The organism is Ruegeria sp. AM5, from assembly GCF_056540645.1.
On the sequence record NZ_JBQFXC010000002.1, the window covers coordinates 1 to 111,057 of the forward strand.

General features: G+C 57.5%; 117 protein-coding genes (1 of these 117 only partly in view). 49 read left to right on the plus strand and 68 right to left on the minus strand.

The window, feature by feature from the left end; genetic code table 11:
- The first annotated feature begins 143 nt into the window (after nt 1-143).
- The 4 genes from ACR0AH_RS05875 to ACR0AH_RS05890 all read left to right on the plus strand — a co-directional run bounded on the left by ACR0AH_RS05875 (nt 144) and on the right by ACR0AH_RS05890 (nt 2,390).
- Entirely contained in the window at nt 144-488 is a 345-nt protein-coding gene (locus ACR0AH_RS05875; RefSeq protein ID WP_170398693.1) for a YbaB/EbfC family nucleoid-associated protein, read from the plus strand.
- A gap of 64 nt (nt 489-552) precedes the next feature.
- Nucleotides 553-1,146 (plus strand): recombination mediator RecR, encoded by a 594-nt coding sequence (recR, locus tag ACR0AH_RS05880; protein WP_170609198.1) that lies wholly within the window; start codon nt 553-555, stop codon nt 1,144-1,146.
- 69 nt (nt 1,147-1,215) lie between these two features.
- On the plus strand, nt 1,216-1,797 hold the full coding sequence (locus tag ACR0AH_RS05885; protein ID WP_170398699.1) for a histidine phosphatase family protein: 582 nt from the start codon (nt 1,216-1,218) through the stop codon (nt 1,795-1,797).
- A 104-nt stretch (nt 1,798-1,901) separates the two neighbouring features.
- Nucleotides 1,902-2,390: a hypothetical protein gene (locus ACR0AH_RS05890; RefSeq protein ID WP_170406567.1), complete on the plus strand. Its 489-nt coding sequence runs from the start codon at nt 1,902-1,904 to the stop codon at nt 2,388-2,390.
- Here the strand turns inward: ACR0AH_RS05890 and ACR0AH_RS05895 are convergent.
- On the minus strand, nt 2,387-3,016 hold the full coding sequence (locus ACR0AH_RS05895) for a ribonuclease T2 family protein (protein ID WP_170508836.1): 630 nt from the start codon (nt 3,014-3,016) through the stop codon (nt 2,387-2,389). The genes ACR0AH_RS05890 and ACR0AH_RS05895 overlap by 4 nt on opposite strands.
- Before the next feature lie 130 nt (nt 3,017-3,146).
- Between ACR0AH_RS05895 and ACR0AH_RS05900 the strand changes: the two genes are divergently transcribed.
- Both ACR0AH_RS05900 and ACR0AH_RS05905 read left to right on the plus strand, forming a co-directional pair.
- Complete coding sequence (locus ACR0AH_RS05900) at nt 3,147-3,908, plus strand: DUF1013 domain-containing protein (protein WP_170406573.1); 762 nt, start codon at nt 3,147-3,149, stop codon at nt 3,906-3,908.
- A 53-nt stretch (nt 3,909-3,961) separates the two neighbouring features.
- Complete coding sequence (locus ACR0AH_RS05905; RefSeq protein WP_170398710.1) at nt 3,962-4,351, plus strand: hypothetical protein; 390 nt, start codon at nt 3,962-3,964, stop codon at nt 4,349-4,351.
- Nucleotides 4,352-4,394: 43 nt separating this feature from the next.
- Here ACR0AH_RS05905 and ACR0AH_RS05910 read toward each other — a convergent pair whose 3' ends face one another.
- Both ACR0AH_RS05910 and ACR0AH_RS05915 read right to left on the minus strand, forming a co-directional pair.
- A complete protein-coding gene (locus ACR0AH_RS05910) occupies nt 4,395-5,426 on the minus strand; it encodes a permease (RefSeq protein ID WP_480590873.1) in 1,032 nt (343 codons plus the stop codon).
- On the minus strand, nt 5,419-5,727 hold the full coding sequence (locus tag ACR0AH_RS05915) for an ArsR/SmtB family transcription factor (protein ID WP_170398716.1): 309 nt from the start codon (nt 5,725-5,727) through the stop codon (nt 5,419-5,421). Before ACR0AH_RS05915 ends, ACR0AH_RS05910 begins: the two co-directional genes overlap by 8 nt.
- Before the next feature lie 146 nt (nt 5,728-5,873).
- Here ACR0AH_RS05915 and pdxR point away from each other — a divergent pair, with 146 nt between their 5' ends.
- From pdxR to ACR0AH_RS05940, 5 genes are all read left to right on the plus strand, one after another.
- Nucleotides 5,874-7,334 (plus strand): MocR-like pyridoxine biosynthesis transcription factor PdxR, encoded by a 1,461-nt coding sequence (gene pdxR, locus ACR0AH_RS05920; RefSeq protein WP_170398719.1) that lies wholly within the window; start codon nt 5,874-5,876, stop codon nt 7,332-7,334.
- Nucleotides 7,335-7,458: 124 nt separating this feature from the next.
- Nucleotides 7,459-9,234 (plus strand): sulfoacetaldehyde acetyltransferase, encoded by a 1,776-nt coding sequence (gene xsc / locus ACR0AH_RS05925; RefSeq protein ID WP_170425785.1) that lies wholly within the window; start codon nt 7,459-7,461, stop codon nt 9,232-9,234.
- 170 nt (nt 9,235-9,404) lie between these two features.
- A complete protein-coding gene (locus ACR0AH_RS05930; protein WP_480590875.1) occupies nt 9,405-12,221 on the plus strand; it encodes a molybdopterin oxidoreductase family protein in 2,817 nt (938 codons plus the stop codon).
- Nucleotides 12,222-12,312: 91 nt separating this feature from the next.
- Nucleotides 12,313-13,062, plus strand: a complete 750-nt coding sequence (locus tag ACR0AH_RS05935) for a 4Fe-4S dicluster domain-containing protein (RefSeq protein ID WP_170398728.1) — start codon at nt 12,313-12,315, stop codon at nt 13,060-13,062.
- Complete coding sequence (locus ACR0AH_RS05940; RefSeq protein WP_170425791.1) at nt 13,062-13,949, plus strand: dimethyl sulfoxide reductase anchor subunit family protein; 888 nt, start codon at nt 13,062-13,064, stop codon at nt 13,947-13,949. The genes ACR0AH_RS05935 and ACR0AH_RS05940 overlap by 1 nt, the downstream gene beginning before the upstream one ends.
- 133 nt (nt 13,950-14,082) lie before the next feature.
- Here ACR0AH_RS05940 and dapA read toward each other — a convergent pair whose 3' ends face one another.
- Nucleotides 14,083-14,955 carry a 4-hydroxy-tetrahydrodipicolinate synthase gene (dapA, locus tag ACR0AH_RS05945; protein ID WP_170732502.1) on the minus strand — a complete coding sequence of 291 codons (873 nt, stop codon included), beginning with the start codon at nt 14,953-14,955 and terminating at the stop codon, nt 14,083-14,085.
- Between the two features lie 123 nt (nt 14,956-15,078).
- Here dapA and ACR0AH_RS05950 point away from each other — a divergent pair, with 123 nt between their 5' ends.
- Entirely contained in the window at nt 15,079-17,052 is a 1,974-nt protein-coding gene (locus ACR0AH_RS05950; RefSeq protein ID WP_170508849.1) for a lytic transglycosylase domain-containing protein, read from the plus strand.
- Here ACR0AH_RS05950 and ACR0AH_RS05955 read toward each other — a convergent pair.
- Together ACR0AH_RS05955 and mnmC2 are read right to left on the minus strand one after the other, a co-directional pair.
- Nucleotides 17,017-17,895, minus strand: coding sequence for a DMT family transporter (locus tag ACR0AH_RS05955; protein WP_480590877.1), 879 nt, complete (start codon nt 17,893-17,895; stop codon nt 17,017-17,019). The two genes, ACR0AH_RS05950 and ACR0AH_RS05955, sit on opposite strands and share 36 nt — an antisense overlap.
- On the minus strand, nt 17,892-18,557 hold the full coding sequence (mnmC2, locus tag ACR0AH_RS05960; RefSeq protein ID WP_170406602.1) for a tRNA (5-methylaminomethyl-2-thiouridine)(34)-methyltransferase MnmC2: 666 nt from the start codon (nt 18,555-18,557) through the stop codon (nt 17,892-17,894). Before mnmC2 ends, ACR0AH_RS05955 begins: the two co-directional genes overlap by 4 nt.
- A gap of 55 nt (nt 18,558-18,612) precedes the next feature.
- Between mnmC2 and ACR0AH_RS05965 the strand changes: the two genes are divergently transcribed.
- A complete protein-coding gene (locus ACR0AH_RS05965; RefSeq protein ID WP_480590879.1) occupies nt 18,613-19,647 on the plus strand; it encodes an NAD(P)/FAD-dependent oxidoreductase in 1,035 nt (344 codons plus the stop codon).
- Here the strand turns inward: ACR0AH_RS05965 and ACR0AH_RS05970 are convergent.
- The 4 genes from ACR0AH_RS05970 to ACR0AH_RS05985 form a co-directional block, all read right to left on the minus strand.
- The gene (locus ACR0AH_RS05970; RefSeq protein ID WP_170732506.1) at nt 19,639-20,451 is read right to left on the minus strand and encodes an HTD2 family dehydratase; all 813 of its coding nucleotides are present in this window, start codon (nt 20,449-20,451) and stop codon (nt 19,639-19,641) included. The two genes, ACR0AH_RS05965 and ACR0AH_RS05970, sit on opposite strands and share 9 nt — an antisense overlap.
- Before the next feature lie 45 nt (nt 20,452-20,496).
- Complete coding sequence (locus ACR0AH_RS05975) at nt 20,497-21,039, minus strand: NAD(P)H-dependent oxidoreductase (protein ID WP_170646722.1); 543 nt, start codon at nt 21,037-21,039, stop codon at nt 20,497-20,499.
- A 96-nt stretch (nt 21,040-21,135) separates the two neighbouring features.
- The gene (locus ACR0AH_RS05980) at nt 21,136-21,807 is read right to left on the minus strand and encodes a YiaD family glycine zipper/OmpA-like lipoprotein (RefSeq protein WP_170398755.1); all 672 of its coding nucleotides are present in this window, start codon (nt 21,805-21,807) and stop codon (nt 21,136-21,138) included.
- A 118-nt stretch (nt 21,808-21,925) separates the two neighbouring features.
- Entirely contained in the window at nt 21,926-22,618 is a 693-nt protein-coding gene (locus ACR0AH_RS05985) for a helix-turn-helix transcriptional regulator (protein WP_170732507.1), read from the minus strand.
- Nucleotides 22,619-22,722: 104 nt separating this feature from the next.
- Here ACR0AH_RS05985 and ACR0AH_RS05990 point away from each other — a divergent pair, with 104 nt between their 5' ends.
- Nucleotides 22,723-22,914, plus strand: a complete 192-nt coding sequence (locus ACR0AH_RS05990; RefSeq protein ID WP_170732509.1) for a hypothetical protein — start codon at nt 22,723-22,725, stop codon at nt 22,912-22,914.
- Nucleotides 22,915-22,916: 2 nt separating this feature from the next.
- Here ACR0AH_RS05990 and ACR0AH_RS05995 read toward each other — a convergent pair whose 3' ends face one another.
- Nucleotides 22,917-23,564, minus strand: coding sequence for an RluA family pseudouridine synthase (locus ACR0AH_RS05995; RefSeq protein ID WP_170625796.1), 648 nt, complete (start codon nt 23,562-23,564; stop codon nt 22,917-22,919).
- 97 nt (nt 23,565-23,661) lie between these two features.
- Here ACR0AH_RS05995 and ACR0AH_RS06000 point away from each other — a divergent pair, with 97 nt between their 5' ends.
- Together ACR0AH_RS06000 and ACR0AH_RS06005 are read left to right on the plus strand one after the other, a co-directional pair.
- The gene (locus tag ACR0AH_RS06000; RefSeq protein ID WP_480590882.1) at nt 23,662-24,072 is read left to right on the plus strand and encodes a nuclear transport factor 2 family protein; all 411 of its coding nucleotides are present in this window, start codon (nt 23,662-23,664) and stop codon (nt 24,070-24,072) included.
- 47 nt (nt 24,073-24,119) lie between these two features.
- Nucleotides 24,120-24,779, plus strand: coding sequence for an SGNH/GDSL hydrolase family protein (locus ACR0AH_RS06005; RefSeq protein WP_170732510.1), 660 nt, complete (start codon nt 24,120-24,122; stop codon nt 24,777-24,779).
- Here the strand turns inward: ACR0AH_RS06005 and rarD are convergent.
- The 9 genes from rarD to ACR0AH_RS06050 all read right to left on the minus strand — a co-directional run bounded on the left by rarD (nt 24,776) and on the right by ACR0AH_RS06050 (nt 35,492).
- Nucleotides 24,776-25,681 carry an EamA family transporter RarD gene (rarD, locus tag ACR0AH_RS06010; RefSeq protein ID WP_480590884.1) on the minus strand — a complete coding sequence of 302 codons (906 nt, stop codon included), beginning with the start codon at nt 25,679-25,681 and terminating at the stop codon, nt 24,776-24,778. The genes ACR0AH_RS06005 and rarD overlap by 4 nt on opposite strands.
- A gap of 258 nt (nt 25,682-25,939) precedes the next feature.
- Nucleotides 25,940-28,393, minus strand: a complete 2,454-nt coding sequence (locus ACR0AH_RS06015; RefSeq protein WP_480590886.1) for a GcvT family protein — start codon at nt 28,391-28,393, stop codon at nt 25,940-25,942.
- An 89-nt stretch (nt 28,394-28,482) separates the two neighbouring features.
- The gene (locus ACR0AH_RS06020) at nt 28,483-29,463 is read right to left on the minus strand and encodes a GlxA family transcriptional regulator (protein WP_480590888.1); all 981 of its coding nucleotides are present in this window, start codon (nt 29,461-29,463) and stop codon (nt 28,483-28,485) included.
- A 9-nt stretch (nt 29,464-29,472) separates the two neighbouring features.
- Nucleotides 29,473-30,366: a homocysteine S-methyltransferase family protein gene (locus ACR0AH_RS06025; protein ID WP_480590890.1), complete on the minus strand. Its 894-nt coding sequence runs from the start codon at nt 30,364-30,366 to the stop codon at nt 29,473-29,475.
- 11 nt (nt 30,367-30,377) lie between these two features.
- A complete protein-coding gene (locus tag ACR0AH_RS06030; protein ID WP_480590892.1) occupies nt 30,378-31,424 on the minus strand; it encodes an alcohol dehydrogenase family protein in 1,047 nt (348 codons plus the stop codon).
- Nucleotides 31,425-31,448: 24 nt separating this feature from the next.
- Nucleotides 31,449-33,899, minus strand: a complete 2,451-nt coding sequence (locus ACR0AH_RS06035; RefSeq protein WP_480590894.1) for a GcvT family protein — start codon at nt 33,897-33,899, stop codon at nt 31,449-31,451.
- Nucleotides 33,900-33,914: 15 nt separating this feature from the next.
- Nucleotides 33,915-34,295 carry a GFA family protein gene (locus tag ACR0AH_RS06040; RefSeq protein WP_170596812.1) on the minus strand — a complete coding sequence of 127 codons (381 nt, stop codon included), beginning with the start codon at nt 34,293-34,295 and terminating at the stop codon, nt 33,915-33,917.
- A gap of 4 nt (nt 34,296-34,299) precedes the next feature.
- On the minus strand, nt 34,300-34,923 hold the full coding sequence (locus tag ACR0AH_RS06045; protein WP_170646731.1) for a LysE family translocator: 624 nt from the start codon (nt 34,921-34,923) through the stop codon (nt 34,300-34,302).
- Complete coding sequence (locus tag ACR0AH_RS06050) at nt 34,923-35,492, minus strand: helix-turn-helix domain-containing protein (RefSeq protein WP_170732514.1); 570 nt, start codon at nt 35,490-35,492, stop codon at nt 34,923-34,925. Before ACR0AH_RS06050 ends, ACR0AH_RS06045 begins: the two co-directional genes overlap by 1 nt.
- A gap of 117 nt (nt 35,493-35,609) precedes the next feature.
- Between ACR0AH_RS06050 and ACR0AH_RS06055 the strand changes: the two genes are divergently transcribed.
- Nucleotides 35,610-35,894 carry a DUF1294 domain-containing protein gene (locus ACR0AH_RS06055; protein WP_170406651.1) on the plus strand — a complete coding sequence of 95 codons (285 nt, stop codon included), beginning with the start codon at nt 35,610-35,612 and terminating at the stop codon, nt 35,892-35,894.
- 11 nt (nt 35,895-35,905) lie between these two features.
- Here the strand turns inward: ACR0AH_RS06055 and ACR0AH_RS06060 are convergent, their stop codons facing one another.
- Nucleotides 35,906-36,358, minus strand: coding sequence for a GAF domain-containing protein (locus ACR0AH_RS06060; RefSeq protein ID WP_170732515.1), 453 nt, complete (start codon nt 36,356-36,358; stop codon nt 35,906-35,908).
- 74 nt (nt 36,359-36,432) lie between these two features.
- Nucleotides 36,433-37,605, minus strand: coding sequence for a thiolase family protein (locus tag ACR0AH_RS06065; RefSeq protein ID WP_480590896.1), 1,173 nt, complete (start codon nt 37,603-37,605; stop codon nt 36,433-36,435).
- Nucleotides 37,606-37,706: 101 nt separating this feature from the next.
- Here ACR0AH_RS06065 and ACR0AH_RS06070 point away from each other — a divergent pair, with 101 nt between their 5' ends.
- The 3 genes from ACR0AH_RS06070 (at nt 37,707) to ggt (ending at nt 40,307) form a co-directional block, all read left to right on the plus strand.
- Complete coding sequence (locus ACR0AH_RS06070) at nt 37,707-38,045, plus strand: STAS domain-containing protein (protein WP_480590898.1); 339 nt, start codon at nt 37,707-37,709, stop codon at nt 38,043-38,045.
- Between the two features lie 55 nt (nt 38,046-38,100).
- Entirely contained in the window at nt 38,101-38,517 is a 417-nt protein-coding gene (locus tag ACR0AH_RS06075) for an ATP-binding protein (RefSeq protein ID WP_480590900.1), read from the plus strand.
- 212 nt (nt 38,518-38,729) lie between these two features.
- Nucleotides 38,730-40,307 (plus strand): gamma-glutamyltransferase, encoded by a 1,578-nt coding sequence (gene ggt, locus ACR0AH_RS06080; protein ID WP_480590902.1) that lies wholly within the window; start codon nt 38,730-38,732, stop codon nt 40,305-40,307.
- Between the two features lie 24 nt (nt 40,308-40,331).
- Here ggt and hspQ read toward each other — a convergent pair whose 3' ends face one another.
- Entirely contained in the window at nt 40,332-40,658 is a 327-nt protein-coding gene (gene hspQ, locus ACR0AH_RS06085; RefSeq protein WP_170398818.1) for a heat shock protein HspQ, read from the minus strand.
- An 80-nt stretch (nt 40,659-40,738) separates the two neighbouring features.
- Here hspQ and ACR0AH_RS06090 point away from each other — a divergent pair, with 80 nt between their 5' ends.
- Together ACR0AH_RS06090 and ACR0AH_RS06095 are read left to right on the plus strand one after the other, a co-directional pair.
- The gene (locus ACR0AH_RS06090; RefSeq protein WP_480590904.1) at nt 40,739-41,620 is read left to right on the plus strand and encodes an AEC family transporter; all 882 of its coding nucleotides are present in this window, start codon (nt 40,739-40,741) and stop codon (nt 41,618-41,620) included.
- A 60-nt stretch (nt 41,621-41,680) separates the two neighbouring features.
- The gene (locus ACR0AH_RS06095; RefSeq protein ID WP_170425842.1) at nt 41,681-42,262 is read left to right on the plus strand and encodes a transglycosylase SLT domain-containing protein; all 582 of its coding nucleotides are present in this window, start codon (nt 41,681-41,683) and stop codon (nt 42,260-42,262) included.
- Between the two features lie 15 nt (nt 42,263-42,277).
- Here ACR0AH_RS06095 and ACR0AH_RS06100 read toward each other — a convergent pair whose 3' ends face one another.
- From ACR0AH_RS06100 to ACR0AH_RS06115, 4 genes are all read right to left on the minus strand, one after another.
- On the minus strand, nt 42,278-42,874 hold the full coding sequence (locus tag ACR0AH_RS06100; RefSeq protein WP_170398828.1) for a LolA family protein: 597 nt from the start codon (nt 42,872-42,874) through the stop codon (nt 42,278-42,280).
- A gap of 39 nt (nt 42,875-42,913) precedes the next feature.
- Nucleotides 42,914-45,832: a DNA translocase FtsK gene (locus tag ACR0AH_RS06105; RefSeq protein ID WP_170508888.1), complete on the minus strand. Its 2,919-nt coding sequence runs from the start codon at nt 45,830-45,832 to the stop codon at nt 42,914-42,916.
- 14 nt (nt 45,833-45,846) lie between these two features.
- Complete coding sequence (locus tag ACR0AH_RS06110) at nt 45,847-47,028, minus strand: aminotransferase class I/II-fold pyridoxal phosphate-dependent enzyme (protein ID WP_480590906.1); 1,182 nt, start codon at nt 47,026-47,028, stop codon at nt 45,847-45,849.
- A gap of 108 nt (nt 47,029-47,136) precedes the next feature.
- Nucleotides 47,137-48,465, minus strand: coding sequence for an amidase family protein (locus ACR0AH_RS06115; RefSeq protein WP_170732523.1), 1,329 nt, complete (start codon nt 48,463-48,465; stop codon nt 47,137-47,139).
- Between the two features lie 88 nt (nt 48,466-48,553).
- Here ACR0AH_RS06115 and ACR0AH_RS06120 point away from each other — a divergent pair, with 88 nt between their 5' ends.
- Nucleotides 48,554-49,780, plus strand: coding sequence for an FAD-dependent monooxygenase (locus tag ACR0AH_RS06120; RefSeq protein WP_480590908.1), 1,227 nt, complete (start codon nt 48,554-48,556; stop codon nt 49,778-49,780).
- Here the strand turns inward: ACR0AH_RS06120 and ACR0AH_RS06125 are convergent.
- The 5 genes from ACR0AH_RS06125 to ACR0AH_RS06145 all read right to left on the minus strand — a co-directional run bounded on the left by ACR0AH_RS06125 (nt 49,777) and on the right by ACR0AH_RS06145 (nt 53,426).
- Nucleotides 49,777-49,962, minus strand: a complete 186-nt coding sequence (locus tag ACR0AH_RS06125) for a Trm112 family protein (protein WP_170398842.1) — start codon at nt 49,960-49,962, stop codon at nt 49,777-49,779. The two genes, ACR0AH_RS06120 and ACR0AH_RS06125, sit on opposite strands and share 4 nt — an antisense overlap.
- The gene (locus tag ACR0AH_RS06130; protein WP_170398861.1) at nt 49,959-50,600 is read right to left on the minus strand and encodes an LON peptidase substrate-binding domain-containing protein; all 642 of its coding nucleotides are present in this window, start codon (nt 50,598-50,600) and stop codon (nt 49,959-49,961) included. Before ACR0AH_RS06130 ends, ACR0AH_RS06125 begins: the two co-directional genes overlap by 4 nt.
- Nucleotides 50,601-50,627: 27 nt before the next feature.
- Nucleotides 50,628-51,545 (minus strand): thioredoxin family protein, encoded by a 918-nt coding sequence (locus tag ACR0AH_RS06135; protein ID WP_170732527.1) that lies wholly within the window; start codon nt 51,543-51,545, stop codon nt 50,628-50,630.
- A gap of 87 nt (nt 51,546-51,632) precedes the next feature.
- Nucleotides 51,633-52,421: an exodeoxyribonuclease III gene (locus ACR0AH_RS06140; RefSeq protein ID WP_170596801.1), complete on the minus strand. Its 789-nt coding sequence runs from the start codon at nt 52,419-52,421 to the stop codon at nt 51,633-51,635.
- Nucleotides 52,422-52,739: 318 nt separating this feature from the next.
- Nucleotides 52,740-53,426 (minus strand): response regulator transcription factor, encoded by a 687-nt coding sequence (locus tag ACR0AH_RS06145; protein ID WP_170398869.1) that lies wholly within the window; start codon nt 53,424-53,426, stop codon nt 52,740-52,742.
- Between the two features lie 161 nt (nt 53,427-53,587).
- Between ACR0AH_RS06145 and ribA the strand changes: the two genes are divergently transcribed.
- Both ribA and ACR0AH_RS06155 read left to right on the plus strand, forming a co-directional pair.
- Nucleotides 53,588-54,682: a GTP cyclohydrolase II gene (gene ribA, locus ACR0AH_RS06150; protein ID WP_170425856.1), complete on the plus strand. Its 1,095-nt coding sequence runs from the start codon at nt 53,588-53,590 to the stop codon at nt 54,680-54,682.
- On the plus strand, nt 54,679-55,179 hold the full coding sequence (locus ACR0AH_RS06155) for a L,D-transpeptidase family protein (protein WP_480590911.1): 501 nt from the start codon (nt 54,679-54,681) through the stop codon (nt 55,177-55,179). Before ribA ends, ACR0AH_RS06155 begins: the two co-directional genes overlap by 4 nt.
- Here ACR0AH_RS06155 and ACR0AH_RS06160 read toward each other — a convergent pair.
- On the minus strand, nt 55,163-55,822 hold the full coding sequence (locus ACR0AH_RS06160; RefSeq protein WP_480590913.1) for a YggS family pyridoxal phosphate-dependent enzyme: 660 nt from the start codon (nt 55,820-55,822) through the stop codon (nt 55,163-55,165). The two genes, ACR0AH_RS06155 and ACR0AH_RS06160, sit on opposite strands and share 17 nt — an antisense overlap.
- Nucleotides 55,823-55,923: 101 nt before the next feature.
- Nucleotides 55,924-56,931 (minus strand): porin, encoded by a 1,008-nt coding sequence (locus ACR0AH_RS06165; RefSeq protein WP_170398881.1) that lies wholly within the window; start codon nt 56,929-56,931, stop codon nt 55,924-55,926.
- 278 nt (nt 56,932-57,209) lie between these two features.
- Here ACR0AH_RS06165 and ACR0AH_RS06170 point away from each other — a divergent pair, with 278 nt between their 5' ends.
- The 4 genes from ACR0AH_RS06170 to holA all read left to right on the plus strand — a co-directional run bounded on the left by ACR0AH_RS06170 (nt 57,210) and on the right by holA (nt 61,820).
- Nucleotides 57,210-57,692 carry a DUF3576 domain-containing protein gene (locus ACR0AH_RS06170; protein ID WP_170398884.1) on the plus strand — a complete coding sequence of 161 codons (483 nt, stop codon included), beginning with the start codon at nt 57,210-57,212 and terminating at the stop codon, nt 57,690-57,692.
- Between the two features lie 72 nt (nt 57,693-57,764).
- The gene (gene leuS, locus ACR0AH_RS06175; RefSeq protein ID WP_480590915.1) at nt 57,765-60,317 is read left to right on the plus strand and encodes a leucine--tRNA ligase; all 2,553 of its coding nucleotides are present in this window, start codon (nt 57,765-57,767) and stop codon (nt 60,315-60,317) included.
- The gene (gene lptE, locus ACR0AH_RS06180) at nt 60,304-60,795 is read left to right on the plus strand and encodes an LPS assembly lipoprotein LptE (protein WP_170732533.1); all 492 of its coding nucleotides are present in this window, start codon (nt 60,304-60,306) and stop codon (nt 60,793-60,795) included. Before leuS ends, lptE begins: the two co-directional genes overlap by 14 nt.
- On the plus strand, nt 60,792-61,820 hold the full coding sequence (gene holA, locus ACR0AH_RS06185) for a DNA polymerase III subunit delta (RefSeq protein WP_480590917.1): 1,029 nt from the start codon (nt 60,792-60,794) through the stop codon (nt 61,818-61,820). The genes lptE and holA overlap by 4 nt, the downstream gene beginning before the upstream one ends.
- Before the next feature lie 3 nt (nt 61,821-61,823).
- Here the strand turns inward: holA and ACR0AH_RS06190 are convergent, their stop codons facing one another.
- Nucleotides 61,824-63,002: a TIGR03862 family flavoprotein gene (locus ACR0AH_RS06190; protein ID WP_480590919.1), complete on the minus strand. Its 1,179-nt coding sequence runs from the start codon at nt 63,000-63,002 to the stop codon at nt 61,824-61,826.
- Nucleotides 63,003-63,046: 44 nt separating this feature from the next.
- Here ACR0AH_RS06190 and ACR0AH_RS06195 point away from each other — a divergent pair, with 44 nt between their 5' ends.
- Nucleotides 63,047-63,343 (plus strand): HNH endonuclease, encoded by a 297-nt coding sequence (locus ACR0AH_RS06195; protein WP_170406707.1) that lies wholly within the window; start codon nt 63,047-63,049, stop codon nt 63,341-63,343.
- On the opposite strand, the gene ACR0AH_RS06200 is transcribed toward ACR0AH_RS06195, so the two are convergent.
- The 3 genes from ACR0AH_RS06200 to ACR0AH_RS06210 are packed head-to-tail and all read right to left on the minus strand — an operon-like array spanning nt 63,344 to nt 65,432.
- Entirely contained in the window at nt 63,344-64,081 is a 738-nt protein-coding gene (locus ACR0AH_RS06200) for a VOC family protein (protein ID WP_480590921.1), read from the minus strand.
- The gene (locus tag ACR0AH_RS06205; RefSeq protein WP_480590923.1) at nt 64,078-64,686 is read right to left on the minus strand and encodes an enoyl-CoA hydratase/isomerase family protein; all 609 of its coding nucleotides are present in this window, start codon (nt 64,684-64,686) and stop codon (nt 64,078-64,080) included. The genes ACR0AH_RS06200 and ACR0AH_RS06205 overlap by 4 nt, the downstream gene beginning before the upstream one ends.
- Nucleotides 64,683-65,432, minus strand: a complete 750-nt coding sequence (locus ACR0AH_RS06210) for an SDR family oxidoreductase (RefSeq protein ID WP_170398908.1) — start codon at nt 65,430-65,432, stop codon at nt 64,683-64,685. The genes ACR0AH_RS06205 and ACR0AH_RS06210 overlap by 4 nt, the downstream gene beginning before the upstream one ends.
- A gap of 132 nt (nt 65,433-65,564) precedes the next feature.
- Here ACR0AH_RS06210 and ACR0AH_RS06215 point away from each other — a divergent pair, with 132 nt between their 5' ends.
- From ACR0AH_RS06215 to lpxK, 5 genes are all read left to right on the plus strand, one after another.
- Nucleotides 65,565-67,088, plus strand: coding sequence for a DUF2125 domain-containing protein (locus ACR0AH_RS06215; protein ID WP_480590924.1), 1,524 nt, complete (start codon nt 65,565-65,567; stop codon nt 67,086-67,088).
- A 125-nt stretch (nt 67,089-67,213) separates the two neighbouring features.
- On the plus strand, nt 67,214-68,560 hold the full coding sequence (locus ACR0AH_RS06220; protein ID WP_480590925.1) for a TldD/PmbA family protein: 1,347 nt from the start codon (nt 67,214-67,216) through the stop codon (nt 68,558-68,560).
- Nucleotides 68,547-69,347, plus strand: coding sequence for a 3'(2'),5'-bisphosphate nucleotidase CysQ (locus ACR0AH_RS06225; protein ID WP_480590927.1), 801 nt, complete (start codon nt 68,547-68,549; stop codon nt 69,345-69,347). The genes ACR0AH_RS06220 and ACR0AH_RS06225 overlap by 14 nt, the downstream gene beginning before the upstream one ends.
- Nucleotides 69,344-70,579 (plus strand): 3-deoxy-D-manno-octulosonic acid transferase, encoded by a 1,236-nt coding sequence (locus ACR0AH_RS06230; RefSeq protein WP_480590929.1) that lies wholly within the window; start codon nt 69,344-69,346, stop codon nt 70,577-70,579. Before ACR0AH_RS06225 ends, ACR0AH_RS06230 begins: the two co-directional genes overlap by 4 nt.
- Nucleotides 70,566-71,564 (plus strand): tetraacyldisaccharide 4'-kinase, encoded by a 999-nt coding sequence (gene lpxK / locus ACR0AH_RS06235; RefSeq protein ID WP_480590930.1) that lies wholly within the window; start codon nt 70,566-70,568, stop codon nt 71,562-71,564. Before ACR0AH_RS06230 ends, lpxK begins: the two co-directional genes overlap by 14 nt.
- A gap of 38 nt (nt 71,565-71,602) precedes the next feature.
- Here the strand turns inward: lpxK and ACR0AH_RS06240 are convergent, their stop codons facing one another.
- Both ACR0AH_RS06240 and ACR0AH_RS06245 read right to left on the minus strand, forming a co-directional pair.
- Nucleotides 71,603-72,268, minus strand: coding sequence for a DsbA family protein (locus ACR0AH_RS06240; protein WP_170406731.1), 666 nt, complete (start codon nt 72,266-72,268; stop codon nt 71,603-71,605).
- 14 nt (nt 72,269-72,282) lie between these two features.
- A complete protein-coding gene (locus ACR0AH_RS06245; RefSeq protein ID WP_170611331.1) occupies nt 72,283-72,789 on the minus strand; it encodes a DciA family protein in 507 nt (168 codons plus the stop codon).
- 81 nt (nt 72,790-72,870) lie between these two features.
- Between ACR0AH_RS06245 and mutY the strand changes: the two genes are divergently transcribed.
- Both mutY and ACR0AH_RS06255 read left to right on the plus strand, forming a co-directional pair.
- Nucleotides 72,871-73,926: an A/G-specific adenine glycosylase gene (mutY, locus tag ACR0AH_RS06250; protein ID WP_480567932.1), complete on the plus strand. Its 1,056-nt coding sequence runs from the start codon at nt 72,871-72,873 to the stop codon at nt 73,924-73,926.
- A 59-nt stretch (nt 73,927-73,985) separates the two neighbouring features.
- Nucleotides 73,986-75,122: an alkane 1-monooxygenase gene (locus ACR0AH_RS06255; RefSeq protein WP_480567934.1), complete on the plus strand. Its 1,137-nt coding sequence runs from the start codon at nt 73,986-73,988 to the stop codon at nt 75,120-75,122.
- 74 nt (nt 75,123-75,196) lie between these two features.
- Here the strand turns inward: ACR0AH_RS06255 and ACR0AH_RS06260 are convergent, their stop codons facing one another.
- From ACR0AH_RS06260 to ACR0AH_RS06275, 4 genes are all read right to left on the minus strand, one after another.
- Nucleotides 75,197-76,579 (minus strand): adenylate/guanylate cyclase domain-containing protein, encoded by a 1,383-nt coding sequence (locus tag ACR0AH_RS06260; RefSeq protein ID WP_170398937.1) that lies wholly within the window; start codon nt 76,577-76,579, stop codon nt 75,197-75,199.
- Between the two features lie 132 nt (nt 76,580-76,711).
- Nucleotides 76,712-77,815, minus strand: a complete 1,104-nt coding sequence (locus ACR0AH_RS06265; protein ID WP_170398940.1) for a site-specific DNA-methyltransferase — start codon at nt 77,813-77,815, stop codon at nt 76,712-76,714.
- 105 nt (nt 77,816-77,920) lie between these two features.
- The gene (locus ACR0AH_RS06270; protein WP_170508925.1) at nt 77,921-78,538 is read right to left on the minus strand and encodes a ribonuclease HII; all 618 of its coding nucleotides are present in this window, start codon (nt 78,536-78,538) and stop codon (nt 77,921-77,923) included.
- A gap of 109 nt (nt 78,539-78,647) precedes the next feature.
- Nucleotides 78,648-79,127, minus strand: a complete 480-nt coding sequence (locus ACR0AH_RS06275; RefSeq protein WP_480590933.1) for a hypothetical protein — start codon at nt 79,125-79,127, stop codon at nt 78,648-78,650.
- Between the two features lie 175 nt (nt 79,128-79,302).
- Here ACR0AH_RS06275 and ACR0AH_RS06280 point away from each other — a divergent pair, with 175 nt between their 5' ends.
- The 3 genes from ACR0AH_RS06280 (at nt 79,303) to ACR0AH_RS06290 (ending at nt 81,913) form a co-directional block, all read left to right on the plus strand.
- Entirely contained in the window at nt 79,303-79,590 is a 288-nt protein-coding gene (locus ACR0AH_RS06280; protein WP_170398948.1) for a hypothetical protein, read from the plus strand.
- Nucleotides 79,562-80,263 (plus strand): winged helix-turn-helix domain-containing protein, encoded by a 702-nt coding sequence (locus ACR0AH_RS06285; RefSeq protein ID WP_170398951.1) that lies wholly within the window; start codon nt 79,562-79,564, stop codon nt 80,261-80,263. The genes ACR0AH_RS06280 and ACR0AH_RS06285 overlap by 29 nt, the downstream gene beginning before the upstream one ends.
- A 90-nt stretch (nt 80,264-80,353) precedes the next feature.
- Complete coding sequence (locus tag ACR0AH_RS06290) at nt 80,354-81,913, plus strand: DUF427 domain-containing protein (protein ID WP_170398954.1); 1,560 nt, start codon at nt 80,354-80,356, stop codon at nt 81,911-81,913.
- 120 nt (nt 81,914-82,033) lie between these two features.
- Here the strand turns inward: ACR0AH_RS06290 and ACR0AH_RS06295 are convergent, their stop codons facing one another.
- The 6 genes from ACR0AH_RS06295 to ACR0AH_RS06320 form a co-directional block, all read right to left on the minus strand.
- A complete protein-coding gene (locus tag ACR0AH_RS06295; protein ID WP_170732546.1) occupies nt 82,034-82,831 on the minus strand; it encodes a DUF1217 domain-containing protein in 798 nt (265 codons plus the stop codon).
- Nucleotides 82,828-83,229: a flagellar biosynthesis repressor FlbT gene (gene flbT / locus ACR0AH_RS06300; RefSeq protein ID WP_170398959.1), complete on the minus strand. Its 402-nt coding sequence runs from the start codon at nt 83,227-83,229 to the stop codon at nt 82,828-82,830. The genes ACR0AH_RS06295 and flbT overlap by 4 nt, the downstream gene beginning before the upstream one ends.
- Nucleotides 83,229-83,603: a flagellar biosynthesis regulator FlaF gene (gene flaF / locus ACR0AH_RS06305; RefSeq protein WP_170732548.1), complete on the minus strand. Its 375-nt coding sequence runs from the start codon at nt 83,601-83,603 to the stop codon at nt 83,229-83,231. The genes flbT and flaF overlap by 1 nt, the downstream gene beginning before the upstream one ends.
- A 77-nt stretch (nt 83,604-83,680) precedes the next feature.
- Nucleotides 83,681-84,898, minus strand: coding sequence for a flagellin N-terminal helical domain-containing protein (locus ACR0AH_RS06310; protein WP_170406757.1), 1,218 nt, complete (start codon nt 84,896-84,898; stop codon nt 83,681-83,683).
- A gap of 210 nt (nt 84,899-85,108) precedes the next feature.
- A complete protein-coding gene (locus tag ACR0AH_RS06315) occupies nt 85,109-85,456 on the minus strand; it encodes a flagellar export chaperone FlgN (protein ID WP_170732550.1) in 348 nt (115 codons plus the stop codon).
- Complete coding sequence (locus ACR0AH_RS06320; protein ID WP_170732842.1) at nt 85,449-85,721, minus strand: rod-binding protein; 273 nt, start codon at nt 85,719-85,721, stop codon at nt 85,449-85,451. Before ACR0AH_RS06320 ends, ACR0AH_RS06315 begins: the two co-directional genes overlap by 8 nt.
- Before the next feature lie 115 nt (nt 85,722-85,836).
- Between ACR0AH_RS06320 and ACR0AH_RS06325 the strand changes: the two genes are divergently transcribed.
- The 3 genes from ACR0AH_RS06325 to ACR0AH_RS06335 all read left to right on the plus strand — a co-directional run bounded on the left by ACR0AH_RS06325 (nt 85,837) and on the right by ACR0AH_RS06335 (nt 88,654).
- Nucleotides 85,837-87,063 (plus strand): flagellar hook-length control protein FliK, encoded by a 1,227-nt coding sequence (locus ACR0AH_RS06325; protein ID WP_480590935.1) that lies wholly within the window; start codon nt 85,837-85,839, stop codon nt 87,061-87,063.
- Between the two features lie 3 nt (nt 87,064-87,066).
- Nucleotides 87,067-87,732 (plus strand): flagellar hook capping FlgD N-terminal domain-containing protein, encoded by a 666-nt coding sequence (locus ACR0AH_RS06330; protein WP_480590937.1) that lies wholly within the window; start codon nt 87,067-87,069, stop codon nt 87,730-87,732.
- A 121-nt stretch (nt 87,733-87,853) separates the two neighbouring features.
- On the plus strand, nt 87,854-88,654 hold the full coding sequence (locus tag ACR0AH_RS06335) for a phosphotransferase family protein (RefSeq protein WP_480567948.1): 801 nt from the start codon (nt 87,854-87,856) through the stop codon (nt 88,652-88,654).
- On the opposite strand, the gene ACR0AH_RS06340 is transcribed toward ACR0AH_RS06335, so the two are convergent.
- The 5 genes from ACR0AH_RS06340 to ACR0AH_RS06360 all read right to left on the minus strand — a co-directional run bounded on the left by ACR0AH_RS06340 (nt 88,649) and on the right by ACR0AH_RS06360 (nt 93,935).
- Nucleotides 88,649-89,950, minus strand: a complete 1,302-nt coding sequence (locus tag ACR0AH_RS06340) for an NAD(P)/FAD-dependent oxidoreductase (protein ID WP_170636398.1) — start codon at nt 89,948-89,950, stop codon at nt 88,649-88,651. The two genes, ACR0AH_RS06335 and ACR0AH_RS06340, sit on opposite strands and share 6 nt — an antisense overlap.
- On the minus strand, nt 89,947-90,765 hold the full coding sequence (locus ACR0AH_RS06345; protein WP_170398984.1) for an ABC transporter permease: 819 nt from the start codon (nt 90,763-90,765) through the stop codon (nt 89,947-89,949). The genes ACR0AH_RS06340 and ACR0AH_RS06345 overlap by 4 nt, the downstream gene beginning before the upstream one ends.
- Nucleotides 90,762-91,652 (minus strand): ABC transporter permease subunit, encoded by an 891-nt coding sequence (locus ACR0AH_RS06350; protein WP_170406776.1) that lies wholly within the window; start codon nt 91,650-91,652, stop codon nt 90,762-90,764. The genes ACR0AH_RS06345 and ACR0AH_RS06350 overlap by 4 nt, the downstream gene beginning before the upstream one ends.
- Nucleotides 91,652-92,779: an ABC transporter ATP-binding protein gene (locus ACR0AH_RS06355; protein ID WP_170636399.1), complete on the minus strand. Its 1,128-nt coding sequence runs from the start codon at nt 92,777-92,779 to the stop codon at nt 91,652-91,654. The genes ACR0AH_RS06350 and ACR0AH_RS06355 overlap by 1 nt, the downstream gene beginning before the upstream one ends.
- A gap of 70 nt (nt 92,780-92,849) precedes the next feature.
- On the minus strand, nt 92,850-93,935 hold the full coding sequence (locus ACR0AH_RS06360) for a polyamine ABC transporter substrate-binding protein (RefSeq protein ID WP_170508945.1): 1,086 nt from the start codon (nt 93,933-93,935) through the stop codon (nt 92,850-92,852).
- A gap of 140 nt (nt 93,936-94,075) precedes the next feature.
- Between ACR0AH_RS06360 and ACR0AH_RS06365 the strand changes: the two genes are divergently transcribed.
- Together ACR0AH_RS06365 and ACR0AH_RS06370 are read left to right on the plus strand one after the other, a co-directional pair.
- A complete protein-coding gene (locus ACR0AH_RS06365) occupies nt 94,076-94,759 on the plus strand; it encodes a GntR family transcriptional regulator (protein ID WP_170406782.1) in 684 nt (227 codons plus the stop codon).
- A 75-nt stretch (nt 94,760-94,834) separates the two neighbouring features.
- A complete protein-coding gene (locus ACR0AH_RS06370) occupies nt 94,835-96,232 on the plus strand; it encodes an aspartate aminotransferase family protein (protein WP_480590940.1) in 1,398 nt (465 codons plus the stop codon).
- Between the two features lie 40 nt (nt 96,233-96,272).
- Here ACR0AH_RS06370 and ACR0AH_RS06375 read toward each other — a convergent pair whose 3' ends face one another.
- Entirely contained in the window at nt 96,273-97,589 is a 1,317-nt protein-coding gene (locus ACR0AH_RS06375; protein WP_170732558.1) for a lytic murein transglycosylase, read from the minus strand.
- 70 nt (nt 97,590-97,659) lie between these two features.
- Nucleotides 97,660-98,367 carry a helix-turn-helix transcriptional regulator gene (locus ACR0AH_RS06380; protein ID WP_170732560.1) on the minus strand — a complete coding sequence of 236 codons (708 nt, stop codon included), beginning with the start codon at nt 98,365-98,367 and terminating at the stop codon, nt 97,660-97,662.
- Between the two features lie 82 nt (nt 98,368-98,449).
- Here ACR0AH_RS06380 and ACR0AH_RS06385 point away from each other — a divergent pair, with 82 nt between their 5' ends.
- Together ACR0AH_RS06385 and ACR0AH_RS06390 are read left to right on the plus strand one after the other, a co-directional pair.
- Nucleotides 98,450-99,148, plus strand: coding sequence for a glutathione S-transferase family protein (locus ACR0AH_RS06385; protein ID WP_480438903.1), 699 nt, complete (start codon nt 98,450-98,452; stop codon nt 99,146-99,148).
- Nucleotides 99,145-99,531, plus strand: a complete 387-nt coding sequence (locus ACR0AH_RS06390) for a DUF1801 domain-containing protein (protein WP_480590941.1) — start codon at nt 99,145-99,147, stop codon at nt 99,529-99,531. Before ACR0AH_RS06385 ends, ACR0AH_RS06390 begins: the two co-directional genes overlap by 4 nt.
- Here the strand turns inward: ACR0AH_RS06390 and rnr are convergent.
- The 3 genes from rnr to dapE are packed head-to-tail and all read right to left on the minus strand — an operon-like array spanning nt 99,522 to nt 103,556.
- A complete protein-coding gene (gene rnr / locus ACR0AH_RS06395) occupies nt 99,522-101,780 on the minus strand; it encodes a ribonuclease R (protein ID WP_480590943.1) in 2,259 nt (752 codons plus the stop codon). The two genes, ACR0AH_RS06390 and rnr, sit on opposite strands and share 10 nt — an antisense overlap.
- 57 nt (nt 101,781-101,837) lie before the next feature.
- The gene (locus ACR0AH_RS06400) at nt 101,838-102,413 is read right to left on the minus strand and encodes a TIGR04282 family arsenosugar biosynthesis glycosyltransferase (RefSeq protein ID WP_480537090.1); all 576 of its coding nucleotides are present in this window, start codon (nt 102,411-102,413) and stop codon (nt 101,838-101,840) included.
- A 3-nt stretch (nt 102,414-102,416) separates the two neighbouring features.
- Entirely contained in the window at nt 102,417-103,556 is a 1,140-nt protein-coding gene (dapE, locus tag ACR0AH_RS06405; protein ID WP_480590945.1) for a succinyl-diaminopimelate desuccinylase, read from the minus strand.
- 207 nt (nt 103,557-103,763) lie between these two features.
- On the opposite strand from dapE, the gene ACR0AH_RS06410 reads away from it, so the two are divergent.
- Nucleotides 103,764-104,822: a transporter substrate-binding domain-containing protein gene (locus tag ACR0AH_RS06410; protein WP_170425922.1), complete on the plus strand. Its 1,059-nt coding sequence runs from the start codon at nt 103,764-103,766 to the stop codon at nt 104,820-104,822.
- Here the strand turns inward: ACR0AH_RS06410 and ACR0AH_RS06415 are convergent.
- Genes ACR0AH_RS06415 through ACR0AH_RS06425 form a run of 3 tightly spaced genes read right to left on the minus strand, consistent with a single transcriptional unit; the run spans nt 104,819 to nt 106,036 of the window.
- Nucleotides 104,819-105,163: a hypothetical protein gene (locus ACR0AH_RS06415; RefSeq protein WP_170399025.1), complete on the minus strand. Its 345-nt coding sequence runs from the start codon at nt 105,161-105,163 to the stop codon at nt 104,819-104,821. The genes ACR0AH_RS06410 and ACR0AH_RS06415 overlap by 4 nt on opposite strands.
- A gap of 37 nt (nt 105,164-105,200) precedes the next feature.
- The gene (locus tag ACR0AH_RS06420) at nt 105,201-105,779 is read right to left on the minus strand and encodes a TetR/AcrR family transcriptional regulator (protein ID WP_480590947.1); all 579 of its coding nucleotides are present in this window, start codon (nt 105,777-105,779) and stop codon (nt 105,201-105,203) included.
- 14 nt (nt 105,780-105,793) lie between these two features.
- A complete protein-coding gene (locus tag ACR0AH_RS06425; RefSeq protein ID WP_480590948.1) occupies nt 105,794-106,036 on the minus strand; it encodes a hypothetical protein in 243 nt (80 codons plus the stop codon).
- A gap of 142 nt (nt 106,037-106,178) precedes the next feature.
- Here ACR0AH_RS06425 and ACR0AH_RS06430 point away from each other — a divergent pair, with 142 nt between their 5' ends.
- Nucleotides 106,179-107,360 (plus strand): aromatic ring-hydroxylating oxygenase subunit alpha, encoded by a 1,182-nt coding sequence (locus tag ACR0AH_RS06430; RefSeq protein WP_170399033.1) that lies wholly within the window; start codon nt 106,179-106,181, stop codon nt 107,358-107,360.
- Between the two features lie 52 nt (nt 107,361-107,412).
- On the opposite strand, the gene dapD is transcribed toward ACR0AH_RS06430, so the two are convergent.
- From dapD to ACR0AH_RS06455, 5 genes are all read right to left on the minus strand, one after another.
- The gene (gene dapD, locus ACR0AH_RS06435; RefSeq protein ID WP_480590950.1) at nt 107,413-108,240 is read right to left on the minus strand and encodes a 2,3,4,5-tetrahydropyridine-2,6-dicarboxylate N-succinyltransferase; all 828 of its coding nucleotides are present in this window, start codon (nt 108,238-108,240) and stop codon (nt 107,413-107,415) included.
- 92 nt (nt 108,241-108,332) lie between these two features.
- Nucleotides 108,333-109,298, minus strand: coding sequence for a biotin synthase BioB (bioB, locus tag ACR0AH_RS06440; RefSeq protein ID WP_170694183.1), 966 nt, complete (start codon nt 109,296-109,298; stop codon nt 108,333-108,335).
- Nucleotides 109,291-109,878, minus strand: a complete 588-nt coding sequence (locus tag ACR0AH_RS06445) for a biotin transporter BioY (RefSeq protein ID WP_170694021.1) — start codon at nt 109,876-109,878, stop codon at nt 109,291-109,293. Before ACR0AH_RS06445 ends, bioB begins: the two co-directional genes overlap by 8 nt.
- A gap of 122 nt (nt 109,879-110,000) precedes the next feature.
- Nucleotides 110,001-110,600 (minus strand): GntR family transcriptional regulator, encoded by a 600-nt coding sequence (locus ACR0AH_RS06450; RefSeq protein ID WP_170508976.1) that lies wholly within the window; start codon nt 110,598-110,600, stop codon nt 110,001-110,003.
- Between the two features lie 44 nt (nt 110,601-110,644).
- Nucleotides 110,645-111,057, minus strand: the 3' end of a protein-coding gene (locus ACR0AH_RS06455) for a threonine/serine dehydratase (RefSeq protein WP_170732574.1). The gene runs 499 nt beyond the window's last position; the window shows 413 of its 912 coding nt (coding positions 500-912); its start codon lies off the right edge, out of view; its stop codon occupies nt 110,645-110,647.

Below are 111,057 nucleotides of genomic sequence, written 5' to 3' on the forward strand. Positions count from 1 at the left end.
CAGCGCGCCTTGCGCGCTGCCGGGCCCAACGGGAAGAAAGGTCTTGCCAAAGACCTTGACGACGAGCGGGAGTATCCTGACCTCTTGTGCCGCACGGTTACGCTTCGTATCTAGGCCACAAATCGAGTGACAGGAGATTACCGATGCTAAAAGGTTTAGGCGGCCTGGGTGACATGGCCAAGATGATGAAATCCGCGCAGGATCTGCAGACCAAGATGACTGACATGCAGGAAGAGCTGAACACCATCATGGTTGTCGGCGAATCCGGTGCCGGGCTGGTCAAGGCCACCGCGACCGCCAAGGGCGAGTTGAAAGGTCTGGATATCGACCCGTCGATCTTTAACGGTGACGATAAGGAAGTAGTCGAAGACCTCATCCTCGCCGCGATCAAGGACGCCCAAACCAAGGCGCAGGAACGTTCACAGGCAGAAATGGCCAAGCTGACCGAAAGCATGGGCCTGCCCGCAGACATCAAGCTGCCGTTCTGATACACCCTCCTGACGGATCTATGGCCGGGGCGTGTTTCTCTGGCCCAATTGCGAGGGTCTCACGGTGAGTTCGAACAGTGACATCGACAATCTGATCGACCTGATGGCCAAGCTGCCCGGTCTCGGCCCCCGCTCGGCCCGCCGCGCAGTCCTGCACCTGATCCGCAAACGCGCCCTGCTGCTGACGCCGCTTTCAGACGCGATGCAGCAGGTGGCCGTCACCGCCCGTGAATGTCTGAACTGCGGCAATGTGGGCACCACCGATATCTGCGACATCTGCAATGATGAGGCCCGCGCAACCGGAGAACTGTGCGTAGTCGAAGACGTCGCAGATCTTTGGGCGATGGAGCGCGCCGGGGTCTTCAAGGGCCGCTATCACGTTCTGGGCGGCACGTTGTCGGCTTTGGACGGAGTCGGCCCGGATGAATTGCGCATCCCCCGGTTGAAGGACCGGGTTGTGGCCGAGGGTATCACCGAGATCATCCTCGCCCTGAACGCCACCGTCGATGGTCAGACCACCGCCCACTACATCGCGGATCAGTTGGAGGGGCAGGTGCGCCTGACCTCGCTGGCACAAGGTGTGCCGATTGGGGGCGAGTTGGACTATCTGGATGATGGGACGATTACGGCGGCTTTGCGGGCGAGGAAGGAAATCTGACAAAGTGTGTTCGGCATGCACTGTCAATCTACACCAGAAATTAGCTTGTGGGTAATTCAGGAAACCGCATTGACCAAGTACCCCGATCTTTTTGTCCTAAGACATGGCGAAACCGAGTGGAATACCTTGGGCAAGTTTCAAGGCCGCAAGAACTCTCCGCTAACGGAAACCGGTATCTATCAGGCGCGGCAGCAGCGGGAGATACTTGGCCGTATCCCCAACCACCCTAAACGCGTGTTCGTCAGCCCGCAGGAGCGGGCGCAACACACCGCAAGGCTGGCGATTGCACCCCAGTTTGATTTCGCAAACGATGACCGGTTAACGGAAATCGCATTTGGCCAATGGGAAGGCGCGACGCGGGAATTCATTCGGACTCAAATCGATTGCCCATACGAGTCCTATCATTGGTATTTTCGCAGCCCGGATGGCGAAAGCTTTGACGAGATCTATGAGAGGGTACAATCGTTCTTAGACGAGCAAGACGAATCCGCAATCGTGGTGACGCACGGGGTTACGTCACTGATATTGCGCGGGATTTGGCTGGGCCTTGGCATCAACGATCTGTTAAAACTTCCCAGGACCCAAGGATGTGTTTTTCGCCTGTCAAACGGCACCGAGACGATCTTGACCAAGACGGGTAGTTTGCAATGATCTTGGCGGATAAGTGTTTTTGGTGTCCTTTAGATTCAAATCTCAAATTAGCTTGAAAAACGAACAGAGTTAAATTCCACTGAGCGAAAGACTTGGAGCACATAATGACCCGCCTTCTCGCACTCACCTTAGCCGCCTTCGCCGCCACTGCCGCCCTGTCGCAGGAACTTATCGACAAAGGTTTTGTCGAAGGCTGGAACATCATGATGGACCCCAATCTTGGCAATGGGTGCCTGATACAAACCGTGTATCAGGACCTCTCGGTGGTGCGGCTAGGCTATGACGCGTTGGATAATCGCGGGTATTTCACAGTTTACAACAAGGCTTGGGGCGACATTAAACCGGGGGAACAATACCCAATCCGGTTTGAGCTGGACGGCAAGAGCTTTGATGCCACCGCCATCGGGTTCAAGCAGGATCGCGTGCCCGGCGCGACGGTGTTCTTTACGGACCGGAGTTTCGTCACCTCGATTGCGCAGAACAAGACCATGACCGTCTACAATCCAGAAGGTCAGACCGTCATGGCGATTGATCTGAAAGGCACCGCCAAAGCGCTGGATTATGCGCGCGACTGCCAGAACAAAAAGCTCTAACGAATCGGATCAAACACCGCGTCTTTAGCGGTGCAATCACGGATCACGTCGCGGCCACAGGGCACCGGGTCAAGATTGCGGGACAGGCATAGGCGGACTTCTTCGATATAGCCTTGCTTACAGGTGATGGTGATCATGTCAGGCTCGAGCGTGGGATTGGCCTTGAGAAAGGCCTCTTCCACCACCGAAGCGGGCAGTTTGACCGTCGCGTCCAGCTTGCGGAACACCTCGGGGCGCGCAACTCCTGCATAAGCCTGCCGTGACAGGGCGAAATAGTCGGGTGCACTGAGGCCCGAACAGGTGCCGTGCTTTTTCCATTGATGCCAGGCCAACCCGGATGAGCCCTGAATATCCTCCATTTCCCGCGTCATGCGGCGTGTGGGTGGCGCTTCGGACGTACGACAATACGAAGGCCAGCCCTGATGGAATTGCGGCCAGAGCCCATGCAATATCCACCCATGATCGTGTCGCGTGTCGCACTGATCCGAGCCGCGCGCATCGCCTTCGCGGGCGCACCAATTGGGCGACCAGCTGAGCGACAGGACGTAGTAGTCAAAATCGCCCGCCTTTTCGCCCTCGGCCATCGCAGCCATGGCACTTAGCACCCACAAAATCGCCCAGCGCATTCGCCTCTTCCCTTCTTTAGCTGTCGCGACTATATAGGCCCCAAGTTCCCCGACAACGGAAACCTGCCCCATAGCTTCGGGGCCGCCGAATTCCGGCGACGGGACAGATGTATTTATAGGAGACGGGCTGATGGCAAAACCGCTTATGGCCAAGGCAACCGCCGTATGGCTGGTGGACAACACCACGATCAGCTTCAAGCAGATCGCGGATTTCGTAGGCATGCACGAGCTGGAAGTGCAGGGTATTGCGGATGGTGATGTGGCTGCAGGTGTCAAAGGGTTTGACCCGATTGCCAACAACCAGCTGACTCAGGAAGAAATTGACACCGCGCAAAACAACCCGCTGCACAAGCTGAAGCTGAAATTCAATCCGGCGGCATCAGGCGAAGAGAAACGCCGTGGTCCGCGCTACACCCCGCTGTCCAAGCGTCAGGACCGTCCGAACTCGATCCTGTGGCTGGTCAAGTTCCACCCGGAACTCAGCGACGGCCAGATTGCCAAGCTGGTCGGCACCACCAAGCCGACCATCCAGTCGATCCGCGAGCGGACGCACTGGAACATCTCGAACATGCAGCCGATCGATCCGGTTGCCCTGGGACTGTGCAAACAATCCGAACTGGATGCCATCGTGCAAAAGGCTGCGGCCAAGAAAGCAGCTGAAGGTGGCGTGATGAGCGATGATGAGCGTCGCAAACTGGTCTCGACCGAACAGTCGCTTGAGATGGATTCAGCGCCCAAGATCCCGACCGCGATCGAAGGTCTCGAGACATTCTCGTTGTCCGAGGACACCAACGAGAAGGAAGAAGAAGAGCCCATCGTCGATGCGGATAGCTTCTTCAACCTGCCCAAGGGTGGTGGTGATGAAGAAGACGAAGACGATCTGCGCCCCTGAGATGCGCATGGTCCCGGCCTCAAGTAGCTGGGACCCGATTTTTGGGTGATTAGATGCTAAAGGTTCTATCCTTATTTTTCGACGCGCATCGTGCCGTTTCAATCTATGTGTTCCTGAAATCCTGGTGGTTGGCCATTACAGGTGCCGTAGTGATGATTGCAATAGTCGCTGGCTTGCTATTGCTGAATGACGACGGCAAGCACGAGCACGAGGCGTTTCTCACCGTCGCGGTTTTGTCGGCGACACCGATCAATGGCGATCTCAAGAACGGGGTCATTGCTTCGGTGCGCTTGCCGGATGGCTCAGCAGCATCAATCACCTCGACCGAAGGGCCGATTGCTCAGACAGTTGGAACCCAAGCCTGTATCGAGAAACGGGTTTTCGTTGAAAGTGGAGAGCCAAGGTATCGGTTCAAACTGCCACGATATTGCGAAGCGAGCTAGAAAAGCAAAACCGCCCGATGGCTCAACCGGGCGGTTTTTTTGTTCAGATCATCTGAAACAGGATGCCTGCTACGATGGCACCGCTGATGCCCAAACCCAGATAGGTGGCAAAGACGCGCGGTTTCACCAGTGACCACACGGCCGCCATCGCAGGTATCGAACTGACGGCGCCGGCCACCATGAACGACATCGCAGCACCCGCACTCATACCCTGCTCCATCAGACCCGCAAGAAGCGGTGGTGCGACGTAGGAGTTCAGATAGGCAGGCATTCCGACCAAGGCTGCGATGACGATTGGTACAACACCCTCACCACCAACAACCCGGGCGATCAGGTCTGCCGGAACATAGCTGACCAGCAGCGCCTCGAGCACGTAGGCGAACGCTAGCCATTTGAGCAAGAACAGACCGTTATGAACGAATTCGGCCCGAAAGCGCGTCCGACGGTCAGGGTCTTGCCAGAACTTCCAGACGGGTTTGTCATCTTGCTTTGGTCCGCAACCGCAGCAACCAGCGGGTTTGTATTCACGCAACGGCTGCGCAAAGGCACCTCCCCGCATCAGGGTGCGCACCGCAAACCCGCCGAACAAACCCAACGCGACAGCGGCAACCGCTTTACCAATAGCAAACGGCCAACCCAGCGCACCCGCAGTAATCAGCAACGTCGGGGGGTCGATCAACGGTGAACTGAGCCAGAATGCCATCACGGCCGACAATGGCGCACCCAGAGCCAGCAAGCCTGCGATGAATGGGATCACTTCGCAGGAACAAAATGGGGCCAGCCCGCCAAACAACGCGGCCAGAAAGATCATCCGTGTCTCGCGACCCTCAAATGCACGGGCGACCATCACTTCGGCCCCGGTTGCCTTCAGGTATGATAGCAGCAGAACAGCAAACAGGATGTACTGGCCCGTATGCGCAAGCGCTTTGGCTGCAAAACTCACAACCTCGGTCCAGTTGCCCGGATCAAGAACGGCCACCAGCGCCAGTATGACCATGATCAGAGCCCAGGGCGTTTTGATCAGGTCGATCAGGTTTCTGGCAAGTGGCTTGGGGTTTTGGGTCAGTTCAGCCATCGTTTGCGGCCTTTCCGATTTCGTCTGCGCAGCATTCACTTAGGATGAACTGCGCCAGGTTTCTCAATTCGTCAAAGCACGCGCGGTTGATCGTGCTACGCCCGATCTTCTCTTGCTCAACTACTCCGCCAGCAGCCAGAAACCGCAGATGATGCGCCAGAGTCGAGGGCGCGATTCCTGTCCTCGTTTGAATTTCTCCAACGGTCAGGCCTGCTTCCCCAGCACGAACCAAGGTCTTAAGAACCTTCAATCGGGCTTCCGAGCCCATGGCAGAGAAACCTGCGGCAGCTTCTTCCCACATCCTTTATCTCCATTAAACTAGATTTCTGGTTATTTAGTTTAATTCGTATCCTGCGTCAACCACACGTGTGCGTAAAACTCCCAACATGGTTCGCAGGGCCATAAGTCCAGATTGCCACCGCCTTAGGTCCAACCTATAACGATGCAATGGGTATTTCGGTCGACACATTCTTTTTGGAACGCAATGGGCAAGGCACCTTACAGGCGCAGCTGCAACAGCTGATTGCCGAAGGCATTCTGTCAGGACGCTTCCACGTCGGGGAAAAGCTGCCCTCGTCCCGTAAACTTGCTGCCCATTTGGGTGTCAGCCGGATTACGGTCACGCTTGCCTATACTGAACTGCTGGCCAATGATTACCTGACCGCCAAAGGCCGGTCGGGATACTATGTTTCAGAAAATGCGCCAGTGCCGCCGACCTACACGCCAGTGCGGCGCGACACCGAAGTGGTTGACTGGGATCAGGCGTTTGCCCGCCGTTTCTCGGGCGGTGATGTGCTGACAAAACCCAGCAACTGGCGTGACTACCGCTATCCCTTCATTTATGGCCAAGTCGACAGAAAGCTGTTCGATCATGCAAACTGGCGTCTCTGCGCAGTTCGGGCGTTGGGACATAAGGACTTTGATTCTCTGACCGGGGACTATGTCGATCAAGATGACCCGCTGCTGCTTGAATTCATCGCCCGGCATACTCTTCCCCGCCGTGGAATTGTAGCCCGGCCCGAAGAAATCTTGATCACCCTGGGCGCTCAGAACGCCCTTTGGCTGGCGTCTCGCATATTGCTGAACCGGAACCGTAGGGCAGCGATCGAGGACCCCTGCTATTACGCCCTGCGCGATCTTCTGATTCACTCGGAATGCAAGCTGTCTTATCTGAAGGTCGACCGGGACGGGTTGCCCCCGGAAACAATCCCTGACGATACCGACGTCATATTCACCACCCCCAGCCACCAGAGCCCGACAACCGCGACCATGCCGGTGGACCGCCGACATGCACTGCTGCGTCGTGCCCGCGAATTGGATGCCATGATCGTCGAGGATGACTATGAATTTGAAATGTCATTTCTCGGAGCCCCGTCACCGGCGCTCAGGTCAATGGATCGCGATGGGCGGGTGATCTACGTGGGCAGCTTTTCCAAGTCGCTGTTTCCGGGGCTTCGATTGGGCTACATGGTCGGGTCCGAACCCTTTATCCGTGAAGCGCGCGCCCTGCGATCTCTGGTCTTGCGTCACCCTCCTGGCCACATGCAGCGAACCGCAGCCTACTTCCTATCGCTCGGCCACTATGATGCTCAGATCCGGCGCATGTCTAAAACGCTGCAACGCCGTCGCGAAGCGATTGAGGAGGCGATTGGACAATATGGTCTGACTGTTGCTGGGCGCGGGATGCTGGGCGGATCATCGATCTGGATGCAAGCGCCGCTGCATGTAGACACCAGCAAACTGGCCCGAGACCTGCAGCGCCAAAGCGTCCATATCGAACCGGGTGAGGCATTTTTTTCAAGCCAGAACAGGCCAAAGAACTTTTATCGGCTGGGCTACTCTTCAATCTCGTCGGATCGTATCGAACCGGGAATCCAACAGATTGCTGAAGCGATCCGGCGTTCTTAAGCACTCTGGACTTAAACCGCTACCGGTTCTGGCCCTAACGCCACAGACACCCGTACGCCAAAACCGATCAGAAAACTGGGTGCAAAACCCCCGTTCCATCCTTCTATGATCGGAGATTACGCAGATGAAGATGACCACTGAAGAAGCCTTTGTAAAAACCCTGCAGATGCATGGCATCGAACATGCGTTCGGTATCATCGGCTCGGCCATGATGCCGATCTCCGACATCTTTGGCAAAGCAGGCATCACTTTCTGGGATTGTGCCCACGAAGGGTCCGGCGGCATGATGGCTGACGGCTACACCCGCGCAACCGGCAAGATGTCGATGATGATCGCCCAGAACGGCCCCGGCATCACCAATTTTGTGACCGCCGTCAAAACTGCCTATTGGAACCACACTCCGCTGCTGCTGGTCACTCCGCAGGCCGCAAACAAGACCATGGGTCAAGGTGGATTCCAGGAAATGGAGCAGATGCGCATGTTCGCAGACTGCGTTTGCTACCAGGAAGAGGTGCGTGACCCCAGCCGTATGGCCGAGGTTCTGAGCCGCGTAATCATGAACGCCAAGCGCGCTTCGGCACCTGCGCAGATCAACGTTCCGCGCGACTTCTTCACTCAGGTGATCGACATCGAGCTGCCTGCTGTTGTTGAGTTTGAACTGCCTTCGGGTGGTGCATCGGCCGTATCCGAAGCTGCCGCTCTGCTGTCGAACGCAAAGAACCCCGTTATCCTGAACGGTGCAGGCACCGTTCTGTCGAAAGGCGGCATCGAAGCGTCGAAAGCACTGGCCGAGCGTCTGGACGCTCCGGTTTGCGTTGGCTACCAGCACAATGACGCTTTCCCCGGCTCGCACCCACTGTTCGCTGGCCCGCTGGGCTATAACGGCTCAAAAGCCGGTATGCAGCTGATCAAGGAAGCAGACGTTGTTCTGTGCCTCGGTACACGCCTGAACCCGTTCTCGACCCTTCCAGGCTACGGCATGGAGTACTGGCCTGCAGATGCAAAGATCATTCAGGTCGACATCAACCCCGACCGCATCGGCCTGACCAAGAAGGTTTCGGTTGGTATCGTGGGCGATGCGGCGAGCGTTGCCACCAGCATCCTGAACCAACTGTCCGACACAGCCGGTGACGAAGGCCGCGACGCGCGCAAGGCTAAGATCGCCGAAACCAAATCGCGTTGGGCGCAAGAGTTGACCTCGATGGACCACGAGCAGGACGATCCGGGCACCACCTGGAACGAACGCGCGCGCGCGGCCAAGCCGGACTGGCTGAGCCCGCGCAAAGCATGGCGCGCGATCCAGTCCGCGCTGCCGAAAGAGGCGATCATCTCGTCCGACATCGGCAACAACTGCGCCATCGGCAACGCCTATCCTTCGTTTGAAGAAGGCCGCAAGTATCTGGCCCCCGGCCTGTTCGGCCCCTGTGGCTATGGTCTGCCTTCGGTCATTGGCGCGAAGATCGGCTGCCCGGATGTACCAGTTGTCGGCTTCTCTGGCGACGGTGCCTTTGGCATTGCAGTCACTGAACTGACCGCCATCGGCCGCGAAGAATGGCCCGCCATCACTCAGGTTGTGTTCCGCAACTACCAGTGGGGTGCGGAAAAGCGCAACTCGACCCTGTGGTTCGATGATAACTTCGTCGGCACCGAGTTGGACACCAAAGTGTCCTATGCCGGCATCGCCAACGCCTGTGGCCTGAAAGGCGTCATCGCGCGCACTCAGGATGAACTGACAGCGGCGTTGAGCCAGGCGATCGAGGACCAGAAGAACGGCATCACCACCCTGATCGAAGCAATGATCAACCAGGAACTGGGTGAACCCTTCCGTCGCGACGCGATGAAGAAGCCGGTTGAGGTTGCAGGTATCGACGCAAGCGACATGCGTCTGCAGCAGGTTTGATTGCTGTCAAAAACATAAGTCGGACCGTGTTCAACCGGTCCGCTTAAAGAAAAGCAGAGGAAGGGGGTGCCTGCACTCTCTTCCTCTATATGGTTGAGCCCGGTGTGCTTACGCTCCAGTGTGTTCAACACGTACAGGTACCAAGGCGATCCGCCACAGGGAGAGACAGCGTGAATCAACAACCGAACCTCAACCTATCCCCACCCGTGTCAGACGAGATCCGCCGGACTACATGCTACATGTGTGCCTGCCGCTGCGGTATCAACGTGCACATGAAGGATGGGAAGGTCGCCTATATCGAAGGCAATCGGGATCATCCGGTAAACAAGGGCGTTCTCTGCGCCAAAGGCAGCGCGGGGATTATGCAGGTGAACGCCCCGTCGCGCCTACGCGCACCGCTCAAACGCGTCGGCCCGCGTGGGTCTGGCGAGTTCGAAGAGATCAGTTGGGACGAGGCGCTCGAGATCGCTGTCGGTTGGCTAAAACCGATCCGCGAAGACAACCCCGAGAAACTGGCCTTTTTCACCGGCCGTGATCAGAGCCAGAGCTTCACCAGTTTCTGGGCACAGAATTTCGGCACCTGTAACTATGCAGCCCATGGCGGGTTCTGTTCGGTCAACATGGCAGCCGGTGGCATCTACACGATGGGCGGTGCATTCTGGGAATTCGGTCAGCCCGACTGGGATCACACCAAGCTGTTCATGCTGTTCGGCGTTGCAGAAGACCACGACAGCAACCCGATTAAAATGGGCATCGGCAAGATCAAGGCGCGCGGTGCCCGGGTGATTGGGGTAAATCCGATCCGCTCGGGCTATAACGCCGTGGCAGATGATTGGGTCGGCATCACCCCCGGTACCGATGGCCTGTTCATCTTGTCGATGATCCATGTGCTGATGAAGGCAGGCAAAATCGATCTGGATTACCTAAGTCGCTACACCAACGCGCCGGTCCTGATCAACGCATCCGACGGTCCGGAAAAGGGTCTGTTCCTGAAAGACGATGACGGCAAGCCATTGGTCATCGACCGCAATACCGGCAAGCTGACTGCTTTCGACACCCCCGGCGTCCGCCCTGACCTATCAGCGACCTACGAAAAGGACGGTGTCACTCACCGCCCCGTCTTCCACCAAATGGCAGAACGGTATCTGGCGGATGAATACGCCCCCGAGGCAATCGCAGATAAATGCGGCGTACCGGCGACCCGCATTCGCGCGATTGCTGGCGAGCTGGCCCGTGTGGCCTTTGATGAAGCGTTCGAACTGGACCATGAATGGACCGATTTCCGGGGCGAGAAACACTCGAAGATGATTGGTCGCCCCGTCGCGATGCACTCGATGCGTGGTGTCTCAGCCCATGCCAATGGTTTCCAGACCTGCCGCGCCCTACATGTATTACAGATCCTGCTTGGAACGGTCGAAGTCCCCGGCGGCTTCCGCTTCAAGCCGCCCTACCCCAAGCCAGTTGAGGCGCATCCGACTCCGCATTGTAAGGTGACGCCGAATACGCCGCTGGACGGGCCGCATCTGGGGTTTGTTCGCGGCCCCGAGCATCTGGCGCTGAAAGAAGACGGCAGCCCGGCGCGGATCGACAAAGCGTTTACATGGGAAAACCCGATGTCCAGCCACGGGCTGATGCACATGGTGATCTCGAATGCCCATGCAGGCGATCCCTACAAGATCGATACGTTGTTCATGTACATGGCAAACATGTCCTGGAATTCGACCATGAACACCAAGGGTGTCATGGACATGCTGACGGACAAGGATGAGAACGGCGACTACGTGATCCCGCATATCATCTATTCCGATGCTTATTCCTCGGAAATGGTGGCCTATGCCGACCTTATCCTGCCCGATACAACCTATCTGGAACGACACGACTGTATCTCGCTACTGGACCGCCCGATCTGCGAGGCCGAGGCAGCGGCAGACGCGATCCGCTGGCCGGTGATTGAACCCGACCGCGACGTACGCGGCTTCCAGTCGGTTCTGATCGATCTGGCCAACCGCATGGGCCTGCCCGGCTTTACCAACGATGATGGCAGCGCCAAGTGGACGGATTACGCCGACTATATCGTCAACCACGAACGCAAGCCGGGCATTGGACCGCTTGCCGGTTTCCGGGGCGAAAACGGCGACAAGGAAGGTCGTGGCGAGGTTAACCCCGACCAATTGAACCAATACATCGAGAATGGTGGCTTCTATGTCGCGCATATTCCCGAAGGTGCGGATTACTACAAACCTTGGAACACTGCCTATCAAGACTGGGCTGTGGGCATGGGTATCTATGACAGCCCACAGCCCTATCTATTCCAGCTCTATTCCGAACCGATGCGTAAATTCCAACTGGCCGCCGAAGGCTACGGGGAACGCCAGCCCCCAGATCACCTGCGCGCGCAGATCCAAGATACAATGGACCCCCTGCCCATTTGGTACGAAACCGATCAGACCGGCAATGAAGGCTTCACCGTCAACGCTCTGACCCAGCGGCCAATGGCGATGTATCATAGTTGGGGCACACAAAACGCCTGGTTGCGTCAGCTGCATGGGCGCAACCCGCTATACGTCCCGACCAAGCTGATGCGTGAACACGGGCTGCAAGACGGCGATTGGGCCAAAGTCAGCTCTCCACATGGCGAGATCACGGTACCCGTCATGGAGATGGCTGCGCTGAACAACAATACCGTGTGGACTTGGAATGCCATCGGAAAGCGCAAAGGGGCCTGGGCCTTGCAGAAAGACGCCCCCGAGGCCACCAAGGGTTTCCTGCTCAACCACCTGATCCACGAGCTGCTGCCCCCCAAAGGTGACGGCCTGCGCTGGGCAAACTCTGATCCGATCACCGGTCAGGCCGCCTGGTTCGATCTGAAGGTAAAAATCGAAAAGGCCGCCGCTCCAAGCGATGCTGAAAGCCAGCCAGAATTCGCTCCAATCAAATCGCCGGTCGGGCAAGGGCCAAAGGATTTGGCCTGGAAGGTGGGCAAATGACCCGATCCGTTCTTCATCTGGCTATAAATATCTCGGGGTCTGGGGCAGAGCCCCAGCCCGCCCTGACCACAATCGCAGAGGCAAGGCAGTCATGACCCAGCTCCCCCAATCAACCGAACGCAAGATGGGTCTGGTCATTGATCTGGACACCTGCGTTGGCTGCCATGCCTGCGTCATTTCATGCAAAGGCTGGAACACCGAAAACTACGGCGCGCCACTGTCGGATCAGGATGCTTATGGTGCTGACCCTTCAGGCACCTTCTTGAACCGGGTGCACTCTTACGAGGTGCAACCCGCCGAAGGGCATGCCCAATTGATCCACTTCCCAAAATCCTGCCTGCATTGTGAAGACGCACCCTGCGTGACCGTCTGCCCCACCGGTGCCAGCTACAAGCGGGTTGAGGACGGAATCGTTCTGGTCAACGAAAATGACTGCATCGGCTGCGGCCTGTGCGCGTGGTCCTGCCCCTATGGCGCACGCGAACTGGATCAGGCCGAAGGCGTTATGAAGAAATGCACGCTTTGCGTCGATCGGATTTACAACGAGAACCTACCCGAGGTGGATCGTGTGCCCTCTTGTGTGCGCACCTGCCCGGCAGGTGCCCGACACTTTGGCGATCTCGGCGACCCTGGCAGTGATGTCAGCAAGCTGGTCGTCGAACGTGGCGGCATGGACCTGATGCCTGAACAGGGCACCAAACCCGTCAACAAATACCTGCCGCCCCGACCCAAGGACAAAATTGAGGAGCAGATTGACATCCTAGCCCCTCTGCTGGCCCCGGTCGCCGAAGAGCCCAAGGGTTTCCTCGGCTGGCTCGACAAGACCCTGGAGAAGCTCTGATGCACCCGGCACCTTCCGTTATCATCTTTACCACCCTGTCCGGTCTCGGATTTGGACTCTTGTTCTTCCTGGGGCTCGGCATACCTGACGTCTCGGGCTGGGTCGCGTTTGTGTTTTTCGCAATTGCCTATGGCTTGTCCGTCGGCGGTTTGCTCGCGTCGACATTCCACCTCGGCCACCCAGAGCGCGCTTGGAAAGCCTTCACCCAATGGCGCTCAAGCTGGCTCAGCCGCGAAGGCTGGTGCGCGGTCATCGCGCTGCTCGTCATGGGGCTCTATGCAATTGGTGCGGTCTTTCTAGGCCAACGCTGGGGTGTGCTGGGCTGGATCGGGGCGGCATTCTCGCTGGCCACGGTCTTCACCACATCGATGATCTACACGCAGCTTAAGACCATCCCACGCTGGAACATGAACCTGACACCAGCCATGTTCTTGTCGTTCAGCCTTGCAGGCGGGGCGTTGTTGGCCGGAGCAGAAGCGCTTGCCCCTTGGTTGCTGGCCATTGCCGGCGCTGTACAGCTTGCCTATTGGGCCAAGGGCGACGGTGCGTTGTCCCGATCGGGAACCACGCTGGCAACCGCGACAGGGCTTGGTGAGCGAGGCGCTGTCCGCGCATTCGAACCACCTCATACAGGTACAAACTATCTGCTGCGTGAGTTTGTGCATGTGGTCGGTCGGAAGCATGCGCAGAAACTACGGATGATATCTTTTGGTCTGGCTTTTGTGCTGCCTTTACTGCTGCTTCTGATCCCCTTTGGCGGCGTTCTGATCAAGCATGTCTTTGCGCTTGTGGCGGTGTTGTCGCATGTCACCGGCGTTGCTGTTTCACGCTGGTTGTTCTTCGCGCAAGCAGAGCATGTGGTTGGGTTGTACTACGGCAAGCGTTGATGGGGGCTCTGCCCCCGTCGCGGTAAGCCGCGCCTCCCCCGAGGTATTTCTAGCCAGATGAAATTTGGATCCCGAATTAAAAAAGGGCGGCGCTCGATCTTCGAGGCCGCCCTTACGAGTCCGTATATTGATTTCAGATTAATCCAGCATGCGCCATTGCTGCTTCGATAGCGGCTTTGGTGCTGTCTTCCAGCTCGGTCAGAGGCGAGCGCACTTCGGTGCTACACAGGCCAAGTTTGCTGAGCGCGTATTTTGCGCCGACCAGACCGGGCTCGATGAAGATCGCTTCGTGCAGGGGCATCAGGCGGTCCTGATACTCCAGCGCCATTTCGTAGTCGCCATTCAGCGTTGCCTGCTGGAATTCAGCACAGAGCTTCGGAGCCACGTTTGCGGTGACCGAGATGCAGCCCACTCCGCCATGAGCGTTGAAGCCCAGTGCAGTCGCGTCTTCCCCGGATAGCTGGCAGAAATCCGCACCACAGCTTGCACGCTGCTGGCTGACGCGCGCCAGATCTCCGGTCGCGTCCTTGACCCCGATGATGCGCGGCAGTTTCGCCAACTCACCCATCGTTGCAGGAGTCATGTCGATGACCGAACGACCCGGGATGTTGTAGATGATGATCGGGATATCGGCACTGTCATGCAGAGTTTGGAAATGCGCCAGCAGCCCTTTCTGGGTCGGCTTGTTGTAATAGGGGGTTACGACCAGCGCCGCATCCGCACCGATTTTTTGCGCAAACTGAACAAACCGAATGGCCTCGACAGTATTGTTGGAGCCCGCGCCTGCGATTACAGGCACGCGACCTGCTGCAGCCTTCACCACTTCGGCGATAACCGTTTCATGTTCTTCATGGCTGAGAGTCGGGCTTTCGCCGGTCGTACCAACCGGAACCAGACCGGTCGAACCTTGCTGTAATTGCCATTCCACCAAGTGTTTGAGCGTTTCCAGGTCCAACGCGCCGTTGCTGAACGGGGTGACCAGGGCTGGCATTGAGCCTTTAAACATGGAACGCTCCTTAGGTGTTTTTTGCGCACCGGTCTGTCACGATTAAGGGTTTGTGAGTTGATCCCGGCGGTGCAAGGTTTATCCTGCATGGCTGTATCCTTGGTTTGTTGGGGAATGCAAGGGATGAGACGTATTCTGTCGCTTGGAATAGCGATGATTCTGGCGCTGATGCTGCAGCCGCATGCCACTCGTGCGGATGCGACGCAGGATTTGCGCGCGGGGCTCTATGAGATGCGCAAGGGCGATTGGAATGCCGCGCTACGCGTGGCAGGCCAGCGTGGATCGGTGGCGCGGGACATTATTGTCTGGCATTGGCTACGCGAAGGTTTTGGCAGCTCGGGCGATGTACTGGTGTTTCTTGAGCGGCGCCCGGATTGGCCCGGTTTGGCCTGGCTGCGCCGTAAAAGCGAGCCATCATTCACCGGGGCCGATCCGAATCGAGTTCTGAAATTCTACGAAGGGTTGCCTCCGCAAACAGCAGAAGGTGCTTTGAATTATGCCGTGGCCTTGAAAAGCCAAGGCCGCAATGGTGAAGCAGAAGCCGACGTCGTAACCGCGTGGCGAACTATGCCGATGGGGTCGGGCCTACAAAAGGATTATCTTGAGAACTTCGGGAAGCTTCTGAGACCACATCACGAGGCCAGGTTGGATCGGATGTTGTGGGATGGGCATCTTGTCAGCGCCGGGCGGATGCTGCCCCTGGTCAACTCTGATCAGCGCAAACTGGCCGAGGCGCGCATTGCCCTGCAAAAGCGCGAAAACGGAGTGGACGGCAAAGTCGCCGCAGTGCCGGAATCACTGGCCAAAGACCCTGGCCTGGCATTTGATCGTTTCGTGTGGCGGGATCGCAAAGAACTGGACGACAGCGCCATTGATCTGATGTTGGCACGCTCGACCGGACCAAAATCGCTGGGTGAACCCGACAAATGGGCGGAAGGGCGACGCAGACTGGCACGTCTTGAGATGCGCACGGGAGATGCCGAACGCGCCTATGCGATTGCCGCCAATCACCACATGACCCCCGAAATGGGCTATGGCTATGCTGATTTGGAGTGGCTCTCGGGATTTCTGGCGCTGCGCAAGCTGAATGATCCGGCCACGGCGGTGCGGCATTTCCAGAATTTCTCGGAGGCGGTGCAATCGCCGATTTCGAAGGGTCGCGGTGGATATTGGCTGGGCCGCGCCTATGCGGCGCAGGGGGATGCTGACAAGGCGCACGAGGCTTATGCCGAAGGCGCGAACTATCAGACCTCGTTCTACGGGTTGCTGGCGGCGGAACAAATCGGCCGTCCGTTTGACAGCGAATTGGCCAACCCACGCCGCGCGCCGCATTGGAAACAAGCCGCATTCGCTGACTCAAGCGTGTTGGAGGCTGGATTGCTGTTGCAGCGCGCAGGAGAGGGAAACCTTTCAGAACGGTTTCTGACCCATTTGGTGGAAGGTCTCGATCAAACCCAGGCCGCTCAGCTGGGTGACCTGGTGATCGAACTGAACGAACCGCATCTGGCCGTCATGATCGCCAAGCGCGCGGCAACAACCGGTGTTGTTTTGCCTGCCGCTTATTACCCAGTGCACCCGGTCGCAGATATGGGACTTCCCATGGCGAAGGAAATGACGCTGGCAATTGCCCGACGCGAAAGTGAGTTCGATCCGGTAGTCATCAGTGGCGCAGGCGCGCGCGGTTTGATGCAGGTCATGCCCGCTACCGCCAAACTTGTGGCTCAGGATTTGGGTATTCTGGGTGGCCATAAAACCGCGCGCCTAACCTCGGACTGGCAATATAACGCAAAGCTGGGGGCGAATTATCTTGCAACGCTTGCAGAGGACTTCAACGGCAATGTCGTGATGATGGCCGCTGGATATAACGCGGGGCCAAGACGGCCGATTTCGTGGATGGAACGCTATGGCGACCCGCGCCGGGGCCAGGTGGATGTGATCGACTGGATTGAGACCATTCCTTTCAAGGAGACGCGCAACTATGTCATGCGTGTCGCCGAAAGCCTGCCGGTCTATCGCGCTCGGCTTGGGCAGCCAGCTTTACCAGTGCCATTCTCAAAGGAACTAACCGGTTCGACCCTTTCGTCGTTCGCGCCATAAGGTGAACAGGCCCGCCGCGATCACCAAAGCTGCGCCCAGAACAACCTCGGGGCGCAGGGTCTCGTGGAAGATCGTGATGCCCAGAATTGCGCTCCACATCAGATGGAAATAGGCAAAGGGTTGCACGGCGCTGGCCTCGGCCATTTCGTAGCACTTAATCAATAGCCAGTGTCCCAGAGCGCCTGCGATGCAAAGCAACCCCATCCAAAACCAATCGCTGCTGGCCATGGGTTCCCAAAACCAGACACCAACAGCAGTCATTGCGACTGCACCAGCCACCCCGGTCCAGAAAAAACTGGTCGCAGTACTGTCCCGCCGAGCCGCATACCGTGTCAGCAGGCCATAAATCGCGAACATAAACGCCGAGATCAGCGGGATCACAGCCCAAGGGTTGAACACACCGGCACCGGGCTGCAGGATGATCAACACCCCGATGCAGCCGACCCCGATGGCGGCCCAGCGACGCCAGCCGACTTTCTCACCCAGAACCGGGCCGCTGAGGGCAGCGATCAGCAGCGGATAGCTGATGAAAACGGCCTGGCTTTCAATCAAGCCCAGAATGGTAAAGCTGAAAACGGCGACACAAATTTCTGCGGCCAGTAACACACTCCGGAATATCTGGAGTCCCAACTGGCTGGTTTGCGCCGCCGCCCGCAAACCTCCGCTAGATCTCGCAGCCAGAGCAATCACGAATGCGGCAAAGAACCAGTACCGGATCATCACCACCATATACGTATTGTAGGTACCGGCCAGATGGCGCGAAATCCCATCCTGCAAAGCAAACACGATCGTCGCGCTGACCATAAGCGCTATACCGGCGTTGACGTTGTTCTTCTGGCTCATTGCTTCACCGCCCGGGTCATGTGCCGTTTACGGCCAAAGCCGGGGCTGCGGGTAACATCAAAACCTGCATCGGATAGACCCCGACGCACGAAACCCGCGGCAGTATAGGTTGCCGCTGTACCGCCTTGGATCGTGTGCTCCGCCACCTGCTGCATCAGGTCAGCCTCCCACAGCTCGGGGTTTTTTGCGGGTGAGAAGCCATCCAGAAACCACGCATCTGCCTCACCTGCCCATGTGGGCAAGGTCTGGCGCGCGTCTCCGACGTTGACCTCAAGATGCAACGTGTCCAGCACGCATTTCTGCCCATTCCATGTTTTCAGAAAGCGATCGGCCCACGGTGTCATCTCGGGGAAGGCGGCTAAAGCACGCGCCATATCGTCAGGCGCCATCGGAAAGGCCTCGAAGCTGGTGAACCGTAAAGGTGTAGTCTGCCCTGCTGCTTCCCACGCCGACCACGCGGTCAACAGATTCAGGCCGGTGCCAAAGCCTAGTTCAGCGATGTGAAACCCCGGTACAAAGCGCGTTGGCAGATCGTTGCCTGCCAGAAACACATGACGCGTTTCCTCTAACCCGTTCTGCAACGAGTAATAGGGGTCATCGAACCGATTCGAGACCGGGATCTGGTCTTCCGTCCAAGTAAGTTCGGCACGCTGGTCTGCCATCGGGGAATCCTGTAGCTAAGCGGCGCGACACTGAACAACGAAAAGGGGATTGGCAATGGTCGATGTGACGGTGCGGGGCGCAGGAATATTTGGCCTCTCCATCGCCTGGACCTGCGCACGGCGCGGCGCGAAGGTTCAGATCGTTGACCCATTTGGTCCGGGCGCGGGGTCCAGTGGAGGGCTTGTTGGCGCGCTGGCCCCACATGTGCCCGAAAACTGGAACACCAAAAAGGCGTTCCAGTTTGAAAGTTTAATCATGGCTGAACCGTTCTGGAAACAGGTCGAGGCCACCGGTGGTGTGTCGCCCGGCTACGCACGTCTTGGGCGTCTGCAACCCATACCAGACGCACGCGGTTTGGAGTTGGCCCAAGCGCGTGAACAAACAGCTGCAACACTCTGGCAGGGTCAGGCTGATTGGCGCGTCCGGTTGGTGGATCAGATTGGTGCCTGGTGCCCACCCAGCCCGACGGGATATGTCGTCCACGATACGCTAAGCGCGCGCATGCACCCAAGGCGTGCCTGCGCGGCGCTGGTGGCCGCGCTTGCCGTAATGGGAGTAGAAGTTACCGCCGAAGCGCCCGACAAGGGACAAGTCGTACACGTCACTGGACTTGCGGGTCTGCAAGAGCTCAGCAAGGCGTTTGGCAAAACAATCGGTAACGGCGTGAAAGGACAGGCGGCGTTGCTGCGATTTGATGCGGGCGACGTACCACAGTTGTTTGCCGATGCTGTTCACATCGTGCCTCATGCCGATGGTACGCTGGCCATTGGCTCGACATCAGAACGCGAATACGACGATCCGACCAGCACAGATGCCGCTCTGGACGATGTACTGGACCGCGCCATGCGTGCCGTGCCGGTCCTGCACGGGGCGGAAGTGATCGAACGCTGGGCCGGTGTCCGCCCCCGCAGCAAAAGCCGCGCGCCGATGCTGGGCGCGCATCCCCTGCGCAAAGGGCAGTTTATCGCCAATGGGGGATTCAAGATCGGTTTTGGTATGGCACCGAAGGTGGCCGAGGTCATGGCCGAGTTGATGCTGGAAGGGCGCGATAGAATCCCGCAGGATTTTCTGCCCGAAGCTTCACTCTGATTGCGGTATTGCCTTGGCTGACATGCATTGTCGGCCTCCGGGTCCACGCACCCAAAACTCCTGACCGTCCCTACACAGGGTCGCCGTTTCGAAATTCATCAGCGGCGACGATGCGCGAAACGTAAACTCCGCCAGAGGCCCCATCAGATCAGTAGCGAACAACATGAGGGATTGGGCCAGCAGAGGCCCGTGGACAACCAGCCCGGCATAGCCTTCCACGTCGCGCGCATACTCAAGATCGTAATGGATCCGGTGTCCGTTGAACGTTAGCGCCGAATAGCGGAACAGCAGGGTTGTATCAAATTCAACAATGCGGTGATCCAACTCATCCGTTCGGGCCATCGGAACTTGTGGAGCCGGTGCGTTTGATGAGGGATCTTCTCGATAAACCAGATCCTGCCATTCGGTCACGCTCAGCGCGCCCTTTTGCCAAATCTCGTGACGCAGGGTGACAAATGCCAACGGTCCGCTACGTCCTGTCTTTGCCACGGCGCTTTCTCTGACCGTCCGACGCTCGGCTGCGACCCCTGCCACAAAGGGCTGATGAAACTGCAGTCGCCCACCTGCCCACATGCGCCTTGGTAGTCCCATATCGGGGATCAGACCTTGGCCTACCCGCGGATGTCCATCACGCCCAAGATCGCTCGGCACATGCGGCGACCAGAAATAGAGCTGATGAAAGAAGGGAGGGAGTACTGAGCCTGCCTCAATCGTCGGTTCCTGCCCCAATGCTACCTGCAGTGCAGCCGCTCGGGCAGGATCTACGACATCGGCCTGAGTCTCTATCTGGTCTTGATCCTTCATCCGCATAACCTAGAAGTTGCGGTACAGACCGGCAAGCAAAGAGGATTAAAACCCGGCCTCTGCCCGCAGCTTCTGCATCAGGTTATGCAGCGTATGCTCGTAGCGGTCGTTAGACAGCCGCCCGTCTGCATCAAATTCATTCGAGCTGTCCGCCAAGTGAAGCTCGGGACCTTGCAGAATGCGTGGCTGAAAGGGAACCATGAAGGACCGCAAGATCATTTGCGCCCGTTCACCCCCGGCCCGGCCCGCAGCGGCGGACATGACGGCGAGCGGTTTATCCATCCAAGGCTTGCCCTTCGTCCGGCTGACCCAGTCCAGCGCGTTTTTTAGAACACCCGAAGGCCCTTTGTTGTATTCCGGGGTTGATATGATCACCGCGTGGGCCTGGGCAATCTGATCGGCCAAAACCTGCACGGCTTCAGGTATGCCTTCGCCAACTTCGAGATCGCCGTCATAAAGCGGCAGATTGAGATCAGCCTCAATGAACGTGCCGGGTTCGAACAGGCGTGCAGCTTCGCGCAGCAATTTACGGTTGGTCGCATCCTGCCGTAGCGAGCCGGAAAGGCCAAGAAGGATCGGTTGGGACATGGGGAAACTCCGCTTTGGTGTTTCCCCTTAGTTATCCCGAGACACCATCGAACCAAAGGCCCGATGACGCGCAGTCATTGTGCGCGAGACGCGTGATCAGGTGTTGTCGCTGGGAACTACCACAATCTCGACCCGCCGGTTCTGGGCTTTCCCCTCGGGTGTCAGGTTCGATGCGATCGGGTTGTTTTCACCTTGCCCGACAGTAGTGATACGGGCGTAGCTGACACCATTGGCCTGCAGAATATCAGCCACCGCATTGGCGCGGCGTTCAGACAGTCCGAGGTTGTAGGACGCCTCTCCGTCACTGTCAGTATGACCGATAATCTGGACATTCGAATTCGGGTAGTTAACCAAATTCTGCCCCACCTTCACCAAATCGGCACGCAAGGCCGGGCGCACGGTGGAACTGTCGGTGTCGAAGGTGATGTCATTCGGAACCGTGACGATTAAGCGATCCCCCGCGTTGACGATCGTTATGCCGTCATTCGCCAGCTGTTGCCGCAACTCAGCCGCCTGCCGATCAAGCTGATTGCCGATCACGCCACCACCTGCGGCACCGATGGCCCCACCGGCCAATGCACCCAGCAGCGGGTCGGAATCATTGGCAATCGCACCCACGCCCGCGCCAATCAGACCACCCAGCAACGCGCCTTGTTTGGCATTCTGATTGGGATCGTTTTGCACGCTGAGAGTGCCCGGGTCGGTACACGCCCCCAAAAACAGGGCTGAACACAGTCCAACCGTCAGTACACATTTGGAAATCGTCATTGCATCACCTTCTGCTCACGTACCCGTTCACCGGGTTTGTTTCGTTACGCTTAGTATAACACAGTGAGAACAATGGGCCTCAAGCAACAATTGAGTGAAATAGGCGAATACCCGCCATTCAGGCCACCCCTGCGGAGTTATCCCAGGTGTTCTGCTCTTGCCAGATTGCACGCAGTAGTTCCCCTTGCCCGCAGAAATGATCCTCGGTCAGTTCGCATGCCCAGATCCGATCTGTGCGGAAATGGCGAAACCCGTTTCGCAGCTCACACCACGCGGCCAGCATAGTGCATTCTATGTGGTAGATCAGGGCGACGGGCCGCACCGTGCGTTCGGTACGTTCGCCTTCTGAATTCACGTAGGTGATGCGTATTTTGCGTTCAGCCCGGATCGCTTCGCGGTAGTTTACGACCGGCACACAGCCCTTTTCCGGATCATCCATCGGCGCGCCCCAAGGCGCAACCTGAAGCCAGTTAGCTGGCGCGCGCAGGGCTTCGATCTTACGACACACCCGGTCAGCGGCCTGTTGCAGGGTACTGTCACCAGTGCGGGCCAGCATCGACAGGCCCACCCACAGGGCCTCAACCTCTTCCGCATCGAAATTCAATGGCGGCAGGTCATAGCCGCGCCTCATCAGATAGCCAACACCCGCTTCGCCTTCGATTGGCGTACGCTGGGCCTGCAACGCGGCAATATCGCGGTAGACGGTGCGCACCGAAACCTCGAGCTTGGCGGCCAACGCATCGGCCGTCACGGGCGCTTCAGCAGCACGCAAGATCTGAATGATTTCGAACAGACGTGTCGATCGGCGCATCCGGGTCTCCTAAAGATCTGCTGACAACTTAGCACACCCCCCTGACAAGGTGGTGTCAGGAGTGTTGGGCGAAGATTGGGCAATTGCAATTCAGGAGAGTGACTATGCCCTACCTCGACAATCACGTCATGATGACCTTGAAACTGGATCGCTGGTCCCAAGGTCACGTTTTGCGCGGATTCGAAATCGAACGTGAAATTGCTGCCGCACGGGAACGCCAAGTTATACGCCCGGTCAAACGCACCCGGCGGTTTTCGCTGGGAAACCTGAAGATGCTTTGGACCAGTAACGCCTAGAATCAGAATTCGGCTGGCGCGCGAAATTTCATCGACACCCCGCCTTCGGGATTTTTGAGGCGCAGTTCTTCCGAATGAAGCATCAACCGCGGGAAGTCGCGCGCCGCGCCATCGGCATAAAACGGATCACCCAAGATAGGATGCCCCAGCGCCTGCATATGAACCCGCAACTGGTGCGATCGTCCGGTCTTGGGAGACAGGCGAACACGCGTTGTCTCGCCCTCGTATTTAACCACGCGCCAATCCGTAACAGCAGGCTTGCCGGTGTCGTGACAGACCATCTGACGGGGGCGATTGGGCCAATCGACGATCAGCGGCAGATCAACCGTTCCCGTTTTTGGTTCTACCCGCCCCCATACGCGCGCGACATAAGTTTTGCGGGTCTGGCGATTTTCGAACTGTAGCCCCAGATGCCGCTGGGCATGCGGCGTCTGTGCAAACACCATTACACCGGATGTATCCCGATCCAACCGATGCACCAGCAACGCTTGTGGAAACGCAACTTGCACGCGAGTTAGCAGACAATCAGCAAGATGCGCGCCCCGCCCCGGCACCGATAACAATCCCGCCGGCTTGTTCACCACGATCAATTGCGTGTCTTCAAACAGCACATCCAGAGGAGAGTTTGGGGGATCATAGGTTTCGCTCATGCGCGCTTGCCTATCTCAGGCGGCCCCCTCCCGCAACGTCGTCCTTGCGTGAGTGAAAAGGTTCAGCAACTCTTTGGTCAACAAGAGGGAAGACGGTATGCACCCGACGATCAAACGAATGCAAGAAGTAGTGGCCAAGGGCGATGAAGGCCTGATCCAAGAGTTGCTGGCCGAAGATGTTCGGTTTTCACCACCCACTTACTACAGCACCTGGACCGGGCGTGAACCTGTTGCAGCGGTTCTGGGTCATGTGGGTCAGGTGTTTTCCGAATTTCAGTATCGTCGGATCATGGGCGACGGCGACGATTGGGCATTGGAGTTTCAATGCAAAGTCGGTGCCTTGGACGCCGTGGGTGTAGACTTGATCACGCTGAACGCAGACGGGCTTATCCAGGAATTTGAGGTCGTCATACGTCCTTACAAGACCGTCGGAGCCTTGCGCGAAGCCATGATGGCACGAGTCATGAAAGATGCGCGCTTTCTAAAGTTCAAAGATGCGCTGAGCTAACGGTTCCTTTGCCTGTTGCCGCCGATCAGATTCTCAGAATTCCGCTTTTGCCTATTCTGGCCATTCAGGGGTTCGCGGTAAGACGCAATGCGCAATTTCTGCCAGAACCGACTGGTCCCCGCCAAGGGTGTGCAGGGCGCGGGCCCAGACTGCGCTTGTTGATCACCGGGGACAGCTCGGCCGCTGGCGTTGGGGCGGGCACACAAGGCCAGGCGCTATCCGGGCAACTGGTCGGCCAATTGGCAAAGCGTTATACCGTGGAATGGCGGCTTGAGGCGGCCACCGGGCATACCACTCAAAACACAATTGAGCAGCTGCAAGGGCTTTTCGAACAGTTTGATGTGGCCATAACGGCGCTGGGTGTGAACGACGTGACCCGAGCGGTAAGCAGACAAAGCTTTGAGGACCGACAAACCCGGCTATTGGATCTTCTGACCGGGCCGATGAAGGCCAGGCGGGTGATCGTGTCTGCGGTTCCTCAGATGGCGCGTTTTCCCGCTCTGCCTCAGCCGCTCGCCTGGTTTTTGGGGCAGCAGGCTGCAAGGCTGGATCACGGCTTGCAGAAGGTGGCTGCAGCATATCCGCAAGTTTCACATCTGGCGCTGAACCTGCCCGATGACCCGGCGCTCGCCGCGCCGGACGGATATCATCCAAGCCCCAAGGCCTATGCAATCTGGGCGGAACAGCTTGCCCAGCTCATTCGCTAGGCCTGAGACCGTATTTGCCGGATCATCGGGATCGAATACACAATCAACCCGGCCCAGATCAGGGGGAACGCGATCAATCTTGCCTGATCAATACGCTCTCCGAACAACGTGATCGCGGTGATAAAAATCATCGTGGGCGCGATGTACTGCAGGATACCCATCGTCGACAGACGCACCAGTTTGGCCCCATTGGCATAAAGCAGCAACGGAATTGCAGTCACCAGCCCCGCGCCCGCAAGCAGCGCAGTGTCTGACACGGCTGCTCCAAAATGCCCGGCACCACTTGTTCCAAGCCAGGTGACGTAGGCCACGGCGGGTATCAGTAGAATCAGGACTTCCAACAAAAACCCTTGGTTGGGCCCAATTGGGAGTGAGCGCTTGAAGAACGCATAAAACCCCCAACTGAACATCAGGCCCAAAGCCGCCCAGGGTAAGCTTCCCGCCTGAAACACCAGCACCAACACCCCCAAAGCGGCCAACCCGACCGCAACCAACTGTGTTCGGTTCAGAGGTTCGCGCAGCAATATCGCACCCAACGCAATGCTGAACAAAGGGTTGATGTAATAGCCCAAAGCCGCGTCCAGCGCATGCCCCGATGAAATCGCCCAGACATAAATCGCCCAGTTCACCGAGATCAGCGCCGCTGTAATTGCCGCCATACCCAACATTTTGGGATTGCGAAGTGCAGTTTTCAGATCGCCGGTCCGCCCGAGCGCTATCAGCAGCAGCCCGGCCACCGGCACCGACCAGATCACCCGATGCGCAACTACCTCGATCGGGCCGATATGCTCCATTGCTTTCATGTAAAGTGGCAGGAAGCCCCAAAGCACATAGGCCATCACAGCCAACGCCAGCCCTTTGGGCGTATCGGTATTGTTTGGTGGTACGCGGGTGTCTGCCACAGCGAGTCTCCGACTGATACCGTGTTTCTCTACGGCAAATCAGATGGGCTTGGGAACTATCAAAACTGTGAAGCAGGGCATCAAAGTTTCTGATAGGTCGCGCGTTCTGCAGCCAACCTATATGCGAAGCGCTGTCTCACGCTCATGGATATTGTTGGCCAGATGAGCAGGTGATCCCTTGTTCATCTGGCCACAAATACTCTCGCGCGCGTCGCCCGGTACGGACGGTGGAGCAGAGCCTACCCCTGTCGATGTTTTCTAGACTTTGACCCGCTCGGATTTCGGATCATACATCGGTTTCAACGCCGCCTCTGCCTGGACTTTCACACCACAGACATCGATCTCATAGGTCGAGGCCAGCACGTCTGCAGGCTTTTCGCCCTCGCAGGGCACATAGCCCAGACCAATGGCACCACCCAGCGTGTGACCATAATTGCCCGAGCTAAGGTAACCTACATATTCACCATCGCGCACGATTGGTTCGTTGTGGAACAACAGTGGTTCGCGATCAGTCAGTCTAAACTGGACAAGCCGGTTCTTGGGCCCGCTTTCCTTCCGGGCCATCACCGCCTCGCGACCGATGAAATCGCTGCCTTTGTCCACTTTGACGGCAAATCCCAATCCCGCGTCGACCACGTGATCCTCGCAGGTGATGTCATGACCGAAATGGCGAAAACCCTTCTCGATCCGGCAACTGTCCATCATGTGCATGCCGCAGAGTTTCAGGCCCATATCTTGTCCGGCTTCGTGCAGCGCCTCAAAAACATGACCTGCCATGTCGGACGACACATAGATCTCCCACCCTAGCTCACCCACATAGGTCACCCTGTGGGCGCGAGCGAGACCCATACCGATCTCAATCTGTTGTGCTGTGCCAAAGGGGTTAGTCCTGTTCGAGAAATCAGCGGGCGAAACCTTTTCAAGCAATGCACGCGCATTCGGCCCCATGACGGCCAAAACGCCCTCGCCAGCGGTGACATCGGTGATAACAACACTGAAGCCGCCTGCATGACGCATCATCCAGGTCTGATCCGCCAACCGGGTCGCCGCGGGGGTGACGACCAGGTAGGCGGTCTCAGTCAACCGTGTGACCGTGACATCTGCTTCGATCCCACCGCTACGGTTCAGAAATTGGGTGTAGACGATCTTGCCATTGGGCACTGAATAATCGCCGCCGCCGATATAGTTCATGAATTTCTCGGCATCCGGCCCTTCGACGCGGATTTTGCCGAAGGACGACATGTCATACATGCCTACATTTTCGCGCACGGCACGGTGTTCGGCAGCCGAATTCTCGAACCAGTTCTGCCGTTTCCAGCTGTATTGATACTCTCGTTCCTGCCCTTCGTTGGCAAACCAATTGGCGCGCTCCCACCCAGCCAATTCGCCCATCACGGCACCCTGTTCGATCAGGTGATGGTGAAACGGTGTCCGGCGCACACCGCGCGCGGTGGTCTTTTGGCGATAGGGATAGTGGTCGGCATAAAGCAGGCCGAGCGTCTCTTTCGAACGCTCAAAGAGATACTGCTTGTTGCCCTGAAACGGCTGCATGCGACTGATGTCAACATCGCCCAGATCGAACGGTTTCTCGCCCGAGTCCATCCACTCGGCCAGTGCCATACCAGCACCACCCGCCGACTGAATACCGATCGAGTTGAACCCCGCAGCGACCCAAACGTTATCCATCTCGGGGGCGAGTCCCAAGTGATAGGCATCATCCGGCGTAAAGGATTCGGGGCCGTTAAAGAAGGTGTGAATCCCCGCCTCGGCCAACATCGGCATCCGATTGCAGGCCGCTTCGAGTATTGGTTCAAAGTGATCGAAATCCTCTGGCAACTGGTCGAATTCGAAACTGTCGGGGATGCCGTTCATCGCCCAGGGTTTTGCATTTGGCTCAAACGCGCCCAGCAGGATTTTGCCGGCATCCTCTTTGTAGTAGGCACATTCATCCGGTACGCGCAGCACCGGCAGTTGGGTCAGCCCGTCGATCCCTTCGGTCACGATATAGAAATGTTCGCAGGCGTGAAGCGGCACGTTCACACCTGCCATCTTACCAACCTCGTGGCCCCACATGCCCGCACAGTTCACCACCATGTCGCATTCGATATGGCCCGAGGAACTGCCATCGTCCGCACTCCAGTCCACGCCGGTGACTTTACGACCCTGCTTGACGATGTCGGTGACTTTCACACGTTCTTTGACGACGCCACCGCGCTGACGCGCACCTTTAGCCAAAGCCAGAGCGATATTCGCTGGATCACCCTGCCCGTCCAAAGGCAAATAAACCGCCCCCTTGACCCCTTCGAGGTTGAGATGGGGATACAGCTCTTGCACACGATCATTGCCGATCTCTTCGACCTCAACCCCGAAAGCACGTGCCATGGCGGCCTGACGATAGATCTCTTCCTTGCGCTCTTCAGTCAGCGCCACCGTGATCGATCCGCAACGCTTGAACCCTGTGGCAACGCCAGTTTCTTCCTCAAGTGCGCCATATAGTTCCTGACTGTACTTAGCCAGCTTGGTCATGTTTGCGGTCGCGCGCAGCTGCGCAATCAGACCTGCAGCATGCCATGTGGTGCCGCTGGTCAGTTGCTTGCGCTCAAGCAGCACAACATCGGTCCACCCTTTCTTGGTAAGGTGATACGCGACCGAGCATCCGATGACGCCGCCGCCGATGATGACCACACGGGCCTTGGTGGGAAGATCAACCATCCTGATGTCTCCGCTGTCTCAGGTTTTTTGCAAAATGCCATGAAGGATCGACAAAAAAAGCGTCAAAAACGTCATCTCAATCGCGAAAATCACCTATATTCTGCACGTCTTTTTCGACGTCTCAGAACAAACGGAGTGACGCCAAAGACGCTTTTGTAAACGGATGAGAATCCGTTTGGAAAGCCGCACACCAAGCCGATTTCCCGCACGCTCATCGTTGTGTTCAAAAGCAGGTTGTTGGCTTTGGCCAAGCGCATTTCTCGGTAGAATCCGTTTGGAGTGGTTGCGAAAGTTGCCTTGAACTTGCGCTCAAGCGATCTGTTCGACACGTGTAACATGTCAACGATCTGATTGATCGGTAACGGTTCTTCGATATTCGCCTGCATCAGCTTGATACATTGATCCAGCTTTGCGTCACCTGTGGCTGTATTCCGAGCGCCCGAAAACGGCTGCATGGATGAGAAATCGCGGATGTTCTCGTGCAGCATGATATCCGCAACTGTCATCTTGGCGGCACCCGATATGTGCCGCCCAATCACCGCCAGTGCCACATCCGTCGTTGCCTCCATTCCTGCGCAGGTGACCACCGAACCCTGTTCGGTCGCAATTGAAAGCTTGGCCTCAAAACGCGCGCCACGTTCGCGTAAGAAAGAGGCATTTTCCCAATGGGTTGCCATATGATCAGCGCCGTTTTCGTCGATGTACCTGCTTGCTGCTTCGGCCAGCAAAAAGACCTGGGCTCCCCGGTACGTATAGTCGGGCACGACGCGACCTAAAGAAAGCTCTGGCTGATCCGGATCCGAGTTTCCGATCACAAACAGATAATCCGCATCGGGCTGCGCAGGTATGGTTTCGGTCGACACCGTCGCGCAACTGCTGCTTTCAACAGGTCCCCCCTTTCGGGACCGGTATGTGAATGTGAACGGAGGATGCGCGCATACCCGGTTGGCCAGGCGCAACACATCGACCAACGAGGCCAATTCAAGCAACACGAAACCGGGTGCAACCAGAATATCGAAATGCTGCTGATCCCGTTCTTTTCGCCGTTCAGATTTGTTGCGGATCGACATGAGGCACACTCAAACAATTGTGTGCCCGGCCGCGCGCAAACTGTCGGCAAGGGTTTCGATGTGATCTGGCCCAACTTCGCAGCAACCGCCAACGATCGTCGCGCCCTGCGCCACCCAGCCCATGGCATGCTGCGCATAGGCGTCAGGGTCTAGGTCATGACGGCATTCCAGAGAGTCAACCGTCGGGGCTTCCTTCAAAAAACCGTCTTTGATACCAGTAAAGCCATTGGCATAAGCGCCGAACGGGCGACCCAGCTTTGCGATGATCTCCAGTGCAGCCGGAATCGCTTCCGGGCGCGCGCAGTTGATCAAAACGGCCTCGGGGGCGTAACGCGCAACAAGCGGGGCGATGTCCTCCAGCGCTTCGCCTGACCGCAATCGCGTGCCGTCATCATCCATAACCGACAATGCCAGCCAGACGGGTTTGCCGCAATTCTCGGTACCGCGAAGCGCACCTTCGGCTTCCAGAACCGAGGACACGGTTTCGATCAGGAACAGATCAACCCGGTCTGCCATCAGTTGAGCCAGCTCGGCAAATTTTTCAGCCGCATCGTCTGGGTCGGGGTTCAGATCGGGCCGGTAGCTGGCCAAAAGCGGACCAAGCGCACCAGCGATACGACCGTCAGTTCCCGCGCAAGCCTGCTCGGCCCGCGAAAGAGCAGCCTCGATCAGACGTGGCATCTGGTCTTCGATCCCCTCACGCACCAGCCGCGAGCGGTGAATGGCATAGGTATTCGTGGTGGCAATCGTCGCGCCACTGCGGAAATAGGCCGCGTGAACTTCGGTCAGCAAGTCAGGTTTGTCGATCATCACCCGCGTTGACCACAAAGGCGTGGGCTGGTCACCGCTGCGTTTCACCAGTTCCTGCCCGATCGAACCATCTAAAAGCGTAATGTCAGCCATCTACCCCCCTTTCACGGTATTAATACCAGTTTCCCGGGCAAGGTCTTGGACATAAAATCCTCTTGCGCCTGAACAATGTCACGCAACGGGTAGGTTTTTGAGACCAAAGGCCTGATCCGACCTGCATTCATCAGCACAACAAGTCGGCCAAAGACTTCGGGAGGCTGATGGGTGCAGCCATGGATTGTGATGTCGCGCAGATAGATGTCTCGCAAATCGGCGCTGACGATGGGGCCAGCGATTGCACCTGACACCGCATAGTGCCCGCCGGGTTTCAGCGCCAGTATGAGATCGGGCCAAGCCGAGCCGCCCACCACATCGATGACGACATCGAACAAATCCTTCGGCAGTTGCGCATCCCGGTCAAAGGTTGCCGACGCCCCCTGCGCTTTGACCACATCCGCCTTGGCAGCACTTGTCACCCCCCAGACCGTCGCTCCTCGTAGCGCCGCGAGCTGGACCGCGGCGAGGCCCACACCGCCTGAAGCCCCTGTGATCAGCACTGTGTGGCCTGCCGACACACCAGCGCGAGTCAGCAGGTTTTCTGCGGTCCCAAACGCGCAGGGAATAGCGGCGATTTCCACGTCTGATAGGGGCGAGGCGGTCACATCATAGAGATCATTGCTATCGACCAGACAGTATTGGGCAAACGCTCCGTCGATTTCTGAACCAAGCGCGACAAAACCATGCGGTCTACCCGGCCCCGGGCGTGGCAAGTTGATAGGACAGGTCACGCGTTGGCCGGGCTTGAACGCTGCCCCCGGTCCAGCCTCTTCAACAATCCCACACAGATCACCGCCTTGGATGCGGGGAAAGTGCAGCGCACCTCCCCACCCGCCGGCCTCAACCTGCTGATCTACCGCATCCGTCGCTTCTGTAACATCCGGCGAGTACCAGCCGATCCGCGTGTTGATGTCGGTGTTGTTCACCCCGGCAGCGGCGACGCGCACCAGAACCTGCCCTGGACCGGGGGTCGGAACGGGGACGCTTTCCCGCCATTCCAACACCTCAGGACCTCCATGGCCAGTCAGATATACGCCTTCCATCTGCCGGGTCATATCAGCGCCTTTCTGTCGTAGGGGTCAGGCCCTCAACCGTTCATTTGCAGGATCCCAGAGCGGCTGATCCTCCTGAACAACAGCACGACATTTCTGACCGTAGATTTCAACCTCTAGCTCAGTTCCCGGGACAGCCTGGTCTGCGCGCACCATGCCCAGCGCGACCGAGGCACCAATGCGATACCCCCACGCACCCGATGTGGTTTCACCCACGATCTCATCACCGCTCCAGATGCAGGACATGTAAGGCGCATCGACCTCACCTGCGTCCACGATCAGAGTGACAAAGGACTTTTTAACGCCTTGCTGTTTTTCGTTCTGAATGGCTGGTTTGCCAACAAAATCCTGCGGTTTATCGAGCTTGACAAAGCGCCCCAAACCACCTTCCAGCAGAGAGTAATCCGTGCTTAGGTCGCCTTTCCACGCGCGATAGCCTTTCTCGATCCGCAGCGAATTCAATGCATACATGCCAAAGGGTTTCGCTCCAGCGGCCAGCACAGCTTCGTAGATGGCGGGCATCGCATCATTTTCAGCATGGATTTCCCAACCCAACTCACCCGCGAAAGATACACGGATCAGGAAGGCATCCTGCCCGGCCACTTTGGCGAATTGGTGGGTCAGCCACCCTTGCTGCAAATCTGCATCGGTGATGCCAGACAATACATTCCGCGTCATGGGTCCGGTCACGATCAGTGTGTCGCGCTCGGTTGTGGTTTCCCGAACGGTCACACCTTCGGGCACCGAATTGCGGATCAAATCACCATCGTGCCACTGTGCCGTGGCAGCAGTGATTAGGACGAAATTGTTCTCAGCCAGACGGATACAGGACAGCTCGGTCAGAATGCGCCCTCTTTCATCCGAGACATAGATCAGATTCATGCGCCCTGCTTTAGGGATACCTCCGGTACAGAAGCCACGCAGCCAGTCATCCGCCCCCTCGCCTTGTATCCAGAACCGCGAGAAGCCCGGCAGATCCAGCACCCCGCAGTGATCGCGCACGGCTTCGCATTCTTCTTTGACCCGTTGCTCCCAAGGGCCCGAACGTCCCCAGGTATGGGTGGCTTCCAGTGACGTGTCATCGCCGGTTTGCGCAAACCAGTTTGCGCGTTCCCAGCCGTTGTACGCGCCCATGACACCGCCCAATTCCTTGACCTTGGCGTGCACAGGCGAGACCTTCTTGTCGCGTGCGGCAGGCCATTCGTGATGTGGGAAATGCATGGCGTATTCGTTGCCGTAGACTTCCATCCCTTTCTGATTGCAGTAGTCCTGATCGGTGTAGTCGGTGTAACGACGCGGATCGACGGCCCACATATCCCATTCGGTGTGACCATCGACGATCCATTCGGCCAGAACTTTGCCTGCACCACCACCTTGGGCGATACCGAAAGTGAAGGTATGAGCCTCGAACGCGTTTGTCACACCCGGCATCGGGCCAATCAACGGCAGACCATCTGGCGCATAGGGGATCGGGCCATTGATGACGCGACCAACGCCCGAGGTTGCCATCAGCGGAACCCGTTCCATCGCATCGGTGACGATATCCTCGATCCGGTCCAGATCATCGTTCCACAGTTGGAAGCTGAAATCCTCGGGCATCGGGTCATCCTCGGTCATCCAGTGGCCCTTGCAATTGGGCTCATAAGGGCCGAGGTTGAAGCCGTTCTTCTCCTGCCGCAGGTAGTACGAGATATCGACATCGCGCAGCAGCGGCAGCTTCTTGCCACCATTTTCTTTCGACCACGCTTCGATTTCGGGAACTTCGTCAGTCAGCAGATACTGATGGCTCATGACCATGGCCGGGACGGTTCGGCCGCCAAAGGGTTTGAACCATTCCCCTACGCGCTGCGCATAGTAACCGGCGGCGTTCACCACATAATCGCAGGCAATATCACCCTTTTCGGTATGCACGGTCCATGTGCCGTCGTCCTGCTGTGTCACACCGGTTGCCGGGCAGAACCGGATAATCTTTTGCCCCATATCCCGCGCTCCCTTGGCCAGAGCCTGAGTCAGCTGCGCCGGGTCAATGTCACCATCGGTCGGGTCATACAGAACGCCTTCAAGATCATGGGTCTCCAGGAAAGGATAGCGTTCCTTGGCCTCTTCCGGAGTCCACATCTCCATCGGGATGCCTTGATATCGGCCCATGGACATGGCCCGTTCGAATTCCTGCATCCGCTCCTTGCTGTGCGCCAGACGAATTGACCCGGAAACGTGGTAGTTCATCGGATAGTCGACCTCGTCCGCGAGGCGCGAATACAGTTCGGTCGAATAGCGCTGCATGTTCATGATCGCCCACGAAGTCGAAAACGTCGGAACGTTACCCGCCGCGTGCCATGTCGAGCCTGCGGTCAGTTCGTTCTTTTCCAGCAGAACACAATCCGTCCAGCCCTTCTTGGCCAGATGATACAGCGATGAACAGCCCACAACGCCGCCGCCGATGATGACCACACGGGCCTTGGTTGGAAAATCACTCATGTGTTTGGTTCCCTATTAGTGTGCCCGCTGGGGCAGGTCGTCTTTGATGTCATAGTAATCGCCCTTGTCCGCAACGAAGATGTGCTGGGCGAGTTTCAACCCGGTCGGCTCATCCAATGAGCCCACGGAAATTGCGATCGTGTCCTCGTCATTGTGCTGCCAGAAGAGGAACGAGCCACAAGCGCGGCAAAATCCGCGCTTGGCAATGTCAGAGGCGCGATACCAGCCCAGCGTTTCGCTGGTGGTAAAGCTGAGATTGTCCTGTTGCGTAACGGTCGAGGCCCACAGGTGACCCGACTGTTTGCGACACTGCCCGCAATGGCAGGCATTTGGTGGCGTGAGGTCTCCGTCAACAATAAAAGCGACCGCGCCGCACAGGCAGGAACCGGTATGCATGTCTTTATCCCCTCGCTGTCGGCGTCGAACTGGCACCCAGCAAAACGCCATAAATGATGAAACAGGTCGCCATCACGCGGCGTACCCAGATATTGAACACCGCCCCCAACGCAGCCTTGCCCATCAGCGCCCCCAGCGAGGTGAACCCGGTATAGCTGAGCGTCGTGATGACCAGTGCCGTCGGCATGATCACCGCCATCTGCTGCCAGATGGGTACATTCGGCTGCACAAATTGCGAAAACGCCGCAAGGTATCCGGCGACGCTTTTGGGGTTGATCGTGGCAACAGCCAACGCGTGAAAGTAAACATGCCGCGCCGGACGCTCTGACGCCGGAGCGGGTTTCGCTGCGTTCATCCAACCGCGAATGCCCATCCAGATCAGAAACCCGGCCCCGATCAGCTTGGCGACAAAGAAACCTGTTGGCGACGCGGCAATCAACGCAGTGATCCCCACTGCCGAGAGGATCAGGAACGCACTTGCCTGCGTTAGAATAGCCAGTACACCCAGCATAGCTTTTGGGAATGGCAGGCTCATCCCATTTGAGATGCAATTAACCGCATTCGGCCCCGGGGTGGTCACGAACACCACCCAGAACAAAGCGAATATGGTCCAGGCCTCGAAACTCATCAGTACACCGGCGGGGCGATAACCCAGATGGCCACAGCGGGCTCATCAAAGGGGTTGGACCAAGTGTAGGGCTCGTGCTTGATCCGGAAGCTATCGCCGGGGCCGACCTGAAAGCGGCGCGAGCCGATCGTCAGTTCCAGACGGCCTGAAACCATATAGCCGACTTCCTGCGTCGGCCGGTTTGCCGGGGTCTGCATCTGCGAATGCGGCTCAAAGGTCGAATGCACCATCTCGAAATCGTCGGTCAGGTCAGGCGAAAGCAGTTCTTCGATCAACCCTTCTTCGCCAGAGCCCATCGGGCGACGGGACCCTGCCCGCACAATATACCCTTGCTCATCCACCGGCGCAGCGGAATGGGCAAACAGCATCGACATCGGCACACCCAGACATTCGGCAATCTGGCGTAGATCCGAAATCGACGGCTCGGACATGTCACGCTCGACCTGGCTGAGCCAGCCAACGGACCGATCCAATCGGTTGGCGATCTCAGTCAGAGTCAGCCCGCGCGCCTTGCGCAGTGCGCGCAGATCGGCACCGAGGGATGCGCTATGAGGGGCTTGCGAATTCAAGTTGCGCTCCGAGTCTGCGTGAAATTTTCTGTTACTTTTTCACGGTGCCTCGAATCGGTGAAATTTCCAAGCATTTTTTCACTTGGGTCTGCAAATTTAGTTGGCTATGCACGGTCCATGTGGATTGCCGTAATCTATCTTTGGGCCATTAATGCCCTGACTTTGATGGCGTTTGGCTGGGATAAGCTGCGCGCGCGCCGTAGAAGGCGACGCATCCCCGAGCGGCGCTTGTTATGGTTGGCGGCACTAGGTGGCAGCTTGGCCGCGCTACTGGGGCGCTGGATCTTCGGGCACAAGACCCGCAAGCGCGGTTTCTCGGCTTGGCTATACACGATCACAGCGTTTCAGGCTGGGCTTTGCTATCTGATTATGTCCCGAGATCTTGGCGCATTTTTGCGATAGGTCGGAACCCTCTAACGCGCAAATACATCCGTTAGAATAGCACCAAGTGCGGTCGCATCATCTTTGGTAAACGCGTCGGGCTGGTCGCTGTCGATATCAAAGACAGCGATCACGTTACCATTCGCATCCCGCACCGGTAGAACCAACTCGGACCGAGTGGATGACGCACAAGCGATATGGCCGGGGAAAGCATCTACATCCGAAACCAATTGCACTTGCCCTGAACGGGCAGCCGCACCACACACACCGCGTTCAAAAGGGATTACTAGGCAGCCATGCCCCCCCTGATAAGGCCCGATCTTTAGCACTTCGGGCTCAGTTACGCGGTAAAATCCCGTCCAGTCGAATCGGTCGTCCGAGTGATGCACTTCGCATGCCACCGTAGCCATCAGTGCAACCTCGTCGGTTTCACTGTCGGTCAAGGCGGCTATGGTTTTGGAGAGTGTGTCGTAGTCGGCTTTCATGTTGGTAGACCTTGCATCCGGGGAACTGCGGGCGCTGCCGCCAATTCCCCGAGTATTTGCAAAAAGACAAAGCGTCAAACGCGTTCTATTGCGATGGCCGTCCCTTCTCCGCCGCCAATGCAGATTGCAGCGACACCGCGCTTGAGATTTCGCTTTTCCAGCGCATTGAGCAGCGTGACCATAATCCGAGCCCCCGAGGCACCTATCGGGTGGCCAAGCGCACATGCGCCGCCATTCACATTCACGATCTCACGGGACAAGCCCATTTCGTGCATGAAGGCCATCGGTACCACGGCGAAGGCTTCGTTAACCTCCCACAAATCGACATCCTCTTTTTTCCAACCGATACGATCCAACAATTTCTGCGCTGCCGGAACCGGAGCAGTTGTGAACAGCCCCGGTGCCTGCGCGTGACTGGCGTGGCCAAGAATTCGTGCGCGCACGGTCAGGCCCTGCTGTTCTGCTGCCTTTGCCGAGGCAAGCACAAGGGCGGCTGCGCCATCCGAGATCGAAGAAGAATTGGCTGCCGTAACCGTTCCATCCTTGCGAAAGGCTGGTTTCAGTGTGGGTATCTTCTCGGGCCGCGCCGATTTGGGTTGCTCATCCGCGTCCAGCACAACCTCGCCTTTACGAGTCTGAATCTTGACCTGTGTAATTTCCTGGTCGAACGCATTATTTTCCTGCGCGGACAGCGCGTTCGAAAGCGATCGCAGGGCGTATTCGTCCTGCGCCTCGCGCGTGAACTGATAGGATTCGGCACAGTCCTCGGCAAACGTGCCCATAAGCCGACCTTTGTCATAGGCGTCTTCGAGCCCGTCCAGAAACATGTGATCGACGACCTGCCCATGTCCGATCCGGGCGCCACCGCGCATCTTGGGCAGCAGATAGGGCGCGTTGGTCATGCTCTCCATCCCGCCAGCGACCATGGTCTGAGTATGGCCCAAAGCGATCTGATCAAACGCGATCATTGCGGCCTTCATGCCTGAACCGCACATTTTGTTGAGCGTTGTGGCAGGTACATCTTCTCCCAGACCGGCGGCAAACCCAGCCTGACGCGCCGGGGCCTGTCCCTGGCCGGCAGGCAGGACGCAGCCCATCAGCACCTCATCCACGGTCCGAGTGCCAGCACCCTCCAGCGCTGCGCGGATAGCAGCACCGCCCAGATCAGCAGCGGCGACGCCGTCAAACATGCCCTGAAAACCGCCCATTGGTGTACGCGCGGCACCTGCTATCACAACCTCGTTCATCCGAAATCTCCTTGAACTTTCCAGCCTATGGATACCGAATGGTAAGAATTACCGTCTAGCGTATTTCTACCATCATTTTGCATTGCCAAAGGCGGACGAACATGGGGCTCAGCAGCGAGATCACCGGCGAGACACAGATAATATCCGTTCATTGTGATCGAATTGATGCCGCGATGGCGATTCAATTCAAGGAAGATATGCGCGCGGAAACCCAAACCCCTGCCAAACGGGTGGTGTTGGATTTGTCTTCTGTCGAATTCATCGACTCCAGCGGTCTGGGCGCCATTGTCGCCTCGATGAAACAATTGGAAAAAGGGCGCAGATTGGATCTGGCCGGCTTGCGCCCGATCGTTGAAAAAGTGTTCCGCCTGACCCGCATGGACACCGTGTTCAGACTGTTCAAATCGCTGGATGAGGCGATCGGCGCAGGTGCAGACTGACGACCGGCAGAGGTGGAACAGCGTGTGCTCGAATTGCAAACAAAACTGCCTGGAGGTGAGCTTTCCCGCGACACAAGTGCAGGCCAGCGCAGGGATCGCGGCGTTAAGCGCACGGCTGGCGGCGCAGGGATTGCCGGAAAGCAAAGCAGATGACGTAAGAATCGCGCTGACGGAAGCGATCAACAACGTGGTCGAACACGCCTATGCCGGGGTGGCCGCCGCTGACGTTCAAATCGATTGCTCATTATGTGCAAAGAAGCTGGTGATTCAGATCACCGATACCGGCGACCCGATGCCTGAATTGCGGATACCGAGCGGCACTCCACCATCTGTCGACACTGCTTTGCAGGACCTGCCCGAGGGCGGCTTTGGCTGGCACCTGATTCATCAACTTGCCAGCGACATACAATATGAACGCAAAAGCGGCGGGAACCTGCTCTGCTTGCGGTTCGACTTCGACCAGATGCCCTAGCAGGCATCAAATGGCCACAATAAGGCCTAGATCGAACCATTGTCGCGCCGCAAACAAAGGTCATAAGTAAGGGGTAGCTCAGATAGCTTCCCTCGGCGCCTAGCGTCACAGCCCCCACCCAGTGAGCGGCGCCGAGGACCTCCTTCCTCTGATAGCATTGGACAATTCCCAGCTGCGGCTTAGTGTCTGCGTGTTTGCAGAAGGAAAGACCCATGCGCGATTTTCACAAGACAGGCCGTTCTGAAGTTTTGGCAACCGAAGGGATGTGCGCAACGTCCCATCCGTTGGCCGCCAAAATCGCGCTGGATATTCTGCAGCAGGGCGGCAATGCCATGGACGCAGCCATTGCAGGCGCAGTGCTTCTGGGAATTTGCGAGCCGCAAATGACCGGCTTGGGCGGAGATTGCTTTGTTCTGTACAATCGCGCAGGCGAGCAGACTGTTCGCGCACTAAACGGTTCGGGTCGGGCCGCGGCATCAGCGGATGCACAGGCATTGCGGGATCGCGGTTTAAATTCGGTTCCCGTGACCAGCCCGGATGCCGTGACAATTCCCGGAGCGGTTGAGGCATTCTGCCGTCTAGCAAAAACCGAAGGTCGGCTGGGCCTGGAAGCAATCCTGCAACCCGCAATCCATTATGCCGAGTCAGGTGTTCCGGTGGCTCCACGCGTTGCCTTTGATTGGATGAACAGCGCGTCCACCCTGCAAGGCGCGGCTCGTGATCATTATCTGATTGACGGCAAACCCTTGCAAACCGGGCAGGTTTTTCGCGCCCCCGGTCAGGCAGAAGTCCTTCGGCGCATTGCCCAACACGGTCAAAAGGCATTTTATTCTGGTGAGATTGCCGATGACATGCTTGCGGCCCTTTCCGATCTGGGTGGAGTACAGACTGCGCAGGATTTCGCGGCCGTGCAAAGCGATGAAACTGTGCCCGTCAGCGGAGATTATGGCGGTGTCGAACTGGTCGAGCACCCACCGAATGGTCAGGGCGCGACGGCAATCCTGTTGCTGAATATCTTGAAGCACTTCGATCTGGCCGCAATGGACCCTTGGGGGGCTGAACGCGTACATATCGAAGCCGAGGCCAGCAAACTGGCCTACGACGCACGCAATCGTTTCATCGCCGATCCCGACCACAGCACGCGGATGGCTCATTTTCTTGCACCTGAGACAGCCGCCCAACTTGCCGCGCTGATCAATCCGAAACGCGCCGTGGCTGCCGCCGCTCCATTGACCGAGTCTGTTCACAAAGACACCGTCTATATCACCGTGGTTGACCGGGATCGCATGGCCGTTTCACTTATTTATTCGATCTACCACGGGTTCGGGTCGGGCATCGCTTCGGAAAAGTTCGGCATTTTGCTGCAGAATCGGGGTGCTGGTTTCAACCTCGAACCCGGTCATCCAAATGAGCTTGCCGGTGGAAAGCGACCAATGCACACAATCATACCGGGAATGTTGCGCGCCCAAGGCCGCATCGCGATGCCCTTTGGTGTCATGGGAGGTGCCTATCAACCAACCGGACACGCGCGGTTAGTGTCAAATCTCACGGATTTCGACATAGAGCTGCAGGAAGCCATCGATGCGCCTCGGGCATTTGCAGATGGGGGTGTTCTGAAAATTGAGCGAGGCTATTCCGATGCCGTTCTGCAACAATTATCCGATATGGGGCACACTGTCCAAATACCGGAAACGTCTCTGGGTGGTGCGCAAGCCATTCGAATCTGTTCAAACGGAGTTCTGGAAGGTGCTAGCGATCCCCGTAAAGATGGTTGCGCATTAGGCTACTGACACACGCCATTATGACGGACATATTCAGTTCAACTGAAAGTGCAGCGGATAAGATCCATCCTGAAACGGGCCGAACATGTTGGGGATATCGGGATGGTCTACCGGCTCACCCGATTGGTCCTCAACCAGATTTTGTTCTGAAACATAAGCGACATAGAAGGATTGATCATTCTCAGCCAGCAAATGATAGAACGGCTGATCCTTCAGCGGGCGACTGTCTTCAGGAATGGCCTGATACCATTCCTCCGAGTTCGAGAATTCCGGATCGACATCAAAAATAACCCCTCGAAAAGGGTGTCTACGGTGTCGAACCACCTGTCCCAGGCGGTACTTGGCTTGTGTCTTTAGCATTGTTTCGGCCCCCAAAGCATTTAGTACATCTTTTCGGGCAGAAAAGCCAACCAATGAGCTGAAATTCGGGGAAACAGTCTGTGAACCTACTCCTAACAGTGTTCGAAATCGTTGCCCCGGTGTTCCTTCTGGCCGGGATCGGGTTTGCGTGGGTCAAGCTCGGCTTCGAGTATCGGTTACAATTTGTCACGCGGTTTGCGGTGACGCTTGCAGTGCCCAGCCTGATCTTCGTAGCTTTGATGCAAACCGACATTCCTGGCGGTGAATTGACCGTTTTCACGCTCGCTGCGATTGCATCACATGTTGCTTTGGCGGTGGTTTTCTGGGTCATTGTACGTGCCTCAGGGCTTGAGCAGCGGACCTATCTGTCACCTCTTATCTTCGGTAACACTGGGAATCTGGGCCTGCCTTTGTGCATCTTTGCCTTTGGGCAGGCTGGGTTGGGTTTCGCGGTGATCTTTTTGGCCGTTACGGCTCTGTTTTCTTTTACCTACGGTATCTATCTGGTCGCGGGGCGCGGCGCCTTTGGCAAGGTTCTGCGCGAGCCGATGGTCTGGGCCACGCTGCTGGGGGCATTGTTTCTGTGGCGTGGATGGCAGACGCCACTGTTTCTAACCAACACGCTGGAACTGTTGGGCCAGATGGCGGTGCCTATAATGCTGATCACCCTTGGGGTCGCGATTGCACGCCTGACAACACAGAAGCTGCAACAGGCTATATGGTTGTCCCTGCTGAAACTCGCGGTGTGCTTCGGGTTGGGCTGGGCTCTTGCCATCAGTTTTGGACTGGGTCCTGTAGCCTTCGGAGTTCTGGTTTTGCAAATGTGTGCGCCGGTCGCCGTCACCTCATACCTGCTGGCAGAGCGGTTTGATGTGGATTCCGACGCGGTTGCAGGCATGGTCATGGTCTCGACAGTATTGTCGGTCGCCGCATTACCGATAATTCTCGCTATTATTCTGTAACGATTGTGATTTCCTCAGAGCTCAATCTGCGCTAGAATAAAGAAAAAAGGCACGAGGCACATGAGCAGAATTCTTTTCGTACTCTTCGGGGTGCTGCTTTTGGCATCCTGTGGTGGCGGGTCCAAACAGCCACCGAGCAGACTGAATGACGCGTGCAGCATTGCGCGCGAAAAACCCGATTATATCAAGGCTTTCAAAAGCACCGAGCGCAAATGGGGTGTCCCCGTTCACGTTCAGATGGCCACGATTTACCAAGAAAGCCGTTATCGCGCAGATGCGCGCACACCGCACAAATACGTGCTGGGCGTCATCCCGATGGGTCGCCAAAGCAGTGCTTACGGCTATGGTCAGGCACTTGATGGCACGTGGGAGCAGTATCAACGCGAAACCGGCAAACGCCGCGCCAAGCGGGATCGCATCCGTGATGCGTCGGATTTCATTGGCTGGTACATGAACAAAAGCTATGAGCGGAACGGGATTCATCCCACCGACGCGCGTAACCAATACCTGGCCTATCACGAAGGGCAAACCGGCTACGCGCGCGGCAGCTACAACAGCAAATCTTGGCTGTTGAACGTTGCGAATGATGTAGACGCCCGAGCGCAACTGTATCAGGCGCAGCTGGCGAACTGCCGTTACTAAACAAACCCTGTCAGGTCAGCGATCGTCTGACCTGATACGGGTTTTGCTTGAAAACACGCTGGAATCGAGGTTTCCGCCTTCAGTCAACGGCCCCAGCAGTACGGTCGTTTGACTTCCAGCGTTATCGTGGATCACCCATTTGCGCAGCTCAACCGGATTGGATGTAAACATTAACTCGATCCGCCCGCTTTCCGGGTTCTTGGGGTCCTGAGCCGTCACAACCGTGGCGGTCCCGTCAAAATCGTGCCCAACAACCATATTGGCTTGCCCCAGATTGACATTCCGCGCCAACACCAGTGACAGCGGTGTGCGTTTCAGCGGGTACTGTTCGGGCGGCTGATTGGATTTCGGGTCAAAGATCTGCACCGTCCCCGACCGCGCCAAAACTACCGCGCTGTTGGGCGGATCATATTCGAACCGCATTTTTCCGGGCCGCTCGAGCCACAGCTTACCGGTGCTAAGCGATCCGTCATCATTCACCTGCGTGAATGTGGTCTGAACCGTCTTCATCTGGTTCAGGTAGTTAGAGATTTGCGACAGTGGCAGCTTTTCAGCCGCCCACGCGGCGGGCGCAGCCAGTGTCAGAGCAAGGGCAAAAGCAATCTGTTTCATAGGACCCAGATAGGCGTTCTGCCCTTGTTATTAAATATCTTACTGCTCGGGGACGAGGATTTCGCGTTTTCCAACGTGATTTGCCCCGGAAACAACGCCTTCGTCCTCCATCTGCTCAACAAGCCGCGCAGCTTTGTTGTAGCCAATGGCAAGTTTTCGCTGAATGTAGGACGTCGAGCATTTGCGATCTTTGATCACAATCGCCACTGCCTGGTCGTAAAGGGCGTCTTCTCCGTTCGTGTTGCCACCCGTGTTCAGGCCCAGAACAGCGTCGATATTGTCAGCCTTTTCCTCGGCCGGGCCATCTACCACGCCACTCATGTAGGCCGGCGGACCGAACTGTTTCAGGTGGTTGACGATTTCTTCGACCTCTTCATCCGAGACAAACGGACCGTGGCAACGGGTGATCTTCGCCCCGCCCGCCATATACAGCATGTCGCCCTGCCCAAGCAGTTGCTCGGCACCCATCTCGCCCAGGATCGTGCGGCTGTCGACTTTCGAGGTCACTTGGAACGAAATCCGCGTTGGGAAGTTCGCCTTGATCGTCCCGGTGATCACGTCAACAGAAGGGCGCTGAGTGGCCATGATCAAGTGAATGCCCGAAGCCCGCGCCATCTGTGCCAGACGTTGGATGCAGGCTTCGATTTCCTTGCCCGCGACCATCATCAGGTCGGCCATTTCGTCGACGATCACAACGATATAAGGCATTGCTTCGGGCGCGAATTCTTCGGTCTCGAACATTGGCTCGCCGGTTTCATCGTCAAAGCCGGTCTGGACCGTGCGGCTGAACATCTCGCCCTTGGACAGCGCATCCTTCACGCGGCCATTGTAGCCCGCGATATTGCGCACGCCCATTTTGGACATTTTGCGATAGCGATCCTCCATCTCGCCCACGACCCATTTCAGGGCCACAACCGCCTTTTTCGGGTCGGTCACAACGGGCGAGAGCAGGTGCGGGATACCGTCATAGACCGACAGTTCCAGCATCTTGGGGTCGATCATGATCAGGCGGCACTCATCCGGCGTTAGCTTATAAAGCAGCGACAGGATCATCGTATTGATTGCCACCGACTTACCGGAACCGGTCGTACCTGCGATCAATAGGTGAGGCATTTTTGCCAAGTTCGCCACCACGGACTCACCGCCGATATCCTTGCCCAACGCCAAGGGCAGCGCATGGTTACCATCGCCGAAATCGCGACTGGCGAGGATTTCGCGCAGCACCACCATCTCACGGTTTTCATTGGGCAGTTCAATGCCAATAACCGAGCGCCCCGGTAGAGTTGAAACCCGCGCGGACAAAGCCGACATTGAGCGCGCGATATCGTCGGCCAAACCGATCACACGGCTGGCTTTTAAACCCGGTGCAGGCTCCAGTTCGTACATGGTCACAACCGGACCGGGGCGGACGCTGACGATCTCACCCTTGACGCCGTAGTCATCCAGCACGTTTTCCAGCATCCGCGCATTTTCCTCGAGCGCCTCATCGCTTAGGTGATGGCGTTGGATGCTTGCAGGGTTGGACAGAAGGCCCAGCGGTGGCAGTTCGAAATCGGAATGCCGTTCCTCGAAAGAAAGTGTCGGCTGTGCTTCGGCTTGCGCCCTGCGCGAAGGCGGAGGAGTGCGTCGGACCGGTTGAGCTACTACAGGTTTACGCGGCTCAGCAACGGGAATCTTGACAGCCTGTCGCGGTTGGAGCGCGGGTTCGGAGGCATCATCAAACACGGCCTCATCATCATAGTCCGGTTCGGAAACATAGTCCTGCTGCATCCAATTATCAGCCTCGGAGTCAGCCGCCAGCGTCTCAACATCAGATCCTGCTGTCAGCGGTGGTTCGGGTGGCAAACCTGCAGAGGTCATCGGGGGTTCGGGCGGCAACTCGTCTGCCGCGCCAGAGTTCAAAATCAACGGGTCCGGTCCCCTGCCCCGCCCTTTGGTCAATGGCAAGTTGGGATCGGGTTCGGGCGTTAGCACACCAGCGGCCACTTTACGATTGCGCACAGCGGCGGAAATCTTGGACCGGATGCGATCTTCACCCGGCATGTCGTAATACCCTTCGACCGCAACGTTTTCGACCAACTCAGGCTCGGGCATTGGGTCAGGACGACGGATCAGGGAAGGCATCCGAGCCAGAAGGCCTGTCTTGGCGACAGGTTCCTGCGCTTCAATCTCAGGGTCTTCAAAGACCGGATCAGCGTAGGCCAGGTCGTCGTCAAAATCCGCCTGAACCGGAACTGCACGTTCGGCCTTGCGCTCGGCCCATTGGGCCTTCCGGTCCCGTGCTGCCCGCGCTGTCGCCGATGCCCCGCGTCCCAGCGCGTTCATCAACAGATCATAGGCCATGACCAGTCCCAACAGAAACGCCCGGAAGCCATTGCGAACGTCCGCTTTGCCGAAACCCAACACAAATACACCCAGAGCCAGCATACCGACCGCCATCGCCAGCGACATCAGCTTGACCAGGAAATGCGATGAGATCGGCAACAACGTCAAAATCGCGCCCATCACTGTATCGCCGAATAGACCGCCCAAGCCATAGCTGTGCGTCGCCCGCCATTCGGCACCCGGTACCAGAGTCGCTGCATAGACAGCCAGAACGGCGATCCAGATCGGCGCAAAAATCAGGCGGGCAATGGCACGGTCTTCACCTAAATGACCTGCAAATCGAACGCCCCAAGTGATCAGCACCAAGGCGACACCCAAGCTGCCCCAACCCACGATCATAAATAACGGCGCGGCAATCGAGGCCCCAATGCGCCCCATCCAGTTTTGCACGGGCGCATCGGTCGAAACCATCCAGTTTGGATCATCGGGCGTATAGGACCAGATCATCGCTGCAGCGGCCAACCCCAACAGGATCAAAGCGATCCCGATCAGTTCTTTGCTACGCCGTTCAATGGCGGCTTGCGTGTTGCTGTCCAGCAGCGGGTCACGGTTTCGCGCGTTATATGATGCCATTTTGCCCTCGTACCTCACGAATAGATGCAGTCGCGGAGTGTAATCAGCCCGCGCTTCATCTCTGTTTTTGGGGCCACCATCGCGACCCGGATAAATTGCTGGCCCGGGTTTTGCCCCGGATCACCTTGAGAAAGATATGCACCCGGCAGAACCCGTACGCCGGTTTCCTGCCAAAGCTTCAATGCGGTTTCTTCGCCGTTTTCGACGGGTAGCCACAGGAAGAACCCGGCCTCGGGCGGCATGTAGCCCTGTACGCCTGCGAAAACCTCATCCGCGACGGCGTATTTCTCCTGATACAGCGCGCGGTTTTCCTGCACATGCGCTTCATCCGCCCAAACCTTGGCGGCGGCGGCCTGCAGCGGGGCGGGCAAAGGGGCACCCGCATAGCTGCGCAACAGTTTGACACGGCTGATTGTTTCAGGTCCACCTGCGATCAGCCCCGACCGCAGCCCGGCCAAGTTCGACCGCTTGGACAGAGAGTTGAACAGCGTGACACGTTCGGGGTCAGCACCCAGTTCCTGCGCAACGGTCAGCGCGCCAACCGGCGCGGCGTCGCGGTAGATTTCGGAATAGCATTCATCGGCAAAGATGCGGAAATCGTACTTTTCAGCCAATTGAATCAGCTCAACCCAGTAATCGCGCGAGGCGACCGCCCCCTGAGGGTTCGCGGGCGAGCAGATATAGGCTACAGAAGTACGGTTCAGAACCTTTTCGGGCAGGCCTGCATAGTCTGGCAAATGGCCAGTGGCAGCGGTTGCCGGCACGAAATATGGCTGCGCACCGACCGAAATCGAGGCAACCATGTAGACCTGATAGAAGGGGTTCGGGCACAGAATGATCGGTTGCTGCCCATTTTTCTGCTCAGGGCAGAGCGCCATTGCAGCGTTATAAAGACCCTCGCGCGTACCGTTCAGTGCCATCACATTGGCATCTGCATCCACCGACACACCATAGCGGCGGTTGATCCAACCCGTGATCGCTGCGCGCAATTCAGGTGAGCCTTCGTTCGGGGGATAGCCCTGAAACCCGGCGGCGTTTTCCATGATCACGTCGGTCACCCAAGATGGGAAATCATGCTTGGGCTCGCCAATGGTCATGTGAACGACTTCACCACCCGGCTGATGATGATCCAACAGGGCGCGTAGACGCGGAAACGCGTATTCCGGTAGGTTCGAAAACCGCTCGGGGAAATTCATGATACTGCCTCAATTTCGGGGTCATTTTGCGCCCCGTTTTATTGCAGATTACAGATCGACCCGGGCTTCGTCCAGACAAAGAGGTGCCGAATCAGGGGATTGTGGCATTCAGGTCAAAGCGCTTTCGGCTGCTGAGCCGAGCCGTAACAAGGCCTCTTCCGACCCCGGATAGCCTAACATCATCAGCCCGCAACCGGGTGTTCCCGTGGGCAAAGTCAGTGCCGCAAGCCCCATCAGATTGCCGATCCGGGTGTTGCGGAGAGCCAAGAGATTTTCGGTAACATAGTAGTCATGATCATTCATCAACCGGTCGAGATTGGGCGGTAGGATCGGGGCCGTCGGCGCAAGCACGGCGTCAAAGCCCGCAGTGGCCGCATCCCAAGCCTGTCGACAAGCGGTTAGTTTCGACCAAGCAGCCACGTAATCGGGGCCGGAATAGGCCTTGCCCATTCGGAACCGTTCAAGGATTTCGGGATACATCGCCTCGGGGTTCGCTTCGATCACATCACGCCACAAGCCGTAGGCTTCGGTTGTATAAAGCACGCCCGACAGGCTCATCGCTTCGTTCAGCTCAGGCACGTCAAGCGGAACGATCTCGGCCCCGGCCTCTTTCAGGCGCGCCAGCGCATCATCATAGGCGTTGGCTGGAGCTTCGCGCAGATCGTCCTTGGCGACGTTCTGTAAATCAGCAAAGCGGCGACCGATCAATGACGCCCCGCGCAGATCAGCCGGGGCGGTGCCCTCAAGCGCGGCAAGCATATGTGCGGCGTCCTCAACTGATCGCGCCAGCGGCCCAACGGTATCGAATTTCAGACACAGCGGCACGACGCCCTCAAGGCTAACGCGCCCCGCCGTGGTTTTCAGCCCCACCAGATCGTTCCAGGCCGAGGGAATCCGCACCGATCCACCCGTGTCCGAGCCAACGCCGCCTGCAGCAAGCCCCCAAGCCACCGAAGCTCCTGCACCTGAAGATGAGCCGCCCGGCACTGCGTCTTCGTCATTCACGCATGGAGGCGTAGCCGTCACAGGGTTTAGACCCAAACCCGAGAACGCCAATTCGCTCATATGCGTTTTACCCAGACAGACCGTACCCATCGCGGTCGCGTTCCGCACCACCTGCGCATCGGATTCGGGCACGCGGCCTTCCAACAGGGCCGAACCGGCCTCGGTCCCTACGCCTGCCGTGTCAAACAGGTCTTTCCAGCTGATCGGGACGCCATCCAACAAAGACCGACGCAGGCCAAGCTTTGCCCGCTCTTGCGCCGCAAGGGCCTCGGCGCGGGCGCGATCGTGGGTCACCCGGGCATAGATCCGATCGCGATGTGGATGGGCGTCAATCGCGCTCAGATAAGTTTCTGTCAGTTCAACCGGATCGATCTGCCCCATTCCGATACCACGGCCCAAATCACATGCCGTCATGGTCAGCCAGTCTTGCATCCGGTCCCCTCCCGAGTAATTCCGTGATCGGACGGTAGCGACAGGACCGCACATGGACAATCCCGAAAGGGCGCGCATATTGCAGCACATGGAACACAGATCCGATATCCTGATCGTTGGTGGTGGCCTGAACGGCCCTGCCCTTGCGCTGGCGCTGGCGCAGACCGGGCATTCAGTCACGGTTGTTGACGCTCTGGCAGAGAAAGTGCGCAAGAATGCGGCCTTCGACGGGCGCGCCTATGCGCTTGCATTGGCGTCGCAACGTCTGCTCGACGCGATTGGCGTTTGGGAAAAGGTGGAAGAGCACGCCCAGCCGATGCTGGAGATCAAGGTAACGGATGGCCATGCCGGTGCCGGACCTTCCCCATTCTTCATGCATTTTGATCATGCCGAGATCGAAGAAGGCCCGATGGGCTATATGGTTGAAGATCGCCACCTGCGGCGGGCTTTTCTGGAGGCCATGACCGAACAAGACGGGGTTACCGAAATCAGCGGAAAAACGGTCGTGTCTCAGGACATCTCGGCAAACGGGGCAACGCTGACGCTGGATGACGGGTCCACCTTGTCCGGCAGCCTTCTGGTGGGTTGCGATGGCCGCCGCAGCGGGACCGCTATGCGCGCCGGAATCAAGCGAACCGGCTGGGACTATGGCCAGACCGCTCTGGTCTGCGCCATTGAACACGAGCTACCGCATCACGGTATCGCCCATCAGTTCTTCATGCCCCCCGGCCCGTTGGCGATTCTGCCGCTGACCGGGAACCGCAGTTCCATCGTCTGGAGCGAACGCACTGAGACGTCCGCGCAGATCAATGCGCTGCCCGAGGCAGTTTACCTACAAGTTCTGCGCCCGCGCTTTGGCGATTTCCTGGGGGATATCCGCCTGCAGGGTGACCGGTTCACATACCCGTTGAACCTGACCATCGCCAATTCCTTCATCTCGGACCGGTTGGCTTTGGTCGGAGACGCCGCCCATGGCATGCACCCCATCGCCGGGCAAGGCCTGAACGCGGGTCTGCGTGATGTCGGTGCATTGGCCGAGGTTCTGACCCTTGCGGGACGACGTGGCGAGGATATCGGATCAACGCTTGTGCTGGAGCGCTATCAAGAGTGGCGCCGGTTCGACACAGCCTCGCTTGCGATGGCGACTGATGTGTTCAACAAGCTGTTTTCGAACGATAATCCCCTGCTCCGCATAGGTCGGGATATTGGAATGGGTATCGTCGGATCGCTGCCCGGGCTGCGCCGAGGTTTCGTGCGCGAGGCTGCAGGTCTGACCGGAGATCTGCCGAAACTGCTGCAGGGACACCCGATCTAGTCCAGCTCTCGGGCCTCATCCACTAGCATCACTGGAATACCGTTGCGGATTGGAAAGGCCAGAGCGGCGGCTTTTGACACCAGCTCTTGCCGTTCGGCATCATAGTGCAGCGTCGTGTGGGTCTGCGGACAAATCAACGCCTCAAGCATATGGCGGTCAAAGGCGTGTTCGGTATCGCTCATTGCAGTTTTTCCTCATTCGATCCGCCGCGCATGGCGAATTCAATCAATGTCACCAAGGTCTCGCGCCGGGTGCGTAAGCAAGGGGCCTCAAGCAAAGCCTGCTTTTCCTCGGGGTCAAATTCCAGCATCATGGACAAGGAATTGACCAAAAGCTCATCATCGGCATCTTTCATTGTGTCCCAATCGGTGGACAACTGACGGGACGAAAAAAATCGTTCCAACAGCCGCAGGAACCTGTTCCGATCAAAACCGTCATCTACCTCGGCCTTGCCCAGATCACGGTCAAACCCGTCCCAAGACACCGAAACCCGGCGATACGGGGTGAAACTGTCCAACTCTGATTTGACCCTGAACCGAGAGATTCCCGTCAGCGTAATCAGATACCTGCCATCTTCGGTCTCGGAAAACTGGGTGACCCGCCCAGCGCAGCCGATCTGGTGCAGCTTGGTTTCGTCGCCCTGACAGGTATTCGGTTGCACCATCCCGATCAGGCGTTCTTGCGTTTTGAGCGCGTCGTCCAGCATCTGTAGGTAGCGCGGCTCAAAAATATGCAGCGGCAGGCGAGACCGTGGCAGCAGCAGCGCTCCGGGCAAAGGGAAAACGGATACCGTTTCCGGCAAATCGGCAGGATGCATCATGTACCCGAGTTTAGTTCTGATCGGGGATTAGGCAAATATCATCGAGCTGAGCTTGCGCCGCCCGTTCAGAACAATCGGGTCATTGGGCTTGAGCGCATCGAAAATTGTGAAGAGCTGCGCCTTTGCTGCCCCATCATTCCACTCGCGATCGCGGCGGAACAATTCCAACAGTTGAGCCACTGCCTCTTCCACATCGCCATTGGCATGTAGAGCCTGCGCCAGATCAAACCGCGCCTGATGGTTATCAGGCTCGGCTTCAACCGCTGCGGTCAACTCACCCACCGGACCCGCATCTGCAGCCTGTTTGGCCAATTCCAGCTGCGCATGCGCAGCTTCGACCTCGGGCGAGGTGGAAATCTCGGCAGGCGCACCATTGAGGATCGCCTCAGCCTGATCCAGATCCCCCGATGCAATATGCGCGCGCACCAACCCGCCATAAGCGGCAGCGTGATTGGGGTCTTCACCCAGTATGGCGGCAAAAGTCTGTGCCGCGTCTACAGCGGCCCCCTCGGTCAACATTTCTTCGGCAGCTTGCACAGCATCATCTAGTTGACCACCCGGGCTTTCACCGCCTGCGGCTTCGATCACACGATCTATGAAGGCCTTGATCTCGGACCCTGGCAAAGCGCCCTGAAACCCGTCGATCGGTTGGCCTTTGTGAAATGCATAGACCATCGGAATCGACTGGATGCGCAGTTGACCTGCAATCATCTGCGCTTCGTCCACGTTGATCTTGACCATCTTGACCGCACCTTTGGCAGCGGTCACGGCCTCTTCCAACGCCGGGCCCAGCGTTTTGCAAGGGCCGCACCAAGGCGCCCAGAAGTCAACGATGATCGGCGTTTCTTGCGACGCTTCGACCACATCGGCCATGAAGGTGGCCTCGGTCCCGTCTTTAATCAGATCAGTGGCTTGGGGGCTGCCTGCGCCGTTCAGAAGGTCCATGGCTTATACTCTCTGGTTCGAACTTGCGCCCTATATGCAGTCCAATGCGGCAGAAACCAAGGGGAGAGTTCGGCGAATTTGCTTCGGTCAGACGTCAAACGTGGCAAATACCGGGGCATGATCACTGGGTTTTTCCCATCCGCGCGCGTCGCGCAGAATGCGGCTGGAATGACCCGCGTTCGAGATATCGGGCGTAGCCCACACATGATCCAGCCTGCGTCCCTTGTCGGCGGCATCCCAATCTCGTGCCCGATAAGACCACCAGCTGTATAGCTGGCCTTCGGGAATATCCTGCCGGGTGATATCGACCCAGCCACCTGCATCCTGAGTCTCGGCCAGCGTTTCAACCTCGATCGGCGTATGTGAAACCACCTTCAGCAACTGCTTGTGCGACCAGACATCATCTTCGCGGGGCGCAATATTCAGATCGCCCACCAGAATGGACTTTTTCGGCTTTTCCGCACGGAACCAATCTCGCATGTCAGCGAGGTAATCCAGCTTTTGGCCAAACTTCTCGTTCACTTCGCGATCCGGCACGTCGCCCCCAGCGGGGACATAGAAATTATGAATGGTCACGCCATTCTCCAACCGCCCCGCAATGTGTCGCGCATGACCCAGACCCGCGAAATCCTTATCCCCTACTTCCTCAAGCGGAAGGCGCGACAGTATGGCGACGCCGTTATACCCCTTCTGGCCCCGCGCAATCATATGCGTATAGCCCAGCTCGGCGAACCCTTCGGTCGGGATTTTGTCAACCGGCGATTTGCATTCCTGTAGACACAGCACATCCGGTGCCTCTTCCTGCAGCAATTTCAGAACGATAGGCTCGCGCAGGCGGACCGAATTGATGTTCCATGTGGCAAGGGTGAAGGGCATATCCGGGGGTTCCTTTGTCGAAGTTGCCGCAGGTTAGCGCGGCGCCAAGCGAGGTGCCATCGAAAAACAAAGCAATGTTGCCTGACCCGGCGGTGACGGAAACTCGCAAAGTTTCCGGTCCGATTTCATTGAATGAAATCGGATGCCCGGTGCCGATATCGCCCTGCACGATACAGTTGCACCCTACAAAAAAAGCCGGGCCATCAGGCCCGGCAGTCCAACAGGGAGGTGCATGTCATAACCCGGACATGCGCGGGTTGGGAGTAATCTAAAGATACCTACAGAGTATCACTTTGATCCAAGTCAATCCACCATTAGTCAAGCAACAAGGCGATATCCGCCCGATTCTGTGACCAAAAGGCGTGCATTCGACGGGTCGGGTTCAATCTTCTGACGCAGACGATAGATATGGGTTTCAAGGGTGTGTGTTGTAACGCCCGCGTTGTAACCCCAGACTTCGTGCAACAGAACATCACGTGCAACGACGCCATCTGTTGACCGATAGAGGAACTTGAGAATGTTGGTCTCTTTCTCGGTCAGGCGGATCTTGCGATCATCTTCGGTCATCAGCATCTTCATGGCCGGTTTAAAGGTGTAGGGCCCCAGAACAAAGACCGCATCCTCGGATTGTTCATGCTGGCGCAGTTGGGCCCGAATCCGGGCCAGAAGAACCGGAAATTTAAAAGGCTTGCTGACATAATCATTTGCGCCAGCATCAAGACCCAGGATCGTGTCAGCATCGCTGTCGTGCCCAGTCAGCATCAGCACCGGGCTTTTGACGCCCTGCTTGCGCATCAGGCGACACAGCTCACGGCCATCGGTATCCGGCAGGCCGACATCCAGAATCACCAGATCGTATATTGCTTCGCGCGCGCGTTCCATTGCCGACGCGCCATCGGACGCCTCGAACACGTCAAAGTCTTCGGTCATGACAAGTTGCTCGCTGAGCGCTTCGCGCAGGTCTTCGTCGTCATCCACCAGCAGGATTTTCTTGAGCTGAGCCATGTACGGTCCTCCTAAGCCATTTCCATCACTTGCGTATGAAGAATGCAATCAGCAAGATTTACTGCAGTCGTCTCACGCCCTCGTGTCTGACGCCGAGGAAATGTTTCACATTTTCCAGTGATCGGGGTAGGACAGGGTCTGATCGTTTCAAGGTAAACTGCATGAGTCTCACTCCCGACATCACCGAATTGCTGGCACGGGCGCGGGCTGACCTGCGTATGGGTGTTCCCGTTGTTCTGACCGACGAACTGGGATTTGGAGTACTCGCATTCGCCACCGAGACCCTGAGCCCGCAAAGGTTGGCCGATTTACGCGGCTTGGGCGGGGATCCCGTTGTCGCCATCACGGTTCGGCGCGCTGAAACACTTAAAGCGCGTGCATATGACGGCGATCTTGCTCGCGTCATGATCCCGGCGGATGCTGGGCTGAGCTGGGTGCAGGCGGTGGCCGACCCGTCCGATGATCTGAACGCCCCGATGAAGGGCCCGCTGATGACCGAACGGCAAGGCAGCGCAAATCTGCACCGGATCGCTATTGCGTTGGCCAAGTCGGCGCACTTGCTTCCGGCCGCCGTCGTCGCCCCTATTCAAGACGGGCGCGAATTTGCGGCAGATCATGGTCTGACCTGCATTGACCATGCCCGGGCCGCGCCACATCTGACAGATCGCAGTGCTCTGCACCCTGTCGTCGCCGCACGCCTGCCGATGGAAGTGTCGGAGGCCGGGCGCCTGCATGTATTCCGCCCCGAAGATGGTGGAGAGGAACACTATGCGGTTGAAATCGGTCGCCCTGACCGCGACAAGCCCGTCCTCGCGCGGCTGCATTCGGCCTGTTTCACAGGCGATCTCATGGGCAGCCTGAAATGTGACTGTGGCCCGCAACTGCGCGGGGCCTTGGCCCAGATGGGGGACGAGGGTGCGGGTGTCCTGCTTTATCTGAATCAGGAAGGACGTGGGATCGGGCTCGCCAACAAAATGCGCGCCTATTTTCTTCAGGATCAGGGATTTGACACAGTCGAGGCTAACCACCGGCTTGGATTCGAAGACGATGAACGGGATTTCAGGCTCGGCTCGGATATCCTGAAATCGTTGGGCTTCAATTCGGTCCGTCTGCTGACCAACAACCCTGCAAAAATCGCGATGATGGAACGCACAGGTATCGCCGTCACCGAACGGGTTCCGTTGAAAGTAGGTGAAACAGATTTCAACCGCGCGTATCTGGCGACCAAAGCGGCAAAGTCAGGCCACCTGCTGTGACACCAAGCGATCTGGTTCTTACACCACGTGGCATTCGGTTTCTCGGGCAGCTGTTCCCCTGCGCTATAGGCAAAGGGGGCTTGAGCCCAACCAAGCAGGAAGGTGACGGAACAACACCAACAGGTGTGCATCAAATTGTGGGTATGCTCTATCGCGCAGACCGAATGCCACGGCCGGCGCATTGGGCACGACCGATCGGACCGCGCGATTTATGGTCAGACGACGTAGAGGACGATGCGTATAACCATTTGGTGCGGGCGCCTCATGATTTCAGTCACGAAAAACTGCGTCGCCCAGATCCGCTATATGACCTGATCTTGATAACCGATTGGAACTATCCCAATTCAGAACCCAGCCGGGGATCGGCCATCTTCCTGCATCAATGGCGACGCCCACGGTTTCCGACCGAAGGCTGCATCGCATTCAGGCGCGATCACCTACGTTGGATTGCCCAAAAAATCACGCCGGGCACACGGCTGATCATCCCTGAGGCTTAACCCGCGCCCCGAAAATGGCAAACCCAACACGGACGTGTGTGGCACCCAAGGCGATTGCCGACTCAAAATCACTGCTCATTCCCATCGACAAACCCTCCAGCCCATTCCGCTCTGCGATTTTTGCCAATAACGCGAAGTGCAACGCGGGTTCTTCTTCAACCGGTGGAATGCACATCAAACCTCGGACGGGCAGGTCCAGGCTGCGGCACTCAGCAATGAACGCATCAGCATCTTGTGGAAGACTACCGGCTTTCTGATCCTCTTCGCCTGTGTTGATCTGTATAAAAAGATCAGGGCACTTACCCATCTCTTGCGCCAATCGCGCCAATGTTTTGGCGAGCTTTGGTCGATCAACTGAATGGATGGCATTGCAAAGCTCAATCGCCTGCCGTGCCTTGTTTGTTTGCAATGGACCGATCAGATGCAGATCGATGTCCGGAAAACTCTCGCGAAATGCAGGCCATTTGCCAGCGGCTTCCTGCACACGGTTTTCTCCGAAACACCGGTGGCCCTGCTTCAACACGGCTTCGACCCGGTCATTAGGTTGCACCTTGGAAACCGCGATTAATTGCACCGAGCCTTCGGCGCGTCCTGCCGCAGATTCAGCCTTGGCTATTCGATCGGTGATTTCTTGCAGCGACATGGGTCCCTCATTCTGCGTTTGCAGCAGCAAAACACCATGTTGCGGCAAAAGAAAAGGGCAGGTCCGAAGACCTGCCCTTGAACCTTGTGGTTCAGATCAACTTAGAAGTTGAACTGAGCACCAAAGTCGGCACGCAGCTGGCTGTCGCCGTCGCCACGCTTCTGGTTGCCGATACCACCGCGCAGCGATGCACCGCCACCCAGGTCGTAGATGGCACCGATGCCGTACTGCTGCAGATCGTCGTCTGCCGAACCGTCACCGTAAGCGAAGGTCAGAGTGGTTGCCGCGCCCAGGTTGTAGGCTGCCGACAGACCGTATGCGGTGCCGTTGCGGTCATCGTTTGCAACGTCATCGTCTGCGACGAACAGAGTACCGGAGAAGTCACCGAATTCTGCACCCAGGGTCAGAACGGTCAGGCTCTGCTTGTCGGCGTCGCCCAGACCGCTGGTCTGACCGTAGGCCAGAGCGGCAGTTACGTTACCGAAGGTGTAGGTCGCGCTGATGTCCCAGCGGTCTGCATCATCAGTGTCCGCACCCGCAACAGCTTCGTCAGCAAATGTGCGCTGGTCATACGACGCGCCGAAGGCGAAGTCGCCAACTGCGTACTGGAAGAACACAGCGTTTGCGCCCGAACCGGTCGACGAATACGCCAGGAAGTCATAGTCGACGCCCGAGTACTGACCAATGAAGCTTTCCAGGCCAGGCTCGTTACCGTAGTAGTTTGCCAAGTTGTCGAACGAACCGGCTACGTTACCGGCGTCAACACGCAGACCACCGAAGATGACCGAGAAGCGTGCGCCGTTCAGGCCAGCGGAGTTTGCTTCGCCGTTGCCGGCATCTTCGTCTGCCTGCAGACGAACACGGCCTTCAAAGCGAACGCCACCGTCAGTTTCAACGATTCCGTCGATGTTCAGACGGAAGCGCGAGACCAGGATGGTTTCGTCGGTTTCTACGCCGGTCGCTTCACCACCACCAATTGCGTCAACGGTACCTGTACGGTCTTCCAGGTATCCCAGACCAAAGCGGCCGTAACCGCTGAACTTTACTTCGGCCGCTGCAACACTTGCGGTTGCAATCAGTGCGGTCGTTGCGAAGAGAACTTTTTTCATCTTGTTTCCCTCGGTTTCAAAGATTTTCTACTCGACACATGCAAAGCACGCGTCTCAGCACGGACACCGTTTCGCTTTTTTTGCCCCCGTTGCGCAAGCTTGGCATAAACGCAAAGACGTCATTCGGCCCAAATTGGTGCAAGGATGCCACAGTCGAATTCAACGGATCGTGCGGTTCGCGCGAGTCGATCATAAAAGAATAGGGTTGTTGCTGTACGGGTCCTTGTCTAGGAGTATCACTCGACAGAGCAAAACAAGTGACACGGGACCTTCCAACGATGCGCCGTATTACGATTCCAGGTTTGATCATGGTAACGGCTGCCTTATCAGCCTGCGGAGGGCCACCGCCTGGCGATGCAAGTGTGTTGACCGCTGATGGCAGCTCGACCGAGGAACGCGAACTGAATGACCCGAATCGTTCGACGATCTGGGACGTATTCGGCCCGAACACCTCAGAGCAGGTCACTCAGGTAAATCGCTATCTGTGGGCCGCATCGCTAGATGTACTGAATTTCTTACCGATCCAAGAGGTCGATCCGTTTACCGGAGTGATCGTAACGGGTTATGGCACACCGCCCGGCGGCGGGCGTTCCTATCGCGCGACAGTTCACATCAGTGATCCTGCCCTGGAAGCGCGTTCCTTGTCCGTAGCTCTTCAGACCAGTGGCGGTTCTCCGGTCAGCGCTGCAACGTCGCGCGCCGTCGAAGATGCGATCCTGTCTCGCGCGCGTCAGCTACGCATTGCGGACAACAAGTTCTAGAAACCCGACAAAAATCACACTATTACCACGCCGGGTTCCTACCCGGCGTTTTCATTCACGAAGGACCGCATGATGTCGCGCTACTCGGCCAACGAAATCGAAGCAAAATGGCAGGAGGCCTGGGACAAGGCCGGAATCTTCACCGCCAACCACAAGGCGGACAAGCCGAAATACTATGTGCTTGAGATGTTCCCCTACCCGTCTGGCCGCATCCACATGGGGCATGTTCGCAACTACACGATGGGTGATGTGATCGCCCGCCACAAGCTCGCAACCGGTCATAACGTGCTGCACCCGATGGGCTGGGACGCGTTCGGGATGCCTGCGGAAAACGCCGCAATGGCCAGCAGTGGCCACCCCAAAGATTGGACCTACGGCAATATCGCCGACATGCGCGGACAGATGAAGCCGCTGGGCCTGTCGATCGACTGGTCTCGTGAATTCGCCACCTGTGATCCGGAATACTATGGCCAGCAGCAGGCTTTGTTCCTGGATATGCTCGAGGCCGGTCTGGTTTATCGCAAGAACGCCGTTGTGAACTGGGACCCGGTCGATATGACCGTTTTGGCCAATGAACAGGTAGAAAACGGCCGTGGCTGGCGTTCAGGCGCCTTGGTTGAGCGTCGCGAGTTGACTCAGTGGTTTTTCAAGATTTCCGATTATTCCGAGGAACTGCTCGACGCGCTGGATACGCTGGATAACTGGCCCGCCAAGGTACGCCTGATGCAAGAGAACTGGATCGGCAAGTCCCGTGGCCTGCAATTCGGGTTCGAACGCACCGATGGAGGTGAGCCGATCACCGTCTACACGACACGGCCCGATACGCTGATGGGCGCGTCGTTTGTTGGCATCTCGCCCGATCATCCGATTGCCAAGCAGCTTGAGGCAGAAAACCCGAAAGTCGCTGAATTCGTTGCTGAATGCCGCAAGGGCGGCACCACCGAAGAGGCGATCGAAACCGCCGAAAAGCTGGGTTATGACACCGGCATACGTGTAAAACATCCACTCGACCCCAGCTGGGAGCTGCCGGTCTGGATCGCCAACTTTATCCTGATGGACTATGGCACAGGCGCCATTTTTGCCTGCCCAGCTCATGATCAACGTGACCTCGATTTCTGTCGCAAATACGGCCTGCCTGTGGTCGATACATTCTTTGCACTGGATGATGACACTCCAGTCGACAAAATCGCGTTTGTTCCACCGAAAACCGAAAAAGTCCGCTGGGTGAATCATTTTGCGGGTCTCACCGAGGCAACGGGTGACGAGGCCATCAATGCCACCGTTGATTTCGCCGAAAAGGCCGGTTGGGGTGAAGGTGTTACCAAATACCGCCTGCGCGATTGGGGGCTCAGCCGCCAACGCTATTGGGGCTGCCCGATTCCTGTTGTGCATTGTGATCAATGCGGCACGGTCTCCGAGAAGAAAGATAATCTGCCGATCGAGCTGCCTTATGATGATGGCAACGGCAAACCCATAGATTTTTCGATCCCCGGCAACCCGCTGGACCGCCACCCCAGCTGGCGCGACACCCCTTGCCCTTCCTGCGGCGCTCCAGCCAAGCGGGAAACTGACACGATGGACACGTTTGTCGATTCGTCGTGGTACTTCGCCCGTTTCACCGCTCCACGCGCGGAAACGCCCACCGATCTTGCCGAAGCCGAGTATTGGATGAATGTCGACCAATATATCGGTGGGATTGAGCATGCGATTCTGCACCTGCTCTATTCGCGCTTCTTCGCGCGGGCGATGAACATCACTGGTCATTTGCCGAAGAAAGCGATTGAGCCGTTCAACGCGCTGTTCACTCAAGGCATGGTGACTCATGAAATTTATCAAACACGCGACGCCAACGGTCGCCCGGTCTATCACCTGCCCGAAGACGTGACCGACGGCAAGCTGACCGACGGCACCGAGGTTGAAATCATCCCCTCAGCCAAAATGTCCAAGTCGAAAAAGAACGTCGTCGATCCGGTCAGCATCATCTCGGCCTTTGGTGCGGATACTGCGCGCTGGTTTGTTCTGTCCGACTCCCCACCTGAGCGCGACGTGGAATGGACCGCGTCGGGCGCCGAAGCCGCGTTCAAACATCTCAGCCGCGTGCACCGCATCGCCGCAGAAATCGCAGAATCGGATCTGCCGGCCACTGCAGATGACGAAACGCTGCTACGTGAGATGCACAAAGCCATTCATGACGTATCGGGCGGGGTCGAATCCTTTGGTTTTAACGCATCTATCGCAAAGCTTTATGCATTCACCAACACGCTTGCCAAATCCAAAGCGGGCTCTGCAGTCAAGCGCGAGGCAGCCAAGACACTAGCGCAGCTGATGTCGCCGATGACGCCACACTTGTCCGAAGAACTTTGGCAGATGCTGGGCGGCGAAGGCCTGGTTGCAACCGCGCCCTGGCCCATCGCGGATGAGACGATGCTGATCGATGACACCATAACCCTACCGATTCAGATCAACGGCAAGCGTCGGGCCGAGATCAGCGTAGCCAAAGATCTGGATAAAGCAGAGGTTGAAAAAATCGCCCTCAGCACCGAAGCTGTGCAAAAGGCGCTGGATGGCGCTGCACCGAAGAAAGTGATCGTTGTTCCGGGCCGGATCGTTAATGTCGTCGTTTGATCGTAGAACCCTGTTGTTGATGCCGCTGGCGCTCGCCGCTTGCGGGTTCGAGCCGGTTTATGCGCCCGGAGGATCAGGCTCGGCCTTGGATGGCAAGGTCGAGGTGTCAGCGCCGAATACCGTCGAAAGCTTTCTGCTTGTCCAGAATCTGGAACGCAAATTAGGTCGAAGCGCGACCTCGGGCAACGAATACAAGCTGGATGTGGGGGTTTCGACGGTCACCCGCAGGGCCTCGATCACCACAGCGAATGAAACCAATCGCTATACGATCGACGGGAATGCGACTTACGCGCTGAAATCCAACGCAACCGGGCAAGTCATTGCCTCGGGCAACGTTACCGAGTTTGTCGGTTATTCTGCTGCAGGCTCGACCGTGTCTACACTGGCAGATGAGCGTGATGCGACCGAGCGGCTGATGGTGATTCTAGCCGATCAGATCGTGAACCGCCTTTACGCCACGCCGGGCCTGTCCACATGAAGTTGAGCCCGCGTGAGGCTGAAGGGTATTTTTCCAAGCCGGACGCGGACAAAGCCGGATTGCTGATCTACGGCGCGGACGCGATGCGCGTTGCGTTGAAGCGCCAACAGGTGCTGGCGGCTTTGCTGGGACCTGGCGCCGAAGAGGAAATGCGCCTGACCCGCATTCCCGGAAGCGATCTACGCAGCGATCCGGCCCTGTTGCTGGACGCGGTCAAGGCTGTCGGATTTTTCCCCGGTCCCCGCGCGGTGTTTGTTGAAGACGCCACCGATGTCGCAGCGCCTGCGATTCTCACAGCCCTTGAAGACTGGGATCATGGCGATGCACAGATCATCGTGACGGCCGGGCAGCTCAAACCCAGCTCGAAAATCCGCAAAGCATTCGAAGCGAACCCTGCCGCATACGCTGTTGGCATCTACGATGACCTGCCCTCGCGCGCCGAGGTGGAGCGCATTCTGGCGCAAGCCGGATTGAAGAATATTCCGCGCGATTCGATGTCGGCGCTTAGCGAACTTGCAATGGCGCTCAGCCCTGGTGATTTCACTCAATCAGTTGAGAAACTGTCGCTTTACAAACGCGGTGACGCCGGTGAACTGACGATTGAAGACATTGAAGCCTGTGCGCCGCGGTCGACCGAGGCGGCGCTGGATGATGTATTGAACGTCGTTGCCGAGGGCCGGGCACAGGAAATCGGCCCCCTGATCCGACGCCTGCAGGCGCAGGGCACCAACGGGGTCACCTTGTGTATTGGGGCGACGCGGCATTTCCGAACGCTCTATGCCTGCGCATCCGACCCTGGAGGCGCGGCGCAGGGAATCGGCAAGCTGCGCCCTCCGGTCTATGGCAAACGACGTGACCGGATCCTGAGGCAAGCTCAGGGATGGGGGGCGCCCAAGCTGCAGACCGCTTTAACCGTCCTTACAGATACGGACCTATCCTTGCGCTCGGCAGGTCAAACCGCACCTGCAATGGCACTGGTAGAGCGTGCCATGATCCGTCTGGCGATGCTGGCCCGATCGGGTTAAGGCCTAGCGCGCCAACCACGTTGCCGCCGACTGACCGGCCCAACGTCCCGTCGCCAGACAGGCGGTCAGAAGATAACCACCGGTTGGGGCTTCCCAATCCAGCATTTCGCCCGCGCAAAAAACGCCCGGACATGCAGTCAGCATCAAACCGCTGTCCACGGCACCCGATGCTACCCCGCCAGCGGTCGAAATCGCCTCATCCATCGGACGTAGTCCAGCGTAACGGATGGGCAGGTTTTTCAGCGCACCGATCCATTGCGTTTGCTTCAATGCGCGGCCCTTAGTCATTTCGTGGAACAAAGCGATCTTTTGCGAAGACAGACGCAGACCATTCTTCAACCAATGCGAAAGCGTTGCCTTTGATTTCTTCGCGTCCAATCGCGCCTGCATCCCTTCAGCCGTCACATCCGGGACCAGATCAACAAACAGCGGCGCCCCCGTCCGCAGCGCAGGGGTCAGGGCATACATACCGCCACCTTCCAGGCCTTTTGCGGAAATAGTGGCCTCACCACGGCTATCCAGATCGCCCGCCATCCACCGCACCGATTTGAGCGCCGCGCCAAAATGTGGCTGCATATAGGGGCTCCAATCGACTGACAGAGCGGCGTTAGCCGGTGCAAACGGTGTTAGATCAACTCCGCTGTCCGCAAGCCATTGGGCCCAAGCCCCATCCGAACCCAACCGCGCCCAGCTGGCACCCCCTAATGCCAAAACCGTCGCGCCGGGCGAGCAAAACTGCATGCCATCTGGCGTCTCAAAAGCCAACGCGCCACCTTGCCATCCCTGCCAGCGCCAGCGTGTCCTGATCTGAACACCGGCCTGATCCAATCTGGCCAGCCAGGCCCGCAGCAAGGGTGAGGCCTTCATGACTTTCGGAAACACCCGCCCGGTGGAGCCCGTGAACATCTCTTGCCCAAGATCACCGGCCCAAGCCTTCACCGCCTGTGCGTCAAACGATTGTATCATCGGATGCAACCAATCCTTCGCATCCCCGTATGCGCCCATAAGCATGTCAAAAGGCTCATCCTTGGTCAGGTTCAGGCCGGACTTCCCCGCCATCAGGAATTTACGCGCGACAGACGGCTTGGCTTCGGCCACTACAACCTCGTGCCCGGCGGCGGCAAGCTGTTCGGCGGCCATTAGCCCCGCTGGCCCTGCCCCGATGACCATGGTTTGCGCCATTGTGTCCCTCTTGCCCTGTACACGCATCAGCGCGAAGTTAGGTCATGGCAAATTCCGATCCGATCTGCCCGCTCTGCAACCGTCCGATCCCCGAAGGTGGTGGAAGCCTGCACCATCTGATCCCAAAGCTTAAGGGAGGCAAGGGCGGGCCCACCGTTTTGTTGCATCAGATATGCCACAAAGAGATCCACGCGACACTGACCGAGGCCGAACTGGCGCGTGACTTTCACACCGTCGATGCACTGCGCAAACATCCGAGGCTTGAGAAGTTCCTGAATTGGGTGCGCAAACGCCCGCCGGGGTTTCGCTCAAAAGTGCCGGGCAAACGACGCGGGCGATGATCAGGCAGGAAGCCAGGGATCGCCGAATGCATCCTTTTGCGGGTTAGCCAGCCCTTCAATTTCGATCCCGAGATAGTCCGGCACCGGTGCAAACCGGGCATTTGGGATGTGTTGGTATTCCAACGTGGTATATGGGCGCTTCCACAGCCATTCGCGGTTCTCAACCGCCCAGAGGTCGGGATTGAGCGGTTTGTCAGCAGTGAACGCGTAGAAATGCAGATCGAACCCGTGAGGTTCGACATCCTGCAAAGACAGCAATGACATTCCCATGGATCGGCAGAACGCATCTTCGGCAGCCATATCACCGGTTCGCAAAGTGATCTGACCAATACAGGCCTTGGCAAATGGGGCGTCCGCGCTGGCGGCATTTTCGGGCCGGTTGCCCTCGAAATCCTGCTGCAGCAGTTCAATGGCAAACCCTTCGGGGTCATTCAGATGGCACATATAGCCGATATCCAGAAACTGCCGCGGCGCGCTGACCGGGATACCCTTCTGGCGCAGGTGTTCTGCGGCAAGATCAACATCCGGCAACGTGATCCCGATCTTCCAATACCGCTGCCCCGGATCATGGCGGTAACCCCCGCCGCCCGGCATCAGCAACAGATCGGCATCCTGACCGGAATATCCAAGACGACGATTGGCGCCTTCAACCCTGACAGACATGCCAAGCGCATCACGATAAAACGCCGCCAACGCATCCGGGTCCGCCACCCGCAATCGGAGCGCGGCCAACCTCATGGGCACAATCCGGCTATGCCCGCAGCAACCGACGGATCTGCGTACAGGCTGTCGGCTACAAGTTCTTGTGCAGTTGGTATCAAATGTTCGGGCTCAACCACCCGATCAACCAGCCCAAAGCTATAAGCTTCTTCTGCAGAAATCTTCTGTCCCGCCATCAGTATGAGTCGGGTTCTGGCCGGACCGATCAACTCTGCCATCCGCTTGGGATCCGAGGGCTGCGGCAAGAATCCCAGCTTCATGACCGGGTAAAAGAACTTGGCCGAGGGCACTGCGATACGCAGGTCACAGGCCAGCACCATACCGTTGGCTCCACCGGCCAAAGTGCCGTTGAGCGCGGCCACCGTCAGGCAGGGCAAGGCGGCAATGGCACCCGACAACCTCTCCCAAAGATCGGATGTCGCAAGGCCCGCCCGCGCTTCTTCAAGATCGGCGCCCGCACTGAAGACCCGGCCCGCCCCCGTCAGGATCAATGCACGTGCCTCGGTTGCCGCCTCTGCGATGCGTACCAATTCGCTAAGCATCGCTGAGGTCAACGCATTGGCCTTATCCGGATTGTTCAACGTGACGGTCCACAGCCCATTATCCTGTGTCAGTTCGATCACGTCAGCCCAACCCTTTTTCGGATGTCTTCGTTGCGCAGCGATATCTCGGTCCCCAAGAACTCATCCGCATCTGCCGAGCACATCCACATCAACGCCCGCGCGGGCCAGTCTGCGGGGATGTGATCGTCCCAATCCAGCTGACTTACTGGATTGATTCCGCTGGCCTTGATCACCCGCTGCATATCTGTGGCCACAGTTCCCGGGGACAGGCCCATTGCGCGAATACCGTGATGCGCCTCTTCCAGATGCAGGCATTCGGTCAGCATCTTGGCCCCGGCTTTTGATGCGCAATAGTGGCTCCAGGCTTCGACCGGGTTCGACGCGGCACCGGACGAGACTGTCAGAACGGTCCCGCCGCCTGCTGCCCGCATGATGGGCAGGACGGCACGCATTCCATAAAAGACACCCTTCAAGTTGATGTCGATTGCTTGGCTCCAGGCCCGGGTGTCGGCATTCGAAAGATGAAAGATCGGATCAATGACGCCCGCGTTCCCGATTAGCACATCCAGCTTGCCGAACCGGTCGATGCAATCGGCAACTGTCTGTTCGACCTGGGAAAAATCGCTGACGTCGCAGGCCAGCGCCATGGCATTTTCACCCAATGCCGCAGCCAGAGCGTCAATCTGATCGCGGCTGCGTGCGACCAAGGCCACATTGGCCCCAGCTGCGGCAAAAACGCGCCCGGCTTCCGCTCCAATGCCTCGGCTTGCCCCTGTGATCAGTACCGTTTTCCCTTGCATATGCATCGTTTAAATCCCTGCATTTGAAATTGTCTTAACTCGTACCCTGCAAATGGGGAATTGGTCCACCCCTTCCCCCTTGACGCTGGCCGCTACAGGCACGACCATGCCGGCAAATTGATCAAGAAGGGTTCTCTTATGACTGTTTTCCTTCGCCGTAGCTGCGGTGCAGCTTTGGCCTATGCTGTTGCAACCAACGGCGCCTTTGCAGATGTTACCGCCAATGATGTCTGGGCCGATTGGCAGGCTTATCTGGGCGGCATGGGCTATGACGTCACTGGCGATCAGAGCGTTTCCGGCAACGTCACCACCATCGCGAACATGACGATGGCCATGACCATTCCGGACACCGAAGGCACCTTCGACATGGTCATCCCCGAGATGACCTTGACCGAAAATGGCGACGGTACAGTCAATATCGGCTTCCCTGCCAGCTTCCCGATGACAATTTCGGGTGAAGCCGAGGGCGAGACATTTTCGGCTGATCTGATGTACGCTCACGACGCCTTGGAAATGGTCGTCTCGGGTACCCCCGAAAACATGACATATGACTATACGGCGAACAGCCTGACTCTGTCGATGGACTCGATGGAGTTTGATGGCGAAACCGTATCCAGCGACATGTTTGCCTTGAACGTCCAGATGAACGAAATCGCAGGCACATCGCAGATGGAAATCGGCGAGATGCGCGATATCGCGCAGCAGTTCACGGCCAGCAGCCTGTCCTATGATGTGGCCTTCAACGAGCCCGAAAGTGAAGACACGGGCCGGATCAGCGGTAAATTGGATGATCTGAAATTTGACGGCGATACGATCATCCCCCCCAGTATGGATGTCGCCAACATTGAAGACATCTATAAGGCCGGGTTCGCCGCATCAGGTACATTCACATACGCCTCGGGCAGCACCGAAATGGCAGGCACTGCCGAGGGTGAGCCATTCTCGCTCAGCAGCAGTTCCGAAGGCGGCAGCTTTACCGGCAGCATCGATGCGCAGCGCCTTGTCTACGATCTTGCTCAGAACAGCACCAAACTGGCTGTCACCACATCGGATCTGCCATTCCCGATCGAAATCGCGATGGCAAATGCAGGGCTGAAATTCGAGCTTCCGGTGCAGGCCTCGGAAGAAATCCAACCCTTCGGGTTCGGCATGAATCTGACCGACTTCACCATGTCCGACGTGTTGTGGAGCATGTTTGATCCCGCAGGCGCCCTGCCGCGCGATCCGGCGACCATCGCACTGGACGCGACCGGCACCGCCAAAGTTCTGGTCGATTTCATGGACCCCGAAGCCGTCGAAGAGCTTGAGACTTCTGATATCGTTCCAGGCGAACTGCATTCGCTGAAGATCAACAAGCTTCTTGTGTCGTTGGTCGGCGCCCAGCTGACCGGTGATGGCGACTTTGCGTTCGACAATTCGAATACGGAAGAGTTTGATGGCCTGCCTGCCCCGTCGGGTGTCGCCAACTTGAAACTTGTTGGGGCCAACGCTCTGCTGGATAAGCTGATTGGCATGGGCTTTGTATCGGAAAACGATGCGCTTGGCGCACGTATGATGATGGGCCTGATGGCTGTTCCGGGTGAAGAACCGGACACGTTGAACTCGAAAATCGAGTTTACCGAGGATGGACAGATTCTGGCCAACGGTCAGCGTATCAAGTGATAAACAAATCGGGAAAGGCCGCAGCGCTGGCCTTTCCCGCCCGAGGCACATAAAGCCAGTGGGCTGTAGGCCTTGCGGGACAGACTATCCGAGGCTAGGTCCAGAACAACAAGCCCGGAGGCCTCATGACCCGAACACCCCAAAACATCAGCGAAGAGCTTCTGAATGCAGCCCGCAAGGCAGGCGCCGAAGCAGCGGATGCCATTGTTATTGATGGCTCCTCTGTTTCTGTCGAGGTGCGTGGTGGTGCGTTGGAACACGCCGAGCGTTCGGAAGCGACCGATCTGGGGCTGCGGGTCTTTCTTGGCAAACGGCAGGCAATCGTATCAAGTTCGGACAGCCGCCCCGATACGCTCACCGCGATGGCCGAGCGTGCCGTGGCCATGGCCCGCGAAGCACCCGAAGATCCGTTCACCGGATTGGCTGCGCCCGACCAGTTGACATCGGGCTGGGACATCGACGCGCTAGAGCTGTTTGACACAACCCCCGAACCCAGCGCTGAAGCTTTGATGCAGGATGCGCTGACGGCCGAGGCAGCGGCGCTGGACGTCGCGGGCGTCACACAGGTGTCCGACGCTGCGGCCGCCTATGGCACTCATCGGGTCCACCTTGCGGCGACAAACGGCTTTTCGGGTGGCTACATGCGCAGCAGCCGTTCAACCTCCTGCGTCGCCATTTCCGGCGAAGGGACCGGGATGGAGCGTGACTATGACGGTGACAGCCGTACCTATCAGTCCGACCTGCGCAGCCCGGCTGAGATTGGCCGCACGGCTGGTGAGCGCGCAGTTCAGATCGTGGGGGCGCGCAAGCCTCAGACCGGCAGTTTTCCGGTGGTGTTCGACGAACGGATTTCATCATCCCTAATCGGCCATTTGCTGGCCGCCAGCAATGGCGCGGCGATCGCGCGCGGGGCCTCGTGGCTGAAGGAAAGCCTTGGGCAGCAGGTTCTGCCGTCCCATCTGTCGCTGATCGAGGACCCGCATCGCCCGCGTATTTCGGGCTCGCGCCCGTTTGATGCCGAGGGGCTGGCAACTCGGCGCAGGGCGATCATTGAAGATGGCGTTCTGACCGGCTGGACGCTGGATCTGTCCAGCGCTCGCAAACTGGGAATGACTTCGACCGGCAACGCAGCGCGCGGCGTATCGGGTCCGCCATCGCCCAGCAACTGGAACCTCAGTCTGACGCAAGGCGACAAGTCTCGCGCCGACCTTCTGCGCGACATGGGAACCGGGCTTTTGGTCACCTCGATGATCGGATCGACGATCAACCCAAACACGGGCGACTATTCCCGTGGAGCCTCGGGGTTTTGGGTGGAAAACGGCGAGATCACCCACCCTGTCAACGAATGTACCATTGCGGGTAATCTGCGCGACATGCTGATGCGGATCATTCCGGCAAACGATGCGCGGGTTTACCTGTCACGCGTCGTACCATCGCTTTTAATCGAAGGGATGACACTTGCCGGCAACTGACCTGCCCCTGCTGATCGACGCCGCGCTTGAGGCGGGAAAGATCGCCACGCGCTATTCGGGCCCTGATGCCCAGCGCTGGGATAAACCCGAAGGCGCAGGCCCGGTGACAGAGGCCGATCTGGCCGTCAACGCGATGCTTGAACGTGATCTGCAGGCGGCCCGACCAGATTATGGCTGGCTGAGCGAAGAGACCGAGGATTCCCCCGACCGTCTGGCCCGTGACCGGGTCTTCGTGGTCGACCCCATCGACGGCACCCGCAGTTTCGCCGAAGGGTCGCGGACATGGGCTCATTCGCTGGCCGTAACCGAGAACGGTGAGGTCACGGCAGCCGTCATCTACCTGCCCTTACGTGATCTGCTGTATGCGGCTGCAAAAGGGCAAGGTGCAAGGTTGAATGGCACTGCAATCCAAGTGTCGGGGCAAGCGCACCTGCCCGAAGCCGAGATTTTGGCGGCAAAACCCAATCTAGATCCGCGCCACTGGCAATCCGGTGCTGCACCTGACTTTCGCCGTGTATACCGCCCGTCTCTGGCCTATCGGATGGCGCTGGTTGCGCAGGGACGGTTCGACGGGATGCTGACGCTGCGACCCAGTTGGGAATGGGATATCGCCGCCGGAGATCTGATCCTGCGCGAGGCAGGCGGGCTCTGTACCGATCGTTTGGGGCAACCTCTGCGCTTCAACAATACCCACCCGCGCCTGAACGGCGTGGTGGCGGCAGGTTCAGCGGTGCATTCGGACCTTCAGGCCCGGCTTGACCCGAATGGGGCCGGAATTCCGGCATGAGCAAGCCGCGATCTCTGAGCCTTGCGGCCTATCGGGTCCTGTCCTGGGGCGTCCCGCAAAGCACGGGCCACCCCGAGATTGCGCGCCCGGAAGGTGAACTTCTGTGGGTCCATGTCAGTACACCCGATCGGTTGCGGGCCGTCGACAATATTTGCCGTCGGCTGCTGTCTGTGCGACCGGGACTTTCGCTGTTGCTGACCGCCCCACCCGATGTTGATCTGAAGGACTGGGAAGATTGCGATACCCCGATCACAATGCTGCCCGCCGAACATACCGGCGCGGCGCGCACGTTCTTGGATCACTGGCGCCCTGATATGGGGCTGTGGTTTGGCGGTGGGCTGATGCCCAATGTGATAACACGCGCACAGGAGCGGGGCATTCCGCTAATTTTGCTCGAGGCTGTGGTCGACGTGAAAACCGCAAGGGGTGGACGTTGGCTACCTGATATCACGCGATACACGCTGGATTGCTTTACAGCGATACTTGCGCCCAATGATGACAGCGCACGCCAAATCCGACGCCTGGGAGTGAACTCGGCAAAAATCTCGGTCGCGCCACCACTTCATATCAGCCCCAACCCAGAGCCCTGGCCCGAAGATGAATTGATCGAGACCACTCACACAATGGCCGGACGCCCGGTTTGGCTGGCCGCATGGGTTCAGGACAAGGAATTCATCTCGGTTCTGACGGCCCATCGTCAGGCCTTGCGGATGCTGCCACGTCTGGCTTTGGTCCTGCATGTGGCGGATATGTCCGAGTCAGCGCCCTTGTTTAAACGCCTCGAAGCGATGGACCTTCGATGCGCCAACTGGGATGAAGGCCATCCAATCGAAGACACCACACAAGTGATTCTAACAGCCGAGCCCGAGGATCTGGGCCTTTGGCATCGTGTATCCGCAGTTACCTTCATGGGAAGTTCACTGGAACGCGGGGCGCGGGGGCACGACCCTCTGACCGCAGTCGCCTTGGGATCTGCGGTAATCCATGGGCCTCATGTCAGCAAGCATCGCAGTCTCTATGACAGATTGGGGCAGGCAAAAGCCGCGTTGAAGATACGAACCGCAACAGAGTTGGGCGATGGCGTTGTCGAATTGTTGGCACCTGACCGCACAGCAGACATGGCATTGGCCGGATGGCGGATTGTCACCGAAAGGGCTCCACAGGCGGACCAACTGATCGATATGGTACAGGATACACTGGACCGGCGAGGGCGTGACGATGCGGGCACCTGACTTCTGGAACTCAGCCCCTGATCGGTTGGATCTGCGCGCCAGGCTGTTGGCGCCACTTGGTCACCTCTATGCCGCTGCAACCGCCCGTCGCGTGGCGAGCGGGCAAGGCATCTCGCCGGGCGTACCGGTTATCTGCGTTGGCAACCTGAATGCCGGTGGCACAGGGAAGACACCGACGGTGATCTGGGTTTTGGAATATTTGAGGGATACCTGGCATCAACCTCATGTCGTGACCAAAGGCCATGGTGGCTCGCTGGAAGGCCCGGTGCAGGTCGACCCGCGCAAACACACAGCGGCTCAGGTCGGGGATGAACCCCTGTTACTCGCCGCGTTTGCCGAGGTCTGGGTCGCCAAAGATCGTGCAGCGGGCGCGCAGGCAGCCGCAGCGGCAGGGGCGACCGCGATCGTGCTGGACGACGGCTTTCAGAACCCCGCAGTTGCCAAGGATTTTTCCATCATCGTGGTGGATGCGCGGCTCGGATTTGGCAATGGCCTTTGCCTTCCTGCTGGTCCACTGCGAGAGCCTGTGGCCGTTGGATTGAAACGTGCTGCTCTCGTGTTGTCGCTTGGGGACGCCGCAGCGCAGTCAACATTTTCAGAAAGATGGGAACCTGCCCTGACGGTCCCACACGCCACCGGCGAGGTGTGTCCGCTCCAAACCGGAATGGACTGGAACAATACACCGGTTCTGGCCTTTGCGGGCATAGGCTATCCGGATAAGTTCTTTGGAACTCTGCGACAGCAAGGCGCGAAACTGCTGCGGGCCGAGGCACTGGATGATCACCAACCACTGACTTCAGCGCTGATGACGCGGCTTGAGAACGAGGCCAAAGCACTGGGCGCGCAACTGGTGACAACCGAGAAAGACGCCGTGCGCCTGCCCGCCACTTTCCGCAGCAAAGTTCTGACCCTACCGGTTCGGTTGCAAATCAATCAGGATGACAAAGTCAAAGAGTTGTTGGCGAAGGCCGCGCCTTCACCTTAGGCAGATGGCCAGCCCAAAACAGGCTGACCATTCAGGATTTAGCTGCCAAGCTCGGCTTCGATCAGCGTCTTGAAGTCGTCATAAGGCTGATTTTCAACCTTCTTCCCATTCACGACGAAAGTAGGCGTCGCCTGAATTCCATCGCGTTCGGCATTTTCCTGATACCAGGCCACCAGTGTCTGCGCGCGGGTACCGTCCTGCAGGCAAGCCTCAAGCTGATCATTGTCTATGCCAGCGAGACGCCCGATCTTGCGCAGTTCATCAACGATTTCGGCAGGACCTCCGGCACGGGTCCATTCCGACTGGCCTTCATACAGCAGGTCGGTGATGCCAAAGAACTTGTCAGGTCCTGCACAGCGCGCGACCATCGAGGCCCACAGGCCATAGCGGTCGAAATACACCTCGCGGTAAGTGAACTTTACCTTGCCGGTATCGATGAAGTCCTTTTTGAGCTGCTTGTACGCGCCCTGATGGAAATTCGCGCAGTGCGGGCAGGTGTACGATGCATATTCGATGATCTCGACTGGCGCGTCTTCGGCCCCCTGCACCATCTCGACGATGGTCGAGGTGTCCAAATCCGCCTCTTGCGCCTCAGCAGCACCAACAAGCGGGTTCGAAGGGATCGTGTTACTCGACGTTGTCAGCCAATAGCCGCCAGCGGCCACGGCGACAGCCGCACATATTACGGTTGCAATCCGGCTCATTCATCAGCCCTTTCTTAGCGTTTCTGTCTGGATAAAACGTTGCGGCCCAAACGTTCAAGGGCCGCGCGCAAATCTTCATCATCAACCGCGCGCGACACATTGTCGGCCTCAGCTGCGATTTCTGGTGAAACAACCGGTTTCGTCTGTTTCGGTTTGTGATCGAAACTCGCCTGCCCCTCAGCAAATCCGGTAGGCGCGGTCTGGGTGATACGCACCCGATTGATCGCGTTGTAACCATAGACCGCATTCACTTTGTCGCGCAGCTGTTCTTTCTGCATCTCCAGCATTGGCGCCTGCGGCCCGGTGGTCAGCACCGTCAGCGTCGCGCCAAAGCCACCCTTGGCGTATCCCACATTCACCGGCTGGGCGATCGACGCGATGTCCTGGCCCACAATCTCGGCCCAATGGGTCAAAAGGCGCGAGACGGCAAATCCCCGGCTTTCCCCGGCCTGCCTGATCCGGTCGTTCAGCAAAGTGGCGGTGCGCTTGAACCCGCGGGTCGAGGAACGTCTGCGTTGCATCTGGTTTCCAACTCCTGCGTCGCTATTGTAATAGGCTGATACCCGGACGCCAGCGAAACCCGACAGAGAGTTACATAAAACTTGCGTGACTGCACCGAATCTGACCTGAGCAATACGCTGCTGGATTGGTACGACCGCCACGCACGTGAAATGCCTTGGCGTATTGGCCCGGCAGCGCGTGCCGCAGGCGTAGCACCAGACCCCTACCGCGTCTGGCTATCCGAAGTGATGCTGCAACAAACGACCGTTGCCGCTGTTCGCGACTATTTTGTTCGTTTCACCACGCGCTGGCCAACCGTCGAAGCCCTTGCCAATGCGCAAGATGATCAGGTCATGGGGGAATGGGCTGGCCTGGGCTATTACGCCCGCGCCCGCAACCTTCTGAAATGCGCGCGGGTGGTTGCGTCCGCGCATGACGGGCAGTTTCCCAACAATTACGATGCACTACTGGAACTGCCGGGCGTTGGCCCCTACACGGCGGCGGCCATCGCAGCCATCGCATTTGATCGACCAGAAACTGTCCTGGACGGCAATGTCGAACGGGTCATGGCAAGGCTCTATGATATTCACGAACCCCTGCCCGCCTCAAAACCCCTGTTAAAGAAAAAAGCCGCGGCATTGACCCCGCAGCACCGGCCCGGAGATTACGCGCAGGCTGTCATGGATTTGGGTGCAACGATCTGTACTCCAAAATCTCCGACCTGCGGCATTTGCCCCCTGCATGCGGCCTGTCTGGCGCGGAAGGCGAGGACGCAGGTGGAACTGCCGCAAAAAACGCCCAAGAAGCCCAAACCCACCCGGCTGGGCCACATCTACATCGCCCAACGCGGAGATGGTGCCCTGCTGTTGGAACGCCGCCCCGATAAGGGTCTGCTGGGCGGAATGTTGGGCTGGCCCGGCTCGGACTGGTCCGAAACACCGCTGGAAAGCCCTCCGTTCCCGGCGCGATGGCACGAAATCCCCGGTGAAGTGAGACACACCTTCACCCACTTTCACCTGATCCTGCGTATTTGGACAACCGAATTGCCAGACGGTTGCGATCCGAACGGTCTGACAGTCATGGACAAACACCAATTCAGGCCCAGCGACCTGCCCACGGTTATGCGCAAGGCTTTTGACCTCTGGCGCGGCCAATAGACCGCTGGGCAAAGCCCAGTGCGCGGTCTACGGTGCCGCCAACGTTTCGGAGCCCCAACATGATCGCATCTGACACCCTGTCCCGATGGCAATCCGCCCTTCCCTTTTGGGTCTCATACCTCCTGATCCCACTGATCTGGATGACCACTACGGCAGGCGGATGGTGGGTCCTGCTGGTACCGCTTTCGACATGGTGGGTCTTTGCGGTGCTTGACCGGCTGACCGGCCTAAACCTTGAAAACGCCGACCCGGATACGCCAGATACGGGGCTGCAATGGTATATCTGGCTGACCAAAGCCTGGGCACCGGTGCAATTCCTCACGCTCTATGGGCTGATCTGGTACACTACCCGAGCCGTAGATATGAGCTCGGTCGAAAAAATCGGCGTGTTCTTCGGCATGGGCGTCCTTTCCGGAACGATCGGGATCAACTACAGCCACGAGCTGATGCATCAGAAAGGCAAACTGGAACGCTGGCTGGGCGATTTCCTGTTGTCGATGGTCCTTTATTCCCATTTCCGGTCCGAGCACCTGCTGGTTCACCACCGCTACGTCGGAACTCCGCGCGATCCGGTAACCGCGCGCTACAACGAAGGTTTCCACCGGTTCTATCCGCGCGTTCTGCGCCAAAGCCTCATCTCAGCCTTTCGCGCCGAGCGGGAAAAACTGGCCCGCAAAGACCGCCCCTGGACCGATCCGGCAAACCCGTTCTGGCGCTATTGGAGCCTGCAAGGAGCCATGCTGCTGCTAGCATTTCTGATCGGCGGATGGGCAGGGCTAGGCCTGTTTTTGGTACAGGCCGGCACCGCGATCTGGCAGCTTGAACTTGTTAACTATGTCGAGCACTACGGGCTGACGCGCAAATATCTGGGCGATGGCAAGTACGAGCATGTGCACCCGCGCCATTCCTGGAACGCGTCACAAAAGGCTTCAAACTGGCTGTTGATCAACCTGCAACGCCACTCGGACCACCACTACAAGCCAAACCGCCGCTTTCCACTGCTGCAACACCATTCGCAGGATGCAGCGCCGCAACTGCCTCATGGATATCCGGTCATGACCCTTGCCGCGATGATTCCGCCCTTGTGGCGGCGTATCATGAATCCGAGGGTCCGCGCATGGCGGCGTCAATACTATCCCGAAATCACCAACTGGAAGCCTTACAACAAAGCGCACAACCCTGCCCCTCGCACCTGACTGCAGCGCGCTGCCCGGCCCAACGGGAAGGATCGCATCTTTGATGCGCTGCTGACAGGCGGGAGCCCTGGTTGCTACAGCACCCAGACATCCATCGGGGCTGTAACACCGCGAACAGGCTGGTCCGAGTGCTGTGCAAACCCGGTCATCATGTCTTGCGCATTTGGCGTCTCGCTTAGGGCCTGAGACCGCAATGCATCACTGACAATGATGCGCGCTTGAAAATCGCGCGTCAGGGCCTCTAGCTTCGCGGCAACATTCACCGCATCGCCGATCACTGCAAATTCCAGCCGGTTTGCACCGATATCCCCCAGTACGACCGAGCCATAATGAACCCCGACCCCGATCCGAATCTCTGGCTCACCCGCGCGCTTGCGCTCCAAATTCCAACGGTCGATCATCTCGACCATGGACCGCGCGCATGCCAGCGCATTGCTTGCATCCAGCTCTCCGGGTACGGGGGTTCCAAACGTGGCCATCAGCCCATCGCCCAAGTATTTGTCGAGTGTTCCGTGATGGCGAAACACCTCGGTCTCCATTCGGGCGTGGAAACCACGCAAAACTTCAATAACCTCATATGGATCACGGCCAGCCGAGAACTTGGTGAAGCCAACGATGTCGATAAATAGAACCGCGATATCCTCTTTGCGGACCTGCTTCAGAGGTTCGTCGTTCTGGCTCAGCTCATCCACCACATTCGGCGAAAAGTATCGAGACAGATTCGCGCGTTCACGTTCAAGCCCAGCATTGGACATCAGCAAGCGATTGAGGCGGCGCATCGACACCCCAAGCGTCACTGCGACCATGACAAAAACGATCACCTGCTGGATGCGTAGGGTTGGCATGAAACTGTTGGGATCCATGAACTCGGCCACATCCGGGTAGCCTGACAAAGCCTCGGCCACACGCTCGCTAATCCCAGGGATCGGGGTGGCGACCCACCAAGCGATCACCCATCCAGCCGTCCACATCATCGCCGTCCAAGAACCGATCGCAATGACAGTGCGCCAGGAATAGGCAAGCGTCCCTGCTGCCAGGATAATGAAGAAATACTGAAAATTGTCGAACCGATACTGCATCGCCAGTGGTCGCACATCGTCGCTGAACGGGTTGGGCACAATCATCCCCAGCGTCATGATCAGCAGATCGACGAAGATCAAAAGCAACTCGGTCCGGGATTGCCCCACACGACCCGCGCGTTGGATCAGCCAACCATTGGCGCAGATCAGAAGTAGGATGAAATGGTACCATAGGACCTCCCACTGGGGATTCAGATAGATCAGCAAAAGCCCGGTCAACGCCATCGCGATCCAACGTGCACGAACGGCCAGTTCAAGCCCCTCTCGCTTGTGTCGTTCCAGTGCTGCCTCGGTATATTTGTTGTCCAGATCGAAGTTGTCGGGTTGCGTAACAAAGAACCGGCTAAGGCGGGATTGACTGGCGGTGGTCTCGGTCATTGCCTTTATCTCCCAAAAGGGCTGTCAGGGGCTGCCCTATGCAATCATCTCACAGGCAAAAACAAAAGACCCCGCCGGTAACGGCGGGGCAAGGCGTAGTGCCTTGTGTCAGGCCACAGGCACCGGCGGTATTCAGTTATGCAATTCGGCCCTGATCTGCTGACGCAACACGTCGATGGGCACGGTTTTGCCATCGCGTTTGAAGCACCAATAGGTCCAGCCATTACAAGACGGAGCATTTTCCAGATGCGCGCCAACCTGATGGATTGAACCTTTGACGTTCTGCCCTACCAGAGTCCCGTCGGCGCGGACCTTGGCTTTATGGCGTTGGTTCATCGAATACAGTTCCTCACCCGGGCGCAGCATGCCGCGTTCGACCAATTGGCCGAAGGGCACGCGCGGCTCAGCGCGCTTGCTGGCGCTGACTTCCAACGCTTCGCGGTCAAACTTACGGACCTTTGAGATACGCTTTTCAGCCACCTTGCGATAACTTTCTTCGCGCTCAATCCCAATGAACTCACGCCCCAGCATTTTCGCTACAGCACCTGTGGTGCCCGTGCCAAAGAACGGATCCAGCACCACGTCACCGGGATTGGTCGAACCAATCAACACGCGATGCAGCAGTGATTCCGGTTTCTGCGTCGGATGCGCCTTATCGCCGTTTTCATCCTTGAGCCGTTCATGCCCGGTGCAGATCGGCAGCACCCAGTCGCTGCGCATCTGCACACCTTCGTTAAGGGCCTTCAGCGCCTCATAGTTGAAGGTGTATTTCGCGCCTTCGCGCTTGGAGGCCCAGATCATCGTCTCATGCGCGTTGGTAAACCGCTTGCCACGGAAGTTTGGCATCGGGTTGGATTTACGCCACACAACGTCGTTGAGAATCCAATAACCCGCATCCTGCAGGGCGGAACCCACGCGGAAAATGTTGTGATAAGACCCAATCACCCAGATCGCACCATTGGGCTTCAGCAGACGATGCGCAGCCTTCAACCATTCCCGCGTGAACTGGTCATAAGCCCCAAAGCTGCTGAACTGATCCCAGTGATCATCGACCGCATCGACCTGAGAATTATCGGGCCGGTGCAATTGACCTTTCAACTGCAAATTATACGGGGGGTCCGCAAAAATCAGGTCAACCGACGCCTCGGGCAGACTGTTCATCGCCTCGATGCAGTCACCGGATAGAATCGTGTTTAAAGGGAGCGCGGCTGCGCCCTTTGTCTTGATTGTGGTCATATCACTGCCTCAGTTCCACGGCGCTTTTGCGCTCATTTGGTTGAGACAAGGATGAGTCAAAGATGATTTGCCGTCAATTTCTTTTTTGAATCAGCGACTTACGATTTACTCTTGATACAAGATATTGTGGACCGGTTTGAACGAACGTCTATGGTGTGGGGTCACGCCAAGATTTTGCAACGCCTCGCGGTGCTGTTTTGTCGGATATCCGGCATTCGCCTCCCACCCATAGCCGGGATGCTGTTGCGCCAAATCCACCATCAGCTGATCACGCCAGATTTTTGCAATGATCGACGCTGCCGAAATCGACACCGACCGTGCGTCGCCCTTCACCACCGCCTGCGAGGGCAATTTCATACCGCGCGGGATCATGTTGCCATCAATCAGCAAGAAATCCGGAGCCGGGTCCAGCGAAGCTACCGCGCGTACCATCGCCAGATGCGAGGCGCGCAGGATGTTGTGCTCATCGATCTCTGCAACCGTGGCTTCGGCCACCGCGACCTCTGCCCGGTCGCGCAATATCTCATTCAAACCGCCGCGACGCTTGGCTGTCAGTTTTTTTGAATCGTTCAACCCAGCGGGAATGTCATCCGGGTTCAAAATAACCGCCGCGGCTACAACCGGGCCCGCCAGCGGACCGCGCCCAACCTCATCCACCCCGGCAATTCGGACATATCCGCGTGCCAGCAAAGCCCGTTCGAGTTCATAATCAGGTGTCGTCATACCCTTGGCAAATCGTGTTTCGCAGCGCTTCGCAAGAAAAAAGAGAGGGCAGCTTGCGCCACCCTCTCCCGCGCGGCGCTTCTATGGCGCCACTCCTGCTCGAAACCTGTTACTGGTAAACGACGCGGTATCCTTTCTGGCGCAGGCAGGCGGGTTCGTATGCCCGTTTTACCTTTTTACCATTCCAGAAACCAACCTTGCATTGGTGTGGCAGGCTATCGGCATGTTTATAGTACTTCTTCAGGCAATTTGGCCCAAGCAGCGGACGCTTGTTCGAATAGGCATTGAACGTGCGCAGGCAACGCTGCGGTAGGTCATACCGCGCCACCCGCTTTGGCAACGGGCGTACAGCATGTTTTTTCTTGGCCTTCTTCGCCTTGGCTTCAGCCTGCTTATGACGCTTGCGGCGCTCTGCCTCTTCGTCGCGCTTTTTTTCCTGATGATAGTGGTTGACCGCAGCACCTATGAGCGCGATCGCAGCCAATCCGCCGAGAATATCTCGGGTATCTGCTGCGCGCGACTGTGACGCTGAGATCCCCGTGATGGCGACGGCGGTTGCTATGATCAGAGCGATAAATTTCCGGTGCATGATGCGTGTCCTTTCGGATAATGGGCAGGCCGGTTACCGACCGCGAATTTGATAACCTGACACTGCGACCACCCCGTTCAGACAAGCAATAACGGCATACTGTTATTCAATATCAGCACCACAAACCCCCTGAGGTTATTGAATATCCACCCAACCCATGCGCAGGATGCAGCCCATGAAACAGATCCTCTCTTCTCTGGCTCTGACGGCCCTGATATCGGTTGGGTCGCAAGCCATCGCGGCAGATTGCTATGCCGACTACAAGGCCAAGCAGGACAATCCCTTACGCCTGCACTATGGCGTCATGCAGGTCTCAAGCTGCGATAAAGGCTCGGCCCGGAAAGAAGTCGCCAAGCGGCTGAAATCAAACGGCTGGACCCTGCTGAACGTGATGACCGTTTTCGAGGCGGGTGGATTGGATCAAAGGAAGGCCAATGCCGGAAAATACTATCTCCGTTACTGAGGCGCGTCGTTCGGGGGTTCGGCTGGTTGGTCTGGGGATTGCGGCAATCGTCGCGATCCTGGTGACTGCAGCGGTTTTCCTGTTCTGGACGCTACCGGACGCAAATGCCTTCAACGCGCGGGTTGAACGGCTGTTTGTCGAGGCTGACCTGACCTCGCAATCGGAAATCCGTCTGCTCGAGATTCTGGCGCAATCGGGCACCGCCTTTGCCGATACGCTATCCAGCTATCGAATGGTCATCTTCGTGCTGTTGGTCTTTGCCAGCGCCATGCTGATCACCGCGCTTGTCTTTCTGGTCATGCTGGTTCTGCTGAACCGCCGCATGGCCCAGATTGAGCGGACGGGGATCCAGGTAACATCCCTGCTGATCAGCCGTGAAGAGAATACCGTTTATCTCAACAACATGGATTTTAAGTTGACCCCCGCCGCGATGGAAACGCTTTCGGTTCTGGCTGAATCCCGGCTGGATGACGAGGTCCTGTCGGGTGCCCAGATCGAAGCGATGATCTCGGGCAGAAACGCTGCAGATTGCGATGAGGCCGCCGGGGCAACCCGGATCAAACGCCTGCGCGACGCCTTGGGAAATCAGATGGTCAGTGAGCTGCTGGTGAAGAACATCGCCAAGAAGGGCTATATGCTGTCGATTGAGAAAGACGTTATTCAAATGGTCTGAGGATGCCATTGCGGTAAAATCTACGTGCGCATCTTGGAATTCTCGCCCTCAAGACCCATGATATAAGGGCTTGGCCAAGGGAGGTTGCAGATGAACGTCCATGCCACACCGAATGTCAAAGGCTATGGGATATCAGTTGAGCCGCTGCAGGGACGGATCGCGATCTACCGTGGTGATATACTGCTGGCCGAAAGCCACAACGCCAAAGTCATGTACGAAACGCGGCTACCTCCCGCGATCTATGTTCCGCGCGAAGACCTGTGCGTCGAACTCAGCCCTGAGACCGAATTGCAGACGTTCTGCCCCTTCAAGGGTACCGCAACCTATCACGACATTAGCCTACCGGAAGAGCGCCTTACGAACTCGATTTGGGCTTATGAAGACGCCTTCCCTGAAAGCGCGGCCATTCAGGGCCATATTGGATTCATGCCGGATACCGCGACGCGGATCGACCTCGGCGACAACCAACTGCGTCAACCCGACGATGGCAATATCAGCGGCCCCCTGATCGATTGGCTGATGCGCGGTGCGTCCGAAATTAACACTCCTGATGCCTTTACAAAAACGCTGGCCGAGAAAATGCTGGAACATGGCATCGCTATTCAACGCCTAAGCATTCTGGTCTGGTCGCTGCATCCGCTGATCGCAGGCAAACACTATATCTGGGAGAAAGACTCGGCTGAGATTTCGACCCACACTCCGACCTATGAAATTCATGATCACCCTGCCTTTACCAACAGCCCCCTGCGTCACGTTTCAAACGGGTTGGGTGGTGTCCGGCAGCGCCTGAACAACGACAATCCGCATAACAGCTTTCCGATCATCGAAGACCTGCGCGCAAAAGGGGCCACCGATTACGTTGCCATGCCACTGCCTTTCTCGGATGGGCGGACGAATGTCCTGACCCTGACTTGCGATCATCCCGATGGGTTCACGACCGAGAACCTGGGTCTGGTTTTTGAATGCTCTACTGTCATCGCGCGGTTCTACGAGGTCTTCATGCAGCGCGAAAACGCGCAGGTTCTGCTGGAAACCTACGTAGGCAAGCGCAGCGGTGCGCGCGTCCTGGGGGGCGAGATTCGCCGCGGTGATGGCGATGACATAGATGCGGCGATCATGTTTTGCGATCTTCGAAATTCAACCGCATTGGAAGAAAAACTGGGGCGTGATGACTATATCGAGCTACTGAATGCGTTTTTTGAGACAGTTTCAGGGATCGTGCACGACCATGACGGAGAAGTTCTGAAATTCATCGGCGACGCTGTTCTTGCCGTCTTCCCGGCGGGTGACGATGCCGCCAAAGCCCGATCCAGCGCGCAGCTTTCGGCAACTGAGATCGTCGAAAAACTGGGTGAATTGCGCAGTGACGGAAGTGATCATGATTTCGACTGCTCGATTGGTGTCGCCTATGGCCGCGTCACCTATGGCAATGTGGGCTCACGCGAACGGTTGGACTTTACCGTGATTGGTCAGGCCGCCAATGTCGCTGCCAGATTGGGCGAATATGGCAAAACCGTCGGACATAGAATTGTTGTCTCGCAAGATATCGAACCTGTTTGCAAACAGGCGATCCCTTTAGGGGCGATCAAGCTGCACAACGTCTCGCAACCGATCAAATCATTTGCCCTGCAAACCTCAGCCGATGCCTGATTTGACAGTTTACTTCGCAAGAGTTGAACCTCAAATTGTGCCACCCACTATCTCGGATCAGTCAACCTATGGCCTTTGCGCGAGATACCGTACACACCGTGTCTGGTTGACATCAATGGTTCAAAAACCACCGCCCAGCAGGATCAGAGCCGTCTGCGCAGGTGAGATCGTCTGTTGGATTTGATTGATCTGATTGCGGGCCAGATACGTGTCGGTCAGCTTTTCGATTGCCTCACTTTCAGTGAACTGCGCCAAATCGGATGACCCTGTAACGCGCTGCAATCGATCTTTGAACACCTCAAGCTGCTTGTCGATATCCAGTTGCGCAAATGCTGAAGGCAGCCCCAATGCCGTTTCCATCATGCGGCGCAAGGGAGGCAGCCCCATCAGATCAAACCACCTTCTGTCCTCACTGCCACCCTGGCCAGCCAGGTCGCGCAATGCATGCTGGGTGTACAACGCGATACGCATCGATTCATCTGCTTCACCAACCGAGATTTCAAATCGCGCAATCAAGTTGTCGTCAGCGATCTTTTCCATGGCGTCCACCAATCCGGTCTTGCGCACATCGCCGGGACCAAGTCCAAAGGCATTTGCAAAATCACGGTACCTACCGTCGGCCAGCCTGTTCGCAAGCGCATCGTCAGCCTGCGTTCCATCGGACAAGATTTTTTGGACAAAATACCGATTGTCGAGATCACCTTCCAAGCCAAACGCACCCAATGCCACCTGCAACAACCGTCGGTCCGAAACCAGATCCTCGGCCGTCTTGACCTTGCCAATATTGTCCAGAAAATACCTTGCGTCCCGTTCATTGATCCCCGAGGCAGAATAGCTTTGGAGCTGCGCATCATAGGTTCGCTGCAAAAAGCGCCAGCCAACCAGACCACCTGAAGGTATGACCGGCTGGAAGGTCACTGCTGATACGCCATCAGACGTTCTTCGCGTGGCAACAGTGAACGCAAGGCCTTTAAACACTTATAGTATTGCTCTGCCACCAATGCTTCAGTTGCGTTAGCAAGGACCCGGCGACTGTCGGCATCCGTGAATACCTGGCTCAGCTCTTCCACGCGCCGCAGAAGTTGCTGGCGCGCCTGCTCAGGTTCGGTATCGCCTGACAGAACCAACTGCGCGGCATAGCAGACACGGCGTACCGGCGTGTTGACCTCTTCCGGGTGAATGGCATCGCGCAGGCGCAGGACATTTGCCTGAGGTGTCATGATCGAAAACCGACTGCGTCGATCCCCGTTTTCGATTACAACACCATTGATCAGAACCCGTTCCTTTGGCGCAAGTTTCAGGACCAGACCCCCCATCAGTTGCCCCTCATTTGACGTAGCCCGCGCAACACGGCCATGTTGATCTCAAGCAGCGGCTCAACGGTCGCCTTGTTCGCCAGCACCTGGCTGCTGTGTTGTTCGGTAAACTCAGCCAAATAGAAAATCCGCGCCCGCAGATTGCTCGGCAGCCCGTTATCCGCATCCGCCACATCGGTTGCCAGCACAGCCCACAGGCGGCGATTTTCGTGCAAGGCTTGAACGAACCCTCCGAAATCAGCCGCTTTCCGTGTGGAAGCAGCCTTCAACCGATGTGTAATCCTGGAAATCGCCTCATACTCTGTATCCCGAGGTGTTCGCGTCGGTGCAGCAGATTGCGCATAAGCGCGGTGAGCAAGCGTTTGCGGTGTCACTTGAAATCCTTCCAATTGTCCTTCAGCGGGCGATTAAGTACGGGGCACAGCGTGCGTGCCCCGGATCAGTTCCAAAGTTAGCGGAACAGCGACAGGATGGACTGTGGCGCCTGGTTCGCGATCGATAGCGATTGGGTTGCCAGCTGTTGCTGGACCTGCAACGCTTGCAGTCGCGCCGAGGTTTCTTCCATGTCAGCGTCAACCAACGAGCCGATACCGGATTTAAACGAGTCAGACAGGTTCGAGATGAACTCTTTCTGGGTCTCGATCCGACCCTGCGCCGAACCAAAAGCCGCCGAGGCATCAATCGCAGTATCGATGAGGCCTTCGATCGCGCCAAGCGCTGCGGATGCGCCGGCAGAAGTCGACACATCAATCGAGGCCAGAGCGCCTAGACCGCCAGAGTTCGCATTGGCATATTGACCGCTGATCTGCAGCGAATCCGACCCTTCGTTGGTGATATCGAGTTGCGCAGCATTCGTACCCGGATCATAGACGACCGAAACATTGGCATCCGAAGCTTCGATGGCAGCTTTTAGCCCCGCAGCGATGATCTCTTCGGGCGCGTTGCCTGCGGCGATATCCTCAGCCCGGACTGTATAAGACGCGACATCGTCGCCCAGTCGGACCGTGAAAGTATCACCAGCGGACAATGTGCCCGGATCAGCGATCACGATGCTTCCATCATCATCGCTTCCGCCGTTTCCATCCAACGAAAATCCGAATGCGTCGGCCGTATCCGCAGTGACCCCGTCAGTTCCAGTGAACACGTCGGCAGCAGTGTAACCACCTGTCGACAGGTTTTGCGCCGATACACTAATGGAAGACGCTGTCACGTTGCCTGCATTGTCTCGATCCAAAGAGGACAGAATGCTTGCGCCAGCCCCACCGTTCACCAGATTGAGGCCATTGAACTGGGCAGCGCCGACAACCGATTCGATCTGATCCCTAAGCGCGGCCACATCGGTGTTGATCTTAGCACGATCAACGTTGTCTTCCTGCGCCGCAACGATCTTGCCTTTCATCTGGTTCAGCAGATCCGTCACAGTTTCTGAGGCGTTTCGTGCAACTGCGACAGTGGATTCACCCAAGGCTAGGCTGTCCTTGATCGCATTGAAGCCGTTGACGTCTGATTCCATCACCTTTGAGATGGCCCAGACAGCCGAGTTATCCTTGGCTGTAGCCACATCCTTGCCAGTCGAGATCGCGTTTTGCGTCTGTGCGAGGTTCTTGTTGACCGATTTGAGAGTTTGCAGCGCAACCATTGCGCCATTGTTCGTCAGAATGCTGGACATATTTGTCATCCTCTTAGCGTTCGGGCGCGTTTGACGCCCATGTTGGACCCACCAAACCGGCAGGCATTCTGTCGTTCTGACCTGTGCGTCGTGCCTTGTGGCCTTCGCGCCACCCGTTGTTTCAGGTGCATCGCCACATTTGACCCTGATCTCCTAACGGAGTGCTAAGACGGGCAAATCCGAAATTTCGGATTTGAATCAAACCTTATGCTATGCCCGTTTTTCCAGCTTTGCCTGCGATCGCAAAACAAACCCACTACGCTGCCCCGAGGCGTCATAAGTACTGAACTCCTGCCGGACCTGTTTCAGTTCCGCCATTCGGTCCGCCACAGCCCGAATACCCTCGGCCGCACTGTTCAAAAGGGCTTGATTGCGCACGACCTTCTTCTGGATCCGGATCAGATCATCGCTTTCCAACACCTGCAGATCATTTATTGCATCGATCAGATTCTCTTTTTTAGGCACCAATCGATCCAGATCGGTCAAATCCCCCTGGACCAGGGCTGTGCGCTCCAGATCCAAAAGGTCTTCCAGTGCCTGAATCGGGTCTTTATCCATCCGACTTCTCCATCATTGCATTGAACAAAACTTCAGAAAGGCCGATTCCTCCCGCCTTGGCCATTTGCTGCGCCTGCTGTTGCACCAGAAATGAGGAAAACTGATCTTCGCCCGCGCCACCGCCAAAGGAACTTCGCGCTTGGCCGAGGCCTGCAGACTTGAGCATTTCAGCCAGAAATGCGGCCTCCAGCTCAACCGAGGCGGCTTTCAGCTTCTGTGGAATCTGGGCGGAATACGCCGTCGTACCGGTCGCTGTAATCGTCATCGGATTCTCCAAAAATTGCTTCGAACTTTCTCGATCAAAGAGGAAAGCGGTTAAAATAAACGTAACTTCCTTTGGGCACAGTGCGGGCCAGACCAACGAAAGCCCGGAGCAAAAAATGCCCAACCCGCTGACGATCATGACGGCTGCACCTGCCACGGGCGACAAACCCGGGGCATCTCAGGGTAAGGAGCGGGATGTCAATGGCGGGTTTGCCTTTGAGGATGTGCTGAATGAGGATGCCGATCAGATCGAGTTGAAGGATGTTGATCTGGTGACGGCTGAATCCAGCCTGCCAGCTGAGCAATCAGATATCGCATCTGTTGCCGTGTCAGAATCAGCTGAGGCGATCAAAGCCAAGGAATCAGAGCCCGCCGAGCCACAGATGGTAGCGCAGGAGGTTGCCATTGCGCCCAACCGCCAAGCGGATTTCACGGTCGGTGATACAGACCTTGTCACTCCGCCCAGCCCGATACAGCAAATTTCGCAGTTGGTCGCTGGCAATTCGGCCCTGAGACAAAAGGCAGGCTCGACCGAAGCGGCCACCCCAAGGTCCGATGAAAACGTGCTTCGGGTGCCAACCCAAGCTCCAATCTCAGGTGGTGGGGAACAACGAAGTGTGCACCAAATGCCCGCCCCACGCGCGCTAGATGCATCCCTTGTGGGGGATACGGTTTCGAAACTTGAACAGCCAAGCTCCGAACCAGAGACGCGTCTCGTTGCCCGAGCAGTCGAGCCTGCAGCCGAGCAAATGGCGCGGCAAACGGTTATGTCCGCCGCCTTGAAACCGCAGATAGCGGCCCAGGGCCTCGGGTGGGCACCGGGCGATGCTATCGCTGATACCGCGATCAGCGCGGAATTTGATGACCCGTCCGTGGTCAAAGATATAGCGGCAAGCCACACGATGCGCGACACGACGCAAACGATGCCCGTCGCCATGGCCCGCGCGGAAACCGCGCGCGCGATTGCGGGGCAACTGGCCGCTTCGATTTCGGCCCGCCCAAGCACCGGCGGCGTTGAAATTGCCCTGAACCCCGAAGAGCTTGGCCGCGTCTCAATCACGCTCAACGGTCGAGAGGACGGGTTTCATCTTACGATCGCGGCTGAACGGCCCGAAACACTGGACCTGATGCGCCGCCACATTGCGATCCTGTCTGCCGAGTTCGAAAAGCTGGGATATGGGGATCTGTCGCTTGATCTGAACATGTCCGGGGACTCGGCCCAGCATGGCGACCCGTCAGAGTCTGATCCCTCCTCAGAAACCGACGAAATGACTCGCGACTCTGACCATGAGGCACCTACTCTCCCGACCGGCCCTGACAGGGGCCTTGATATGAGGCTTTAACCGATGATTTCAGCGACCAATTCAGTGACCGTAACGGGTGCAAATCCCGGCGCAAACAACAATTCGGAACGTTCGGCACTGACTTCGGATTTCGAGACCTTTCTGCGCATGCTGACCGTGCAGGCGCGCAATCAGGATCCGCTTGAGCCACTGGATTCCTCCGAATACGCCTCTCAGCTGGCGCAGTTTTCGATGGTTGAACAACAGGTCAAAGCCAATGAGCTTCTGTCTGATCTGGCGCTGACACTAGGTGCTGTCAATCTGAACCAGCTTACCGGCTGGGTTGGGATGAATGTCAAAACCGACGCACCGTTTCGCTTTGAAGATCAGCCTGTTCCGATCTTTGCGCAGGCCGAAGCAACCGCAGATCGGGCCGAATTGGTCATTCGCAACGACCCAGGCACCGTTGTCGACCGCGTCCCTGTGCCTCTCGATAAGGCCGAATTCGAGTGGGCCGGGGTCAGCAGTGCCGGTGATCCCTTTCCCGCTGGCAGTTACTCAGCCACATTGGAGAGCTTCAAAAGAGGTGAGTTACTAACCAGCACGCCCGCATCTGCCTTCGGTCGGGTGGTAGAGGCACAGGTCAGCGAAGGTGGCATCATCCTGAAACTGGAGAGCGGTGCAGAGGTGTCTGCCGAAATGGTCACGCAAATCCGCACGGGCGCTTGATCTGGAAGGCAAGGCGGGCCAAAGCTTGGCGCATCGCGACTCGCTCCCTAACCCGGTATCTGTCCTGTCTGATCATCACCAACCTCCCCCGGGTCTTGTTGCCCAGCTCAGCACCCAAGGTTTGATCCGCCACGACGTGACCTTCGAGGTGTTGTACGGTGGGCGGACCAATCATGTCTGGAAGGTTTTGTCCGGCAATAGTGATGCCGTGCTTAAGCTATACAGTGCGCGGTTTCAGAACCCCTTGTTTCGCAACGATGCCCGGCTTGAGTCAGAATGTCTGCGCACGCTCAACAGCTTTGGCTTCGTGCCCAATTTACGTGCCACGGGTTCCTTTGGAGACGACAGCTGGGTCTACTATGACCACGCTCCGGGCGTCCCTTGGCAGGACGATGTTTCGGGCGTGGCCCATCTGCTTGGAAGGTTGCACCAAATTCCGGTCAATCTGGACCTCCCTAACGGCTGCAATGGCAGCGAAGATCTGGAACAGCACGCGTGTCAAATTCTGGCTGATTGCCACGCGGAAGAGCGGCGATCGTTGCTTGCAAAAAAACCTCAGGCCCAAGTACCGCCATTATCCGCGCGGTGCTTGATCCATGGCGATCCGGTCGCGGGAAACATCCTGCAATCGAAAAATGGGCTGACGCTGATCGATTGGCAATGCCCGGCCTTCGGTGACCCATGTGAAGACTTGGCGATATTCCTTTCACCTGCGATGCAGCAACTCTATCGAGGCGCGCCCTTGTCCGAGGCCGAAGAGACGCTGTTTCTTAAGGCCTACGACCAACCCGATATCACCGAACGCTATCTGTCATTGAGGCCTTGGTTTGCGTGGCGCATGGCCGCTTATTGTCTTTGGCGGGCCGAAAACGGTGCGGCTGATTATGCCATTGGGTATGAGTTGGAAGTTGAGGCCTTATAGGTCCGCCAGACCCAGATACGCATAGGCTGGCGGCATGACAGCGCGACGCCAACGGCCAAAGGGAAACCGCCCCGGCGCACCCGCAATAGGGGACGGAATGTCTGCGGATTGCCCCAGCACCAGTCGCGCCAAAGCACGTCCGCAATAGGTTCCCATCGCCACACCATTGCCGTGGTAAGCAAACCCTGCATACATCCCCGGATGCTCAGGAACCGGGCCCACAAAGGGCACAAGGTTCCGGGCAAGGCAAACCATGCCGGACCACTTATGTGTGACATCGACCGTGTCCCAGGCGGGGAACATCCGCCTGAAATCCCCGAAGGCCTTTTGCCGAATGCGCGCCTCAGCCCCAGGGGATGAAAGCAGCCCCCCTCGTGTCCCAAACAGAAATCGTCGATTGGGCATCAATCGGAAATAGTGCAGCAAATTACGCGTGTCATAGGCCATCTGATCCGACGTCCAGCCTTGCGCCTGCAGCTCGACATCAGTCAGAGGCCGCGTCACAAGAACCGTTGACTGTGCAGGCATATAACGCGCGGCCAACCAGGGCGGCAGATCCTCGCTTGAGTAGCCATTTGTGCACACCAGAACGTTCGAAGCACGAACGTGACCCGCAGGCGAGGTCAGCACGAATCCCGAGGCGGCCTGTTTGATCTGCGTGATCGGGCTGTTCTGGAAAAGAGTTGCGCCCTTTGCCTGGGCGGCGCCAGCCAAACCGAACAGATACTTTCGGGGGTTCAGGGCAAAGCCAATTGGCGTTGTATAGCCGCCGAAAAACGCCCCACCCAGCCCGAGGCCCTGCAGATCGTCAATCTCATGTAATTGTCCGGCCGGATCGGCCGACCGGCGCAATCGTTCCATCGCGCGCCGTGAATGGGCCAGTTGAGTTTCACCCTTGGAATGCGTTTCGGCGTCGATTTGGTTATCACGCAGAAGGTCAGCAACTAGTGAAACGGCGTCTTCTTCCGCTTGGTAATAGGTCTGCGTTGCCACCTGACCATAGCGACGGGTCAGGCCAGCCTTGCTGAGCTTTGACCCGCCTAGACAACAAAAGCCCCCGTTTCGACCGGACGCCCCCCAGCCCGGTGTTTCCGCCTCGAACACAGCGACCGAAACCCCTGCCTCGGACAGATGCAATGCGGCGGACAAGCCGGTAAACCCGCCCCCGATGACGGCGACATCAACGCTGATATCGTCTTCGAGCTTTGGCCAAGCAGGGGTCGCGATCGTCTCATCCCACCAACACCCCGCGCGTGGCGCGGGGCCGTAGGCATAATCAGGAAATATACGCCTCATTCAGCGCTTGCCGCGGCCAACTCATCCTGTTTCTGCCTAACCATCGCCCGCTTGGTCACCAGGGACGCGGTAATAACGCCCACCGTGACAACCGCGATCATTAATGTTGACAGCGCATTGATCTCGGGACTGACGCCCAAACGCACAGCCGAGAAAATCTTGATCGGCAAGGTGGTGGCAGAAGGCCCAGATGTAAACGAAGCAATCACTAGGTCATCCAGCGACAGGGTGAAAGCCAGCAGCCATCCCGAAATCACTGCCGGAGCAATGATTGGCAAGGTCACCAAGCGAAACGCCTGCGCAGGAGAACAGCCCAGATCCAGTGCGGCCTCTTCCAGCGATCGATCAAAGGTCACAAGGCGCGAGGACACGACGACCGAGACAAAACACATCGAAAACGTCGTGTGCGCCAGAACGATGGTCAAGATCCCCCGGTCCAATCCGATGCCAATGAACAACAACAGCAGCGACAGACCCGTGATCACTTCGGGCATCACGAGCGGGGCATAGATCATCCCGGAAAACAGTGTTCGCCCAAAGAACCGCCCACCGCGTACCAGAACATAGGCCGCTGCGGTGCCCAGAATCGTGGCCAGCGTTGATGAGAATACGGCAACGCGCAGCGTGACCCAGGCTGCATCAAGAAAGGCTTCGTTCTGCATCAACTCGCCGTACCATTTGGTCGAGAACCCGGCCCAAACGGTGACAAGCTTGCTTTCGTTGAAGCTGAAGATGATCAGGATGATCATCGGGATATACAGAAAGGCAAATCCCAGCGTCAGTGAGACAGTGTTGAACCAGCTCAGCCTGTTCATTGTTCTGCCTCCGTCTGCTTTTGCTGGTTGCGCTGGAACAGCACAATCGGGATCACGAGGATGAGCAACAGAACCACGGCCACCGCGCTGGCGACGGGCCAATCGCGGTTCGAGAAGAACTCTTCCCACAGCACCTTACCGATCATCAAGGTCCCCGATCCGCCCAGTAGCGAGGGGATTACGAATTCCCCAATCACCGGAATCATCACGAGGAAGCAGCCCGCGATAATACCGGGGCGCGACAAGGGGATTGTGATCAACCAGAATGCCTGCAGACGCGAACACCCAAGGTCTTCAGCGGCTTCGATCAGCGACCCGTCCATCCGTTCAAGCGACGAATAAATCGGCAGGATCATAAAAGGTAGGTAGGTATAAACGATACCGATATAAACTGCGGTATTCGTGTTCAGAATGGTCAGCGGCGCTGAGATGATGCCTGTCCAAAGCAAGAGCTGGTTCAGATAGCCTTCGTTGCTGAGGATACCCATCCATGCGTAAACCCGGATCAGGAACGAAGTCCAGAACGGCAGGATGACCAGCATCATGAATGTAGGTCGCCACTCTTCAGGTGCGCGCGCCATCGCATATGCGATCGGATACCCGACAATCAGCGTCAACACCGTTGAGATCAGCGCGATTTTTACGCTGGACAGATAGGCCTTCCAATAAAGATCATCTTCAGTCAGCCAGACAAAGTTTTCCAGATCAAGCTGGCTGAAGAAATCCCTGATACCCGCCCAACCTGCGGACAGGTCCAGCGTCGGAGTGTAGGGCGGAATGGCAAGTGCGGTGTCTGAAAGCGATATCTTTAGGACGATAAAGAATGGCACCAAGAACAGTGCCAGCAACCAGACATAAGGGACAGCGATAAGAACAGCGCGGCGCATCAGTTTTCCAGCAGAACTGCGGCAGTCGCTGTCCAGGACAGCCAAACCGGGTCTTCCCAGGTGAACGAGCGGCGCGAGATGCGGCGGGTATTCGCTGTTTGCGCCTTGATGATCGTGCCGTTTGGCAGTTCGACATGATAGGTCGACAAGTTGCCCAGATAGGCGATGTCATGCACCTTGCCCTGAATGGCGTTGATTGCATCGACCGGGCGCTCGGCAGAGATCGCGACCTTTTCAGGCCGGATCGCCAGATGACAGCTCTGACCATTGGACAGTTGGGTCGCAGAAGACGCCGCTAACGGGGGCTGCCCTTCTGCCCACTCGATCTGATAACTTTCGTCGCCTGCTGCAGTAGCTCGTCCCTCAATGATATTTACATCCCCAATGAAATCAGCAACATAAACCGAGTTTGGTGTCTCATAGATGCGATCTGGAGTTGCCACTTGCATCAGTTTGCCCTGATCCATCACGGCCACTCGGCTGGCAACGGTCATCGCCTCTTCCTGATCGTGCGTCACGATGACAAAGGTCGTGCCGGTTTTTTCCTGAATGTCCATCAACTCGAACTGAGTATCCTGACGGAGTTTCTTATCCAAAGCACCCAAAGGTTCGTCGAGCAATAGCAGTTTTGGTGCTTTGGCCAATGACCGGGCCAGCGCAACGCGTTGGCGTTGACCACCCGAGATCTGGTGCGGCTTGCGGCGTGCGAACTGTTCCAGCCGGGTTAGGCGCAGCATCTCATCGACCCGCTCTTCCAGATCGCGCTTGGGCATGTTGTCCCGGCGCAGGCCAAAGGCGATGTTGTCCCAGATGCTGAGATGAGGAAACAGCGCATACGACTGAAACATCATGTTTACCGCCCGTTTGTTGGGCGGGATCGGGTCGATATCCTGTCCACCCAGAAGGATATGACCATCGGAGGGGGTTTCGAATCCGGCCAGCATCCGCATCATCGTGGTCTTGCCGCAGCCCGACGGGCCGAGCAGCGCAAAGAACTCGCGCTCGTAGATATCCAATGAAAGATTGTCGATTGCGGTGAATGCGCCAAAACGCTTGGTGACGTTCTGGAACTGGATCAAGGGTTTCGCCTGCGGGTCATCCCACGGCGCAAAGACTTCAGAATTCAAGGCGGCCCCCGTTTATCGGTCAGGATAAAAATGGCGCAAGGCAGTGGGCCCGCCTTGCGCTATGATCAGATCAGGTGCCTGATTTCACTTTGGTCCAGAGACGTGTCACCACCCGCTGGGTCTTTGCCGGATAAGGTGTGGTGATGTAGAGGTTCTGCATGGTCGCATCATCCGGATAGATCGCCGGATCACCGATCACGTCCTCTTCAAGAAACTCCTGCGAGGCCTTGTTGCCGTTGGCGTAGTACACATAGTTCGACGCCGCAGCCATGTTGTTGGCATCCAGGATAAAGTTCAGGAACTGGTGCGCGCCTTCGGGGTTTGGTGCGTCGACCGGAATAGCCATCTGGTCAAACCACATCAGCGAGCCTTCCGCAAATGGATGGTATTCAATGTCCACGCCGTTATCCGCTTCCGCCGCACGGTCGCGTGCCTGCAAGATGTCGCCCGACCAGCCGACAGCAACGCAGATATCACCATTGGCGAGCGCATTGATGTATTCCGAACTATGGAATTTCTGAACATACGGGCGCACACTGGTCAGAATTTCTTCGGTTTTCCCAATTACATCCGTGTCGTGGCTGTCAGGGTCTTCGCCGATATACTGCAGCACCATCGGAATGATCTCAGACGGTGCGTCCAGGAAATGCACCCCACACGAGGCCAGCTTTTCCATGTTCTCGGGCTTGAGCACCAGATCCATGCTGTTAAGCGCAACATCGTCGCCCAGCACTTCTTTGACCTTGCCGACATTCAACCCGATACCTGTCGTGCCCCACATGTAGTTGATCGAGTAGGCGTTGTTGGGGTCATACCCTGCGGTTCGTTCCTGGATCACATCCCATAGGTTGCCTGCATTCGACAGCTTGGCGGCATCCAGTTCCTGGAATGCGCCGGCCTGGATCTGGCGTTGCAGGAACGTGCCTGAAGGCACAACCACATCATAGCCTGACCCACCGGCCAGCATTTTTGTTTCCAGAACCTCGTTGCTGTCGAACACATCGTAGATCAGGGTCAGCCCTGTTTCTTCTTCGAATTTGCTCAGCAGATCTTCGTCGATGTAGTCGGACCAGTTATAGACGCGCACTTCTTCAGCAAACGCGGCCGAAGTCCCCAATGCGACGATCGCTGTCATCCCCAGCGTTTTCAGTTTCATATTTTTCTCCCTGCAACTGTGCGGCCATTTTGACCTTTTTTTGGATTTGATCAAGTTTTGCGTTTCATGGCGGTTTCACCTATGGTCGGAATAGGTGAAGATTCTGGCAAGACAGAAACACTTGGATTGGGGCAAACCTTTTGGATTTGATCAAAAATAAAGCAGATACACCTCCGGTAGATGAAGAAAAACGCCCAGCGCACGAACAGGTCTATCGGACACTGAAATCCCAGATTCTGTTTGGCGATCTCGTGCCCGGGCAGCCGGTCACGATCCAGGGCCTGACTGATTCGCTTGGTGTCGGCATGACTCCGGTGCGCGAGGCAATACGCCGTCTGATTTCCGACGGCGCGCTCATTTTTCAGGGCAATCGTCGCGTGAGCGTCCCGCTGCTTTCAGCCAACGACATCGAGCAGATGATTTTCGCAAGAATTTCAATAGAAACAGAGCTTTCCAGGCGATCCACAAAGAACATATCTATAACCGAGATCGACTATCTTGAGCAGCTGGATCAACGATTGGACAATATGATCGCGGATGGGGACGTAGGGGGTTACCTGCGTTTGAACCACGCCTTTCACCAATCTTTGTATTCCCATGCGGACGCTCCGATACTTGTTGATCTAGCCGAACGGCTATGGCTGCGATTCGGCCCTTCGTTGCGCATCGTTTGCGGTCGCTTCGGCACTCAAAGCCTGCCCGACAGACACAAAGACATTATTGCCGCGCTACGTGAGCGAGATGCAGAAAAGGCCGCGTTAGCAACAGCGCAGGACATTGAGCAGGGTATGGGAATGATGGGCGATGCTTTGCCAAGCACCTAGAAACCAGCGATTCGATTGACAGCATAAAATTTGATCATATTCTATCTGGCAACGACGCTTGCTGGAGAATCCGAGATGTCCACCATCACCAATCACATGCCCACTGCCGAATTGCAGGCGCTGGACGCAGCACACCATTTGCATCCTTTTTCGACCAATGAGGCGCTGGCAGACGAAGGTGTCAGGGTCATCACCCGTGCCAAGGGCGTCTATCTGACCGATAGCGAAGGTCATGAAATTCTGGATGGTATGGCCGGATTGTGGTGCGTAAATATCGGATATGGCCGCGACGAGCTGGCCGATGCAGCCGCACGTCAAATGCGCGAGCTGCCGTATTATAATACTTTCTTCAAGACGACCCATACGCCCGCCATTGCGCTGGCTGCAAAACTGGCTGAGCTTGCGCCAGGTGATCTGAACCATGTCTTCTTTGCCGGAAGCGGGTCCGAGGCCAACGACACCAACATCCGTCTAGTGCGCACCTATTGGGCCGAAAAAGGTCAGCCGGACAAGAACATCATCATCAGCCGCAAGAATGCCTATCACGGTTCTTCTGTTGGATCGGCGTCGTTGGGTGGCATGGCAGGAATGCATGCGCAGGGCGGCATTCCAATCCCGAATGTCCACCATATCAACCAGCCGAACTGGTGGGCGGAAGGCGGCGATATGAGCCCCGAGGAATTCGGCCTTGCCCGCGCGCGCGAGCTGGAAGAAGCCATTCAGGAACTGGGCGAAGATCGCGTCGCTGCCTTCATCGCCGAACCTGTGCAGGGCGCAGGCGGCGTGATCATCGCACCCGACACATATTGGCCCGAAATTCAGCGCATCTGTGACAAGTACGATATACTGCTGATCGCGGATGAGGTGATCTGCGGGTTTGGCCGAACCGGCAACTGGTTCGGCTCGCAAACCGTCGGGATCAAACCGCATATCATGACAATCGCCAAGGGCCTTAGCTCAGGCTATGCACCTATTGGCGGATCGATCGTCTGCGACGAAGTCGCCCGTGTCATCAGCGCCACCGAGTTCAACCATGGCTACACCTATTCCGGCCACCCGGTTGCCGCAGCAGTTGCGCTCGAAAATCTGCGCATCCTCGAAGAAGAAAACGTCGTCGATCACGTGCGCAACGTGGTCGCGCCCTATATGAAAAAGAAATGGGACGCATTGGTCGAGCATCCGCTGGTCGGAGAGGCAAAGATCGCAGGCTTGATGGGGTCCATCGCATTGACGCCTAAAAAGGCAAGCCGAGCCAAGTTCGCATCAGATCCCGGCACGATCGGATATATCTGCCGCGAACATTGCTTCAAAAACAATCTGATCATGCGTCATGTGGACGACCGCCTGGTCATCTCTCCGCCGTTGGTCATTACCCCGGCCGAAATCGACGAGATGTTCGTGCGCATTCAAAAATCGTTGGATGATGCGTTGGTTGAAATCAACGAAAAAGGTCTGATGAAGCCTGCGTCCTGATCATTAGATCATGGGCGACCCAATTGGGTCGCCCTGATTATCAGCGCATCCTTTCCAGCAGGCCGAGCGACGGGTATCCATCCGGGATCAACCCCTGAGCAACCTGAAACGCGCGCACCGCGTTAATCGTATTTGGCCCGGTGCGCCCATCGATCCCTTGTGTATCGAAGCCCGCCTGAGTCAGCCGACGCTGTAGTTCTTTCTTTTCAGTAAAGCTCAATACGCGATCGCCACGCGGCCAATCGGCCTCAAACGGAGAGCCTCCTGCAAGCCGGTCGGACAGATGCCCGATGCCGATCACATAGGCATCGGCGCCGTTGTAGGCCTCGATCACTTTGAAATTATTGAAGATCATCAGGGCGACACCCCGACCACCCGCCGGTAACAAGATTGCTGCTTGCCCGTGATCGGGCACTGCCTTGCCCGAGTAAGCAAGAACCCCACGGGCCGCCCATTCCGACGGCATCAGAGTGAAATCTCGCCGCGCATTGGCGTAGTCAAAGTCGGATGGTAGTTGCACTTCGACCCCCCAAGGTTGGCCTTTGGTCCATCCACGTTTTGCCAAATAGGAAGCAGCTGATGCTAAGGCATCAGTTGGATTATCCGACCAGATCTCACGACGCCCATCTCCATCAAAATCAACCGCGTAATCAAGAAACGAGGTCGGCATGAACTGTGTATGCCCCATCGCCCCAGCCCAACTGCCTACCATATTCTCAGGGTCGACATCCCCTGCCTGCAGTATCTGCAACGCGGCGATCAGCTGTTCCTCAAAAAAGCTTGCTCGTCGAGCATCAAAGGCCAAAGTCGCCAGCGACCGAATGGTTTGCTTGCTTCCTCGGTAGGTGCCGAACGAAGTCTCAAGCCCCCAGATCGCGGTCACGACCTCTTTTTCGACGCCGTACCGGGCTTCGATCCGGGTCAAAGTCTCGCGGTGCTTGTCTAGTCCAACGCGACCGTTGGAAATCCGCGTTTTTGAAACCGCTCCATCCAGATATTCCCAGATCGGTTTGGAAAACTCCGCCTGATTGCGATCGCGTTTGATGATGTCACTGTCATAGGTCACCCCAGCCAACGCCCGATCCAGCGTATTGACCGAGATGCCCTGCTCTTGCGCCCGCTTGCGAAATGCCCCCAGCCAAGCCTGAAATCGGGCATTACCGTCTGCCGATACACGTTGCACCTCGACCTTAGGCCGCAGCACGGGCCGTACCGAGACCGTCACGTCCGCCGAGGCCAGTTGCACATTGTCGACCAAAGGTCGGGCCAGAGGCCGTATCGAATTGTCTGTTGTATCCGCCTGCACGATGGATGCCCATAATGCGGCGGTCATAACGCCACCTACACACTTACGCATTCCGTTTTATCCTGATTACTGCTCAGAGCCGATGATAGCGCACAATCGGGATTTCTCAAAACGCAGAGCGTCAGGTTTCCTGATCCTGTTCCTCACGTTCCGCGCGAATACGGGCAATGGCATCACGCAATAGCGATACGCGATTGGGTCGGAAGCTATCCTCGGTCACATCCATGCCCTGCATACGATCCAGCCGAAACACTCGGAAATCCTGTCGCAGGTGGCACCAACTCAGCAATACGCTGGCACGGTCCATATAGACGATGCTCAGCGGATTGACCCGACGATGGGTGTCTGCGCCTTTGGCATCGGTATAGGCGAACTCGATCACGCGTTCGTCCCACGCGGCTTGGCGCAGTTCGGCGACATCGATGGTTGGCACGGCCGGCCTGTCAAATCGCGTGGCGGTCAAAACGGCGTGGCTCAATCGGTGCGACTGGCGCTGCGGCAATCGGCCCTGCAGCTTGCGTAAGGCTGCGCTTGCAGCATCCGACAGCGCCGGGTCTCCGATCAATTGCACCTCGCGCAAGCCCAACACCAGCGCTTCGAGCTCGTCATTGGTGAAACCCAACGGCGGCAGGGTCGCATCCTCGATTAGGGTGAACCCGAACCCGGCCTCTCCGTCGATTATCGCCCCGAGGCCACGCAATGCATCGATATCCCGGTGCACTGTGCGCGGCGAAACGCCTAAATCCTGCGCCAATTGAACCGACGTTCTGGGCGAGGGGCCAGATCGTAGGGCCTGCATCAACTGAAAAAGACGAGCGGTGCGGGACATAGTATATTCTACTCTAAATCTAATGTCAGAATCTGTCATCAGTCCGGCGTATCCATCAGGCGTCCCAACTATGGAGCTGATGATGCTGACCCTTCTCACCTTCCCCTCTGCCTTTGGCCTGTTCAGCGCCAGCCCATTCTGCGTGAAAACGGCCCTGATGCTTCAAAACGCGGGCCTGCGCTGGCAACGGTCCGATCTGCTGGACCCGCGCAATATGCCACACCAGAAGCTGCCGGTTCTGCGCACGCCTGAACGTCTGATTCCGGACAGCGACCTGATCCGCGACTGGCTTGAGGCTCAGGGGGCCGATTTCGATGCTGGCCTGACCGACCTGCAAAAAGCCCAGTCCCGCGCGCTGATCCGCATGGCCGAAGAACACCTATACTTCCATGTCGTCCAGGACCGTTGGGCCAATGATGAGGTTTGGCCAATTCTGCGCGATACTTTCTTTACCGTCATTCCCGCACTGATCCGCAAGCCGGTTTCGAATTCGATCCGGAAATCCGTTCTCAAGGGGCTCGCGTTTCAAGGTGTATCCCGCTTTTCGCCCGTCGAACGACAAGACCGGCTGGAGCGCGACTTTGAGGCGATCTCGGCCTATCTTTGGCAATCGCCCTACCTGATGGGAGAGAAACCTACGTCGGCGGACATGAGCGTCGGTCCAATGCTGGCGGCGATGCGCGCGACACCATCAGACACCCCCCTGACCCGTCGGATTAAACAAGATAAGCTGCTCAACAGCTATATCGACCGAATGGAGCAGGCGATCCCGCTATCATGACAGCCTTTGAGGACAAAAAAGTCGCTGTAGCCTATGAGGCGCTTCCGGAAGAGACGCGCAATGGGGCACTAGCGCTGCGCGAGTTGATCTTCGAAACTGCGGCCTCGCTGCCACGCGCTCAGCCTCTGGAAGAAGCGTTGCGGTGGGGCCAGCCCGCCTATCTGGCGCCCAAAGGCTCGACGATTCGTTTGGGCGGACACAAGGCGGCTTGCTTTGCGTTGTTCGTACACTGCCAAAGCCGACTGATGGGGGATTTTACTTCCGCCTTTCCTGGAGAGGATCGGATCGACGGCAATCGCGCGATTCTGTTCGACCGGCCCGATCAGATTGATCCTACGCGCCATGGCTGGCTGATTGCGCGCGCGCTTACTTATCATCTCTGACGGCGTTTGCGTTCGACCTTGCGCTTGATCTTGTCCTTCTTGCGCTTGGTGCTGGCGGCCTTGCGCCGCGTTCCGCGCTTGGCGGGGCCACGGCCGCGCGGCAGCGCCTGATCATCGATGGACAACAACTCCAATTCCAATCCGCCCGTCACCGGCGTCGCCTCGGTCAACCGCACCGTGACACGCTGGCCAATGGCGATGATCAGCCCGGTGTCCGAGCCCATCAGCGTCCCGGCCTCTCGGTCGAAATGGAAAAACTCTCGCCCCAGCGAACGCACTGGAACCAGACCGTCCGCTCCGGTCTCGTCCATCTTCACGAAGGCACCGAACCGGGCAATACCGCTGATCCGGCCAGAAAACTCATTGCCGACCCGCTCGCTGAGATAGGCCGCCAGATAGCGATCATTCGTATCGCGCTCGGCCATCATCGAGCGGCGCTCGGTATCCGAGATATGGGTCGCCGTTTCTTCCAACCGTGCAATCTCATCCTCGGTCAATCCGTCCTTGCCCCAGCCATGGGCTGAGATCAGCGCGCGATGCACGATCAGATCGGCATAGCGCCGAATGGGAGAAGTGAAGTGCGCATAGTTCCGCAGAGCCAGCCCAAAATGGCCGAAATTTTCGGGGTTGTAATAGGCCTGCGCCATCGACCGCAGGGTCGTCAGGTTGATCAGTTCCGCATCCTCGGTACCAGCAGCAGCGTTTAGCAGCGCGTTCAAATGTCGGGTCTGCAATACCTGTCCTTTGGCGAGATTTAGTCCCGCCGCCTGCGCCGTCTCTCTCAGGCTTTCCAGCTTTTCAGGCGCGGGCTCTTCGTGGACGCGGAACAGTAGCGGGCGGCGTTTGGCGATCAGGGTCTCGGCAGCGGCGACATTGGCGAGGATCATGAATTCCTCGATCAGCTTGTGCGCATCCAGCCGGTCACGGAACGCGACGCTGGTCACCTCTCCCGCATCGCTGAGTACGATTTTGCGCTCAGGCAGGTCCAGTTCCAGCGGCTGCCGCACGGAACGTGCCTTTTTCAGCGCAGCATAGGCGGCGTAAAGCGGATTCAGCACCGTATCCAACAGCGGCCCGGTGCGGTCGTTCGGGTTGCCGTCGATGGCCTCCTGCACCTCGGTATAATTCAGCGAGGCGGCAGAGCGCATCAGGCCGCGCACGAACCGGTGGCCGATCTTGTTGCCTTCGGCATCAATCTGCATCCGAACCGCGATACAAGCGCGCGGGACGCCTTCGTGCAGGGAGCATAGATCGCCGGACAGGCGATCCGGCAGCATCGGCACTACGCGGTCCGGGAAGTAACTGGAGTTGCCCCGCTTGCGTGCCTCGCGATCCAGAGCCGTACCGGGTTTCACATAGGCGGCGACGTCAGCGATGGCGACCCAGATCACATGGCCACCCGGGTTCTTGGGATCGTCATCGGCATGGGCATAGCAGGCGTCGTCGTGGTCCCGTGCATCCGCAGGATCGATGGTCAGCAACGGCATATCCCGCAGGTCTTCACGCCCTTTCAGTCCAACGGGTTTGGCCTTGTCGGCTTCTTCGATCACCTTGTCCGGGAAGTCGTCGGGAATACCGTGTTGGTGGATGGCGATCAACGAGACAGCCTTGGGCGCGGTCGGATCGCCGAGCCTTTCAACAATGCGCGCACGTGGCAGGCCCATGCGGTTCTTGGGTCCGGCCTGCTCGGCCTCGACCAGCTCACCGTCCTTGGCCCCCAGAACGGCCCCGTCCGCGACCAGCCATTCTGTCTGACCAGCCTTGTCGATAGGTACGATCCGGCCACCCTCGGCCCCTTTGCGGAAGATACCGACGATCTTGCGTGGGTTGGTGCCAATGCGGCGGATCAAGCGGGCTTCGTAATTGTGATCTTCCTCATGCACCACGGTCAGGCGGGCCAGAATGCGGTCACCCTCACCCAGCGCCGGATCGCTGGCACGCGTTACGAGCAGAACGATGGGCTCGACCCCCTCACCGTGCCACTCCAACGGGCGCGCAAACAGGTCGCCATCTACGTTCGGGGCCTTCACCTGCAACACGCTGACCGGCGGCAGACGATCCGGATCGCGATAGCTGCGGTTGCGTTTTTCCAGATGGCCGTCGGCCTCAAGTTCTTTCAGGATACGCTTCAGATCGATCCGATCCGCGCCCTTGATGCCAAAAGCCTTGGCAATATCACGTTTCGAGGTCAGGGTAGGGTTCGCCGAGATCCAGTCGAGGACCTCTTGCTTGGTCGGAATGCGTGTCATGAGTTTGGCCTAGCACGAGCATGCAACCGCGTCATGGTCAAAAAGCGGTGCCTCATGTCAGCCGTGCAGATCGGCCACGGTATCCACATCGCGCAGATGATCCAGCAACGCCACCCGACGCCCGGGAATCGAAGCCAACGTGTCGGCCAACGCATGTCTCGTCGACCAACGCACGTCTTGGAACAGCCCCGAAGGCAGCGCCCCATAGCGCTGCGCACCGACCAGCCAATAGCCACCATCCGGGGCGGGCCCGAACACCATCTCAGCCCGGCCCAACGCGCGAAAAGCCCGCGCAATGTGACCCCGTGTAATGCCCGGAATATCCGCACCGATCAGGCACACCGGACCATCGGGAGCACCGCGCAACATCCGCCCCATGCGGTCGCCCAGATCTCCGCGCCCCTGAGGCTTCCGGGGTAAATCAACAGGCCAGACCCGACTGTCCATTCCCTCCCTATTTGGAGAGACCGCCAGTACAATCTGCCAGCGCGGATCACGCAGACGCCGGATCAGAGATCGCGTTTGATGCCGAAACCACCAAGCAGCCCCAACCATGCCGATATCGCGCCCCAAACGGGTCTTGACCCGCCCTGGACGTGGCTCTTTCACCATTATGACCAGCGTTTTCTGCATGGATCAGGCGAAGTAATCCGTCAGAATATGGGTGTAGATCGCCTTGAGTTGATGAATTTGCGCCACTTCGACACATTCATCAACCTGATGCATGGTGCGCCCGACCAGCCCAAACTCGACCACCGGGCAATGATCTTTGATGAAGCGGGCATCCGAGGTCCCGCCGGTGGTCGAAAGCGCGGGGCGGATATTGGTTTCTGCCTTAACAGCATGAGCTACCAGATCAGACAATGCCCCCGGAGGGGTCAGAAAGCTTTCACCCGAAATCTTGATCCGGGTCTCGACATCGACGCCGAACGCCTCGGCAACGGCGGCTGCCTCGGATTGCAACCAATCGCTCAAACTGGCCCCGGAATGCAGGTCATTGAACCGGATGTTCACTGTCCCAGAACATTGCGCCGGGATCACATTTGTCGCCGGATTACCGGTGTCGATCGTGACAACCGCCAAGGTCGAGGCGTCAAAGTGGTCGGTACCCTGATCCAGTTCGTGGCTGGCCAGCCGATCCATCAGCCGTGCCATCGCTGGCACCGGGTTCTTCGCCCGATGCGGATAGGCCGAATGCCCCTGCACTCCGGTCACAGTGAACCACGCAGTCATCGAACCGCGCCGACCGATCTTCATCATTTCGCCCATCGTGTTCGGACAGGTGGGTTCGCCCACCAGACAAACCGACATCCGCTCATCCGTTGCGGCCATGTGATCCAGTAAAGCAACAGTGCCATCCAGTGCGTCGCCTTCTTCATCACCTGTGATCGTCAGGATCACCGCCCCATCCGGGGGCGTGTCACGCACAAAATCGATAGCCGCTGCCGCAAATGCTGCCACGCCCGATTTCATATCCGTTGCGCCCCGGCCGTACATCACCCCGTCCCGGACCTCGGCGCCAAAGGGGGGCATGGTCCAGGCTGCTTCATCCCCTACCGGAACCACATCCGTATGACCATTAAAGCCAAAGCTGCGCGCGTGACCCTTCTGCCCCCACCGGGCGAAGAGGTTGCAGGTTCCACCTCGATCTACGCGAGTGCAATAGAATCCGGCCTCCTCCAGCACCTGCTGCAGCAAGACCAATGCCCCGCCTTCATCAGGTGTGACTGATGGGCAACGGATCAGATTTGCTGTCAGCTCAACTGGATCGGTCATATTGGGCCTCTTGTCCTTAGGGGTGCCTGTGTTCCTGCACAGATTCAACGAATTGCCCGGATTGCCAACCCCGAATAGTCGAATTCCGAGACCGAATGCCCAAGCGGCTTGATTTTGCACCCCAACAAAACATGAGCGTTGACCCAGCGGCTGCCTTGCCGCGCTGCCCTTAAGTGAGTTAGAGGGCCGCGAAACAGGTGATTCCACATGAAGCGTGTCTTCTTCGCATTGATCTGCCTGACTTTCGCGACTCTTGCGCAGCAAAGCCAGGCCCAGTCTCTTACGGTTACAACGGTAACCCGTCCTCCGTTCTCATTTGTCGAGGACGGTGCCCAGACCGGTTTCTCGATGGATCTTCTGGCGGCACTGTCTGAATCGCTCGGCTGGGAATACTCGATCAACCGCGTCGAGACATTTGGAGAAATGTTGGGCGCGGTTCAGGATGGCTCTGCCGATCTGGCGATCGCTAATATATCGATCACCGCCTTGCGCGAAACCCGAATGGATTTCACACAACCGATATTTGAGGCCGGATTACAGATCATGGTCCCGTCAGAGGCCGCTCGCCAGCCATCGCTGTTGCACGCTTTGCTGTCTCGGGAATTGTTCATCGCCATCGGGCTGGCCTTTGCGATCCTGCTTGGTGGCGGCATGCTGATGTGGAGTTTTGAGAAACGCGCGCAGCCCTACTTTGATCGCAAATTGAATGAGGCGTGGTTCCCCTCGTTCTGGTGGGCCCTCAACCTGGTGGTGAACGGTGGCTTTGAAGAGCGGATGCCGCGCACCCCGTTTGGCCGCCTGTTGGGTGTAGTACTGGTGGTGTCATCCCTATTCATCGTCTCCGTTTTCACGGCCCGGATCACCTCGGTGATGACGGTGGACGCAATCACCGGCAGCGTCAATTCGGTCAACGACCTTTACGGCAAACAGGTCGGGACGATTTCCGATTCAACCGCCGCCAGTTTCCTGAACCGGCGCGAGATCGACTATACCGGCTATGGCGATCTGCAGGACATGCTGAACGCGTTTGAGAATAAGGATTTGGATGCGGTCGTTTTCGACGCTCCGATACTGTCCTATTATGCCAGCCACGAAGGGCGCAGAATGGCGACAATGACCGGGGGCATCTTCCTGCGTGAAAACTATGGGATCGCATTTCCAACCGGATCGCCATTGGTCGAAGACGTCAATCAGGCGCTGCTGTCCCTGCGCGAAGACGGCACCTATGACGAAATCTATCGCAAGTGGTTCGGGGTGAGAAACTAAGCAGTTTCCTCGTCGCCGAAGAATGGTGTCATCTGTGCCACGATAACCGCGTTTTCATCCAGCGCCCGTTGCATCAATGCCCGCTCATCCGGATCGATATCATGCCCTTGCGCCTCACGCTCGGCCAGGGTGCCATAGCCGGTGACATCCAGAGGTGCAGTATCGGCCTGCTTCAGGATCGCTACTGTCTCGCGCACGGCTTCGGCCTCGTCCACGCCGCTGGCAAAACACATCAACGCCGCCCCGGTCGCGCCTTCGGGCAGGCCGTCGCCATCTTTGCGACCGATCTGAACCAACAACGTATAGACTTGCTGGCGCGAAGGTTTTTTCTGCTTTTCCATAGTGCCCGCAATACGCTGGCCCGATGGCACGGTCAACTCAGTCGCAGGTGCTGGCGTATAGGTGGTCCAACAGCATCTGCGCTGCCACGCGCTGCGTGTCGCGCCATTCCGCCCGGGGTCGCAATGGCATCACAGCATCCGTATTGAAATAAATTGCGGACATACCCGCTGCCACGGCTTGGACCCCTTGCACATTGGCAGCAGGCAGTTCGTTCATGATTTCAGCAGCGATCCTTGCCTCGAAGTCATAGACAAACCCAAGCAAGGGTTCTCGCAAATCCGCGTGTCTTTCTGAGGCTGCGACCAAAGCGGCAAAAACCGCAGCACTTTCCGAAGAATAGGTGCCGCGTCCGAACAAAGCGTCCAGCATCGCTGCAACCCGATTAGTGCACGGCAGAGTGTCGAAGAGCGCCTCAACCTGATCCGCGAAGACTTTCAGGACGTGATCTAGCAGCTTGCGAACCATCTCATCCCGGTTGCCCAGATAGTGGCGCAGCAATGGCCGCCCGACGCCCGCCTCTTCTGATATGCGCGCCAGGGTCGAGCCATCCAGCCCGTACCGCGCGACACAACGCATAAATGCGTTCAGGATTTGCTCGGATCTGGCGTCTTTCATACTGGGACGGGGCATCAGAATCCGTTCGAAACTGGTGGAAAAACATCCGCCAGAACGTAGAGAACGCCCAAACCGATCCACAAACCCGTCAGCGACCAGAACAGTGCCGGATCTGTCGCGCGGTTTATCGGTTCGATCAAGAAGGCCTGCCCCGAGCGCACCGCCAAGAGCCCCCAAAATATGAACAACAGACCCCAAAGGCCGTAATACCCGGCGAAGGTCGAGACAAGAAGCGCCGCCAGAATTAGCAGTGTCATCCACCTTTGATTCCTCAGGGTTTGAATAAAAGTCATCCTGCCTCCAAGCGGGTTCAGAAAAATCTTAAGGTGAAATCTGGACATTCGAAGGTTTATTGTCAATATTGATGATTATCATTTTTGACAATAAACGGACTCGACAATGCCGCCTGACGCACTTCCGGATCAACCCAAGCAACAACTGCCGCGTGAGGCATATGTCTCTGACAGTTGGTATGAGGCCGAACAGAAAACCCTGTTCAGCAAGTGCTGGAGTTTTGCCGGCGTGACTATGGATTTCACCGAACCCGGCGATTTTAGGACAATTCAGGCCGGGGCCTACGCTCTGATCGTCATAAGGGACGCAAATGGCGACTTGCGCGCCTTCCACAACCAATGCCGCCATCGCGGAACCGAGTTGTTGGAAGGTTGCGGCAACGCAGGCAAGACCATTGTCTGCCCTTATCACAACTGGGTCTACAATCTGGATGGCGCATTGCGCGGAGTACCAGCCCAGCGCGAGTGCTTTCCGGATCTGGACAAGAAGGCAACCGCGTTGTTCGGTGCCTCAGTCGGTGTCTTCCGCAACCTTGTTTTTGTTCACCCAGAACCGGATCAAAGCTTTGACGCGTGGCTTGGCGATCTGGCTCAAATACCTTGGCCTCATGATCTGGCATCAAGCGAGCTACAAGAGAACCCCGACGACGTGGTCTATGAGATCAACTGCAATTGGAAGGTCTTCTTTGAAAATGCAATCGACGGCTATCATCTGGCCTATCTGCACAAAGACACGTTGGGCGGGCCAACCCATGACAAGAATCTTTGGGAGGTTTTTGGCCACAACATGGTCTGGTGGTCGACCGAGCGCGAAGGCGTCAAACATCGTATCCCTCAGTTTGTTGAAAACTCGGCCAAAGGGTCCGGCCTGAAAACGGTACGGAATGCCGAAACGCCGGGCTATGGTGGGGTCTACATGCTGTTTCCGACCACGATCCTGACGCCAAACCCCTGGGGGTTTTCGATATCGACCATGGAACCGGTCGACGCCAACACAACTCTGCTGCGGGTCAGAAACTGGTCGCCTAAAGGCTGGTTCACCTATACGCATCGCGCGGCGGACATACCCGGATACGACCCGGAATCCGGTCGGATCAAATCCTCTCACTGGACCCTGCACCCACTGGAGACGGGGGATTTTCAGACCGAGGATGTCTGGGTGTGCGAAAAGATGCAGCGCGCCCTTCAATCGCCCCGATATCAAGTCGGCCCTCTGGCCAAAGGGGCCGGAGGTGAGGCGGCGATTGATTTCTTTCAGCAAACAGTGCTGGAGTTCATGCCAAAATAAGAAAGGCCGCAGAGCATGCACTCTGCGGCCTATTCAAACTGAAACGAGGGGATCAGTCGCGCAGTAGCTCATTGATCCCAGTTTTCGAACGGGTCTTTTCATCGACGCGTTTCACGATGACCGCGCAATACAGGCTTACATTGTTCTTGGACGGCATCGAGCCCGCAACAACCACCGAATAGGGCGGAACCTCGCCATACATGACTTCACCGGTTTCGCGGTCCACGATCTTGGTGGATTTACCGATGAATACGCCCATGCCCAGAACCGAACCCTCGCGGACGATGCAGCCTTCGACCACTTCCGAACGCGCACCGATAAAGCAGTTGTCCTCGATAATGGTCGGACCGGCCTGCATCGGCTCCAGTACGCCTCCAATGCCGACGCCGCCCGACAAGTGCACGTTCTTGCCGATCTGCGCGCAGGAACCAACGGTGGCCCAGGTATCAACCATCGTGCCTTCATCGACATAAGCGCCAAGGTTCACGAACGAGGGCATCAGCACCACACCAGGTGCGACATAGGCCGACTTGCGGACCACACAGTTTGGCACGGCGCGGAACCCTGCCGCGCGCCACTGGTTCTCTCCCCAGCCGGCGAACTTGCTGTCGACCTTATCCCACCAGCCGCCGTCTTGCGGGCCTCTGGTCTGGATTTCCATGTCCTTGATGCGGAACCCCAGCAGAACTGCTTTTTTCGCCCACTGGTTCACGTGCCAATCACCACTGTCGAGCTTTTCAGCCACCCGCAGCGAACCGCTGTCCAGCGCGCTCAGCGTGTCTTCGATTGCTTCTCGTTGCTCGCCGGTGGTCGCAGGGGTGATTGTGTCACGTACTTCCCAGGCGGCTTCGATGGCGGCTTCCAGTTGCGCATTGGACATGGGGCGTCTCCCTAGAGAATCTGTTCACGTTGATGTGGCCTATACGCAAGCGAGACCCATGGCGCAATGCGACGCGGATACCTCGGTTTGCGTCAATCATCGGTAAGTGCGCTGAGTGCGGCAAACATATCCCGGTCATTTTGGGTTCCGGCATTGGGTGCAGTCAGCAACACATCGCCGTAGAAAACCGAATTTGCGCCAGCCAGAAAGCACAAAGCCTGCTCGGCAGTTGAAAAGTCCGACCGTCCTGCCGACAGGCGCACCCGTGTTTGCGGCATGGTGATCCGCGCGGTCGCAACCATGCGCACCAGATCAAAAATGCCTACTTTTTCTAGATGCGCCAGTGGCGTGCCTTTGATCGGGATCAGCGCGTTTATCGGTACGCTTTCGGGATGCGGGTCAAAATTCGCAAGGACCTGCAACAGCGAGGCACGATCCCACAGGCTTTCACCCATACCGATAATGCCGCCGCAACACAGATCAATACCTTCGTCCCGGCAATAGCTGAGGGTCTCAAGACGATCCTGATAGGTACGAGTTCCAATAATCTCGCCATAGAATTCCGGCGAAGTATCCAGGTTATGATTGTACGCCGTAAGTCCCGCCTCGGCCAATCGTTTGGCCTGATGTGGCTTGAGCATGCCCAGTGTGACGCAAGCCTCCATGCCCAGATCACGCACGCCCCGCACCATGTCCAGCACATTGTCGAATTCTTCGCCGTCGCGCACCTGACGCCATGCAGCACCCATGCAAAACCGTTCAGCCCCCGCATCGCGCGCCCGTTTGGCAAGCGAGATGACATGCGCAGGGTTCATGAGCTTTTCCTTGGTCAGCTCGACCTCGCGATGATGAGCGGATTGCGGGCAATAGGCGCAATCCTCGGGACAACTTCCGGTTTTTATCGACAGCAGGCTGGCTTTTTGGATGTCGTTTGGATCGTGATACGTCCGGTGAACTACATTTGCGCGACCTACCAGATCCAACAGTGGGAGGCGCATCAGCGCCTCCACTTCATCCACGGTCCAATCGCTGCGGATATCTTGCCCGGTATCAAGCATCAGGCTGCGGCCCACGGATTTTCTGCATCAGACCCGTCGGCAGGCCAATCACGAGAACGGATGCCAATGCAATCTTCACGAGATCACCCAGAATGAAAGGGCTGAAACCGTAAACCAGAACCTTGTCTGCAGGCACGAACTGAGCCAACCAACCCAGACCCAGCGCATAGATCACCGCAAGTCCAGCCAGCATCGCCGGAACCAGAAACAGTTTGCGCAGATTGTCCGCGGCCCATCCAACCATGACCGAGGCGACCACGAAACCCAGCAAATAACCTCCGGTTCCGCCCATCATATAGGCCAGCCCGATGCCTTTCTCGGGCGTTCCGGCAAACACGGGCAAACCCACTGCCCCGGCGACCATGTAGCCGATCACGGTTGCAGAACCGAGACGCAGCCCAAATGCCGCGGCGATAGCCATGACAGCGGCGACTTGAAGGGTCATGGGCACAGGCCAAAATGGCACCTGGACCTTGGCGCTGGCGGTCAAAAGAAGAATACCCATCGCGACACGAAGGATCTGACCCGCAGGGGTTATTGCTCCGGCGGCCGGAAGGGTGGATTGCAGAGTAGCTTTCATTGTCTTTCTCTTTTTTATAGATAATATTTCATCGATTCGAAGATGATCATCATTTTTATCTATTAAAAATCAAGTCAAATCTGTACGGGATGCACAGATTGTAGTTTCAAAGGCAGAAAGTATCAGCTTGCACGACGGATATGGCGCACAAGTATCGAGGTTGCGGCGGAAACGTCTTTACTCTTCAGCGCCTGAATGATCGCAGCGTGATCCGTATCGACGCGCTGCACCCATTTGGGCCGCCAATGTGCAAACAGGTGCCTGGCACTGGCGATGTGCAGGTCATCGACAGAATGCAAAAGGCGGGGCAACCCGCATGGTGTCAGGATGGCACGATGAAACACCCTGTTCCGGGCCTCCCACTGAGGCATGCTCTCTGCCTCATCACACGCCTTTCGTGCATCATCAGCGGCCTTCAGAGCAGATGGAGTCATGTTTTGCACGGAATGCTGCATTGCCAGCGTTTCCAGCGCGACACGCATTTCGATCACCTCACGCACTTCGGCAGGGTCCAACGCGGTGACGCGCATGCCCTTTCGCGGCTCGCTTTTGGCCAATCCATGCGCCTCAAGCCGCAGCAGTGCTTCGCGCACCGGCACATGGCTGGTCTCAAAGTCGCGCGCGATATGGTCCTGACGCAGCTTTTCACCGGCAGGAAGATCGCCGGTGATGATTTTCTGGCTCAGGGCATTATAGATTGTGTCGGCAATGGTTGCGGTCATGAATTATAGATAAAATCCATGAACAACATCTACAAGCCGCATTCTCAACCCGTTAGCGGATCTGGCGCGATGTTCCCGCCGCAAATCAGCACTGCGACACGCTCACCCGGCTCCGGCTGGTAAGCGCCCGAAATCAGTGCGGCAAGCGCAGCAGCCCCTGCTGGTTCAACCAGTATTCGATGCGTCTGCCACAGAGTATTCTGGGCTTGCGCTATCGCATCATCAGAAACCAGAACCGAACTCATACCTTGGGCCAGCCCAAAGCAAATCTCACCAATTCTCCGTGCGCCCAGTGCGTTCGCTGCAATGCCCGAAACGGAAACATCAACCGGTTCGCCCGCAGCCAACGCCGCATTCAGCGCGCAAGAGGTTTCCGGTTCGACCGCCACGACTTTGCGCGCACCCTGAAACCATGCCAAAGCTCCGGCAATCAGCCCACCGCCGCCCACGGCCACCA

What these genes read in the sequence shown, in the direction of transcription:
- ACR0AH_RS06315 (WP_170732550.1), bottom strand. Translation starts at nt 85,456, where the DNA reads ATGGATAAAGACCCGATTCAGGCACTGGAAGACCTTTTGGATCTGGAG.
- ACR0AH_RS06275 (WP_480590933.1), bottom strand. Translation starts at nt 79,127, where the DNA reads ATGCACCGGAAATTTATCGCTCTGATCATAGCAACCGCCGTCGCCATC.
- ACR0AH_RS06260 (WP_170398937.1), bottom strand. Translation starts at nt 76,579, where the DNA reads ATGACCGAGACCACCGCCAGTCAATCCCGCCTTAGCCGGTTCTTTGTT.
- ACR0AH_RS06245 (WP_170611331.1), bottom strand. Translation starts at nt 72,789, where the DNA reads ATGCAACGCAGACGTTCCTCGACCCGCGGGTTCAAGCGCACCGCCACT.
- ACR0AH_RS06125 (WP_170398842.1), bottom strand. Translation starts at nt 49,962, where the DNA reads ATGAGCGATACCGAACACGCCTTTGACCGCCATATGCTTGAGGCGTTG.
- ACR0AH_RS06445 (WP_170694021.1), bottom strand. Translation starts at nt 109,878, where the DNA reads ATGAAAGCTACTCTGCAATCCACCCTTCCGGCCGCCGGAGCAATAACC.
- ACR0AH_RS06020 (WP_480590888.1), bottom strand. Translation starts at nt 29,463, where the DNA reads ATGTCGATCCGCAACAAATCTGAACGGCGAAAAGAACGGGATCAGCAG.
- ACR0AH_RS05890 (WP_170406567.1), top strand. Translation starts at nt 1,902, where the DNA reads ATGACCCGCCTTCTCGCACTCACCTTAGCCGCCTTCGCCGCCACTGCC.
- ACR0AH_RS05970 (WP_170732506.1), bottom strand. Translation starts at nt 20,451, where the DNA reads ATGAAGGATCAAGACCAGATAGAGACTCAGGCCGATGTCGTAGATCCT.
- ACR0AH_RS06145 (WP_170398869.1), bottom strand. Translation starts at nt 53,426, where the DNA reads ATGGCTCAGCTCAAGAAAATCCTGCTGGTGGATGACGACGAAGACCTG.
- flbT (WP_170398959.1), bottom strand. Translation starts at nt 83,229, where the DNA reads ATGGGGGGTCTGGTCCTGAAACTTGCGCCAAAGGAACGGGTTCTGATC.
- ACR0AH_RS06040 (WP_170596812.1), bottom strand. Translation starts at nt 34,295, where the DNA reads ATGCATACCGGTTCCTGCCTGTGCGGCGCGGTCGCTTTTATTGTTGAC.
- ACR0AH_RS06195 (WP_170406707.1), top strand. Translation starts at nt 63,047, where the DNA reads ATGGCAAATTCCGATCCGATCTGCCCGCTCTGCAACCGTCCGATCCCC.
- ACR0AH_RS06055 (WP_170406651.1), top strand. Translation starts at nt 35,610, where the DNA reads ATGTGGATTGCCGTAATCTATCTTTGGGCCATTAATGCCCTGACTTTG.
- ACR0AH_RS05875 (WP_170398693.1), top strand. Translation starts at nt 144, where the DNA reads ATGCTAAAAGGTTTAGGCGGCCTGGGTGACATGGCCAAGATGATGAAA.
- ACR0AH_RS06420 (WP_480590947.1), bottom strand. Translation starts at nt 105,779, where the DNA reads ATGAAAGACGCCAGATCCGAGCAAATCCTGAACGCATTTATGCGTTGT.
- ACR0AH_RS06120 (WP_480590908.1), top strand. Translation starts at nt 48,554, where the DNA reads ATGGAACACAGATCCGATATCCTGATCGTTGGTGGTGGCCTGAACGGC.
- ACR0AH_RS06415 (WP_170399025.1), bottom strand. Translation starts at nt 105,163, where the DNA reads ATGGAAAAGCAGAAAAAACCTTCGCGCCAGCAAGTCTATACGTTGTTG.
- rnr (WP_480590943.1), bottom strand. Translation starts at nt 101,780, where the DNA reads ATGACACGCATTCCGACCAAGCAAGAGGTCCTCGACTGGATCTCGGCG.
- ACR0AH_RS06065 (WP_480590896.1), bottom strand. Translation starts at nt 37,605, where the DNA reads ATGAACGAGGTTGTGATAGCAGGTGCCGCGCGTACACCAATGGGCGGT.
- ACR0AH_RS06255 (WP_480567934.1), top strand. Translation starts at nt 73,986, where the DNA reads ATGATCGCATCTGACACCCTGTCCCGATGGCAATCCGCCCTTCCCTTT.
- ACR0AH_RS06425 (WP_480590948.1), bottom strand. Translation starts at nt 106,036, where the DNA reads ATGACACTGCTAATTCTGGCGGCGCTTCTTGTCTCGACCTTCGCCGGG.
- ACR0AH_RS06210 (WP_170398908.1), bottom strand. Translation starts at nt 65,432, where the DNA reads ATGCATATGCAAGGGAAAACGGTACTGATCACAGGGGCAAGCCGAGGC.
- ACR0AH_RS05985 (WP_170732507.1), bottom strand. Translation starts at nt 22,618, where the DNA reads ATGCGCCGATCGACACGTCTGTTCGAAATCATTCAGATCTTGCGTGCT.
- ACR0AH_RS06190 (WP_480590919.1), bottom strand. Translation starts at nt 63,002, where the DNA reads ATGGCGCAAACCATGGTCATCGGGGCAGGGCCAGCGGGGCTAATGGCC.
- ACR0AH_RS06105 (WP_170508888.1), bottom strand. Translation starts at nt 45,832, where the DNA reads ATGGCATCATATAACGCGCGAAACCGTGACCCGCTGCTGGACAGCAAC.
- ACR0AH_RS06070 (WP_480590898.1), top strand. Translation starts at nt 37,707, where the DNA reads ATGGGGCTCAGCAGCGAGATCACCGGCGAGACACAGATAATATCCGTT.
- ACR0AH_RS06375 (WP_170732558.1), bottom strand. Translation starts at nt 97,589, where the DNA reads ATGCGTAAGTGTGTAGGTGGCGTTATGACCGCCGCATTATGGGCATCC.
- xsc (WP_170425785.1), top strand. Translation starts at nt 7,459, where the DNA reads ATGAAGATGACCACTGAAGAAGCCTTTGTAAAAACCCTGCAGATGCAT.
- ACR0AH_RS06000 (WP_480590882.1), top strand. Translation starts at nt 23,662, where the DNA reads ATGCACCCGACGATCAAACGAATGCAAGAAGTAGTGGCCAAGGGCGAT.
- ACR0AH_RS06215 (WP_480590924.1), top strand. Translation starts at nt 65,565, where the DNA reads ATGACTGTTTTCCTTCGCCGTAGCTGCGGTGCAGCTTTGGCCTATGCT.
- ggt (WP_480590902.1), top strand. Translation starts at nt 38,730, where the DNA reads ATGCGCGATTTTCACAAGACAGGCCGTTCTGAAGTTTTGGCAACCGAA.
- ACR0AH_RS05995 (WP_170625796.1), bottom strand. Translation starts at nt 23,564, where the DNA reads ATGAGCGAAACCTATGATCCCCCAAACTCTCCTCTGGATGTGCTGTTT.
- ACR0AH_RS06110 (WP_480590906.1), bottom strand. Translation starts at nt 47,028, where the DNA reads ATGAATTTCCCCGAGCGGTTTTCGAACCTACCGGAATACGCGTTTCCG.
- dapA (WP_170732502.1), bottom strand. Translation starts at nt 14,955, where the DNA reads ATGTTTAAAGGCTCAATGCCAGCCCTGGTCACCCCGTTCAGCAACGGC.
- ACR0AH_RS05975 (WP_170646722.1), bottom strand. Translation starts at nt 21,039, where the DNA reads ATGTCCCAACCGATCCTTCTTGGCCTTTCCGGCTCGCTACGGCAGGAT.
- ACR0AH_RS06035 (WP_480590894.1), bottom strand. Translation starts at nt 33,899, where the DNA reads ATGAGTGATTTTCCAACCAAGGCCCGTGTGGTCATCATCGGCGGCGGC.
- ACR0AH_RS05895 (WP_170508836.1), bottom strand. Translation starts at nt 3,016, where the DNA reads ATGCGCTGGGCGATTTTGTGGGTGCTAAGTGCCATGGCTGCGATGGCC.
- ACR0AH_RS06115 (WP_170732523.1), bottom strand. Translation starts at nt 48,465, where the DNA reads ATGCAAGACTGGCTGACCATGACGGCATGTGATTTGGGCCGTGGTATC.
- ACR0AH_RS06345 (WP_170398984.1), bottom strand. Translation starts at nt 90,765, where the DNA reads ATGAACAGGCTGAGCTGGTTCAACACTGTCTCACTGACGCTGGGATTT.
- ACR0AH_RS06140 (WP_170596801.1), bottom strand. Translation starts at nt 52,421, where the DNA reads ATGCCCTTCACCCTTGCCACATGGAACATCAATTCGGTCCGCCTGCGC.
- ACR0AH_RS06310 (WP_170406757.1), bottom strand. Translation starts at nt 84,898, where the DNA reads ATGTCCAGCATTCTGACGAACAATGGCGCAATGGTTGCGCTGCAAACT.
- ribA (WP_170425856.1), top strand. Translation starts at nt 53,588, where the DNA reads ATGAGTCTCACTCCCGACATCACCGAATTGCTGGCACGGGCGCGGGCT.
- ACR0AH_RS06340 (WP_170636398.1), bottom strand. Translation starts at nt 89,950, where the DNA reads ATGAGGCGTATATTTCCTGATTATGCCTACGGCCCCGCGCCACGCGCG.
- ACR0AH_RS05955 (WP_480590877.1), bottom strand. Translation starts at nt 17,895, where the DNA reads ATGAGCCAGAAGAACAACGTCAACGCCGGTATAGCGCTTATGGTCAGC.
- ACR0AH_RS06410 (WP_170425922.1), top strand. Translation starts at nt 103,764, where the DNA reads ATGAAGCGTGTCTTCTTCGCATTGATCTGCCTGACTTTCGCGACTCTT.
- ACR0AH_RS06160 (WP_480590913.1), bottom strand. Translation starts at nt 55,822, where the DNA reads ATGTCGCTGCAAGAAATCACCGATCGAATAGCCAAGGCTGAATCTGCG.
- ACR0AH_RS06350 (WP_170406776.1), bottom strand. Translation starts at nt 91,652, where the DNA reads ATGCGCCGCGCTGTTCTTATCGCTGTCCCTTATGTCTGGTTGCTGGCA.
- ACR0AH_RS05950 (WP_170508849.1), top strand. Translation starts at nt 15,079, where the DNA reads ATGAGACGTATTCTGTCGCTTGGAATAGCGATGATTCTGGCGCTGATG.
- ACR0AH_RS06385 (WP_480438903.1), top strand. Translation starts at nt 98,450, where the DNA reads ATGCTGACCCTTCTCACCTTCCCCTCTGCCTTTGGCCTGTTCAGCGCC.
- ACR0AH_RS06280 (WP_170398948.1), top strand. Translation starts at nt 79,303, where the DNA reads ATGAAACAGATCCTCTCTTCTCTGGCTCTGACGGCCCTGATATCGGTT.
- ACR0AH_RS06390 (WP_480590941.1), top strand. Translation starts at nt 99,145, where the DNA reads ATGACAGCCTTTGAGGACAAAAAAGTCGCTGTAGCCTATGAGGCGCTT.
- ACR0AH_RS06285 (WP_170398951.1), top strand. Translation starts at nt 79,562, where the DNA reads ATGCCGGAAAATACTATCTCCGTTACTGAGGCGCGTCGTTCGGGGGTT.
- ACR0AH_RS06220 (WP_480590925.1), top strand. Translation starts at nt 67,214, where the DNA reads ATGACCCGAACACCCCAAAACATCAGCGAAGAGCTTCTGAATGCAGCC.
- dapE (WP_480590945.1), bottom strand. Translation starts at nt 103,556, where the DNA reads ATGACCGATCCAGTTGAGCTGACAGCAAATCTGATCCGTTGCCCATCA.
- ACR0AH_RS06100 (WP_170398828.1), bottom strand. Translation starts at nt 42,874, where the DNA reads ATGAAACAGATTGCTTTTGCCCTTGCTCTGACACTGGCTGCGCCCGCC.
- ACR0AH_RS06135 (WP_170732527.1), bottom strand. Translation starts at nt 51,545, where the DNA reads ATGGACCTTCTGAACGGCGCAGGCAGCCCCCAAGCCACTGATCTGATT.
- ACR0AH_RS06240 (WP_170406731.1), bottom strand. Translation starts at nt 72,268, where the DNA reads ATGAGCCGGATTGCAACCGTAATATGTGCGGCTGTCGCCGTGGCCGCT.
- ACR0AH_RS06170 (WP_170398884.1), top strand. Translation starts at nt 57,210, where the DNA reads ATGCGCCGTATTACGATTCCAGGTTTGATCATGGTAACGGCTGCCTTA.
- holA (WP_480590917.1), top strand. Translation starts at nt 60,792, where the DNA reads ATGAAGTTGAGCCCGCGTGAGGCTGAAGGGTATTTTTCCAAGCCGGAC.
- lptE (WP_170732533.1), top strand. Translation starts at nt 60,304, where the DNA reads ATGTCGTCGTTTGATCGTAGAACCCTGTTGTTGATGCCGCTGGCGCTC.
- ACR0AH_RS06230 (WP_480590929.1), top strand. Translation starts at nt 69,344, where the DNA reads ATGAGCAAGCCGCGATCTCTGAGCCTTGCGGCCTATCGGGTCCTGTCC.
- ACR0AH_RS05905 (WP_170398710.1), top strand. Translation starts at nt 3,962, where the DNA reads ATGCTAAAGGTTCTATCCTTATTTTTCGACGCGCATCGTGCCGTTTCA.
- ACR0AH_RS06370 (WP_480590940.1), top strand. Translation starts at nt 94,835, where the DNA reads ATGTCCACCATCACCAATCACATGCCCACTGCCGAATTGCAGGCGCTG.
- ACR0AH_RS06265 (WP_170398940.1), bottom strand. Translation starts at nt 77,815, where the DNA reads ATGACCACAATCAAGACAAAGGGCGCAGCCGCGCTCCCTTTAAACACG.
- ACR0AH_RS06200 (WP_480590921.1), bottom strand. Translation starts at nt 64,081, where the DNA reads ATGAGGTTGGCCGCGCTCCGATTGCGGGTGGCGGACCCGGATGCGTTG.
- mnmC2 (WP_170406602.1), bottom strand. Translation starts at nt 18,557, where the DNA reads ATGGCAGACCAGCGTGCCGAACTTACTTGGACGGAAGACCAGATCCCG.
- ACR0AH_RS06330 (WP_480590937.1), top strand. Translation starts at nt 87,067, where the DNA reads ATGATTTCAGCGACCAATTCAGTGACCGTAACGGGTGCAAATCCCGGC.
- ACR0AH_RS05935 (WP_170398728.1), top strand. Translation starts at nt 12,313, where the DNA reads ATGACCCAGCTCCCCCAATCAACCGAACGCAAGATGGGTCTGGTCATT.
- ACR0AH_RS06130 (WP_170398861.1), bottom strand. Translation starts at nt 50,600, where the DNA reads ATGATGCATCCTGCCGATTTGCCGGAAACGGTATCCGTTTTCCCTTTG.
- ACR0AH_RS05990 (WP_170732509.1), top strand. Translation starts at nt 22,723, where the DNA reads ATGCCCTACCTCGACAATCACGTCATGATGACCTTGAAACTGGATCGC.
- ACR0AH_RS06290 (WP_170398954.1), top strand. Translation starts at nt 80,354, where the DNA reads ATGAACGTCCATGCCACACCGAATGTCAAAGGCTATGGGATATCAGTT.
- ACR0AH_RS06165 (WP_170398881.1), bottom strand. Translation starts at nt 56,931, where the DNA reads ATGAAAAAAGTTCTCTTCGCAACGACCGCACTGATTGCAACCGCAAGT.
- ACR0AH_RS06380 (WP_170732560.1), bottom strand. Translation starts at nt 98,367, where the DNA reads ATGTCCCGCACCGCTCGTCTTTTTCAGTTGATGCAGGCCCTACGATCT.
- ACR0AH_RS05900 (WP_170406573.1), top strand. Translation starts at nt 3,147, where the DNA reads ATGGCAAAACCGCTTATGGCCAAGGCAACCGCCGTATGGCTGGTGGAC.
- ACR0AH_RS05980 (WP_170398755.1), bottom strand. Translation starts at nt 21,807, where the DNA reads ATGACGATTTCCAAATGTGTACTGACGGTTGGACTGTGTTCAGCCCTG.
- ACR0AH_RS06045 (WP_170646731.1), bottom strand. Translation starts at nt 34,923, where the DNA reads ATGAGTTTCGAGGCCTGGACCATATTCGCTTTGTTCTGGGTGGTGTTC.
- pdxR (WP_170398719.1), top strand. Translation starts at nt 5,874, where the DNA reads ATGGGTATTTCGGTCGACACATTCTTTTTGGAACGCAATGGGCAAGGC.
- leuS (WP_480590915.1), top strand. Translation starts at nt 57,765, where the DNA reads ATGTCGCGCTACTCGGCCAACGAAATCGAAGCAAAATGGCAGGAGGCC.
- dapD (WP_480590950.1), bottom strand. Translation starts at nt 108,240, where the DNA reads ATGTCCAATGCGCAACTGGAAGCCGCCATCGAAGCCGCCTGGGAAGTA.
- ACR0AH_RS05965 (WP_480590879.1), top strand. Translation starts at nt 18,613, where the DNA reads ATGGTCGATGTGACGGTGCGGGGCGCAGGAATATTTGGCCTCTCCATC.
- ACR0AH_RS06025 (WP_480590890.1), bottom strand. Translation starts at nt 30,366, where the DNA reads ATGGCTGACATTACGCTTTTAGATGGTTCGATCGGGCAGGAACTGGTG.
- ACR0AH_RS06060 (WP_170732515.1), bottom strand. Translation starts at nt 36,358, where the DNA reads ATGAAAGCCGACTACGACACACTCTCCAAAACCATAGCCGCCTTGACC.
- ACR0AH_RS05940 (WP_170425791.1), top strand. Translation starts at nt 13,062, where the DNA reads ATGCACCCGGCACCTTCCGTTATCATCTTTACCACCCTGTCCGGTCTC.
- ACR0AH_RS06400 (WP_480537090.1), bottom strand. Translation starts at nt 102,413, where the DNA reads ATGCAGAAAACGCTGGTCATAATGGTGAAAGAGCCACGTCCAGGGCGG.
- bioB (WP_170694183.1), bottom strand. Translation starts at nt 109,298, where the DNA reads ATGCTTGATACCGGGCAAGATATCCGCAGCGATTGGACCGTGGATGAA.
- lpxK (WP_480590930.1), top strand. Translation starts at nt 70,566, where the DNA reads ATGCGGGCACCTGACTTCTGGAACTCAGCCCCTGATCGGTTGGATCTG.
- ACR0AH_RS06430 (WP_170399033.1), top strand. Translation starts at nt 106,179, where the DNA reads ATGCCGCCTGACGCACTTCCGGATCAACCCAAGCAACAACTGCCGCGT.
- ACR0AH_RS06015 (WP_480590886.1), bottom strand. Translation starts at nt 28,393, where the DNA reads ATGGTTGATCTTCCCACCAAGGCCCGTGTGGTCATCATCGGCGGCGGC.
- ACR0AH_RS06325 (WP_480590935.1), top strand. Translation starts at nt 85,837, where the DNA reads ATGCCCAACCCGCTGACGATCATGACGGCTGCACCTGCCACGGGCGAC.
- ACR0AH_RS05910 (WP_480590873.1), bottom strand. Translation starts at nt 5,426, where the DNA reads ATGGCTGAACTGACCCAAAACCCCAAGCCACTTGCCAGAAACCTGATC.
- ACR0AH_RS06095 (WP_170425842.1), top strand. Translation starts at nt 41,681, where the DNA reads ATGAGCAGAATTCTTTTCGTACTCTTCGGGGTGCTGCTTTTGGCATCC.
- hspQ (WP_170398818.1), bottom strand. Translation starts at nt 40,658, where the DNA reads ATGCTAAAGACACAAGCCAAGTACCGCCTGGGACAGGTGGTTCGACAC.
- ACR0AH_RS06030 (WP_480590892.1), bottom strand. Translation starts at nt 31,424, where the DNA reads ATGACCCGGCAGATGGAAGGCGTATATCTGACTGGCCATGGAGGTCCT.
- ACR0AH_RS06270 (WP_170508925.1), bottom strand. Translation starts at nt 78,538, where the DNA reads ATGACGACACCTGATTATGAACTCGAACGGGCTTTGCTGGCACGCGGA.
- ACR0AH_RS06360 (WP_170508945.1), bottom strand. Translation starts at nt 93,935, where the DNA reads ATGAAACTGAAAACGCTGGGGATGACAGCGATCGTCGCATTGGGGACT.
- ACR0AH_RS06450 (WP_170508976.1), bottom strand. Translation starts at nt 110,600, where the DNA reads ATGACCGCAACCATTGCCGACACAATCTATAATGCCCTGAGCCAGAAA.
- ACR0AH_RS06320 (WP_170732842.1), bottom strand. Translation starts at nt 85,721, where the DNA reads ATGACGATTACAGCGACCGGTACGACGGCGTATTCCGCCCAGATTCCA.
- ACR0AH_RS05915 (WP_170398716.1), bottom strand. Translation starts at nt 5,727, where the DNA reads ATGTGGGAAGAAGCTGCCGCAGGTTTCTCTGCCATGGGCTCGGAAGCC.